Raw genomic sequence first — 83,410 nt, forward strand, 5'->3', positions numbered from 1 at the left:
GTCAAATATTCAGGCTATTAAATGGTTTTGGGGAGTTAACATGTTAGAAAGGCAGCGTACCGATATGAACGCTGCCGTTTTAGTATGAGATTTTATTACTTTCCCACAACATTACCGATTAAGTGACCTAAATTACTCGACTGTCACAGCCTTAGCTAAGTTACGCGGTTGATCGACATCGGTGCCTTTAATCAAAGCAACGTGATACGACAACAACTGCATTGGAATGGTGTAGTAAATCGGGGCCGTGATTTCGCTTACGTGCGGCAAGTTGATGATCTTCATGCTGTCATCGGCTTCAAAACCGGCTGCAGCATCGGCAAATACATACAATAAACCGCCACGAGCGCGCACTTCTTCTACATTTGATTTTAGTTTTTCGAGTAACTCATTATTCGGTGCTACGACTACCACTGGCATGTCTGCATCAATCAAAGCGAGTGGGCCATGTTTTAGTTCACCAGCTGCATACGCTTCTGCGTGAATATACGAGATCTCTTTTAGCTTTAATGAGGCTTCCATTGCGATTGGGTAGAACTCTCCGCGACCTAAGAATAGGGTGTGATGCTTATCCGCAAAGTCTTCCGCCAGTGCTTCAATTTCTTTATCGTAAGCTAACGCGGCTTGAATTTGAGCTGGCAGTGCATGCAGAGCTTCTACAATTTCCGCTTCTTTTGCACCATCAATACGTTGCTGCTGCTTACCCATTGCGGTGACTAGCATTAGCAATGCCGCGAGTTGAGTGGTGAAGGCTTTGGTTGATGCCACACCGATTTCCGTTCCCGCGCGAGTCATGAAAGCAAAATCAGATTCACGAACCAATGACGAACCGGCAACATTACATACCGTCATTGCGGCCATGTAGCCTTTTTCTTTGGCTAAGCGCAATGCTGCTAACGTATCGGCCGTTTCACCTGATTGAGATAAGGTGATGAGCAAGCTATTTGGGCGAGTAACAAATTTACGGTAACGAAATTCAGATGCAATTTCCACATCGCAACTTACGCCCGCCAATGATTCAAACCAGTAACGCGCTGTCATTCCGGCATTGTAAGAAGTACCACAAGCAATGATTTGTACGTGCTCAACTTTAGCCAGTATCTCAGCGGCATTAACGCCAATGCTTTCCGTGATCACGGTATCTTTGGTTAAACGCGCTTCCATGGTGTTAATTAACGCGGTTGGCTGCTCAAAAATTTCTTTTTGCATAAAGTGGCGATATTGACCTTTATCACCGGCATCATGCTCTGCGTTGGATTCAGCAATATCACGCTCAACTAATTGTCCTTGCGCATCAAATACGGTCACATCACGACGGGTGACTTCGGCAACATCCCCTTCTTCAAGGTACATAAAGCGGCGAGTGACACTCAGTAATGCCAGTTGATCAGATGCGATAAAGTTTTCACCCACACCAAAACCAATCACAATTGGGCTACCAGAACGTGCCACGACAACACGGCTTGGATCGTTACGATCAACCACCACAGTACCGTAAGCTCCATCTAATTGTTTCACCGCTTTTTGCAGCGCTTCAACTAAGGTTTCTGAGGTGCGACGTTCCCATTCAACTAGGTGAGCAATCACTTCAGTATCGGTTTGAGATTCAAAGACGTAACCACGCTCGCGCAGCACTTCACGTAACGTTTCATGGTTTTCAATAATGCCGTTATGCACGACCGAAATATCACCGGATACATGTGGGTGAGCATTAATTTCAGAAGGTTCACCATGAGTTGCCCAGCGCGTGTGTGCAATCCCAGTACCGCCCGATACTTGAGTCGCATCTACCGCATCTGATAATTCTTTTACTTTACCCAAACGACGAACACGCGTCATATTCGAATCCGCATCCACGACGGCGATACCCGCCGAGTCATAACCACGGTATTCTAAACGGCGTAAACCTTCGACTAAGATTTCAGCGACATCACGTTGTGCTACCGCACCGACGATTCCACACATAAGTATTTCCTTTATTATTCCCTTACCAGCAGCAAGCAAAAGGTGGTAAAGATAAGATGATTAAATGAGTTAAGCGATCAGCACTTGCACATTATGTTGTTCTATTTGTGCTTGTTGTTCAGCGCTGATGCCATTATCAGTAACTAGCACGTCGATTTTTTCCCATGCCAGTTCTAAATTTGGAATTTTTCGACCAATTTTGTCGGATTCAACCATGACGACAACGCGTCTTGCTGATTCAGACATCACTTGGCTGAGCCCTAATAATTCATTGAAGGTCGTGGTACCACGTTGCAAGTCGATACCATCTGCGCCAATAAACAATTGATCAAAGTCGTATGAACGCAACACTTGTTCTGCAACTTGTCCTTGAAAGGATTCTGAATGCGTATCCCAAGTACCACCGGTCATTAATAGAGTGGGTTCGCTTTCTAATGCATTCAGTGCATTGGCGACATTAAGAGAGTTGGTCATCACCACGAGCCCTCTTTTGTCGTTAAGCTGCTCTATTAATGCGCCAGTGGTGCTGCCACTATCAATAATGATGCGATGATGATCTTTAATAAGAGAGGCTGCGGCTTTTGCAAGGCTTACCTTTCGTTTCGAAACTTCTTCTGAAAACACTTCATTGATGATCTCTTTCGGCAGCGCGATCGCACCACCATAGCGACGCAGTAATAAACCACTCGCCTCTAATGCTGAAAGGTCTTTCCTAATCGTCACTTCGGAGATGTTGAATTGTTTTGTTAGCTCATCAACACTGACTTCACCATGTTCATTGACTTGTTGAACAATCAAATGCCGACGCTGCTGAGTGTTTCGTTTAGACATAAATAAAACCAAGTTAGTTTTGAAACGAAAGATATTAAAGCAAAACGAAACTTATTAGTCTATTTATTTCATAACAAAAAATAAATATTAATTAAAGAAAGATTGCTCTAAGACAAGTAAGGTTCGTGATCTTCCCCACAAAGACTGGTAAAATTCTTTCTTCTTTAAAGAAACAAAATTACGAATAAGCCGACTCGCCGGTGGTAAAAATAAGAAGTTATGCTGCAAAGAGAATGACATGTGGCAATGCGAGAGTGTAAATAGCAATAACGCTCGCAATAATTGAAGTGGTAATGACAATACTGCCGCTTTAACTAATGTGGGTATAAACTGTATGACAGAATTTCTGTTTTAATGCTGACTGCAAATCATTGCCTACCATTAAAACCTGTAAAAATTGAAATTATAATATTACTTACCGGAGAGTATCTACTCATGAAAAAGACCAAAATCGTATGTACGATTGGCCCGAAAACTGAATCTGTTGAGAAACTGACTGAACTTGCAAACGCTGGCATGAACGTCATGCGTTTGAACTTCTCACACGGTGATTTCGAAGAGCACGGCAACCGCATCAACAATCTTCGCCAAGTAATGAAGAACACAGGCAAACAACTGGCTATCCTTTTAGATACTAAAGGCCCAGAGATCCGCACGATTAAACTAGAAAATGGCGACGATGTTGCTCTAGTGGCAGGTCAAGACTTCACTTTCACAACCGACACTTCTGTTGTTGGTAACAAAAACACAGTCGCGGTAACTTACCCAGGTTTCGCGCAAGACTTAACGGCTGGCGATACTATCCTAGTTGATGATGGTCTTATCGAAATGAAAGTGGTTGCAACCACTGACACTGAAGTGAAATGTACTGTATTGAACAACGGTGACCTAGGCGAAAACAAAGGTGTTAACCTTCCTGGTGTTTCTGTAAAACTTCCTGCACTTGCAGAAAAAGACAAAGCAGACCTTAAATTTGGTTGTGAGCAAGGTGTTGACTTCGTTGCGGCTTCTTTCATCCGTAAAGCGGACGATGTAAAAGAAATCCGTGAACTGCTTTGTGCAAACGGTGGTGAGAACATCCAAATCATCTCTAAAATCGAAAACCAAGAAGGCGTAGACAACTTCGACGAAATCCTTGAAGCGTCTGACGGCATCATGGTTGCTCGTGGTGATCTAGGTGTTGAGATCCCTGTTGAAGAAGTAATCTTCGCGCAAAAAATGATGATCGAGAAATGTAACCGTGCACGTAAAGTGGTTATCACAGCAACTCAAATGCTAGATTCTATGATCAAAAACCCACGTCCAACTCGCGCAGAAGCGGGCGACGTTGCTAACGCAATCATGGATGGCACGGATGCAGTTATGCTTTCTGGTGAGTCTGCAAAAGGTAAATACCCTGTTGAAGCGGTAACTATCATGGCGCAAATCTGTGCTCGTACTGACCGCGCTTTAAAAGCAGAGCTTAGCTCTCGCTTAGACAGCCCACGTCTACGCATCACAGAAGCAGTATGTAAATCAGCCGTTGAAACTGCTGAGAAACTAGCCGCTCCAGTGATCGTTGTGGCAACCGAAGCAGGTAAATCTGCTCGTTCAGTTCGTAAATACTTCCCAACAGCAAAAATCATTGCCGTTACAACGAACACTAAGACAGCCGCTCAGCTTTGCTTATCTAAAGGTGTTACGCCAATCGTTGTTGATTCAATTAACGATACTGAAGACTTCTACCGTCAAGGTATGGCTCTAGCACTAGAAATGGGCTTTGGTGAAAAAGGCGATATCGCGGTAATGGTTTCTGGTGCGCTTGTACCATCAGGCACAACCAATACTTCTTCTGTTCACGTTCTTTAATTTTTAAAACGCGAATAGAAATCAAAAGGAGGCCTTATAGGTCTCCTTTTTTATTGCTTTAAATTCACACCATCTCATTAAATCACCAACCAAAAAGCTCTCGGTGGTGAGTGTTCAATAACACCACCGCTAATAAGAAATACAAAGCACTGAACTGAAAAGCAAGCACGAATAAACTCGCCACGGTGACTCTCACCAACACTCCACTCGACATCTCATTTACCCTACCTAAAATGATCCACCCAATGATTAAAGTTTAGGACAGAACTATTTAGGCATTAGACTAAAGTCTCATATAGTGTCGATGAATAGCCTTATTTAAGCATAAAGATATTCATGAATTGTCGAGGTGTAAAATACGAAATAGGTGCAAGGCTCCGTATCATTCTCGCTTAGGCTCAGCTCAGGTACGAAATGGTGAGCGTATAAAAAAACGCAGCCAAATTGACTGCGTTCTCTAAGTACCGATTTTTGTGAGTGCTAATTAGGCTTTCAAAGCACGCTCACCACGGGCGATGCCAACCACACCACTTCTTGCCACTTCAATCACATCTGTCATTTCTGATACCGCTTTAATGAAAGCATCAAGTTTGGCGCTGTCACCGGCCAGTTGAATCGTAAACAGCGAAGCCGTTACATCAACGATTTGACCACGGAACACATCGGCTAAGCGATGCACTTCTGCGCGAGAAAAACCACTGGCTTTGACTTTAACCAGCATTAACTCACGCTCAACGTAATCGAATTCTGTGACTTCTTGTACTTTTAGTACATCCACCAGCTTATGCAGGTTTTTTTCGATTTGCTCTAACTGCAACGCATCGGTTGCGGTCGTGATGTTAATTCGAGATAAAGTCTCATCATCGGTTGGTGATACGGTTAATGATTCAATGTTATAGCCACGTTGAGAAAATAAACCGACAACGCGCGACAAAGAGCCCGGTTGGTTTTCTAATAATAATGAAAGGATATGTCTCATATTAAGTTCTCTCCGTCTTGCTTAACCACATCTTATCCATGCTTTCCCCTTTGATTTGCATTGGGTACACATGTTCTGTTTCATCGACATTGATATCGACAAATACCAAACGATCTTTCATATCGAGGGCTTTTTTCAAGCCTGCTTCAAGATCTTCAGGTTTATCAATGCGGATACCCACATGACCATACGCTTCTGCAATCGCGGCAAAATCAGGGACGGAATCCATATAAGAATGTGAATGACGGCCTTGATAGATCATATCTTGCCACTGTTTTACCATACCCAAGAAACGGTTATTCAAGTTAATGATCTTAACCGGGATATCGTATTGCATGCAGGTTGATAGCTCTTGGATATTCATTTGAATACTGCCATCTCCCGTCACACACACCACTTCTTCTTGTGGTAGCGCATATTTCACGCCCATTGCCGCCGGCAGACCAAAGCCCATGGTGCCTAGACCGCCTGAGTTAATCCAGCGACGTGGCTTATCAAATGGGTAGTAAAGCGCGGCAAACATTTGGTGCTGACCAACATCCGACGCCACATACGCATCACCATTGGTGAGCTTGTAAAGTGTTTCAATCACTTGCTGTGGCTTAATGCGATCGGTGGTGCGATCAAACTCAAGGCACTTACGATTTTTCCAGCTTTGCAGCTCTTGCCACCACGTATCAATCGCTTCTTTATCTTGCTTGGTTTCTTTTTCTGGCAGTTGCTTCAACATACTATCAAGCACTTCATCGGCTGAACCGACGATAGGAAGATCCGCTTGAATGATTTTTGAGATCGACGATGGATCGATATCAATGTGCATGATCTTGGCATTCGGACAATATTTCTCAACATTGTTGGTGGTTCGGTCATCAAAGCGTACCCCGACACCGAAGATCAAATCGGCATTATGCATCGCCATATTCGCTTCATAAGTGCCGTGCATGCCCAGCATACCAAGGGAGTTTTTGTGCGTCGCCGGGAATGCGCCTAAGCCCATCAAGGTACTCACAACGGGAAGATTCAATGCTTCTGCCAATTTGAGCAATTGCTCGCTTGCATCCGCCATGATCGCGCCACCACCCACATAAAGCACTGGCTTTTTGGCTTCAATAAGGGTTTTTAAGCCTTTTTTGATCTGACCTTTATGACCTGTTGTGGTTGGGTTGTAAGAACGCATCGACACTTCTTTCGGGTATTGATACGGGAAAGTTTCAAGCGGATTTAATACGTTTTTAGGTAAGTCGACCACAACTGGGCCCGGGCGGCCTGTTGATGCTAGGTAGAAAGCTTTTTTGATGATTCCAGGAATGTCTTCTGCTTTGGTAACAAGAAAGCTGTGTTTTACAATCGGACGTGAGATCCCGACCATGTCACACTCTTGAAAGGCGTCGTTACCAATTAAATTATTCGGAACTTGACCAGACAACACCACCATTGGCACTGAGTCCATATAAGCGGTCGCAATACCGGTAATGGCATTGGTAGCACCTGGGCCTGATGTAACTAACACTACACCGACTTTACCCGTTGCGCGTGAATAACCATCGGCCATGTGAACCGCAGCTTGTTCATGGCGAACCAGTACGTGTTCGATAGCACTTTTTTCATGCAGAGCATCATAAATATCCAAAACTGAACCGCCTGGATAACCGTAGATATGCTCTACACCTTCATCGATTAAGGAACGAACGATCATGTCCGCGCCGGATAACATTTCCATATTGCCTCCTTCTGACTTACTCATTTCCTGCATGGCAGAGTTGAAAAAGTAAGTGCTACATAGTTAGGGCTTATTTTTAGCCTAAAATGACATCTGAATATGTCGAAGATATGACTCCAATCAAGCCACGACTTTCTTATATTCTTATATCTATGTACCTGCTTGATTGTCATAACAACAAAACAGGGTGCAGCTCGAAGATTTTGCTCCGAGCACTTCACTTTACCGCTTAATAACAAGTGATGTCTATGTGCTCATTAAACAGAAACGCTTCCAATTACTGCTTATTCATCCATTTTAAGTGTAAAGCTCTAACATTAACTGATAACACTTACTGATTCATTTGTATGTAAGGAAAATTAAGATAATAATATTTCTCACTTTTAGAGTTGGCTCACATCTATTTCCCCATAAAAAAACGCACACCGTTCGGCATGCGCTTCTTATTTTTTCATTTAGCCACTTTTAGCATTACATCGCGTCGGCTAACGCTTCACCACAAATCAGCATTAACTGATCGCGCATCCAGATGTGACCTTTATCTTTTTCACTTGATTCGTGCCAGCTTAAATAGCCCGCTACTTTGTTATCCGCGAATGGGTAAGGCAGAACTTTGTAGTTCGCACGATTTGGAATGGTCTCTATTAACCAACGAGGTACAACGGTTAACAACTCAGACTGACCAACAACATATAAGATGTTGCTCAGACCCGTACCTTGGTAAGACTCATTACAGTCGATATCACCACCGTATACGCGCTCATAAAAGCTACTAATGCCATTTACTTTCGATAACGTTGCGTGTTTTTCTGTTAAAAACTCTTGCTCAGAAATCTGTGAACCGATACGAGGATGATTAGCTGAAACGACAACGACTAATTCATCGCTGAAAATTTCTGTGCTTGAATAACCAGGCTGATCAAAACGCGCGTAGTCAATCACAAAATCGACTTCTTGATAACGCAGTTTTTCTGGTAATTGGCGATCAAATTCAGCGTCTAAGTGAAGTTGAATACTCGGCGATCTTTCTGCAATGCTACTCATAATACGAGGAGCAAAACGCATGTCCGATGGGCTACATACTGCCAGCTTAAATGCACGATTTGATGTTTCAGGAATAAAGATTGAATTCGGTAATTCGTTGCGTACTAATTGTAGAGCTTGACGGATCGGACCAAACAATTGACGAGCACGTAGGGTGGGTTGAATACCACGACCATGACGCATAAATAACTCATCATTAAACATCACTTTTAAACGAGCAACAGCATTACTTACCGCTGGCTGTGACATCCCTAAGAATTGAGCAGCACGAGTAATATTCTGCTCTTGCATTACTGCATCAAAAACGGTTAATAAGTTTAGATCAACGCCACGTAAAGTAGATTCCGTTCTTGTATTAATTACAGCATTGCTTTGTTCTATTTGGTTAGTCATTTGTGTATGCCTCTAACAATCGACTGCCTCATCTTTATTATATTGATGATTGAAAGCAGCAAAAAGATATTTAATATTCATTGTATTTGCCACGCCAATGAATGGGCGACGAGCACACTATTCATCAATATAATTCTTGAGGCAAACATATTGAGATTAAATCAGATCATTTCACTAAAAATCACTAAAAATAGACAAACTTCAATAACTTAGGAGTAAATATAAAAAATATAAATATTTATAAAACGCTTTTGTGCGCTGAATGAATGGAGAGAATACATACCTATTCATTAATCAATGCATAATGTGGAAAGTCTACTTGCTCCCATAAATCACTCCAAAGTGGAGTAATCGTTTTCCAATCCCCTTGCGTTACCCATTCAGCAATCGCTGCTGCCACATCAGGGTAAATAACCTTTTCAGCTGGCTGTTCATCCAACCAAGTTCGCACGCTACTCGGGTCCATCCAATTCATCGAACTGGCTAAACCTAACGATTCAAGAGTAGCCACATTACTCATTTGTTCAAACTGTCCAGCCAAGGGTTTTAAGAGCAGTTTTTTTCCGAGTGTTAACGCTTCAGATGGCAATTCAAATCCACCATTTGCAATCACGCCTTGGCATGCATGTAAGTGCTGCTGAAACGAATCATAAGATAATGGCATGAAGGTTAAATGCTCTTGCTGATAAGCCTCTTTTATTGAGGGGTGATAACAAATAAATTCATGATTAGAAAAGCGCTGTAAGAGTTGGGATACTTCTTCTAAGTCTTCAAATGGCAGATAGACTAAAATGAAATGTAACTTTTGCGTTTCCAACCCAAATGAAGTGTGAACAATCGGTGGCAGAATTGGTTGCTGGAAGTGATACCAATGCAAACCTAAATGAAATTCAGTTGGCGCAAAATGCTCTATCAACGTTTGATCAAGCCATGTAGCTCCTTTTTTAGGAACTGAATAACGAAACGCATTCTGATGACTAATGCCGACGGTGGGAACTTTTTGTTTTTTCGCAGCCCAAGCAGTAATCGGCTCAAAATCATTGAGCACCACATCATACCCAGACAAGTCGATATCAGACACTTCCTTCCACAAATGGTTAGGGTTGGTATTCATTGCGGTTTTGAGATGATTGACCTTGCCTTTTTCGGTACAAAAAGTCAGACCTCGACGAGTTTGATAATCACCGAAATCTTCCATTGAAAAATATCCCGCTTTATCTCGTCCTGAAAACAAAAAATCAACATCAACATTTTGTGCTTTAAATGCATGAGACATCGCCCTTGCTCGTGCAATATGCCCATTACCTGTGCCTTGAACGCCGTAAAGTATTTTCATTAAGTTTATTATCCCTTCATAAGATCAATTGCTATCACTGCGCTGCCCATACCTAATAACGCCCCAAGCACAATATCGGTTAAAAAATGAACTCCAAGTAAAATTCGGGATAAACCGATTAATCCAGCCCACACAAAAGGAAGAAAACCAAATTCAGGATAGAAATGCTGTAATAACACTGCCATTAAAAAAGCAGCTGCGGTGTGTCCTGAAGGCAAACTGTATTGATCAGATGGGGTAATAAAAGAAGTTAATAAGTGAGACATTTGCGCAGGTCGACGTCGTTTAAAGCTATTTTTAGCCAACCAATAAACAGGAAGTTCAATCAAGTAGGCCAATAACCCCGTCAATAAGAAGACTTGACCGACTCTTGGTTCAAATAGCCAAGCTAATAGGCCAATAATTCCATACAAATGACCATCTCCAGTATGAGAAATCGCTTTACTCATTTGAGCCACTGGCTCATTGAAACGGTGACGTAAGCAAAATAAAGAAAATGCCAAATCGAAGCGAGCAATTGGTTGTATAGTTTTCATCATGCACTCCTTGTTCGCTCATAATGAGCGTTACTGGCACCAAATTAGTGGACATAAATGACAAACAAGTGACGATTATTTGTTCTTATGATGAACCCCTCTTACTCAACATAATTTGCATTCATGGTGTAACTTCTTTTATTTGGATATTTTTTCCACTAAAACCTTGACGTGTGCCCCTTTAGTGCGGTACTAATTGAACCACTCATTAAGTGGATGTTAACCATTGCTAAGGCATACAAAGCATGACTAAACAATTTTCGAACCTACTGAACCTCCTCCTCAACGTGAATCAATCGCGCGGGTAGGCAGTGGACGAAAAACCACATACGATTTCAAACAAGCCCGCATCCCAATGCGGGCTTTTTTATTCGCTAATACTTAAAATAAGTCACAGAATAAACCGCATTGGATAGCGAAGCATTAAACCAAAAGGAAGCTCACATGAACGATCAAGTTATTATATTCGATACGACGTTACGCGATGGCGAACAAGCACTTTCAGCAAGCCTAACCGTAAAAGAAAAACTGCAGATCGCATACGCTCTCGAACGTTTAGGTGTGGATGTTATCGAAGCGGGCTTCCCTATTTCATCGCCTGGTGATTTTGAGTCGGTACAGGCGATTGCTAAAAACATTAAAGGCAGCCGCATTTGTGCCTTGGCTCGCGCCGTCGAAAAAGATATCGATGTTGCAGCCGAAGCTCTAAAAGTTGCTGAAGCCTTCCGAATCCATACTTTCATTTCTACTTCAACCATTCACGTACAAGATAAGCTTCGTCGTAGTTATGATGATGTGGTTGAAATGGCGGTTCGCTCTGTCACTCGAGCTCGTAAATACACTGATGATGTAGAGTTTTCATGTGAAGATGCAGGCCGTACTCCTATCGACAATCTTTGCCGTATTGTAGAAGCTGCCATTGATGCTGGTGCTACCACGGTCAATATTCCAGATACTGTGGGTTACACCATGGCCAATGAATTTGGCGGTATTATTGCCACGCTATTTAATCGCGTACCAAACATAGATAAAGCCGTCATTTCAGTTCACTGCCACGACGATCTAGGTATGTCTGTTGCAAACTCGATGGCAGCGGTTCAAGCCGGTGCTCGTCAAGTAGAAGGCACCATTAATGGTATTGGTGAACGCGCAGGTAACTGTGCTCTTGAAGAAATCGCCATGGTTATCCGAACTCGCGGAGAATTCCTAGGCGTAAACACTGGCCTTAAATACGACGAAATCCACCGCACCAGTAAGCTAGTGAGCCAGCTATGTAATATGCCTATTCAAGCCAATAAAGCGGTTGTCGGTGCCAATGCATTTAGTCACTCTTCTGGTATTCACCAAGATGGCATGCTAAAAAATAAGAACACTTATGAGATCATGACGCCAGAGTCTATCGGTCTTAAAAATCAAGCTTTAAACCTAACTAGCCGTTCTGGTCGCGCAGCAGTGAAAAGCCACATGGATACTATGGGTTACAAAGACACTGACTACGACTTGAATACTTTATATGATGATTTCTTGAAGCTTGCTGATCGTAAAGGCCAAGTATTTGATTACGATTTAGAGTCATTAATGCACTTTGCAAACTTGCGCGATGAAGACGACTACTTTAAGTTGAACTATCTAAGCGTACAATCGGGTAGTGTGATGGCGACCACCAGCATTAAATTACAATGTGGTGATGAAGAGAAATGCGAAGCGGCAGTTGGTAACGGCCCAGTCGATGCTTTGTATCAATGTATCTACAAACTAACCGGCTATGAAATTGCACTCGATAAATTCGACCTTACCGCAAAAGGTGAAGGTGAAGATGGTCTAGGTCAAGCCGATATCATTGCCAACTATAAAGGTCGTAAGTACCACGGCACCGGCCTTGCCACCGATATTGTTGAAGCATCAGGCCAAGCACTATTGCATGTTATTAACAGTATTCACCGCGCTGATCAGATTGCAGAAATCAAGCAATCGAAAAGAATGGAAACGGTATAAGTTGAAAGACAATACAACTAAATGATGAATGCAGTGATTGACTCAAATTGTCATCCCGGATAACTCGTTTCTCAGTTTCCGGAATGACGATTCAAGTCTCGAACTAAGTTAAAATCATACACATTCATCATTAAAGCAAAAAATTCAGTTATACATAATTTTAAGGAAGAGAGAACTCATGTCAGCAACATACAAAATTGCAGTTTTACCAGGTGACGGCATTGGCCCGGAAGTCATGCTACAAGCACAAAAAGTCTTGGATGCAATTGAACAAAAACACGCTATCTCATTTGAACGCGAAGTGTTTGATGTAGGCGGAATCGCCATTGATAACCACGGCTGTCCATTACCTGAAAGCACAGTAAAGGGATGTGAAGAAGCCGATGCGGTCTTGTTTGGTTCGGTTGGCGGCCCGAAATGGGAAAACTTACCACCAAATGATCAACCTGAACGTGGTGCCCTGCTTCCTCTTCGTAAACACTTCCAACTATTTTGTAATCTTCGCCCTGCTCAAATTCACTCTGGTCTAGAAAGCTTCTCACCATTACGTGCCGATATTTCTGGCCGTGGCTTTGACATTGTTGTGGTTCGTGAATTAACCGGTGGCATCTACTTCGGTCAACCGAAAGGCCGTGAAGGTTCAGGCCCGGATGAAAAAGCGTTTGATACTGAAATCTATCATCGTTACGAAATTGAACGCATTGCTAAAATCGCCTTTGAGTCAGCGCGTTTACGTGGCAAGAAAGTCTGCTCAGTTGATAAAGCAAACGTTCTACAAAGCTCTATTTTATGGCGTGAAGTGGTCGAAGACATTGCCAAAGGCTACCCAGATGTTGAGTTATCACACATCTACATTGATAACGCGACCATGCAGCTGATAAAAGATCCTTCACAATTCGATGTGATGCTATGTTCAAACATCTTCGGTGACATCATTTCAGATGAATGCGCCATGATCACAGGCTCTATGGGTATGTTGCCTTCTGCTAGCCTAAACGAAAGCAAATTTGGTTTGTATGAACCCGCTGGCGGTTCTGCCCCAGATATTGCAGGAAAGAACATTGCCAACCCAGTCGCGCAAATTCTATCTGCAGCACTGATGTTACGTTATAGCTTAAACGAAGAAGCCGCAGCACAAGATATCGAAAAAGCAGTATCTAAAGCATTAGAAGCCGGAGAGCTGACTGCAGATTTAGCGGGTGACAAGCCAGCATTATCAACCTCTGAAATGGGCGATAAGATTGCACAATACATTCTAAACTCTAATAAATAAAAACGAGCAGGTAGCAAGCAATGTCAAAAACTCTATATGAAAAAGTCTACGATGCTCATGTAGCGGTAGCAGCGGAAGGTGAAAACCCGATCCTTTATATTGATCGTCACTTAGTCCATGAAGTGACGTCACCACAAGCCTTTGATGGTTTGCGTGAAAAAGGCCGTAAAGTGCGCCAAGTGAGCAAAACTTTTGCCACTATGGATCACAACGTATCGACCACCACCAAAGACATCAATGCATCAGGTGAAATGGCGCGCATTCAAATGCAAACCTTGATGAAAAACTGCTTGGATTTCGGTGTCACGCTTTACGATCTAAACCACAAATACCAAGGCATTGTGCACGTAATGGGCCCTGAGCTCGGCATTACTTTACCGGGCATGACCATTGTTTGTGGTGATTCTCACACCGCCACTCACGGTGCATTTGGCTCATTAGCATTTGGTATTGGCACATCTGAAGTGGAGCATGTTTTAGCAACTCAAACACTAAAACAAGCCAAAGCCAAAACCATGAAAATCGAAGTCAAAGGTAAAGTCGCCGAAGGCATTACCGCTAAAGATATCGTGCTTGCGATCATAGGCAAAACCACGGCAGCCGGTGGTACGGGTTATGTGGTTGAGTTTTGTGGTGAAGCCATTACCGACCTTTCAATGGAAGGCCGTATGACGGTGTGCAACATGGCGATTGAATTGGGTGCAAAAGCTGGCCTAATCGCTCCAGACCAAACCACATTTGATTATGTGAAAGACAAGAAATTCGCACCAAAAGGCGCCGATTTTGACTCAGCAGTAGAATATTGGAAGAGCCTAAAATCGGACGATGATGCGAAGTTTGATGCTGTGGTTACTTTAGACGCCAGAGAAATCACGCCACAAGTCACTTGGGGAACCAACCCAGGGCAGGTCATGTCAGTTGATGGCATCATCCCTAACCCACAAGACTTTAGCGATCCAGTTGAAAAAGCATCCGCCGAAAAAGCATTAGCTTACATGGGTTTGGAAGCCGGTAAAAAACTGTCTGACTACAATGTCGATAAAGTGTTTGTCGGTTCTTGTACGAACTCACGCATTGAAGATATGCGCGCTGCTGCCGCTGTCGCCAAAGGTCGTAAAGTCGCCGCTAATGTTCAAGCCTTGATCGTACCGGGTTCTGAACAAGTCAAAGCACAAGCAGAACTAGAAGGATTGGATAAGATCTTTATCGAGGCTGGTTTTGAATGGCGTCTACCGGGCTGCTCTATGTGCTTAGCCATGAACAATGACCGCCTAGGACCACAAGAGCGCTGCGCTTCAACCAGTAACCGTAACTTTGAAGGTCGTCAAGGCCGTGATGGACGTACTCACTTGGTGAGCCCTGCGATGGCTGCTGCTGCTGCTATTGCTGGTCACTTTGTGGATATTCGCCAACTAGAACAATTACCTGCTTAAGGAGCACACTATGTCTGAAGGTTTTAAGCAACATACCGGCCTAGTTGTGCCACTTGATATTGCCAATATTGATACCGATGCGATCATCCCTAAGCAATTTCTACAAAAAGTAACACGCTTGGGTTTTGGTCAGCACCTATTTAATGATTGGCGCTTTTTAGATGATGCGGGTCAGCAACCTAATCCTGAATTTGTAATGAACAAACCTCGCTATCAAGGTGCCAGTATTTTACTTGCCCGTGAAAACTTTGGTTGTGGCTCCTCTCGTGAGCATGCCCCTTGGGCGTTAGCCGATTACGGTATTCAAGTCATGATCGCGCCAAGCTTTGCAGATATTTTTTACGGCAACTCCATCAACAACCAAATGGTTCCTGTAAGATTAACCGAAAGCGAAGTAGACGAACTCTTCCAATTTGTTGAAGCCAATGAAGGTGCGCAAATTACTGTGGATTTAGAAGCCATGACAGTGTCTGCCAATGGTAAGCAATACAGTTTTGAAATCGATGAATTCCGCCGTCATTGCTTACTCAATGGTTTAGACAACATTGGTCTGACGCTACAACACGCAGATAAAATCACTGAGTTTGAAAATAATATTCCAAGCTTTTTGAAGTAAATATACTTTTTTGACGTAAATAAGCTTTTAAAAAGTCAATAACGTCACCGGCGCTTCATTGCTCGTGACTCTATACTCAAACGCTTCGCTCTTCGGTACATTAGATACAGAAGGCGGAGCGTTTTTTATTTCGACAATCATTACGCTGTTCATCACTCGAAAAGTGTCAATATTCCCTTCCCTCTAGTCTGAAATTAAACCTCAGCCTACTCGGTCTCTTTAAATAATCATTCAAAAAACGAGATCCATCATGAAATATCTAATTATCTTTTTTTGCAGCTTACTCTCTTTTAGCACTGTCGCCGCCCCTAAAGCCGATTTATGGGCTTACTGGAATAGTAGTAACGAGAAAAGCACTCAAGTAATTGACCATTCTGCATGGCAAGGAGTGCTCAATCATAACCTAACGGTGAAAGGTCAAAATCATCTCTTTGGTTACGCCAATATTACAGCTCAAGATAAACAAGCACTCAAAGGCTACATCACAACCTTAACAAAACAGGATCCTCTTCAATTCAATAAAAAAGAACAATTCGCCTATTGGGTCAATTTATACAACGCTTTAACCGTTGAATTGATCCTTGATAACTACCCAACCAAATCCATCACGAAACTGGGTGGCGTATTTTCATTTGGCCCGTGGGACAAAGACATCACCACCATCAATGGTAAAAAATTAACCTTAAATGATATTGAGCATCGAATTCTTCGCCCTATCTGGAAGGACAAACGTATTCATTATGCCGTCAATTGTGCCAGTTTAGGTTGCCCAAACTTAGCCTCTCAAGCCTTTACCTCAAGCAACACTGAAGCTTTGTTAAAGCAAGCTGAAAGCGAATTTGTGAATAGCACTAAAGGCGTGAATATTCAAAATGGCATGGTACAGTTGTCGTCTATTTTCGAATGGTATGCGGTCGATTTTGATGGAGAATCTGGCGTCATAAAGTATTTGACTCAATTTCATCCAGAATTAAAGCAGATAAAGAAAAAGCCGAGTTATGATTATAACTGGGCTTTGAATGAGGGATAAAGGCTCCTACTTAAGGGTTCTAAATATCTAAACCTTATCGACAACGAAATTACAGCGTTGCTATAAACAATTTACTGCCAATAAATAGCAGTTTCTAGAGGCTAGGAACTGCTTTTTGGTCTCTGGCCTATTTAAACCCTTTCTCTTTCTTAATCAAATCGTAAGCCGATTGAATCTCTTGCGCTTTTTGTTTTGCCACTTCCATCATCTCTGGTGGTAAACCTTTCGCGACTAGTTTATCGGGGTGGTGCTCATTCATCAGTTTACGGTGAGCTCGCTTGATGGTTTTAGAGTCTGCGTCTTTATCCACACCTAACAAATCATAAGCATCATTAAGTTGTGATGCGGTTGAGCGTTGTTGCCATTGACCGCCACCAGATTGCTGACCTTGCTGTTGATAACCACCAAAACCGCCACCCTGCTGAAAACGAAATGCCGCTTCTTGCATGCGCAAACGTTGTTGCAAGTATTGAGCAGTAAAACCAAGTTCTTGAGCGACCGTCTGCAGTACTTGGATTTCACTTGGGTGCAAATCACCATCTGCAAAAGCAGCGGAAATTTGTAGCTCAAGGAAAAACTGTAACAAATCACGTCGGCGCCCGGCCGAGAAACGCACTTTGCGCAAGGTTTCTAATAATGGAAAATCCGCATCTTTACCTTGGCGAAAAGCTTCTTGAGCTATTTTCTTTTGCTCATCACTTAAGTTCATTCGATCCATCATGACCGAGGCCAATTGGATCTCTTCTTTTGTAACTTGCCCTTTCGCTTTCGCCACATGCCCCATGACAGCATAAGCCGCCTGAAAAAATTCTGTTTGGCGTTCAGCTTGTGAAGCTCCGGAACCAAATGCCGATTGAAAGCCTTGTTGGCGTCGACGTGCTTTATCAAATTGATGGCCAATAAAGCAGCCTATGATCGCGCCTGGAATAGCGCCAATCATTGAGCCAAACAAGATACCTAGTAATTTACCTAACATATGCCTATTCCAAATCCCAAACTATGAATTTTTATTGTTAACTATTGTCTGTATAGTGTCGATTCTCGCAAGATTCTTATATGATATAGAAATCTGTATTTAATTCGTCTTATTTCTGTAAATAACGCATTCATTCATGTTTCACAGGGCCCATTTATCCAATGCTTTCAATTTCTCGCACTTTTCTTGCCACACTAATTAGTGCTGTTTTCTTGCCTACAGCTTTCGCCGATGAAAGTGATAGCGACAGTGTGCCGGAAATAGTCCACACAGATCAATGTATTGCTCCAGAAAAAAAAGTCGCTGGTGCTCCTGAAGAAACCGTTAATATCGAAGCCGACAGCATTAATGCTAAAGGAAGAAATGAAGCGGTTTATCAAGGTGATGTTATCGTCACTCAAGGACATAAAAAGATTACCGCCGACACCGTCACAGTAAAACAGAGTGAAAACTCCGTTTTCGCAGATGGTAATGTGACAATGAATGATGGACAAATCAAATCGACATCCAATAAAGTTAAATCTGATCTTAAAGGCGATCGAATAGAACTTCACGATACTCAATATAAATTTCTCTGCCAAACCGCTCGAGGAGAAGCTGCGTATATCCTAAAAGATGGTCAATCGATATACAACATGGAAGATGGCTCTCTTACCACCTGCCCTGAAGGTAATAAATCTTGGCGAGTCAAAGCATCAGACATTGATATCGACAATAATGAAGAAGAAGCTACCTTTTATAACACTCGTTTTGAAATTCTAGATGTCCCTGTATTTTATTGGCCATATATTACCGTACCAATTGGCGACAAACGTAAAACCGGTTTCTTATACCCTAGTGGTGGCTATGATACCAAAAATGGCTTAGAGCTTAACGTTCCCATCTATTTTAACCTTGCTCCTAATTACGATTTAACCACCACCATTAATTACATGGAAAAACGAGGTGTTCAATTTGATAACGAGTTCCGCTACCTCACTGATGGCTTCGGTTCTGGCACCTTAAATTTTGAATACCTCAATAGCGATGACTTAAATCCTGATGAAGGGGCTCGCTGGGGGGTTAATTTAATCCATAACGGTATTTATGAACGTAATTGGAAGTTTTCTATCGATTATTCACGCGTCAGTGATAATAACTATTTTGATGATTTAGATTCCAACATTGGTAATCGTGAAGATGGCCAGTTACTTCAATCAGGTGAAGTGGCTTATCGTACTGACTTTTCAGAGACCACATTAAAAGTCCGTGACTTCCAAGTGTTATCAAGTACTAAGCCTTATCGCTTAATGCCTCAATTGCAGTATCAATATCATCAACCAAGCCTATTGCCACACCTAGATTTTGAATGGGACAGCCATATCAGCCGCTTTGAAACCGATGATGATAATCTACCAGATGCAACTCGTGTTCATTTAGAACCAAGTTTATTAGTACCCTTTTATGCACCATGGGGACAGCTTACCTCGGAAGCGAAGCTTATGTACACTTACTATGATCAAGATTTAAAAGATGATAAGGATCCTGATTTAAAAGAAAATGTGCAGCGTGTCGTACCAGAATACCGAATCAGTGGCACCATCTTTATGGATAATAGCCAACAGTGGCTAGGTGGCTACACGCAAACTCTTGAACCTCGTATACAGTACCTGTACATTCCAGAAGTGGATCAATCTGATATTTATCAAGGTTACGACACCACTTTATTACAGTCCGACTATTATGGGTTATTCCGAGATACTAAATACAGTAGTGTTGATTACATCGCCCCCGCTAATCAGCTAAGCTATGGTGCAACGTCTCGATTTTATGATGATAACTATAAAGAGCGCTTTAATTTATCTCTGGGTCAAATTTACTACATCAACCCAACCAGCGATGAAGCGAACCTGTCCGCTTGGGCGTTAGAAAATGAATGGAACATCAGTGACTCATGGCTGTATAAAGGTGGATTACAATACGACAGTAATGTCTCTACTTTGCAACTTGCTAACAGCACTGTTGAATATAAGATCCCAACAGGTGGTTACGCCCAGCTAAATTACCGTTATATTTCAAAATCCTACATCCAAGACAATGCTCCTGGCATCTCTGACAGTCAGCTAGACAAATACACTCGTGATGGTATTTCTCAAGCCGGTGTTTTAACCAGTTTTAATGTTGCCCAGCGTTGGAGTGTACAAGCAAACTATTATCATGATCTGACTGAAAATGACATGTTAGAAAGTCTGCTAGGTGTGACTTATAACGACGATTGTTGGTTCTTAGGATTGACCTTCTCGCGCCATATTCTGTCCTCAACTGATGTGTCAACAATATACCCAGAACCAGGCCCTGAATATGAATCTAAAGTAAGCCTAAACATTGGTATTAAAGGCCTAGGGCAAAGCTCCGGTGTACAAGCTGGAGATGGCGGAAACTCATTAGGCTATGGCCGTCCATTTAGCCTAGACGATTAATGAACCGGATAGCCAGACATGGTAATATGTTTGGCTATCTCTTTTGTTGTAACTATTTTGTTGTATTAATTGGAATTCTGAAATGAAGACATGGATCCCCGCATTATTCAGTATATTGACCTTGTTCGGTGCATCGACTGCTTCTGCCGCGCCGCAAGAGCTCGATCACGTTGTTGCGATCGTCAATAATGGTGTGGTCTTACAAACCGATATCGACACCGCAATGAAAACCGTGCAAGCCAACGCCGGTGATAAAGGTCAACCATTACCGACTGCTGATGTATTAAAAGAACAAGTATTGGAAAAACTCATCTTAGACGAAATACAATTACAAGAAGCCAAGCGTATGGGGATTCAGATTGATGACCAACGCTTAGATCAGGCTATTCAAGGAATTGCAAAAGAACATGACCAATCTTTAGATCAGCTCATCGTCTCTTTAAAAAATGAAGGTTTAACTTACCCAGTCTTCCGTGAACAAATTCGTAAAGAAATGGCGATCAGTGAAGCACGTAATGCTCAAGTTCGCCGTCGAGTTAATATTTCTCCATCGGAAGTAGAGACGTTATCGACCTTGCTCGCTGAAAAAACAACCGCGACCGTCGAATATAAAGTGGCACAGATTCAATTGCGTTTTGGCGATGATAAAGATGCCACTGAAAAGCAAGCTCAAGAATTGGTCTCTCGCTTGAAACAAGGCGAAGATTTCTCCACCTTAGCTTATACCTACTCCAAAGGCCCTAAAGCGCTACAAGGCGGCGATTGGGGATGGATGCGTAAAGAAGAAATGCCAACTATATTTGCTGACCAAATTACCACTCAAGGTAAAGGGGCTATCATTGGACCTTTCCGCAGTGGTGTTGGTTTCCATATTATGATGATTGAAGATGTCAAAGGATTAGAAACGGTCGCAGTTACCGAAGTGAATGCTCAGCATATCTTGATCAAACCTTCGATTATTTTAAGTGATGAAGGCGCCAAAGAAGAACTCAACGGATTTATTGATGAGATCAAATCTGGCAAACGTACCTTTGGTCAATTAGCTCAACAATATAGCCAAGATGCTGGCTCAGCAGTGGCTAATGGTGTATTAGGTTTCCAAACTGCCGACACCTTTGTTCCAGAATTTAAGCATCAGGTTGAAACACTGCCTGTTGGCCAAATCAGCCAACCATTTAAAACCGTCCATGGCTGGCACATTGTAAAGGTTCTCGATCGTCGTACTGTTGATCGCACTGAATCTGCGATGAAAAATCGTGCATACCAAATTTTATTTAAACGTAAATTCAACGAAGAAGCAGGCGCATGGTTACAAGAAATTCGTGCCAGTGCTTACGTTGAGATAGTAGAAGACCAAAATGGACAAAGTAACAATGATAAGGGTTAAACGTAATGACAAAAGTTAAACGTATTGTTATTACGGCAGGCGAACCTGCTGGCATTGGCCCTGATTTAGTTTTAGCGCTTTCTCAATATGAATGGCCACATCAACTTGTTGTTTGTGCAGACAAAAACATGTTAGAAGCGCGCGCTAAACAACTTGCTATAAATGTTGAATTATTAGATTACGATATCAACACACCAGCCCTGCCCCTAAAAAAAGGGCAACTAACGGTTGATCATATTGCCACCAAAGAACCGGTTACTGCCGGTACTTTGAATGAGGCGAATGGGCACTATGTCCTCAAAACGCTAGAACGTGCTTGCCAAGGTAGCATGAGTGGCGAGTTTGATGCTTTGGTCACAGGCCCTGTTCATAAAGGTGTGATCAATCGAGCAGGGGTTGCATTCAGTGGTCATACGGAATTCTTTGCTGAGCAATCAAACACACCACTTGTGGTGATGATGCTAGCAACAGAAGGCTTAAGGGTTGCTTTAGTTACCACCCATATCCCTTTAGCCTATGTTAGCCAAGCAGTGACGGCGGAGCGTTTAGAAAGTATCATTCGCATCCTACACACCGATTTAGTCAATAAATTTGGCATAGAGAAACCTGCTATTTATGTTTGTGGCCTTAATCCACATGCAGGAGAAGATGGGTGCCTAGGGCGTGAAGAAATTGAAACCATCACGCCAACATTAGAACGAATGAAGCAACAAGATGGAATGAATCTCGTTGGACCGTTACCGGCAGACACCATCTTCAATACAAAATATTTAGAACAAGCCGATACCGTATTAGCGATGTATCACGATCAAGGATTGCCTGTCCTCAAGTACAAAGGGTTTGGGAATTCGGTCAACATCACTTTAGGTCTACCGTTTATCCGCACTTCAGTGGATCACGGAACTGCGCTTGATTTAGCTGGCACAGGGAATGCCGATATTGGCAGTTTTTTAACTGCAATCACCCATGCTTTAAAACTGGCAGAAAGCGCTAAGCCGTCAGATAATAAGCAAAAAGAGAGTAATCAATGAGTAATGATGTCCATCTAGGTCATAAAGCCCGTAAGCGTTTTGGCCAAAACTTTTTAAATGATCCCTATATTATTGATGGTATTGTTTCTGCTATTAACCCATTACCAGGTCAGAATTTAGTTGAAATTGGACCCGGTCTTGGTGCCATTACCGAGCCTGTTGGCCGTGAAGTCGACAAGTTTACCGTGATTGAACTCGATAGAGATTTAGCAGAGCGTCTGCGTAATCACCCGGAACTCTCAAGCAAGCTCACCATTCATGAAGGTGATGCAATGCGTTTTGATTTCAATCAGTTAGTAAAACCGAACAATAAACTACGTATTTTTGGCAACTTGCCATACAACATATCGACACCGTTGATGTTCCACCTATTTGAGTTCCATAAAGACATTCAAGACATGCACTTTATGCTACAAAAAGAAGTGGTCAATCGCCTAGCAGCCGGCCCTGGTACTAAAGCATATGGTCGATTAACTGTCATGGCGCAATATTTCTGTAAAGTTATGCCCGTACTGGAAGTGCCACCAACTGCATTTATTCCACCACCAAAGGTAGATTCAGCCGTAGTACGCTTATCACCTTATGAAGTGCTTCCGCACCCGGCAACTAGCTTAAAATGGTTAGATCGTGTTTGCCGTGAAGGTTTTAACCAACGTCGTAAAACCGTTCGTAACTGCTTCAAAAACCTTGTTTCTGCTGAAGAATTAGAACAGTTAGGTATCAGTCCAAGCTTACGCCCAGAAAACTTAACCTTGGTGCAATTCGTGGCTTTAGCGAATTATATGGATGCCAACAACCCAAAACCTGAACAAGAGTAATGTCCCATTGAATATAGGAGCCCTCTTATCTGGCTCCTAGATCACTTATGAATGAATGACCTTGTTATTCAAATTTCCTACGGATAGGAGAAAAACAGTGACAGAAGCTAGCCATCCACGCGTCACATGCCAAATTCATACTCGTTATATCAAAGAGCAATCCCAGCCAGACCAACATCGTTATGTCTTTGCCTACACTATTACGATTCGCAATTTAAGCCAAGAGAACGTACAGCTTATCGGACGTCGTTGGTTGATCACTGATGCTAATGCTAAACAGCTTACCATTGAAGGTGAAGGTGTTGTGGGAGAGCAACCCGTGATAGAACCTATGGGAGAATACACTTATACCAGTGGCACCGCTCTTGAAACACCTGTCGGTGTAATGCAAGGTCACTATGTGATGCTTGATTCTCATGGCAGTGAATTTTTAACTGACATCCCTCCATTTCGCTTAGCAATTCCAAACATTTTGAACTAGAGAGTATACGTGTCGACTTATATTGTAGGTGATATTCAAGGCTGTTTTGATGAACTTCAATTGCTGCTTAAGAAGGTGTCTTTCGATCCTAAACACGATACCTTATGGTTAGCGGGAGATTTAGTGGCTCGTGGGCCAAAGTCGTTAGAAACTCTGCGTTTCATTCGTAAGTTAGGTTCATCGGCCAAATGTATTTTAGGTAATCACGATCTCCATTTACTGGCGGTGTATTTAGGTTACTTTCCTGCCAAAGCAAAAGATAAAACATCTGACATTTTTAGCGCAGAAGATAAAGATGAAATCATCGACTGGTTACGTCACCAACCATTAATGGCTGAACATAATGAATTTGTAATGTGCCATGCAGGCATCTCTCCCCGTTGGAATTTAGCGACAGCAACACAAGCAGCACAAGAAATCGAAAGCATATTAACAAGCGATAATTGGCAGTGGTTAATAAAAAACATGTACGCCAACACACCAACACAATGGAGTGAATCATTACAAGGCATTGAACGTTATCGCTATATTATTAACGCCTTCACTCGCATGCGTTTTTGTAAACAAGATGGTGAGTTGGACATGGAATGCAAGCTTCCACCGAGTAAAATAGGCAGTGGTAATCTATTCCCTTGGTTTAGCCTCCCTTCTCGTCAACCATTTGAAAAAACCATTATCTTTGGTCATTGGGCGGCACTGATGGGATGTCACGATGAAAAGGCCAATGTAATTGGTTTAGATACTGGGTGTGTCTGGGGAGAATATCTCTCTATGCTGAGATGGGAAGATAAAAAAATGTTTACTCAGTCTGCCATTTAAAAAGACGTTGCTGGTAATTCAAACTCAACTCACTGAGTGTTCGTCTTACCAAGCAACATGAAATTCAAATATCCTCAACGCCTTAACTTCGTTTTAAAACAACAAACTCCATATCGTAAGTATTCTTTTCATCTTGAGTATAAGTTTCACTGTAAACCTTACTCCAATCTTTACCCCAATCAGGAAATTGAGTGTCTCCCTCAATATCAGCATCAATGAATGTCAGGTACAAACAATCAGAAACAGGCAAAAAGGCTTGGTAGATACTTCCACCGCCAATAATCATTAATTCATCAACATCGCCCGCAGATTGTTTAGCTTGTTCAAGGCTAGTGACCGTTGTCACCCCTTCTATTGCTAAAGAAGAATCTCGACTGATCACAATATTTAATCGTCCAGGCAAAGGACGGCCGATTGATTCAAAAGTTTTACGCCCCATCACAATGGGCTTTCCCATAGTGCAGCGTTTAAACCATGCAAAATCAGCTGGTAAGTGCCAAGGCATTTGATTGTCTTTTCCAATAATGCGATTGTTTGCCATTGCGGCAACCATACTAATTTTCAAAATATTGTCCCTTCAATGTTCTCATGGTTGGTTTTAAGCAATACCGATCACCGCTATACCACAGGGCGACGACGATAGAATAACAAGCCTGGCATTGCAAGACCAATAGCTAAACCTGCAATAATAAACATCGCTTGTAAAAAGTTTTCAATTAGCATTGCAAAAAGTTGTGGCTCAAATCCTTTATGGTTTATTTCTACCATCGCAATCATAGCTTTAAATGCATAAACCCCTGGCACCATAGGAATCATTGCCGCAACAGTAAAGATTTTAGGGTGAGCTAAAAATTTATGCGACCAATGCACACCAATCATACTTACCAAAGTAGCCGCAAAAAAAGTCGCCCACTCTACTGGCATAGAATACGACATTAACGAGAATCGAATACCATAAGCAATCGCCCCACCTAAAGCACAATACTTTAATGCACTTTTAGGCACATTGAACACCAAGGCAAAACCGATAGCAGGAACAGAGGCCAGTAACATGACATTGGCCAAATCTAATAGAAAGATGCTCATCGTACCCACTCCCACGTTCCAGTTAATGTCATAGCAGCAACAATCCCTAAACTGGTTGCAAAGGTCAATAAGCTCGCCATGACAAAGCGAGCTATACCCATATTGATATAGCCTTTTAGCATATCAGCCACGGCATTAATCAAAGGAAAACCCGGCACTAGCATCAAAACAGAAGAAGCCATGGCTAAAAAAGGATAGTTACCCACTTGATACAATACGGCTTGAGAAGAAATTAATGTCGTCACAAATGCTGTAATAGCAAAATTTAGAAATGGATTAAAAGATCGATGAGCAATTTCTTGTCGCACAAACATCCCTACGCTAGAAGCGAAGAAGGTTATTGTACAAATTATTTCATCACCATTGGCTAAACGTGCAAATGCTGCACAGGATAAACCGATCATCAACAAAACTAACCAGCGATTATAACGTGTGACTTTTATTTGATTAATTTTATCTTGTGCAAGTCGATAGTCGATCACTTTACGCTCAGCCATAATGCAAATATGCTGTATGTCTGTCACGACCTTCATGTTAATACCGCGATCAGGACTGCGTCTGGCAGTTGTAATACAGTTGCCACCCATCACGGTTGTTACCACCAATGAGCTTGCCGACATCGAGACTTCAACCTCATCAACCCCACACGCTAATCCTAGCCGCCGAGTTAAGTCTCCCACTAATGTGCTTTCAGCGCCATGCGCTAATAACATTTGCCCCGCATGTGCGATTAAGCGAGATATTTCACGTTGCTTTTCATCCATAACTTCAATACCAATCCATTTGATAGTCTTTGAATAACCTCACCGATTCAGGTTGAGCCGTTACCCCTTTTGTATGATGATATTAGTTTGCCTGAACTTATGAATAGAAAAGATGATTTAGAATAAAAAAAAGCTGCGATTCTCATAAAGAACCACAGCTTTTCTCATTCGATTTAAATGAAACTAATTAGTCACGAACGTAAATAACGTGGCCGTCATCTTCTTCGTCGTCCCAATCGTCGTCGTCATCTGAATCTTCAGTAATGACATTTTTGCCACTCATGGCATCTTTATGGTAATCATCCCACTTAAAGTCAACTTTATCATCTTCGATAATGACTTCTTCTTCCTTAGGTAGATTTTCCATAAATTCAGCCAATTCAAAACTCAGTTCTTTAGTACCAAGTTTATTCACAGCAGAAATTTTAGCCGTGTGGCCTTCCCAACCCAGAGCATCAACGATCTCTTGGATCTTCTCATCAGCTTCTTCTTCAGTAAGAAGATCAACCTTATTAAAGATCAACCAACGTGGCTTAGCCGATACTTTTTCACTGTATTGCTCTAACTCATCAATGATGGTTAAGGCATTTTCAATTGGATCGGAGCCATCTATTGGTAGAAGATCGACCATGTGCAACAACACTCGGCAACGTTCTAAGTGTTTCAAGAAGCGAACACCAAGACCTGCACCTTCTGCTGCGCCTTCAATCAATCCAGGAATATCGGCAATTACGAAACTACGCTCAGCACCAGCACGAACCACGCCTAGGCTTGGGATCAATGTGGTAAATGGATAGTCTGCTACTTTAGGCTTCGCTGCTGATACCGCACGAATAAAGGTTGATTTACCCGCATTTGGTAAACCGAGCATACCCACGTCAGCAAGTAATAATAACTCTAAACGCAGCTCGCGAACTTCACCTTTGGTACCCATGGTCTTTTGACGAGGTGCACGGTTAACCGAAGATTTAAAACGTTGGTTACCTAAACCATGCCAACCGCCTTTAGCGATCATGATTTTCTTACCATGTTCAGTCACTTCCGCAACCACTTCATTGGTATGAATATCAACAGCACGCGTTCCTACAGGCACTTTAATGGTTTTATCAGCACCGCGCTTACCAGTACAGTTACCGCCACCGCCATTTTTACCACGCTCCGCTTTATGGAAACGTTCAAATCGGTAATCGACTAGGGTGTTGAGGTTTTCGTCAGCTTGCATATATACATCGCCACCGTCACCGCCATCACCGCCGTCTGGACCACCTTTTTCAACAAATTTTTCACGCCAAAAGCTGACTACGCCGTTACCGCCATCGCCCGCTTCTACTTTTATGGTTGATTCATCAACGAATTTCATTTGCTACTCCACCTGCATGTTGGCAAGTTATTATGAGTGTAGACCACAGACTGTAAATCCTAGTAGATATATGAAGTCTAGGGTCTAGGGTCTAGGGTCTAGGGTCTATTATATAACTTCGCTATAAATAAAAAACCCCGCCATAAAGGCAGGGCTTTGAATTCAATTGTAAACAGGAAACTTATGCAGTTTCGATGCTTACGAACTTACGGTTCTTAGGACCTTTAACTTCAAATTTAACTTTACCTTCAGATAAAGCAAATAGAGTATGGTCTTTACCGATACCAACATTAGTGCCAGCGTGGAATTTAGTACCACGTTGACGAACAATGATGTTACCTGCTAAAACAGATTCGCCACCAAAACGCTTAACACCTAGGCGTTTGCTTTCTGAATCGCGACCGTTATTGGTAGAACCACCAGCTTTTTTATGTGCCATGTTAGCTTCTCCGTTATGTTAATTAAGCGCTGATGCCAGTAATTTTGACTTCAGTGAACCACTGACGGTGGCCCATTTGCTTACGAGAATGCTTACGACGACGGAACTTAACGATTTTAACTTTATCGCCACGACCGTGCTTAACTACTTCCGCAGTTACTTTACCGCCAGCAACCAGAGGTGCACCAACAGTGATTTCCTCACCATTAGCAACCATAAGAACTGAATCAAACTCAACGTTTGCGCCAGTTTCTACGTCCAATTTTTCTAAACGAAGAGTTTGACCTTCGCTTACACGGTGTTGTTTACCACCAGATTGGAAAACAGCGTACATATTTTACTCCGCTTTTTCCGCACAGCATCATGTTAGTTATTTTAAACATATCAGGTGTGCGCTTAAACTTGTCATCAATAGGGCGCAGATTCTACTTGAGAGCGTACCCTTTGACAAGATAAATATTAAAAAAAATGGCGAAAAGATCATCGCCTGATTAAAGTGCGTTAATGATGCCGTTTACACTCGTGTTTATCAATGTTTTTTAGTGTAGAATCCATGATTATTTTTTATCTTTTGGCCACAATAGGCCTAATCTCTGCTGGAAGAACAATGGATTTTAAAGCTATCCAGGCACTAACTGCCGACGACATGGTAAAAGTGAATGAAACCATTCATGCCCAACTTAACTCTGAAGTTAGTCTAATTAACCAGCTTGGTTTTTATATAGTCAGCGGCGGTGGGAAGCGTCTACGCCCGTTGTTAGCACTACTTTCTGCCAAAGCATTAGGTTACCAAGGTAAAGACCATATCACCGCAGCAGCGTTCGTAGAATTCATCCATACCGCTACATTATTACATGATGATGTCGTCGATGAGTCTGACATGCGTCGTGGCAAAGAAACAGCCAATGCCGCCTTTGGTAATGCAGCCAGTGTTTTAGTCGGCGATTACATTTACACACGTTCTTTCCAAATGATGACAAGCCTAGGATCTTTATCGATCCTAAAGTTAATGAGTGATGCGGTTAACGTGATCGCAGAAGGTGAAGTTCAACAATTAATGAATTGTAACGATCCTAATACGACCGAAGAAAGCTACATGCAAGTCATCTACTCTAAAACTGCTCGTTTATTTGAAGCGGCAACTCAGATTGGTGCTTTATTAGCTGATGCGCCACAAGAAGTTGAAACGGCTCTGCAAAATTACGGCAAATATTTAGGCACCGCGTTTCAGTTAATTGATGATGTGATGGATTACACTTCTGACGGAAAAGAAATGGGTAAAAACGTTGGTGATGATCTTGCGGAAGGCAAACCGACTCTACCATTACTTTATGCAATGCGTAATGGTACGCCAGAGCAATCTTCGATGATCCGTGATGCCATTGAGCACTCTAATGGCATGGAAAAACTGGATGCTATTATGAAGGCGATGCATGAGACTGGATCATTGGAATACACCACTCAACGCGCTGAACAAGAAGCAGATAAAGCAATAGCAGAGCTCTCAATCATCCCTGATTCAGAATACAAAGAAGCGTTAGTGACTCTCGCCCATATGGCGGTAAAAAGAACGAAGTAGAGATAATGAAGAGCCGCTGCTAGCTTCTAGAAAAAGCTGTCAATCATCGCGCTCAGAACTCATTAAATACAAAAATCCCGTGTAGCTCATGCAACACGGGATTTTTTAATCAGCTTATAAGCAATTTACTTCGCGAACTCTTCACCAAGTGCGATATCTGATTTCAGCGTATCTAGCATGCTATCAAAAGCTTCTTGTTCAAAGCTGCTTAGTTCACCGTAGCTTAAAATCTCTTCTACGCCTTCAGTGCCCAAACGAATAGGTTGCGCGAAGAAACGTGCATGTTCACCGTCACCTTCAACATAAGCACATTCAATAATGCCTTGTTCGCCTTGCAGTGCTTTCACTAAAGACAAACCAAAACGGTAAGCTGCTTGACCCATTGAAAGAGTTGCAGAACCGCCACCCGCTTTCGCTTCAACAACTTCTGTGCCTGCATTTTGAATACGTTTCGTCAATGCTGCCGTTTCTTCTGCTGTAAATTCAACGCCTTTTACTTGAGAAAGAAGCGGAAGAATTGTCACACCAGAGTGACCACCGATAACCGGAACTTCAAGGCCTTCAAGAGAAACGCCTTTTAATTCAGAGACAAATGTTTCTGAACGAATCACATCAAGAGTCGTAATACCGAATAAACGATGTTTGTTATAAACGCCTGCTTTTTTCAATACTTCTGCAGCGATTGGTACAGTCGTATTTACTGGGTTAGTAATAATACCCACACACGCTGTTGGGCAAGTTACCGCAATTTTTTCAGCAAGTGATTTGATAATACCTGCATTCACATTGAAAAGATCTGAACGATCCATACCTGGCTTACGAGCAACACCTGCTGAGATTAATACAACATCTGCACCTTCAAGTGCAGGTGTTGGATCTTCACCAGCGTAACCCTTAATCGAAACGGGTGTAGGGATGTGACTTAAATCAGCAGCAACACCAGGGGTTACTGGCGCAATATCATATAAAGCAAGATCTGAGCCTGCAGGAAGTCCATTTTTCAACAATAAAGCAAGTGCTTGTCCAATACCACCAGCGGCGCCAATCACAGCTACTTTCATGAGCCTTTCTCCTTTGACAATCAATGTGTTGTTATTCACGTGAATTTAGGTCTGTGACCTAGAATGCCTTCGAAGTTACAATATCTCAATATTAATTACAATTGGATAACTTCAGCTTTGAGATGTTGCACTCATCCAACTGAAAATAAGAAACAACTTAAAGTGTCACCCCACACGATGACTAAGGTTAAGAGGTGAATTATTTAAAGTGAATTACCTAAAAAGTGACGTAACTACTTGGTGCTCATTGCTCATCTATGCGAAAATACTGCAATTATATGTATTAACAGAAAGAAACCATTATGCGAAATAGTGACAAACAAGATAATTTAGTCCGCTCATTTAAAGCGCTATTAAAAGAAGAATGTTTTGGCTCTCAAGGTGAAATTGTTGATGCATTAAAAGAAGATGGATTTGAGAACATTAATCAATCCAAAGTATCACGTATGCTCACTAAATTTGGTGCTGTTCGAACTCGCAACGCAAAAATGGAAATGGTGTACTGCTTACCAGCGGAACTTGGTGTACCAACAGCATCCAGTTCACTCAGAGAATTAGTGCTTGATGTCGGCCATAATGATGCTTTAGTGGTTATCCATACTGGCCCTGGCGCTGCTCAATTGATTGCCCGTTTATTGGATTCATTAGGGAAGTCTGAAGGTATTTTAGGTGTGGTTGCTGGTGATGACACCATTTTTATTACACCTACATTAAACATTACAACTAAACAACTTTTTGATTCGGTGTGTGAATTATTCGAATACGCTGGGTAATTGTTTTAAATTAGATCAAAACCTTACGTCATTAAGAATAGCTCTTCAATGGCGTGAACATCTTCTCACTTTTGCGTCCTACTCTTATATTTGTCTGTCTCAATTTAATACTTACCATTAGTATGGTTCTTCTCAACTCTTCTAACCTAGAACCCGTTGAGCTTGATAACATTCAATTAATGGTTAAGGATTAACCATTAAATAGAAACCAATGAGTGTCACTCTAGACACAAAAAAATGGCAATGATTGCTATCAATCGCCTTCTAATGGCACAAGGACGTTTACATGGCTTTTATTTCACCTTTTTTTCGAACATTAACCGCGCTCGGAGCTGTATTACTCCTCACGGTCTCAAGCACAGCTCACGCTGAAAAACGCATCTATATTACGATAGGCACAGGGGCTGTAACCGGTGTTTATTACCCAGCGGGCAGTTCTATCTGTAAATTAATCAATAAAGGTCGTCAACAACACCACATTCGTTGCTCTATTGAATCGACTGCAGGCTCTGTCGATAATATCGATGCTTTACGTATGGGTAAGATGGATGCAGTGATCAGCCAATCCGATTGGCAATATCAAGCATCAAAAGGCTATCCTGATTTTAAAAATAAAACACCGTATAGCAACATGAGAGCTTTGTTTTCACTCTACAGCGAACCTTTCAATGTCATCGCACGTAATGATTCGGGTATAAAAACGCTCAGTGATTTAGCGGGAAAAAGAGTTAATATCGGAAATATAGGTTCCGGTGATCGAGCCACGATGGACATGGTCATGAAGCAGTTTTCATGGACAAATAAGAGTTTCTCTTTAGTCACCGAACTTACGGGGGCAAGTCGCGCTCAAGCTTTATGTGATAATCAAATTGACGCTTTTATTTCTATTCTTGGGCATCCTAACGCTTCAATCAAAGAGGCGACAACCTCTTGTGGTGCTAAGCTTATACCAACCACCAGCAAAGCCATTGATGATTTAGTCAGCACTCATCCTTATTATGCTTATACATCCGTTCCCGCTAATCTTTACCCAAACAATGATAAAGATATAAAAAGCTTTGGGATGTTATCAGTCGTCAGTGTTGATAGTGAACTCTCTGAAGAAATCGCCTATAACATCACAAAAGCCGTGTTTGATAATTTTGATACTTTTAAACGATTACACCCAGCTTTCGCATTATTAAAAAAAGAAAATATGGTAAAGGATGGTATTTCTGTCCCCTTACATCCCGGCGCTATTCGTTATTACAAAGAAGTAGGATTGCTATAAAGCGTTACTTTTTCTCAAGTAAGAATGCAAAAAAGCTTGAATGATTTCTCTCATATTCAAGCCTTTCTCATTTTGCATACTCTCTTTAACCAACCACTCTATTTTGAGAGACGCCTTGTTGAAACTTTTCAATATTATCCATCAAAATATTGCACAGTGCTTGGATAGAAGATTGGCTGCCCCATGCCACATGAGGCGTCAATAATAAATTGGGCAGATCCATATTGGCGATCAAAGGATTAGATTCATCAGCTGGTTCTTGAGTAAAGACATCACAGCCTGCACCTGCAATTTGTTTGTTTTTAAGCGCTTCCACTAAATCGAATTCATTAACCAAACCACCACGGCCTGCATTAATTAACACTGCGCTGGATTTCATTTTCTCGAATTCTGGTTTGGCGATTAAATTAGTCGTTTCTTCATTAAGTGGACAATGCAAAGTAAGCACATCGGCAGTTTTAATGACTTTATCAAATGCCATATAGCCTAATCGAGCAGGCGTGACGCCTTTACGTTCAGTAAAAACTACGTTCATACCAACTGCTTTTGCCAGTACGGCCACGGCTTGCCCAAGGCTACCACTGCCTATAATGCCAAGTGTAGATCCGGCTACATCGGTAATTGGATGGGTAAAAAAACAAAACTGCTTTTGCTTTTGCCATTCTCCAGCAGCAATATCTTGATGATAACCCACTAAATTTCGCTTAAGTGCAAACATCATGGCAAGCACATGCTCTGGAACCGAGCGCGTGCCATAGCCTTGTACATTGGTCACTACAATATTGTGATCTCGACAATATTCTAAATCGACGTTATTGGTTCCGGTTGCCGCTACCGCAATCATTTTCAAATTTGGCGCTTGAGATAACACCTCAGCAGTCAATTTCACCTTGTTGGTAATAACAATGTCTGCAGAATGAATACGCTCAACCACGAGCTCTGGCGACGTTAAATCAAATTGTTGCCATTGGTGTTCAAAAGTGAGGTTGGGGATATTGATATGCTCGGGGATGGTTGCAACATCGAGAAAAACCACCGTTGGTTTACTTGGAAGATGCGTAGGTGTTAGCGGCATAAGAAATCCTTTTCTGCAATAAATGAAACGTATTAAGATGAGACGAGTGTTTTATAATCTGGCAATTCAGATTCAGGGCTAAAGTGTCGCAAAATTTGCGCGTCAGCGTCGCGATAAAAGTCACAAGGCACAAACGCGGTGGAAAGTTGATTATCTTTTGGATGATAGAAACTGAGTTCAGCTGAATGCAATTGCAAACGTTCTGAAGAATAATCAAAGGCTTCTGGTGTCGCATAGAACTCGTCGCCAACAATAGGGTGCCCTATCGCCATCATGTGGACACGTAACTGATGAGAACGCCCCGTGATAGGCAATAAACGCACTACTGTGGTTTGAGCTTCTCTTGCCACCACCTGGTATTGAGTTAATGAAGCTTTGCCGTGTTCATCACACACTTTTTGGCGTGGACGGTTTGGCCAATCACAAATCAAAGGTAAATTGACTTCCCCCTGCTCTTGCTCAACATTCCCCCATACTCGTGCGTAATAAATTTTATGGGTTAAGCGGTATTGAAATTGCTTCTTGATATGACGTTCGGCTTCTTTGGTTAACGCAAATAGCATTAAACCAGAGGTCGCCATATCCAAACGATGCACCACTTCAATATTCGGGTAGTTCTCACGTAAACGACTCCAAATACTGTCGTAATGCTCTTCCAAACGCCCAGGAACCGATAATAACCCGGCCGGTTTATTGGCCACTAAAATATGCTCATCTTGATAGACAATCTCAGTCCAAGGGTCGGTCGGTGGAAGGTATTCAAGTAAGGCCATAAAAGATCTCGAATGTTTAAATGATACTCGCTCAAACTCTATCTATCGATTTTAAGCACAAGTTATGGAAAGGTCGTACCGATGCAAAACGAACATTTTCGACACGAAAGCAGGTTTCTCGCCGCTCGAAGAGCACTTGCGATCATCATCGAGTAACGAGAAATATCTTTGCCAATTGGCGCTATTACTGATGCGCCACCACAATCAAACGCAATGAATCCAACTGCAACTGAGCCGTTTCAATGTAGCTTGATAGCGTTTCAATTTGCTGTTCAATCACGGTTATTTCCTCATCACGAATGTTTGGATTGACCGCTTTTAATGCCTGCAAACGCTCTAATTCACCATTCAGTTTTTGTTGCATTTCCGTGTTCGCGCTTTGGCGTACCTCATCCAATTTCGGTAATACCGCTTGCTCGGCTTTTTCAATCAAGGCATGGATTTGCTCTTGCACTGAACTGGCGACTTTACTGGCCATGTGACGGTTAATTGGGCTTAACTGACGGTTGAAAGTATCAAATGGTACTTGCGCAGAAAGCTCATTGCCTTTGCCATCCATGAGTAAACGAATGGGCGTTTTTGGTAAGAACTGATTAATGCCACTGCGTTTTGGTGCTTGTGCATCCACTAAGTACACTAATTCTAAGAACATAGTACCGACTGGCAGTGCTTTATTTTTCAATAAAGAAACCGCATTAGTCCCGACATTTTCACTCAGCAGTAAATCTATACCACCTTGGATCATTGGGTGTTCCCAGCTCATAAAGTGCATATCTTCACGAGAAAGCGCCGTTTCACGATCAAAAGTAATGGTTGCGCCTTCATAAGGTAGACCTGGATAACTCGGCACCATCATGTGCTCAGAAGGTGTTACCACTAAAGCATTCTCACCTTTATCATCTTGGTTTAAACCAATAGTGTCGAACAAGCCTAATGCAAAGGTAACCAGGTTAGTGTCATTGTCACCGCTCGCAATCGTTTCAGTGATTTTTTGTGCTTTTTCGCCGCCGTTAGAATGAATTTCCAACAAACGATCGCGTCCTAAATCAAGCTTAGCTTTTAACTTTTTATTTAATATTGCCGACTCTTCAACCAAATGCTCAAGTTCGCTCATCTCAATCGATGCCAACATCGACACTAGCTGATCCGAATATTGATCATAAACCGAACGACCGGTTGGGCAAGTTTCAGCAAAGGCATTCAACCCTTGGTGATACCACTGCGCTAAAATCGATTGTGCCGAATTTTCTAAATATGGGACGAAAATTTCAATATCACGATTTTGACCAATACGATCTAAGCGCCCAATACGTTGCTCAAGCAAATCAGGGTTAAATGGCAAATCGAACATTACTAACTGATTCGCAAATTGGAAGTTACGTCCTTCAGAGCCGATTTCAGAACAAATGAGAACCTGAGCACCACCTTCTTCTTGAGCAAAGTAAGCGGCCGCTTTATCACGTTCAATGATCGACATCCCTTCATGGAACACGGTAGCTCGGATACCTTCACGTTCACGTAAAGCTTGTTCTAATTGCAATGCACTTGCAGCGCGAGAAGCGATCACTAAGATCTTTTCAGAACGTTTTTCCAATACTTTATCGATAAGCCAAGTTACACGCGGATCAAATGTCCACCACGAGGTTTTATCGCCTTCGAGATCTTGTAAGATCTCTTCAGGATATAAATTCTTTAAAGCTTGAGTGGTTTCAGGCAGATCACCATCCATCATTTTGGCAACACGCATGGCACGGGTGTATTGCTCCGGCATTGGCATTTCAAGCAAATGAACATGGCGGGTAGGGAAACCTTTAATGGCAGCACGTGTATTACGGAACAAAATACGTCCTGTTCCATGTCTGTCCATCAAGTTATCAATCAATTCTTGGCGAGCTAACGCTTTTTGTTCTTCATCCGATTCTTGTTGTGAGCTGCAACCATCTAAAATACGGAATAATGGTTCAGCATCTTGTTCGGACAATAATTCGGTAATGCTGTTCTTTTCATCGTTGGTCAGGGCATTACCTGATTCTAAACTGGTGACCGCTTCGGCTACTGGTGCGTATTGTTGCTCTTCTTTCACAAACGTTGGGTAGTCAAAGAAACGATCGGAATCGAGCAAACGCAAGCGAGCAAAATGGCTTTCATGACCTAATTGCTCTGGCGTTGCGGTTAATAGCAATACGCCAGCAATTTTAGCGGCTAAGCCTTCTACCATCTCGTATTCACGGCTTGGGGCATCAACGCTCCACTCTAAGTGATGCGCTTCATCTACCACCAATAAATCCCAATGTGTATCCAAAGCTTGCTCATAACGCTTGGCATTCTTTTTCAAGAAATCGAGAGAGCACAGTACATATTGCTGCGTATCAAATGGGTTAAGTGCATCCGCTTGAGATTCTAGGCAACGCTCTTCATCAAACACCGAAAAATGAAGATTGAAACGACGCATCATCTCCACCAGCCATTGATGTTGTAGCGTTTCAGGCACCACAATCAAAATGCGTTCAGAACGACCACTTAATACCTGCTGATGAATGATCATGCCTGCTTCAATGGTTTTCCCCAAGCCTACTTCATCGGCCAGTAAAACACGCGGTGCATGACGACGCCCGACTTCGTGCGCAATGTAAAGCTGGTGAGGGATCAAACCAGCACGCATGCCACAAAGGCCACGCATTGGGCTTTTGTGTTGCTGGTATTGATTGGACAGCGCGTTGTAGCGTAAAACAAAGTTATCCATACGATCGATTTGACCGGCAAATAATTTATCTTGTGGCTTATTAAAACGAATTTGATGATTCAAGAAGATTTCACGTAACACCACATCAGTGTCTTCTGTATCTTGACGAGTGCCAATATAACTAATGAGATCATTTTGAACATCGACTTGTTCAACTTTTAATGACCACCCTTCTTGGCTTTCAATGACATCACCAACATTAAATACCACACGAGTGATTGGTGCATCGCTACGAGCATACAACCTATTTTCTTCAGAAGCGGCGAACATTAACGTTACTGTACGAGCATCTAACGCGACGACTGTACCTAAACCTAAATCACTTTCTGTATCACTAATCCAACGCTGACCTAACGTAAATGTCATGTATTTGACTACCTCTGAAACTTAACTCAATGAAAATATATTTTAGTGGGTTGTCGTCAGCTTTTCTTGTCAAAAGAACAAAAAAAGCAAAAGAAACGACATGCTTGAGAGCCCACAAAAAAGCTGCACATATTACTGTATGCCAGACGATATATCACGATGATTCGCATTAAATTTGTGAGCTGACATAAAAGTGTCAATATTTAACAGCTATTGTAGAGCTGAAAGACAAAATCTTTCATATACTCAAAGAGAACACTCAAGATGCCTCGCAACGGTCGACAAGTTCAATGACCTAATAATGAGAAATCGGTGTTTAAATATAAAAGGGTTTGATCGTTATGTAGCTGCACGCTACCGACACTCTCGATAGCGCTATAGATTAAGAAACAGGACTCGTTTCTCAAGCTTGCAGAAACCTCTGGCAATCAAACTGCAGTCGTGACTAACAACTGCTAGCCTTCCGCACTGCGGAAAAAGGAGACGCTATGGGCGCAACCCAAAAGACGCTAAACAGCCGTACATCACATACCAACCATCCATCACACGATAAAGCATCGCGTAAAATTTTTGTCCTTGATACCAACATCCTTTTGCATGAACCCCACGCTATTTATTCCTTCCAAGAACACGACGTCGTCATCCCCATGACGGTATTAGAAGAACTTGACCGCATCAAAGACAGTAAGCGTGACGTTGCTCGAGACGCCCGAGTTGCGATTCGAGCACTTGAAGCCATTTTCCATGATGCGACACCGGATGAAATCTCTCAGGGTATTCCTTTTGCCAAAGATAATAAATCCACTGGTACAATTTCAATATTGGCCGATTTTGATGTTCAAGACAGCGATAAAGCCTTTGCCGATAAAGCCGGTGATAATCGCATCTTAAATGGTGTCATCGCCTTACAAAACCGCCGCGCACCGCGAGAAGTCGTCTTAATCACTAAAGACATCAATATGCGGCTTAGAGCGAAAGGCGCTGGCGTTCTATATGTTGAAGATTACCGCACCGATCAGCTCATTGATGATGTGCAATTTCTCACCAAAGGTTTTACCGAATACAAAGGCAGTTTTTGGGATAACTTTGAGCAAGTAGACAGTCACACCACAGGTAGCAAAACCTTTCACATGGTGGATAGAGAGGGCTTAGAGCCCACTTTCATTAACCAATATTTAAATTGATGAAGATACAGACTTTGCTGGTCGCGTCGAAGAACTGCACCCTACGACGGCCAAAATTAAAGATTTAAGCCGTGAGCGTCTCATGCATCGACACGCATGGGATATCTTCCCTAAAAACGTTTATCAAGGCATGGCAATGGATGCCCTACTCGATCCCGGCATTGATTTGGTCATCTTAACTGGGGCTGCAGGAAGTGGTAAAACCATGTTAGCAATGGCTGCCGCTCTTGAAATGACCATCGAGAAAAAGATGTTCGATAAGATCATCGTCACCCGTAACACACCAGACATTGGCGAGGCGATTGGCTTTTTACCTGGTACCGAAGAAGAAAAAATGATGCCATGGCTTGCCGCCATCACCGACACACTAGAAGCCTTACATAAAAACGATCATTGCACCGAAGGATCACTCAAGTACATTTGTGATAAAGCTAATATTCAATTTAAATCAATCAACTTTATGCGAGGACGCTCCATTCAAAATGCTTTCGTATTATTGGATGAGTGCCAAAACTTAACCGCTTCACAAATCAAAACTATCATTACTCGTTGTGGTGAAGGGACTAAAATTGTCTGCTCAGGTAACTTAGCGCAAATTGATTCAACCTATCTAACCCCTGTTACATCAGGATTAACTTATATGGTTGAACGCTTTAAAAACTTTGAAGGTAGCGCCAATATTCACCTAAATGGTGTAGTACGTAGTCGATTAGCTGAATTTGCTGAAGAAAATCTATAACGTCATTCAATAATAAAGGCGTCTGGTGACGCCTTTAATTCTTCTCTATCAATAACCACTTGCTTTGATAAACGCCCCTAAATGGGGATTACAGTGCGATTCATCTAAGCTCGACATAACTCCGCTCTCACTCACCGTTCCTTGCTCCATAAAAGCAAAGTGGCTGGCTATCGCTTTAGCATCAGTTAAGTGGTGCGTCACCATCAAGACCGTGACTTGACGTTCCTTGGCTAGTTTTTCTACCAGTAGCAACATCTCTTCACGCAAAATAGGATCCAAAGCAGAAAACGGCTCATCCAGTAACCAAATAGAATGCGATTGTACGAAGCACCTTGCCAAGGCTACACGTTGCCTTTGCCCTCCTGACAACTGCTCTGGAAGTCGATCTAATAAAGAGTCTAATCCCACTTGTTGCGCAGCTTGTTGAACTTGCTGCTGCTGATCTTGCGTTAATTTAAGACCGGGATGCAGACCAAGGCCAATATTTTGACGCACGGTTAAATGGCTAAATAAATTATGCTCTTGGAACAACATTGCCAATGGTCGTTGATGTGGTTGCAAGCCAATTACCGATGAATCCATAACATGAATATCACCTTTCTTTGATTCAATAAATCCAGCTAACAGACTCAATAAGGTTGATTTCCCTGAACCACTTGGCCCCATTAACGCCATGATCGAACCTTTCTCGACATTTAAATCGAAGTGAAAGGTTTCATCGTGGTAGTCATAAATGACACCTTGTACTGCAATTGAAAACTCAGACATTAGGTAATTTCTTATTAAAAATGAGGCGAATGATTAACAACTAATGGTTCCAACGGATCATTAACGGCTACTGCGTTTAAAGACGCTATCAATGAGGGCAAAACATAATAAGCTAAACAGCAATAAACATAATGATACCACTGCCGCGGCAGGCATTTGATAACTGCCTAATAATTGAAATAGATACAATGGTAAGGTGGTAAAAGATTGATTACCAAATAAAGCCACCGCACTTAAATCGCCCATCGAAAACATAAAACTGATCGAAAAAGCGTGTGCAATCGGTTTATTGAGCGCTCGCCATTCCACCAAACGAAAACGATTCCACCCTTTCATTCCTAAGCTTTGGCATAAGAAGTGATACTGCTGCGCGGTTTGCAGCATAGGTTGAGACAAAGTTTTTATAATGTACGGCAACGCCATTAAGCTGTTAACCATAATGACCACCCAAAAGGCGAGACTAAATACATCGACTTGATCTCGCAGTAATAAAAACAACCCTGTACTGATCACAATGCCAGGAGTGACCAAAATAATCGTCCCCATTAACTCTAAGCGTCCAGCTCTGTGAGTCAATCCTTTTAAATGCCATGCTCGACTAGTAAACAAAATGGCCACGCCCATTAGCAGTGCCAACGTGCTTGCTAGAGTAGCCACTTTAATCGAGGCACTTAATGCCTGCCAAAATCGTTCATCTTGTAACACGGTTAATGATTTGGGATTCAGACCTTGCCACACCACCATAAATAAAGGGGGAAGCACTAATATCATCGCAGACCCAATCCACACCGCATCCCAAATTTTAGCCTTTTTAGTATCCGATAATAATGGCAAACGCTGCCTTGTTGCCATTGATGACGCAGGCAAAGTCTTTGTCAACTTCAATAGCGTTAAGCTCAACACACCACACAGTAACATTTGCCATAAAGCTAAAATTGCGCCCGCTTGTAAATCGAAATCAAACTTGATCGCTTGATAAATCGCTAATTCAATAGTGGTTGATTTTGGACCGCCACCTAAAGCCATCACAGTTGAAAAACTGGTAAAGCACAACATAAATACCAAACCAGCCACCTGCGGTAGTTGCTGCCGCATTCGTGGCCACTCAACTTGCCTAAATTTTTGCCAATGATTCATCCCTAAATGTGCACAAAGTTTATGTTGTTCACTGGGAATAGACTCTAAAGAATGCAGTAATAATCGACAGGCATAAGGCAGGTTAAAAAAGACATGGGCTACTAGAATTCCATTTAAACCATAAATAGAAAAAGGTAAACGTGTACCAAAAGCTTTAAACATATCAGCGACTAAGCCACTGTTTCCTAAAATGGCTAAGATGCCAAACACGCCCACCAGCACAGGCAATACGAGTGTCGATGCAAACAATTTAAGCAATAACGCTTTACCTTTAAACTCTCTGCGAGATAAAGCATGCGCCACCGGTATAGCAAGTCCGACACTCAATAATGTGGAAAAGAAAGCCTGATAGAAACTAAAGAAAGTTATGTGGCGATAATATGGATCAGATAGAATCCAACCCAAGTTTAAAGTCGGTGCATGTTGGATTAACGCTACAACGGTCGAGCTAACAAATAAACCAATCGCAATGGCAACCGCCAGTCCTAATTTAGGAACTGAGACATTCACCATTGGTCATTTCTCTGGTTTATTTGATTCAATATCATGATTTTATTCATTTATTGAGAAAGCGCCATTTGCCACTCGCGAGTCCAGCCTTTCAACTGTTTTGCCACAACTTGAGGATCAAGAGATAGCATTTTATTGGGTACGGTGAGTTGCTCGAAACCTTTTGGCAGTTCAATATCCGTCACAGGGTACATCCAGTTACCGGTTGCCATCACTGATTGGAAATCATCACTCAAGATAAAGTGCATAAACTCATCGGCCAATTTTTGATGCTTAGAACTTTTTAGTTTTGCAGCCAGTTCAATTTGTGCATATTGGCCTTCAGAAAAATCAGCAGCGGCATATTGCTGATCGTTTTCAGCAATAATGTGGTAGGCAGGTGATGTGCTGTAAGAAAGCACCATATCACTCTCACCTTTTAAGAACAGCGGATAGGAATCCGACCATCCTTTACTCACGGTAACGGTTTTCTTGGCAAGCTTCTGCCAAGCTTCAGCAGCTTTATCACCGTACACTGCTTTTACCCACAATAACAAGCCTTGCCCAGTAATTGAGGTGCGTGGATCTTGATAAATGATATTGAAATCATCGCGATCCACCAGCTCTTTTAAGCTTTTCGGCGGGTTCTTCATTTTGGTTTTATTATAGATAAATGCAAAATAGCCGTAATCAAAAGGCACAAAATAGGCGTCATTCCAGCCTCCCGGAATAGTCACATTAGAGGTGTCTACATCATGTTTGGCTAGCAGGCCTGTTTGTTGCGCTTGAGCCATAATGTTGTTGTTTAAGCCCAACACCACATCTGCCTTAGTGTTAGCACCTTCTAATCGAATCCGACTCAATACTGAGCCGCCATCATCCAGCGCCACAAAGTTCAGAGTACAACCACATTGGCTTTCAAACGCTTTTTTAATTTTAGGGCCAGGGCCCCAGTCGGAAGTAAATGAATCGTAGGTATAAACGGTTAACGTTTCTTTTTCAGCGGAGAAAATAGAAGAGCTAAACATAAGTGCACAAGGCAGCGCTAGAGTGGTCAATAATTTAGTTGTGAAGTTCACTAGAAAATCCTTTGTATAGTGAGCAGCACAGGAAAATAAGTAGGGGAATTCCAGACTCAATTCCTACGCCAGCATTATCTGGTTCAGGTTCACGGGTCTCTTAAAAAAGATCTCAGCCAAATCAGTTATTGATTTAGCTCCCCGATGAGTATTCATTTAAGTAATTGTATTGAGTTAACCATTAATAGGCTAGCCATTAACGATAAAAATGATAAGAGTGATTACTTTTAACCGCGTTGATCATAACCCCAACGAGGAACCAAACCTTGTTCTACCCCTAAATGATCCAACATTCTCGCCACCATAAAATCAACAAGATCTTCAATGGTTTTCGGTTGGTGATAAAAGCCGGGAGCCGCAGGCATAATTGGTGACACCCATTTGAGAAAGCTTGTGCATATTTTCTAAATGCAACGTGGAAAATGGCGTTTCGCGAACCACTAACAGCAATTGCCCACGTTCTTTCATCACCACATCGGCAGCACGTTCAATTAAATTATCCGAGATGCCATGCGCAATTGAGGCAACACTGCCTGCCGAACATGGGCAAATCACCATTTGTTTTGGCGCTGCAGAACCTGAAGCCACCGGTGAAAACCAATCTTCCTTGCCGCACACAATCAATTGTTCACTGTTGCAGTCTAAATGTTTAACCAAAGTTTTTTGCGCCGCTTCTGGGCCGCTTGGCAGCTTCAAACCATGTTCTGTTGCCATCACGACGCGCGCAGCAGAAGAAATCAATAAATACACGGTATAGTCGGCAGCAAGTAAACACTCTAATAAGCGCAACCCATAAGGCGCACCAGAGGCCCCCGTAAAGGCTAAAGTAATGCGCTTTTGTGTCGATTGAGACATATTAATTCCCCCAAGAGAAAATGTGTATTTAAAGCAAATAGATCATGATGATCTATTTACCTGCCATGATCTTTTTACTTACTACAATCTTTTTACTTATGATGATCTTTTTGCTTGTAAAGCCGCTAATAGCTTGTTGTGGATCCCTTCAAAGCCGCCATTACTCATTACTAGAATTTGATCACCACTTTGCGCTTGAGCGGCAATATGTGCCACAAAGCTATCGATATTATCATCGACATAACTTGGTTGTGGGCATTGCTCTGCCACGTCTTGCACCGACCATTTAACATTATTCGGTTGGTACAAACACACTTCATCAGCATGTTTAAATGACGCCGCTAATGTGTGTTGATGAACCCCCATTTTCATGGTGCTCGAACGAGGTTCAAACACCGCAATAATTTTACTGTCACCGACTTTATTACGTAAGCCTTCGATTGTGAGATCAATCGCGGTTGGGTGATGGGCAAAATCGTCATACAACTTTATGCCATCAACTTCACCTTTCAGCTCCAATCGACGCTTAGTATTAATAAACTTACCTAACGCTTCACAAGCGAGATCGGCAGTCACCCCAACATGACGCGCTGCTGCGATCGCCATTAAGGCATTATTAACATTATGATCGCCCACTAAGTCCCACTGTACAGTGCCAGATAACGTACCATCTAAGTAAACCTCAAAATGGCTGCCATCTTTAGTGATTTTATTGGCTTTCCAATGACCATCATCGCCAATATGTTCCAATTCACTCCAACAACCACGCTTTAAGACATCATCCAAACCGGCATCATTTATCGGTGATAAAATACGACCATTACCCGGCACGGTACGAACTAAATGATGAAATTGTCGTTTAATCGCTTCAAGATCATCGAAGATGTCTGCATGATCAAACTCAAGGTTATTCATCACTAACGTGCGAGGATGATAATGCACGAACTTTGAACGCTTATCGAAAAAAGCACTGTCATATTCATCGGCTTCCACCACAAAAAACATGCTTTCGCCTAAACGGGCTGAAACGCCAAAGTTGCCCAGCACCCCACCAACTAGAAAACCCGGTGCGTAGCCACAGTCTTCTAAGATCCACGCTAACATGCTGGAAGTGGTGGTTTTACCATGCGTACCCGACACAGCTAACACCCAACGATCGTGCAACAAAAATTCTTGTAGCCATTGTGGGCCAGAAGTGTATTTCAAGTTGTTGTTAAGTACATATTCGACACAAGGATTACCACGGCTCATAGCGTTACCAATCACCACAAGATCGGGTGCAGGGCTTAACTGGCTTGGATCAAAGCCCTCTATAATCTCAATGCCTTGTGACTCGAGCAAGGTGCTCATTGGCGGGTAGACATTGGCATCACACCCCGTCACTTTATGCCCTAGTTGACGCGCCAATACTGCAGCGCCTCCCATGAAAGTGCCACAAATACCAAGAATATGAATATGCATAACCGTCGTTCCTACCCCATAACCGGAGGCTTAAATAAGTGCCAAATAAATTAGGGGGAATAGTAACGCAAAGCAAACAAAAAGTATGGTTAGAATTTAACGAGCTATCATTTAAAAAAGCGTTTTGATGTCTCATTTGTGAAATTTTACAAGTTACTTCATTACCATTAAAAAGTTTCTCAATTTACAATCGGTTAAACCCAAATACTCAATATACCTAATGCAATTGAAGTGTCAGCTTCACATACGCAAGGTAACAGTAGTTTCGCTTAACGACACATAAGGATGAATCATGTCGACCATGCGCACACTTGGCGAATTTGTAGTTGAAAACCAACACCACTTCCCTCATGCCAGCGGTGAGCTTTCTTCACTGTTAGGCTCAATTAAACTGGCTGCGAAAATTGTAAACAGAGAAATCAACAAAGCCGGTTTAGTGGATATTACTGGGGCAGTGGGTGCTGAAAATATTCAAGGTGAAGAACAGCAGAAACTCGATCTTTACGCTAATGACAAGTTTAAAGCCGCGTTAGAAGCACGAGATCAAGTTTGTGGTGTGGCAAGCGAAGAAGAAGATGAAGCCGTTGCCTTCAATAAAGACTTGAATAAAAACGCTAAATACGTGGTATTGATGGATCCATTGGACGGATCATCCAATATCGACGTCAACGTTTCTGTCGGAACCATTTTCTCTATTTATCGTCGAGTTTCTCCGATTGGTAGCGCACCAACCCAAGAAGACTTCCTGCAACCTGGGCACAAGCAAGTCGCTGCTGGTTACATCATTTATGGATCGTCTACTATGTTGGTGTACACCACAGGTAATGGGGTACACGGCTTTACTTACGACCCATCACTGGGTGTATTCTGTCTATCTCATGAAAGTATGATGATCCCTAAATTGGGAACTATTTATTCCATCAATGAAGGCAATTACATCCGTTTTCCAACGGGTATTAAAAAATACATTAAATATTGCCAAGAAAACGTCCCAGAAGAGCATCGTCCATATACTTCTCGTTATATCGGCTCTTTAGTTGCAGATTTTCATCGTAACCTTTTAAAAGGCGGTATTTATTTATATCCAAGCACCGAAAGTCATCCGAACGGTAAGTTACGTTTACTCTACGAATGCAACCCTATTGCTTTCTTAATGGAACAAGCCGGTGGCAAAGCCAGTGATGGTAAAAACCGTATCCTCGATTTAAAACCGACCGAATTACACCAACGCGTTCCGTTTGTGGTGGGTTCACCTGCCATGGTTGATAAAGTTGAAAGCTTTTTAGAACAATACCCAGAATAACGAGAACTTAGTGATGCAATGAGAGGGGCTAGTCTCCTCTTTATTGCTGACAAACGATTCAACTCATCGCTAGAACAAATTTCCTTCGCATATTTTCCTCATTCCCTTTACAAAACCTTCACAAGTCACGTTATAATCATGCCGTAAATTTCATTTCAACCCCGAGAAAGGAAGCCCAATGAGCTTGAACAATGTACCTGCAGGTAAATCACTTCCAGACGACTTATATGTCGTAATCGAAATCCCTGCCAATGCTGATCCAATTAAATACGAAGTCGATAAAGACAGTGGCGCTGTGTTTGTTGACCGTTTTATGTCTGCGCCAATGTTCTACCCATGTAACTACGGTTATGTAAACCACACGCTTTCTTTAGATGGCGACCCTGTCGATGTACTGGTTCCAACACCATTCCCTCTAATGCCGGGTTCGGTTATCCGTTGTCGCCCAGTTGGCGTATTAAAAATGACCGATGAATCTGGTGAAGATGCTAAAGTGATTGCCGTTCCTCACAGTAAATTGTCGAAAGAATACGATCACATTCAAGACATTGACGATGTACCTGCCTTATTGAAATCTCAAATCACTCACTTCTTTGAGCGTTATAAAGATCTTGAAGAAGGTAAATGGGTAAAAGTAGACGGTTGGGAAGATGTTGCTGCGGCACGTAAAGAGATTCTTGAATCTTACGAGCGCGCTCAGAAGTAATACTTTGATATAAAATATTGCTTCAAAAAAGAGCCCATTTGGGCTCTTTTTTATTATTGAATCCCAGTTTGGCTCCACACTGAGGTTATTTCTATCTATTACAGGCTATCAGCATGCGACTGTACACCGGACATATAATCCTGACGGAAGAATGGATCGATATTGTCACAAATCCCTCTATACGCCTGCCCTGTCGAGCCTAACCAAGAAGCATTTTGGCTACAATATTGCTTTTGACCAATCAAATAACCTTGGCGATACGCTTTAATCGCTTCATCATTTAATGTCCCTAGGCCACTTTGCTTAATCAAATCTTGCTTGGTATGCTCAACAAATCCTTTTTCAGCTCGCTCTTGCCCATAAACTTGCCAAGCTTGAGTATTCGCTGAATCTGGAAAGTCATTTTGTGAAGCACAACCAGCAATAATAAAAATAGTTAAAAGGAAAAATATACGCTTCATTATTATCTCCTGTATGAGTAGTGATGCTGAATCTACATCATTGTTCAACAAACGCACTAGTCAAAATATCAATCTAAAACTTCATCTTAAAACCAAACAACAAAGATATACCTACTTAAGCTTTACTGGTAGTCGAATGAAGTTGTGATAAATCAGCTAAATGTTCTATCACATATTCCGTTATAGCTACATCCCTCTAGCATGATCTGAGCTACTGTCTAAATATCTCTTTCTAAAGTATGGATCAATATCATCACAAATGCCTCGATAATACTCACCTGAACGTCCCAATGCTGATGGATTCTGACTGCAATATTGATTTTGGCCAACCATATAACCTTGATGATAAGCTTGAACTGCTTCGTTATTAATATCAGATTTTTGTTCGATCAACTGTTCTTTCGTCAGTTCAATATGACCTTGTGCTGCTTGATCTTTTCCGTATGTTTCCCACACCGATGCATCATTCGTTTTTGGTAAATCGTTTTGTGAAGCACACCCTGCAAGTACAAAAAAGGTTAAGCTCAAAAGTAAGTGTTTCATCAATAATCTCCTTTATTGATATTCGATAAGTACAAACGTCGTTAAGTTTATTTTTAATTATTTAGGTAATTTCTGACACCAATCACCAGACGTTATTCTTCGATTTAGCTTGCTCACATCTTGGTAAATATATACCCAAGCATGGCCAAAAGGAGTAACAATTACCTGCCTATCATATTCAATTGGATAATCCTCCAATTGATCTAAACGTTGAAATGTTGCTTCATCAACCTGATAAACCTCACCCTGTATCGATTGATCCCCTACACCTAAAGCTGGATAAGGCCCAAGATCATACAAATAAAACTTCTCATCTGTTTGGCAACGACCAAGGTAAAGGCTATCTTCAAGTAAAAAATGATTCACTTCGCCTTTACGCAAGGTGCCATAGACAAAAACGTGTTGTGGCATTTTCTTACCTTTATTCATACATTCAGTTAAAACTAAATTGATAGATAAAATCAACGGCACTATCTAATCCGGTCACTGCTTCAATATAAAAATCGGTGACCAATTCATATCGAACTGTAAATTCACCTAAAGCGTTAAAAATCCCAACCCCATATTTAACCTGTAATCCTGGAGCAATATAACCACTGACAGTCACTTGAGAATCATCCCCTGAACCTGCGGTCCCCAGCTGCATGTCATGTACACCAAACGCTTCTCCGACCTGGCCAACCAACTTGCCACTTTTAGCTAGGCTTAAGCCAATCAGTGCGGTCGTCATGACACCACCCCCTCCAGCATCATCAATATCACGACCACGCAATAAATAAGATAATGCACTGGTTTGCGACATTGCAGGCTCAGAAAAAACGTTAACCTCAGGTGCATCAGCAGGTCCCGTAACCTGAATACCTGCGATGACATCATCTTCGGTATTATCAGGATTTCGGATTGCTTTGATCGCAACATAAGGCTGATCGGCTGGGCCGTTCATTAAGATCTTCCCTTCCTTGATCAGTAAGTCTTGCCCGAAGGATTGGTAGTAACCATCTTCGATCCTTACCTCACCCAGAATAAAAGGACCTTTGTTCTTCTCAGAAACTTTCAAACTACCGACTAAATTTCCTTTCAAACCAAAAGCAGATAAGCTGACATCATCGCCAATATTGATGACAACATCCGTTTCTACTGCCATTGGCAGCCCAGTATCATCCTCTATAGGCTTTAGATCTTCATCTAATAAAACTTCATCTTTTGATACGCTAACAGCACTTTGAGGCAATTCTTCAACTAATATTTTTCCCCAAGGAATATCAATTTGGCCAGTGATCTTGGCCAGTGTTGGTGTGAGGGATATATTTAAATCTGGCTTTACTTTAAGTGTCACCATCGGCGGTACGTCCACCTTCAGCTCATCACCGAATGCTCTTAAATTCACGAGCCAATTATTCATTTGCGCCCAGTTAGCATCCCCTTTCAAATTAAGATTGCCATCTGCCGTTTCAAGTTGGCTATTTAATGTTGCAGCATATCCGGAAAACTTCGTATTCACTGAACCTTTATTCACATCAACAGGGAACATCTGACCCTCAAGACGAAGATCATTAATATTAAATTGCCCATTCACTAAAGGGTGAAGTAGAGGCCCTTTAAACGAGAGATCGGACTGAATACTGGCATTCATTCGGTTTTGCTCTCCAAGAAGCGGGCTTAAAAAACCTAAATGAATCGCATCAATTGTATTTTTTCCATCGATTTGCATTTGCTCAGCTTGAACGTTCGGAATCAACATCTTCCCTTCGATCTGACCATTGCTTGTCAAATCAAGTAGCCAATTCATATCCAGTTTGTTTTGCTTTAAGTTGGCCGAAAGGTGCAATTGATTCCACGGGATCGTGACTGGCGGTTCCAATTTTTGCGTCACTTTACCAGCAGGAATATCAACATCTAGTTTCACTTGAGGGGGAGCATTCGGTGACCATTTCGCCCAAGCGGTTGCATTCAGCTCACCATCCACCGCCGTGGTATTAGGAATAAATTGCTGCAATTGATTAAAGGTGAAGTTTTCAATCGATAGATTGGCTTCTCCCGACTGTCCAGCTTGAAGATCTTTATCCAAACAAACCTTAGATGGTAAATTCTGCCAACAGTGTGCTTGCACTTTGGCAACTTGGGAAGTTAAGGCGTATTGAATATCGACAGGGTGATCAATACTCCACGCAGGAGCGACTTGATCTTTTTGCGATGCCAAAATAATGCTGGCACTTTGCAATTGCCCTTTCCAAGTAGCAGTCGGCTTCTGATCTAGCCCGCCTTCCACCTGCAATTGAACAGAAGCAACATCGGTTACGGTATCCAATGTGAGCTTATGCGACTTCTCGTTACCAGAAAAACGAAGGTTCAAGTTATCCAGTTTGTGACCCTGATAAGAACCTTGCTTCGCTTGGAGTACCAAATCCCCACTTGGCGCAGGCAATGGTGAGACTTCTCCTTTTAAAAGTATTGAGGATAGCGTTGCTTCATCATCATTCCAGTTAATATTACTGGCGGCTAAGTTAGAGATAATGGTCGGTTTTTTTTGTTCGCCACGGAGTTGCACGCTGCCTTTAATCTGGCCTTTAATATCTGGTAATGTTTTGGATAATTTAGGCATATCAACATCAACGTCCATATCCCATTGCTGATCCAATTTGCCTTTAAGTTTGATGCCATTCCCGGCATGCGAAAGCTGCAAGCCGCGGGTACGCGCTTTATAATCTCCACGCCCTGTCAGGTCATTTGCAGTCAATTGTCCCTTCACGAGTAAAGGATAGCCTCGTACATTTCCTTTAATATTTAAGGTTGGAACTTGAATACGCCAACCGCCTTGAGAGGTCAATGAGCCAGTATTAATGAGGCTACCACTGATTTTCCCTTCTGCTTGTGGCCACTGTAAGCCGGGTTGAATATCGGTTAAGCCTAATGTTGCTTTCCAGTTTAAGGGGGCCTCCCAATTCACCATGGCTTGCCCTGAAACATTGCCTCCTAATGTATCAACATTCAGTTTTTCCAGTGTAATTTGTTTCAGATTCCCTTGAGCATTAGCAGACAAATCAACCTCAGGGATCTCTGTTCCCGCTAATTTCGCCTTCAGATCCATTTGGTAGCCCTCAAGAGAGCCTTTTCCATCTAAATGAGCTATCGCTATCTTGTAATCTGCTTTTCCTTTAAAAGGCCATTGCGCTTTACCATCTTGCAAACTCAACTCAAAAGGTAAGGTTGCTTTTAAAGGTTGAAGCTTAGCATTCAACGTTGCCACTGCCTCACCAGACAAATGGCTAGATAGTGTTAAATCAGCCACGCTTCCTTTGGCTTCTAAATCGATAGCTTGCCCTTTAAAGTCTGGCATTTTCACCATGCCTTTGGCATTAAGCGTTAGTGGGTAATCACCAGATAATTTCACTTTAGTATTTAAAGATAAATCGGCTTCAGGCATATCAAGCTTCAGATTTTTTATCTCAACATCACTGCCACTCGCCTGACCTTGAAAACCTAAATGATTAACCACCATTGGTGTGCTTTGCTTTAAAGTAAAATCATTAATATCAAATTGTTCAACTTTGACACCAAAAGGCAACGACACTTCAGGCAGGACAATGTCAGCTTGTTGCGATAAGGGTAATGAAGGTTTACTGCTCACTGGCGGTTCATCTGTTGTTGGCGCCAAAGTTAAGTTGATTTTTTTCCATGAGGTTGGACGTACGGTCAAAGTTCGACCTTGTGCATACAATCCAGTTGAAAAGTGCTGCCAGTTTGCTTTATAACCTAAGATATCTAAATTGATGTCATTTAGATTTAAATGGGTGAGAGATACAGGAATCGGCAAGAAAAGGGTTGGCATCCCTCCAGATGAATCCTCTTCTTCTGCTTCGGTCGACTCTGGTAATGAAGGCATTGAGAAATCGAGGCCATTAATGGCAACCGTATCCAAACAAACAGAATGCTCGAATAGGCAATCTAACGACGTCAAAAAGTCCAAGCGTTTAAGGTTGGCTGTAATCCCCAAGTCAGGATTGATATATTCCACATTGTGCAGAGTAAAACCGGGCAACAAACTGCCTTCTGTCGACTCAACTTTCAATTCTGGCACAAATTTATGAGCAACCCACAGGCCACCACTTAAGCCTACATTGGTAAAAATTAATATTGCAGCTAGAATCAACACCACGAGCAAAGTAGTTGGGATCAGCAAAATAAGGCCAATCAACCATTTCAATAATCGTCTCATTACAATTCAGGCCCTAACGTAAAGTGAATTCTGAACTGGTCTCCATCATCCGCATCTAAACCGTACGCAAAATCGAGTCGAACGGGGCCAATCGGTGATCCCCAACGTACTCCCATACCAACGCCTCGTTTCCAATCTGGGGTATCCGTCCATGAATCACCAACATCAATAAAGGTTGCCCACCACCAATTACCAGTCACCCTATATTGATATTCTAAGCTACTGGTTGCCATGTACGCACCACCTTCTAATTCACCATTGCTATCTTCTGGAGAGATGGTTTCATAGCCATAACCACGTAGGGAGTTAATCCCCCCCACAAAGAAACGTAACGATGGCGGTACTTGGGACCAATCATCCGCAAACGCACCACCAGCATCCAGACGAGTTAAGAAACGATGATTTTGACCAATACCACGAATCCATCCAGTGTGCCCAACCACCCTCACAATTCTGGTATCAGAGAGCATAGCAGGATCGCCAAACTCAACATTGATGCTTTGTTTATCGCCCCACATTGGCATAGTGCTGCCACGTGAACGAACCCGAGAAAAGGAAATTCCGGGTAGTACAAAGGTTGATGTTCCTTCTTCTGATGCTTGAATATAATCTTCATACAGAACACGAACATACATACTACGATGCCAACCATTGTCGTACAGCCAATGACGCTCAAAAGATAAGTTTTGCTCTTGGCTGTTGGTGTCATTGTCATCTTCATCTTTAAAACCATACTGAATCAAATAATAGTCACTCAGTACATCCTCTAAAGGGATCTTATAATTGGCAATAAACGTCTTTTCTGGGCTAGAAAGCACCAAACTGGCCCCTACACTATGGCCATATTTATTCAGCCAAGGTTTTTTCCAGGATAATTTCCCTCGCGGACCTACATCCGTCGAATACCCTAAACCGGTTTCTATTTGATTTCGGGTTTGTGGAGCCAATCGCACTTTCATTGGTAACGCTTTATCTTCACCAACCCCTTCAATATCCGGCTCTACCGATACGGTTGAGAACCATTCTGAGCTCGATAAGTTCTGATTTAGTACCCCGACCGTCGTAGAGTGATAGAAATCACCTTCTTTATAAGGCAATAAGGAGAACACTCTTTTCTGCTCAATCTGACTGCCCACGATACTGGTCGCACCGAATACATAACGCTCACCACTTTTGTAATGCAGATGAATTAAAGCTTGATTACGTTTAGCCGAAATTTGCAGACGAGTATCGGTAAATTCACCATCAAAATAGCCCTTCTGCAGCGCCAAATTTCGAATAGAACCTTTAAGGGATTCGTAATGCCCATGATTAACAATTTGCCCTAAATTCAACTTAGATTCATCAATCAAACGCTGAAAATCGACATCCGTTGCCGCTTCACCTTCTATAACAATATCACTTTCATAAATAACCGTTGGTTCGCCAATATCAATGTTAACGATTAATTCATTATCAGACGAAGGATTATCATTATCACTATTTACGGTGAACTCAATTTCAGGGTTGTAATAACCTAACGCCTTTAAAGCATCTCGAATATTATCTTCAATCCGAGATTGAAATCGTAAGGACGTGGAATACTCCTCTTCTTTTATCGAAGAGAGATAAGCTGAAACATTATCTTCAACATCGCCGTCTAATCCTTCCACTTTCAGATCAGTATCAGCAAAAACTGTCATTGATGAAAAACTCAACAAACAGCCAAGTATTGAAGGAAGATAGGATGTTTTCATAAGTGAATATTGTACTCTCGCACTAAACTGCTGTAGCTTGATAAGCCGATAGTATCGACAAATATAAATGGAATGAAATTACCTCTGAGGTTCGTCGGTCTATTATCATTCTCTCAAGTTAAACTACCAGACTTTCCCATATCTCTAAAGCAACATGAGGCGTAATTATGTCAAATAAAACGGAATTAGTGACCAAAGAAACCGCTCTTATTGGTCGTGATGAAAAAATGGTGATCACAGAACGACATTTCGTCAACCAAACCGACTTAACAGCCGAAAAACCACAAGGCTATAAAGAAGTATTATTAGGTTTAGGTTGCTTCTGGGGAGCAGAACGTATTTTTTGGCAATTAGAAGGCGTGTTCAGTACATCGGTTGGTTACAGTGGTGGGTTCACCAAAAACCCAACCTATAAAGAAGTATGCAGTGGAGAAACTGCTCATGCTGAAGTGGTACGAATCATATTTGACCCGTCTCAAATCACCCTAGATCAGCTTCTTGTTGTTTTTTGGGAGCATCATGATCCAACGCAAGGCATGCGTCAAGGTAACGACATCGGTACTCAATATCGCTCGGCGATCTATACCGAAAGCACAGATGACTTAGCCGTTGCACTTACGAGTCACAATACCTATCAAACCGCGATCGGTGAACGTTTAAGTAAGAACATTACCACTGAAATTCGCGAGATGGGTGAATATTATTTAGCTGAAACGTACCATCAGCAATACCTTGCCAAAAACCCACAAGGTTATTGTGGCATAGGTGGAACTGGCGTTTGTTTTCCCCCTAACCTGTAACGAAATCCAAGCAGTACGCCAGATGTATTACTTGTACTAAAATCACAAAAGGTTGCTTTCTTAATAAGAAGCAACCTTTTTTAATTAACCTAACTTGAATTACTCACCACACGCTCAACAATACTTGCCGCGAGTAGATACCATCAATAAAACGGCATCTAGAGTGGTGTAAACCATAGCGACAATCAAACTTGCATTGATAATTCAGCAATAGCCGAGTTGACTTCTTTCATTACTTTTAATTGCTTTTTATTCGAAACATCAGGAAGTAACACCTTCCCACCATCAAAGTGAAACTCCCCAATACCTTTAATACCAAAGTGCCCTTTAAACACCACTTTCACAAAGCGAGCAATTTGTAATGGACGATAACGATTAAAATTTGGCTGCATATTCATTTTGTAAACCCATGATGATTTTTATTTGAGACAACGATTTAACAAGCCTATATCCATTTATAGTTGTAAAAATCTATTTCAGCCACATTGATACTTTAAAAATGCTTCAAAGACGTGACACGATGCAAAATAAACAAAATTGATATACTCAAAACAATGCAAAAATAAAGCCAAGTGACAATTCACACAGTAAATATGGTTTTATCCGCTATTATAGGAAGACTTTCAGCCCCAGATAGGGAATTTACGCCATGCTAAAAAAAATCACTTTTGCTCTACTGTTGTGCACTGCACCTTTATTTGCCAACGCCAATAACATTCAATTAAACCAGAATGTCCCGGCAGTCAGCATTGAAAAAGGTGGTGAAATATTCGTCGAAAACGATAAGGTTTCTTACTCACCGTGGGACACTAAATCACTGCTCGGCAAAGTACGAGTCATTCAAGCTATCGCTGGTAGAAGTGGCGCAAAAGCAATGAATGCTCCCTTAATGGCGGCGATCACCAAGGCCGAATTTCCCGCAGACAGCTACCAAACTACGACTATCGTCAATCAAGATGATTCTATTTGGGGAACCGGCTCTTTCGTAAAATCCTCTGCTGAAGATGGTAAAAAAGAGTTCCCATGGTCTTCAATGGTATTGGATCAAGATGGTATCGCCACTAAGCAATGGCAGCTAACGTCAGAATCTTCAACGATTATCGTGCAAGATAAAATTGGAAAAGTGTTATTTAATCAAACTGGAGCGCTTAATCCAGAAGAAATAAAACAAGTACTGCAATTGATTCAACAAAACATCTAGTCTCACCAGTAATGTAATAATATAACATTCTACTTGCCATAGCCTTAATTGTTATAGTATAACAATTAAGGCTTGGTGAGTTGGAACGTTAACGCGTTCTGCTCACTCCTACTTCTATTATTTGTGAGCGTCCAACATGTTTATTACCCGATCGTATTCTCCACTTTTATTCCTTGGCCTTTCTTCAATTTGCTCTTCTGCTGTAGCCGAAGATGCCCACCAGCATGAACACCGTCAACATGAAGCACATGTCCATGGCGTGGTGACATTCAATATTGTGCAGGAAGATAAAGAATTACTCATGGAAATCACCTCTCCAGGTAATGATGTATTGGGTTATGAACACACACCGCAAACTGACGCGGAAAAACAAGTTTATCAGCAAGCCTCTGCATTATTGAACAAACCTGAACAGGTGTTTACTTTAACGGATAATGCGCAATGTAAGGTCGAACATGCCAGTGTGAAAAGCAATATAGAGAATGAGACTGATGAACATCATGATCATGAAGCAGAAGAAGATCACCACGACCACGACCACGACCACGACCACGACCAGCATGGTACTTTCACAGTGGAATACCACTTCGAATGCGACAATATTCAACAATTATCATCAATTTCAACGCAATGGTTTACTCACTTCCCATCGACTCAAACAATTGAAGTAAATTTATTAACCGATACTAAACAAAAGCATATTGAATTAAAAAACCCTCAAAATACCATTGAGTGGTAAAGGTTAACCAAGGAATGCTTTCTGAAATTTTCTAGCCTGAGCAATATCTAAAGCCATTTAAGTTGCAGCTCATACAGTTCGCTAAGTTGCAACTTAAAGCAAAGTGGTTTATTTAATGCTGGGCTTTATTGCCTGACAAAAAAAGGTAAACTCTTTTCTTTTAATGCACTTTTCTGAGTTGAATATGACGAGCTTAACACCTGAATTTGCCATCCAATTAAGCCAAATTCAATTTGCTTGGCCTAAACAGGATACGCCAACCCTGCTCATTGATGAGCTAACAATCCCAACGCAACAACATGTATTTATTAAAGGCCCTAGCGGCTGTGGCAAATCGACATTACTCAGTTTACTCACTGGCATTATTACGCCCCAATCCGGCAAAATTACAGTATTAGGCCAACCTTTAAATCAACTGAATCAAGCCAGAAGAGATCAATTTCGATCTCATCATATTGGTTATATTTTTCAGCAATTTAATTTATTGCCCTACCTTTCCGTGATCGACAATGTTTTGCTTCCTTGCCGCTTTTCTAAAATAAGAAAGCAACGGGCGCTACAATCTGGCAGCACATTAATCGAGCAAGCAAAGCAATTATTACAACGCTTACATTTACCTGAATCGGTCTTTGAGAGACCGATTTCAGACTTAAGTATCGGACAGCAACAACGTGTAGCAGCAGCAAGAGCCTTAATTGGACAACCAGAAATTATTATTGCTGATGAACCGACTTCAGCTCTCGATCACGATAACCGCCAAGCCTTTATAGAGTTATTAATCGAAGAAGCTAACCGCAGCCAAGCCAGTGTTATTTTTGTTAGCCACGATTCAAGCTTACAAGCCTATTTTGATCGAACAATCGATCTGATGACCATCAATTCCACGTCTAATTTTCATCCACAAGGTGAGCACTCATGAGCGCCATTTTATCTCTAGCTTGGAAGAGTTTACTCAACCGAAAAACCACCGCCTTGCTCACCATCTTAACCGTTTCCATTTCTGTGGTTTTACTGATTGGGGTAGAGAAAATCCGCACCCAAGCAAAAAGCAGTTTTGCCAATACAATATCAAGCACCGACCTCATTGTAGGGGCACGTTCAGGTGACGTGAATTTACTCCTTTATTCCGTCTTTCGTATTGGTAATGCCACCAACAATATCGACTGGAAAAGCTATCAAGAAATTGCTCATCTCCCTCAAGTTAAATGGTCGATCCCTATTTCTTTAGGAGATTCTCATCGAGGTTTCCGTGTTATGGGAACCAATCAGGATTATTTTACTTTTTATCGCCATGGAAGTAAGCAAGCACTTACATTCAACCAAGGCCAACTATTTCATAACTTATTTGAAGCTGTGATTGGTTCTGATGTCGCTAAAAAGCTCAACTATCACATTGGCGATGACATCATTATTGCACATGGCATAAGTGATAAATCCTTCACTAGGCATAAAAACTTACCCTTTAAGATAGTTGGAATTTTAGCACCCACAGGAACGCCGGTAGATAAAACCGTTCATGTTTCTTTGGCCGCGATTGAGGCGATTCATGTTGGGTGGGAATCAGGTGCACACCTTGGCCGCACACCAAGTCAAGATGCACTAAAGAATGAGCAATTTGAACCTAAACAAATTACCGCGTTCATGCTGGGGCTGAATTCGAAAATTCAAACCTTTATGCTACAAAGACAAATCAATACTTATAACAAAGAGCCGCTCAGTGCGATTTTACCCGGTATTGCACTAAGTGAACTGTGGGGCATGATGTCAGTGGCAGAACAAGCCTTAATGATCATTTCAAGCTTTGTGGTGTTCGCCGGTTTACTTGGCATGCTAACCAGCCTATTAACTGGCTTGCAAGAAAGGCGCAGAGAGATGGCCATTCTGCGTGCCATGGGGGCTCAACCTAAACACATATTCTTTTTACTAATGAGTGAAGCCAGTGTATTAACGCTATTAGGTATTACTCTTGGTATCGGTTTGCTTTATATTGCACTGAGTATCGCAGCGCCAATTATTGAGCATCAATATGGCATAAAAATAGCGCTTACGGGTTTATCCCACCATGACCTTATGTTACTAATATTGGTGCAATTATCTGGTGTATTCATTGGGTTTATCCCATCACTTAAAGCATATCGTCATTCTGTCGCTGATGGCATGACAATTAAGGTATAACCATGCAAACGGTTCTTTCTCGTTTTTTTTCACACCCTCGTCCTTTGAGCATTGTCATTTTAGGCTGCTTATTCACGATGATCATATTGGGTTCATCAGCCCGTGCAGCAGAAGCCAAAGAAGCCCTCACTTTGGATTGGATAGATTTAGTCCCAGTAGACGAGCAAAAGAATTTTGACAAACTTGGTATGCCCGCACTTGGTGGTCATGAGGGAGCGGCTGCAAAACAAAACCCGATAGGTAATGTGCGACCAGAACTCGATGGGAGTTATGTCAAAATTCCTGGGTTTGTGATCCCTTTAGAAGGAGATGAAAACACCATCACCGAATTCTTATTGGTTCCTTATTTTGGTGCTTGCATACATGTACCGCCGCCGCCGCCAAACCAAATTATTTATGTGAAATTTCCAAAAGGCGCGCCAGTGCAACAGCTGTGGGATGTGGTGTATGTGATAGGAAAGCTAGAAACTCAAACGCTTGATCATGAATTAGCACAAACAGGCTACACCATGGAAGGGGATAAAATCGAAGAATTTGATGATATGTAATGTCGTTTAATGTTCTTTAAGCTATCTACCCATATAGAAAAAGAGAAGGTAACGTTATGCGTCCTTCTCTTTCTTGTATTTGTACCCTAAATAAACCAATGAATGGCTTCAATCAAGCCATTAGGCAATAATGGACTTTTCTCGTAGCACCGTTAAGCATTGGTCCACTAATTCATCCAAACTTTTGTCACCTGCCGGTAAATCAATTTCTGGGTTTTTAGGCGCTTCATATTCCGAATCAATACCAGTGAAATTAGGGATCTCACCAGCTCTTGCCTTTTTATACAAACCTTTAGGGTCTCGCTTTTCACACACTTCTAGAGGGGCATTAACAAATACCTCAACAAACTCACCTTCCGGCAGCAAATCACGCACCATTTGACGCTCTGCGCGATGTGGAGAGATAAAAGCAGAAAGGACAATCAATCCTGCATCGGCCATCAATTTTGCTAACTCACCGATACGGCGAATATTCTCACGACGATCTTGCGCCGAGAACCCTAAATCACTGCATAACCCATGTCGAACATTATCACCATCGAGTAAGTAAGTATGGTAACCCAGCGAGGCCAATTGGCTTTCTAACGCCCCTGCCACGGTCGATTTACCCGCGCCAGATAACCCAGTAAACCAAAGTACCACTGGCTTTTGTTTTTTCAACTCAGAGCGAGTTTGCTTAGTTACTTGATGTTGATGCCAAATAACATTTTCATCTTTTTTAATCGCATTCATAAATTCAATTCATCCTGTCATGTTTGGCCATTACGCCGTATTCATGAAAAATCACATCATTAAAAAGGGAAGAAGTAAGGGATTAACGTCAGTACAACCACTGAATAGACTATCGAGACCGGTACACCAATCTTGATGAAATCCTTAACATGATAGTTACCAACGCTGTACACCAATAAGTTAGTTTGATAGCCATAAGGCGAGATAAAACTCGCGCTCGCCCCAAACAGTACTGCCATAATAAAGGGCATAGGATCAACGCCATAACCAATCGCCATGCTATAACCAATAGGAAATGCTAAGGCAGCGGCCGCATTATTGGTGATCAACTCGGTTAAAATTAACGTCAGTAAGTAAGTCGCAATAAGTGCGCCAATTGGTCCCCAACCGTTAAATAGGTAAATAAATAATTCACCCATTTGCTTTGATAAGCCAGAAGACATCATCAACTGAGCAAGCGATAACGCTGAACCCACAATCACGACGATATCAATAGGGAAGCGGCGACGCAGCTCACTGATACCAATCGCGCCAATCGCTAGCATTACCACGATATAACCGGCTAAACCTTTAATAATTGGGATCACACCCGCTAGAGATAATCCAATAACCGCCGCAAAACCAAATAAAACAAAAGCAGATTTTCGGCTATCCAACTTGGCGCTCGAGTCCAAATCATTAATTAAAACAAATTCTTTGGCGTTATCTTGCCTTGCTGAGTGAAAACCTTTACCCGGCACCAATACCAAGGTATCACCCGCGGCAAGTTTTACATTCCCCAATCCACCTTCTAAACGCTCATGGCCACGACGAATCGCGACGACCACGGCATCAAAACGATCTCGAAACTGGCTAGACTTTAATGTTTTATTACAGATTGATGCTGATTGACTCACCACCACTTCCATAAAGCTTTGCCCATTTAGATGATGCTGACCAAATAACGTAATGCCCGGGATTTCTTGTAGTGTGGCGACACTTTCAACATCCCCACAAAACAATAAACGGTCTTTTTCCAGCAGCACTAAATCTGGAGTAACTGAAGGCATGGTGACACCATCGCGTATCACTTCGGCGAGAAACAATTTACGCAGTGCTCGCAAGTTATTTTCAGCAATGCTTTTGCCAATCAGAGGTGAGCCAACTTCCACTCTCGCTTCTAAAAAGTAAGGCAAATCATCTTGTTCGTGACTATCGCTATGCGGCAGAATATAACTCAATGGAATTAGAACCAAAACTCCCACCACAATAATCGCCAAACCAATGCAAGTTGGCGCAAAAAATCCTAAGCTCGGCAAACCTGCATCCACCACAAAACTATTAATAATCAGGTTGGTTGAGGTGCCTATCAGCGTTAAGGTTCCACCTAAAATGGCAGCATAAGAAAGTGGGATCAGCAGGCGTGATGGAGCATGAGATTGATTACGCTTGATCGCACCAATCAAAGACACCACCACTGCGGTATTATTGGTAAAAGAAGATAACAGCGCAGTAGAAAAGCCAAGTTTGGCAACGACTGAGCCTAAACGCCCGGTAGAAATATGACGGCTAATCCAACTGATCAGCCGTGTTTTTTCTAAAGCGCATGACGCCAATATCAACAATACCAAGGTAAGGAGCGATGAATTAGTAAAGTTCATCGCTATGCCATCGAGATCAACTGCTCCACTCATAAAAGAAACCAGAGCGGCAGCCGCAAAAATAAAGCTAGGTTTAATCTTGGTGAAGATTAAGCTACCAATAATGGCTACTAGCAATATTAAGACAAACCATTTCTCCCACATGGCGTATTCCACTATTTGATATCCCTACTTTTTCACATCAGATGACGCGGACGCCGAAAAAAGTTGGCTGATATCTTTTGCTTCCCAATGAGGGAAATGCTTGCGGATAAGCGCGTTTAACTCAACTTCAAAACTTGGATTTTCTGTCGTCGCTTGTTGTTCAACTAAACGCTCACGGATCATGCCCGCACCAACGGTTACATTGGTCAATCGATCAATAAAGATAAAACCACCGGTATCTTCACAATCCACGTAATTATCCAACGCTACCGTTTCTGTTAACGAGATTTCACATAAACCGATACCGTTAAGCGGCAGTTCTGTCGCATCGAATTTTTCCAGCTTATTAATGTCATATTGGTGCTTGATTGACTCCAATTGACCCACCGTTTGTTTACCGGCCACTTTAATGTCGTATTGACGACCCGCAACTAAAGGTTGCTCTGTCATCCAAACCACATCGGCTAGGAATTGATTGGTCGCTTTAATCGAAGCACCTTTTGGCACTAATAAATCACCACGGCTGATATCAATTTCATCTTCTAAAGTCACCGTGACCGCTTGCCCTGCACGCGCTGAATCAAGATCACCATCAAACGTTACGATACTAGCAACTTTTGAGCTTTTTCCTGATGGCAGTGCTGTAACACTATCACCAACAGCGATCGTGCCATTCGCAATGGTTCCGCAGAAACCACGGAAATCAAGATTAGGGCGGTTGACATATTGAATCGGCAAACGGAACTCACCTTGAGTATGCGCTTGGCTTAAGTCAATATTTTCTAATATTTGTAATAATGGAAGCCCTTGATACCAAGACAGATTTTCTGTTTGATCTACAACGTTATCGCCTTCCAATGCTGAGATTGGAATCAATTGAATATCAATGTCTTGATTTAGATTTTTAGCAAATTCAAAGTATTCTTGGCGAATTTCTTCAAAACGCGCTTGAGAATATTCGACTAAATCCATTTTATTCACGGCAACCACAAAGTGACGGATCCCCAATAAGCTCGAAATGAATGAATGGCGACGAGTTTGATCCAAAACACCTTTACGCGCATCAATCAAGATAACAGCCACATCACAAGTCGATGCCCCTGTTGCCATGTTACGTGTGTATTGCTCATGCCCCGGTGTATCGGCAATAATGAACTTACGCTTTTGCGTTGAGAAGTAACGATACGCTACATCAATGGTAATGCCTTGCTCACGCTCAGCTTGTAAGCCATCAACTAATAATGCTAAGTCTGGACGTTCACCAGTCGTACCCACACGTTGGCTATCGTTATTTACTGCGGCTAATTGATCTTCATAAATCTGCTTTGAGTCATGAAGCAAGCGACCGATGAGCGTACTTTTACCGTCATCGACTGAACCACACGTTAAAAAGCGCATTAATGACTTATATTGATGTTGAGTCAGATATCCTTCGATACCTAGTTCGGCCAACTCGGCCTCTACTGCTGCGTTCATATTAAAATCCTTGTTAATAACCACTCTCTAAACGCGAACGTTAGAGCGTTACAATCTAAAAAGTTACTCGCGGCTAAGTCTTAGAAATAACCTTGGCGCTTCTTCAATTCCATTGATCCCGATTGGTCATGGTCAATGGCTCGCCCTTGCCTTTCACTGGAAGTTGCCACTAACATTTCTTGAATAATTTCTGGCAACGTAGCCGCTTTTGATTCAACCGCGCCGGTTAGTGGGTAGCAGCCTAATGTTCTAAAACGGACACTCTTATGCTCCACCTTTTCGCCTTCTTCAAACACGAAACGATCATCATCCACCATGATCAACATGCCATCACGATCGACCACTGGGCGTACGGCCGCTAAATATAAAGGCACAATTTCGATATTCTCTAAGTAGATGTATTGCCAGATATCAAGCTCCGTCCAATTTGATAATGGGAAAACTCGGATACTTTCCCCTTTATTCACTTGGCCGTTATAGGTTTTCCATAACTCAGGACGTTGGTTTTTAGGATCCCAACCATGGTGTTTATCACGGAAAGAATAAACTCGTTCTTTGGCACGAGATTTCTCTTCATCACGACGCGCACCACCAAAAGCGGCATCAAAACCATATTGGTTTAATGCTTGCTTTAAGCCTTGGGTTTTCATGATGTCCGTATGTTTTGATGAACCATGTACAAATGGGTTACAGCCCATCGCAATGCCTTCAGGGTTTTTGTGTACTAACAATTCAAAGCCATATTTCTTCGCTGTACGATCACGAAATTCGATCATCTCTTTGAATTTCCAATCCGTATCCACATGCAATAATGGGAATGGGATTTTACCTGGGTAAAAAGCTTTGCGAGCTAAGTGCAGCATCACGGCTGAATCTTTACCAATCGAATACATCATGACTGGGTTATCAAATTCAGCGGCAACTTCACGGATGATATGAATGCTTTCCGCTTCTAATTGCTGCAAGTGGGTCAAACGTTCTTGGTCCATTTCACTATTTCCTTATCGCTCTATGAGCATGTCTGTTCAACAAGTGCGTTGTCAGCTTGTCGCTACACCGCTACTTTTTGGGTTTGTTGTGTGACTTGGTTTTCGCTTTGAAACCAATTCAATTTCGTTGCAAGCTGCACTACTTCCCCGACAACAATCAAAGAAGGGGACTGGGCATGCTCGGCTAAAGTAGATAAATCGGATAATTGCCCTAGCAATACTTTTTGTTGCTTTTGCGTGCCACGTTCAATAATGGCTAGCGGCGTTGTACTGCTACGACCATGTTTGATCAGCTGTTCTTGAATATGGCTTGATTTCATTAGGCCCATATAAATCACTAAGGTTTGTTGACCGCGCGCGAGTGTCGCCCAATCCATTTGATCATCGTCTGATTTTAAATGGCCAGTCACAAACATTGCTGATTGTGCATAATCTCTATGGGTTAAAGGAATACCAGCATAAGCCGTCGCCCCTGCAGCAGATGTGATACCAGGGATAACTTCAAACTGAATGCCAGCTTCCGCTAATACTTCGAGCTCCTCTCCACCACGACCAAAAATAAAGGGATCCCCCCCCTTGATTCGCGCTACTTTGTGACCTTGGTTGGCAAAATCGACCAGAAGTTGGTTGGTTTTATGTTGCGGTACGCTGTGATGCCCGGCTTTTTTACCAACGCACACTAAGATGGTGCTGCTTGGGATCAATGCCATGATGTCCTCGGACACTAGGTAGTCATATAAAACGACATCCGCTTGTTGCAGATAAGAGAGTGCTTTAATGGTGAGAAGCTCAGCATCTCCTGGGCCTGCACCGATTAAAGCAACTGAACCTGCTTTTAACTGACTTTTAGCGGCATGAGAAAAAGCTACCAATGAAGAGTCCTGTTCATTGGCACTACTTTCCTGTTTTCTATTGGGAAATAGTTTGATTGTATCCATACAAATAATGCTCTTTCTTCAAATAATGACTTAACGATGGCTCATTATGACCATCTAGTGTTATTACCTGAAATGCTAAAATTTCATTTTTTATTCGATTAACTGCTAAGGGATTATTTACAGCATCAATAACAAACAACAATTTAGTGACCAAACCCAAATTGAAGTTGCTTGACTCAACAGGGAACTTCATTAAGTTAATAGGCTTTTATGACCAAATTAGAGGTAAATATGCAGTGGGAGTGCGTTACATTCGAACAGTTAAGTGTTCAACAACTTTATGAAATGCTGAAATTAAGAGTTGATGTATTTGTTGTAGAGCAAAATTGCCCCTATCCAGAACTGGATAATAAAGATCTAATTGACGGCGTGTATCATTTAATTGGCTTTCAAAAGGATGAGATTATTGCTTGCGCACGACTTTTGCCTGACGGTGTCAGCTATGAAACCATCAGCATTGGCAGGATAGCGACCAAACAAACCCATAGAGGAAATGGTTTAGGCCATCAATTAATGCAGAGCGCAATTGAGCATAGCCAAACTATTTGGGGAGAAAGTAATATCACGATAGGCGCTCAAGCGCATTTGGAAGCTTTCTATAATCAACATGGATTCATAAAGTCTTCAGAGGTATATCTTGAAGATGATATACCTCATATTGATATGATTCGCCATGTTGATGAAGCAAATATATCGGCTATATAGATAACTTAATCAGTGATTGTATATTGATGGCTGTACTTCAAAGCTTCAATATTAGATAGACTCTTTGTTACTGGCTTCGAGAAAACCCACCACTGGATAAGCGAAAGAACATCACAGGACCATCATCTTTCTCAATTTGTAAAATATCCAAATCACCTCGATTGGTCAGTTTATATCGAATAAGCTGACCATGCTGGATCTGGCTCAACGGTTTATCTTTCCCTTCAATAGCTACTAAATCGTTCAGATCCGACAACGATAAGTCATTATTTCTGAACACTTGAGATAAGGTGTCGCCTTTTTTCACTGTATAATTATTCCAAGGTTCAGGACCGGCGTTGTTAGTAACAACTCTTTTATCCGGTTCTGATTCTTGATTAGATTGAGGGCCACTAATAGAAACTCGTTTCTGATCCACTTTTTCCACTTTTGGTGGTGGTTTAGTGGCATTGGTCTCTTGACCATCAATAATCAGCGGAACGGTCACCCTTGAGGGAACAACTTTTTCCACTTTATTTGAAGATGTACCTTCTTTTGGCTCACTTCCTGAAGGAAGTAATAGCAGCACAATGACAACGGGGACCAGAACCGTCAAAGCTCGTTGATGAAATTTCGGCAGGCGATTCCAAGCGCTAATAACCCTAATCACCACATCTAAATCAGTGAAGGATTCCCAAGCTTGATTAAATTTGCTTGGTGTATTTTTATTTCGTTGGTTCACTTATGTTCATCCTATTTCTATGTTCAACAAGGATATTCAATAAACTAATCATTTTGTCAGTATATTACAAAAATTAACATCACCCTTTACTGTTAAACCATTTTATCTCCTCAAAGTTTCATCTATCAATGAGAACTGATATCCTTACAGCTTCATTTAAGCAAACAAGAGATTCGCATGTCTGAAGTTAAATTAGAAACTGTTGAACAAAAAGCAAGCTACGGTATTGGTCTACAAATGGGTCAACAACTAGCAGGTAGTGGCCTTGAAGGTCTTAATGTTGCTGCTATCGCTAAAGGTATTGCAACCTCATTAACTGGTGACATGCCAGAAATCGAAGTTGATGAAATAAACAATGCATTACGTGATCTACACACTCGCGCTGAAGCTCAACGTGCAGAAGCATCAAAAGCAGCTGCGGCTGATGGAGAGGCATTCTTAACTGATAATGCTCTACGCCCTGAAGTGACTGTTCTTGAATCTGGCCTTCAATATGAAGTACTGACCGAAGGTACTGGTGAAATCCCTACATCAGATAAGCAAGTACGTGTACATTACCACGGTCAATTAACTGACGGCACTGTTTTCGACAGTTCAGTACAACGTGGCCAACCAGCAGAGTTCCCAGTTACTGGTGTTATCGCAGGTTGGGTTGAAGCTCTACAATTAATGCCTGTTGGTTCTAAGTGGAAATTATACATCCCACAAGATCTTGCTTATGGCGATCGTGGTGCAGGCGCTGCAATTCCACCATTCGCAGCACTTGTATTTGAAGTTGAGCTTCTCGATATCCTATAAGCCTTGCTTATATAATGTAAAATTAAATAAAAAGCAGCCATCGCTGCTTTTTTTATTTAACAAAAACGTTTATAACTAGTTACTGTATTTCATAATATGTGGACCTTTTCATGAAGAAACTTCTTACTACCCTTATCGCAACTTCTCTTGTAGTTTCAGCGCCTAGTTATGCCTTATTTGGTCTTGGTGACAAAGATAGCGACTCTGTAAACAAGCTAGCCACACAACTTAACGACTCGGTAAAAAGCAGCTCAGGCCTAATCAGCAGCTTAACTGATCAACTTGGTGTTTCTCCAACGCAAGCTGCTGGCGGTGCGGGTGCTTTAATCGCTATGGCATCGAATGAATTAACAGGTAGCACTGGTGATGAATTAAACGCTCTATCCCCAAAAATTAGTTCACTATTAAGCTCAGCCAAATCAGCGAGCAGCTCGATTGATAGCATGAGCGCAGTAACCGCTGCATTTGAAAAACTTGGGTTGGATAGCTCAATGGTAGAACAATTTGTTCCTATTGTTCTTGATTACTTAGGTAATGAAGGTGCAAGCAGTGATTTACTAGGCTCATTAACTAGCCTTTGGAAGTAATCACCAACATCTTATTTTAAATGACACAATGCCACTTTCATGAAAGTGGCATTTTTAATTACAGTCAAACACACTGTACATCATAAATTTAAGACAAAAAAAACGCCGAGTATAAATACTCGGCGTTTTTCATTATTTAACTCTCGCTTATTCAGCAGCTTCTACAGCTACTGCTTCTGGACGATCAACAAGCTCAATGTATGCCATTGGAGCTTTATCACCAGTACGGAAGCCAGCTTTTAGGATACGAGTATAACCACCTTGACGGGCAGCGAAACGTGGACCTAATTCATTAAATAATTTTGCTACAACTTCGTTATCACGAGTGCGGGCAAATGCTAGACGACGGTTAGCAACGCTATCCGTCTTAGCTAGTGTAATCAAAGGCTCAACTACGCGGCGAAGCTCTTTTGCCTTAGGCAAAGTTGTCTTGATAACTTCATGACGAACTAGAGAGCTAGCCATGTTGCTAAACATCGCTTTACGATGGCTGCTGTTGCGGTTGAGTTGACGACCACTCTTACGATGGCGCATGACCTAATCCTTCTAACTAATATCAATTAATCTTCAGCAATCGACGCTGGTGGCCAGTTTTCTAGGCGCATACCTAGAGACAGACCGCGCGACGCTAGAACATCTTTAATCTCTGTTAAAGACTTCTTACCAAGGTTTGGCGTTTTAAGAAGCTCAACCTCAGTACGCTGTACAAGATCACCGATGTAGTGAATCGCTTCTGCTTTCAAGCAGTTAGCAGAGCGAACTGTTAGTTCAAGATCGTCTACAGGACGCAGTAGAATAGGATCGAACTCCGGCTTCTCTTCTTTCTCTTCTGGTACACGTACATCACGAAGATCTACGAACGCATCCAATTGCTCAGCTAAAATTGTAGCTGCACGACGGATTGCTTCCTCAGGTTCCAAAGTACCATTCGTTTCCATATCGATGACAAGTTTGTCTAAATCGGTACGTTGTTCTACACGTGCTGCTTCTACAGCATAGGCGATTTTATCAACCGGACTATAAGTAGCATCAACAAGTAGACGACCAATTGGACGCTCATCTTCTTCAGTATGGATTCGAGCTGAAGACGGAACATAACCACGACCACGTTGAACTTTAATACGCATAGCGATTTCAGCTTTGTCATCCGTTAGGTGACAAATAACGTGTTCTGGGTTAGCGATCTCTACATCACCATCATGGATGATGTCACCTGCAACAACAGGGCCCGAGCCTGATTTTTTTAGTGTAATAAACACTTCATCTTTGCCTTCGGCAACACTTACAGCAAGCCCTTTCAGGTTAAGAAGAATCTCAAGGATATCTTCTTGAACGCCTTCTTTGGTGCTGTACTCGTGTAGAACGCCTTCAATCTCAACTTCTGTTACAGCACAACCTGGCATAGAAGATAAAAGAATACGGCGAAGTGCATTACCTAAAGTGTGGCCAAAACCACGCTCTAAAGGCTCAAGAGTTACTTTTGCATGTGTCGTGCTGATCTGTTCGATGTCAACAAGACGTGGCTTAAGAAATTCTGTTACAGAACCCTGCATTGTGTCCTCTCTTTTGTTTAAACCTTACTTAGAGTAAAGTTCGACGATCAAGTGTTCGTTGATGTCAGCAGATAGATCAGAACGCTCTGGGATGCGTTTAAACACACCTTCCATCTTGCTAGCATCTACTTCAATCCAAGTTGGTTTTTCGCGTTGTTCAGCAACTTCTAGAGCAGCCTTAATACGTGATTGCTGTTTAGCTTTTTCACGGATAGAAACAACATCGTTAGCCGTAACTTTGAATGAAGGAACGTTAACTACTTTGCCGTTTACTAAGATAGCTTTATGGCTAACTAGTTGACGTGATTCAGCGCGAGTAGCACCGAAACCCATACGGTAAACAACATTATCTAAACGACCTTCAAGAAGTTGAAGCAGGTTTTCACCTGTATTGCCCTTAAGGCGTGCAGCTTCTTTGTAGTAGTTGCGGAATTGTTTTTCTAGTACGCCGAACATACGACGAACTTTTTGCTTCTCACGAAGCTGAACGCCAAACTCAGATAGACGACCGCGACGAGCGCCGTGTACACCTGGTGCGTTATCAATTTTACACTTGGTATCGATCGCGCGGACACCTGACTTAAGGAATAAGTCAGTACCTTCACGACGACTAAGCTTAAGCTTAGGGCCCAAATATCTTGCCATGATCTTTCTCCAATATTCCTAGAAACGAATTAAACGCGACGTTTCTTAGGTGGACGACAACCGTTATGAGGGATCGGAGTTGCATCAACAATGTTAGTGATGCGGTAACCCAATGCGTTTAAAGCACGGATAGTAGACTCACGACCAGGACCTGGGCCCTTAACCATAACTTCCAAGTTCTTTAGGCCATATTCTTTGGCCAGTTCACCTGCGCGCTCAGCAGCAACCTGTGCAGCGAACGGCGTAGACTTACGAGAACCACGGAAACCTGATCCACCTGCAGTAGCCCAAGAAAGAGCGTTACCTTGACGGTCAGTAATGGTCACGATTGTGTTGTTAAAAGAAGCATGGATGTGCGCTACGCCATCTGCTACTTGCTTGCGAACGCGTTTACGCGTGCGTGTTGGTTGTTTTGCCATTGTACTCTCTACCTTATCCGATTATTTTTTGATCGGCTTGCGCGGACCCTTGCGAGTGCGTGCGTTGGTTTTAGTACGCTGTCCACGTAGTGGTAGACTGCGACGATGACGAAGACCGCGGTAACAGCCAAGGTCCATAAGACGCTTGATGTTCATCGATACTTCACGACGTAGATCACCTTCTACAGTGTATTTAGCTACACCATCACGCAGTTGATCAATCTGCTCTTCAGTTAGTTCACTGATCTTAACATCTTCAGCAATACCCACTTCAGCTAAAATAGCTTGAGAACGAGTTTTACCGATGCCGTAGATCGCTGTTAAAGCGATTACTGCATGTTTTTGATCAGGAATGTTAATGCCTGCTATACGGGCCACTATTCACTCCTAGTACTTATATAAAAGAATTATCCGCAGCAAAGCCCGTCGAGGATACGCTGCGGCATACTACTTCTTTTGCACGCAAAAGGTAGGCCGAGGAATATACTCGGCCTGCCCTCATATTTCAAGTAAAAATTTCTGCTAATTAGCCTTGGCGTTGCTTATGCTTTGGCTCACTGCAAATTACACGCACAACACCGTTGCGCTTGATAACTTTACAGTTACGGCAGATTTTTTTAACGGAAGCACGAACTTTCATTGCTAAACTCCGTAAATGAAATCTGAACTATACCCGCTGTTATTAGCGGCCATAGCCTTTCAGATTCGCTTTTTTCAACACAGAATCATACTGTTGAGACATCAGATGAGTCTGTACCTGTGCCATAAAGTCCATGATAACTACCACTACGATTAATAGTGAAGTACCACCGAAATAGAACTTAACGTTCCATGCGGTCATCATAAACTGTGGGACGAGACAAATAAAGGTTATATATAAAGCACCGACTAACGTTAAACGCGTCATTACTTTATCTATGTATCTAGCTGTCTGCTCACCTGGGCGGATGCCGGGTACGAATGCACCGGACTTCTTCAAATTATCTGCTGTTTCACGAGGGTTAAACACCATCGCTGTATAAAAGAAACAGAAGAAAATAATTGCCGTCGCATAAAGTATTATATACAAAGGTTGACCTGGACTTAGTGCCAAAGACACATCCGTTAACCAACCAAATGTCTTACTCTCACCGTTCTGGCCAAGCCATTGTGCAAGAGTTCCTGGAAACAGGATAATACTTGAAGCAAAGATAGCTGGAATTACACCGGCCATATTTATCTTCAATGGTAAATGCGTACTTTGTGCTGCAAATACTTTACGACCTTGCTGACGTTTCGCATAGTTAACGACGATACGACGTTGACCACGTTCCATGAAAACAACGAAATAAATCACAGCGAACGCAACCACAGCGATTAACAATAGAAGAAGCACGTTCAATTCACCTTGACGCGCTTGCTCAATTGTATGTCCGATTGCAGCTGGCAACCCAGCAACGATACCGGTGAAAATAATCAACGATATACCGTTACCAATTCCGCGCTCAGTAATTTGTTCACCTAACCACATTAAGAACATGGTACCAGTTACTAAACTGATGGTAGCAATGATTGTGAACATGGTTTGATCGATAACGACCAGATTTTGGACCATATTCGGCAGACCAGTTGCAATACCAATTGCTTGGAATGTTGCTAGTACAAGCGTGCCATAGCGTGTGTATCGGCTTATCTTACGACGGCCTGCTTCACCCTCTTTCTTGAGTTCCGCTAACGCTGGATGAACTACAGTTAGCAATTGGACAACAATCGAAGCCGAAATATACGGCATGATGCCCAATGCTAATATAGATGCACGCGAAAGAGCACCACCAGAGAACATGTTAAACATTTCAATGATGGTACCTTTTTGCTGTTCGAACAAATCGGCAAGTACAGCCGCATCAATACCAGGAATCGGCACAAAAGAGCCAGCTCGGAATACCAAAAGCGCGAGAATTACAAATAATAAACGCGATTTTAATTCGCCAGTACCTTGTTTAGCAGTACTGAAATCTTGTCCTGGTTTTTTAGCCATCTGTACCTATCCTTCGAAGATTAAGCTTCGATTTTACCGCCAGCAGCTTCGATAGCAGCTTGAGCACCTTTAGTCACACGTAGACCTTTAACAGTTACTGACTTGCTAATTTCACCAGAAAGAACAACTTTAACAAACTCGATGTTCTTAGTGATTACGTTAGCAGCTTTCAAGCTGTCAAGATCGATAACGTCAGCCGTTACTTTCGCTAGCTCAGCTAGACGAACTTCAGCAGTCACTAGGCTCTTACGAGAAGTGAAACCGAATTTTGGAAGACGTTGTTTCAAAGGCATTTGACCACCTTCAAAACCTGGACGAACAGAGCCGCCAGAACGTGATTTTTGACCTTTGTGACCACGGCCACCAGTTTTACCTAGTCCAGAACCGATACCACGACCTAAACGCTTCTTAGAAGGTTTAGAACCCGCAGCCGGTGATAGAGTATTCAAACGCATTCTGATTACTCCTCAACTTTAACCATATAGTGAACTTTATTGATCATGCCGCGTACGCAAGCAGTATCTTCAAGTTCAACCGTATGGTTGATTCGACGAAGGCCTAAACCGCGCAAAGAAGCTTTGTGCTTAGGTAAACGGCCGATTGAGCTTTTAGTTTGAGTTACTTTAATAGTTGCCATGTGTCTTACTCCGAAATAGATTCAACAGTTAGACCACGCTTAGCAGCAACCATTTCTGGTGACTTCATGCCGCTCAAACCATCGATCGTAGCACGAACGATGTTGATAGGGTTCGTAGAGCCGTACGCTTTCGCAAGTACGTTATGAACACCTACAACTTCAAGTACTGCACGCATTGCACCACCGGCAATGATACCTGTACCTTCAGAAGCTGGTTGCATGTAAACTTTAGAGCCTGTGTGGCGACCCTTCACTGAGTGGTGAAGTGTGCCTTCGTTAAGAGCGATAGTAACCATGTTACGACGCGCTTTTTCCATTGCTTTTTGAATCGCAGCTGGTACTTCACGGGCTTTGCCGTAACCGAAACCAACGCGACCATTACCATCACCAACAACTGTTAGTGCAGTAAAGCTAAAGATTCGACCACCTTTAACCGTTTTAGAAACACGGTTAACAGCGATAAGCTTTTCATTCAAATCTGAAGCTTGTTGTTCTTGTTTAGCCATCTTCCAACCCTACCTTAGAATTTCAGACCAGCTTCACGTGCAGAATCTGCAAGTGCCGCCACTCGACCGTGGTATTGGAAACCAGAACGATCGAAAGCAACATTTGAAATGCCTTTTTCGATAGCGCGCTCAGCAATAGCTTTACCTACAGCTTTAGCAGCGTCAACGTTACTAGTATTCTTAACTTGCTCACGGATCGCCTTTTCTACAGTAGAAGCAGAAGCGATAACCACAGAGCCGTTTGGTGCGATAACCTGAGCGTACACGTGACGTGGAGTACGGTGTACTACTAGGCGATTTGCACCTAGCTCGGCAATCTTACGACGTGCGCGTGTAGCACGACGGATGCGAGATGCTTTCTTATCCATAGTGTTACCTTACTTCTTCTTAGCTTCTTTAGTACGCACATTTTCATCTGCGTAACGAACACCTTTACCTTTATAAGGCTCAGGCTCACGGTAAGAACGAATGTCAGCTGCAACTTGACCAACTAATTGCTTATCACAACCAGTTAAAATGATCTCAGTTTGGCTTGGACATTCAGCTTTAACACCTTCAGGAAGAGCGTGCTCAACCGGGTGTGAGAAGCCTAAAGTTAGGCCTACTGCATTGCCTTTAATGGCAGCACGGTAACCTACACCTTTAAGAACTAGCTTCTTAGTAAAGCCTTCAGTAACACCAACAACCATGTTGTTAACAAGTGCACGAGCTGTACCAGCTTGAGCATTTGCTTTGAATACACCTTCTTTAGGTGCAAACATTAGGTTGTTATCTTCCTGTGAAAGAACTACAGCGTCGTTTAGTACGCGAGTCAATTCACCTTTACCACCTTTTACAGTGATTTCTTGGCCGTTCAGTTTCACCTCTACGCCGGCAGGGATGGCAACTGGTGCTTTAGCAACACGAGACATATCCTACTCCTTACGCAACGTAACAGATGATTTCACCACCAAGACCTGCCTTACGGGCAGCACGGTCAGACATCAGACCCTTGGAAGTGGACACAACAGCAACACCCAAACCGCCCATCACAGTCGGTAACGTGTCTTTATTTTTATAGACGCGTAGACCAGGACGTGAAACACGTTGGATTTGCTCGATTACTGGTTTAGCTTGGAAGTACTTAAGTGTAACTTCTAGCACTGGTTTTACTTCGCCTTCAACAGCGAAGTCAGCGATGTAACCTTCAGCTTTAAGTAAAGTAGCAATTGCAACTTTAAGCTTTGAAGAAGGCATTTTCACAGCAACTTTGTTTGCTGCCTGACCGTTACGAATGCGGGTCAGCATATCCGAAATCGGATCTTGCATGCTCATATGATTTACTCCAAATGATTAAGTGGCAATTACCAGCTAGCCTTACGAAGTCCAGGAATCTCGCCTTTCATGCAAGCTTCTCGAACTTTGATACGGCTTAGACCGAATTTACGTAGGTAACCGTGTGGACGACCAGTTTGGTTGCAACGGTTGCGCTGACGCGATGCACTTGAATCACGTGGAAGAGCTTGCAGTTTTAGAACTGCATTCCAGCGATCTTCTTCAGATGCGTTAACATCACTGATGATTGCTTTTAGCGCAGAACGCTTTTCAGCGTATTGTGCTACAAGCTTTGCACGTTTAGTTTCACGTGCTTTCATTGATTGTTTAGCCATAACAGTAACCCTTCACCTTATTTGCGGAATGGGAAGTTAAAGGCAGCCAGCAGAGCTCGGCCTTCCTCATCAGAGTTTGCAGACGTCGTGATAGTAATATCAAGACCGCGAACACGATCGACTTTATCGTAGTCGATTTCCGGGAAGATGATTTGCTCGCGAACGCCCATGCTGTAGTTACCGCGTCCGTCAAAAGACTTAGCGCTAACACCACGGAAATCACGTACTCGTGGAAGAGCGATAGAAATCAAACGCTCCAAGAAATCCCACATACGCTCGCCACGCAAGGTTACTTTACAACCAATTGGGTAGCCTTCACGAATTTTGAAACCAGCAACAGATTTACGAGCTTTAGTAATAAGAGGCTTTTGACCAGAAATGGTCGCCATATCACTTGCTGCGTTTTCTAGCAGTTTCTTATCGTTGATTGCTTCACCAACGCCCATGTTTAGGGTGATTTTCTCAATCCTAGGGACTTGCATGACGCTTGTGTAGCTGAACTCTTTGGTCAGTTCAGCGACTACAGACGACTTGTAGTAATCATGCAGTTTCGCCATAGTAGAACTCCAAATTACTTAATTAATTCACCGTTTGATTTGAAGAAACGCACTTTAGTGCCTTCTTCCAAACGGAAACCGATACGATCCGCTTTACCAGTAGATGCGTTAAAGATTGCAACGTTAGAAGCGTCAATAGCTGCTTCTTGTTCAACGATGCCACCTTGTTGACCTAGAGCCGGTTGAGGCTTTTGGTGTTTTTTAACAAGGTTGATACCTTCAACGAAAACTTTACCAGTTTCGAGAACCTTAGTTACTTTACCGCGCTTGCCTTTATCTTTCCCAGCAAGAACGATTACTTCGTCATTACGACGGATTTTAGCTGCCATATTAATGCCGCTCCTTACAGAACTTCAGGTGCAAGTGACACAATCTTCATAAATTTCGCATTGCGAAGTTCACGAGTCACAGGACCAAAGATACGTGTACCGACTGGTTGCTCAGTATTGTCATTCAACAATACGCAAGCATTACGGTCGAAGCGAATGACAGAACCGTCTGGACGACGAACGCCTTTACGGGTGCGCACCACTACCGCTTTCAGGACATCACCTTTTTTAACTTTACCGCGAGGAATTGCTTCCTTAACAGTAACTTTAATGATGTCTCCGATATGTGCATAACGGCGGTGAGAGCCACCCAGGACCTTAATACACATTACTCTGCGAGCGCCGGAGTTATCCGCTGCGTCGAGTGTACTTTGCATTTGGATCATGTTAGTGCTCCGCTAAATATTAAAACTAGACCCATAGTGGGTCGGGCTGCCTCTTTATAAGGGCTGCGAATTGTACCACCGTTTCTTTTGAAAAGGTAGTCAAAAAATAAACGGCTCCAAAAAAACCTTTGGAGCCGCTTTAAAAGCTTAAAAAGTAACGAAAATTAGATTTTCGCCTTTTCTAAAACTTTTACCAAAGTCCAAGATTTTGTCTTAGACAGTGGGCGACACTCACAGATTTCAACTTTGTCGCCTTGGCCACATTCGTTGTTTTCATCATGTGCATGTACTTTTGTCGTACGTTTGATGAACTTCCCATAAATTGGGTGTTTAACAAAACGTTCGATAGCAACAACAATAGACTTGTCCATCTTGTTGCTAATTACACGACCTTGAGTCGTACGAGTAGTTTCGCTCATTATGCGCCTGCCTTACTAGTCAAAACAGTCTTAACACGTGCGATATCACGGCGTACAGCTTTCAGAGTATGAGTTTGCTGTAGTTGACCAGTTGCAGCTTGCATGCGCAAGTTGAACTGTTCGCGTAGCAAATTCAATAACTCAGCGTTAAGCTCTTCAACGCTTTTTTCGCGTAGGTCTTGTGCTTTCATCACATCACCTGCTTAGTTACAAAAGTTGTTTTTATAGGCAGTTTACGTGCCGCTAGGCGGAACGCTTCACGTGCCAACTCTTCAGGTACACCACCCATCTCGTACATCACTTTACCTGGCTGGATTTGGGCAACCCAATATTCTACGTTACCCTTACCTTTACCTTGACGAACTTCAAGAGGTTTTTCTGTGATAGGTTTGTCTGGAAAAATACGAATCCAGATTTGACCTTGACGCTTAACGTGACGCGTCATTGCACGACGAGCCGCTTCGATCTGACGAGCAGTGATACGACCACGGCCAACAGCTTTTAAGCCGTATTCGCCGAAGCTCACATCAGTACCTTTCGCTAGACCGCGGTTACGACCAGTCATAACCTTACGGAATTTAGTACGTTTAGGTTGTAGCATCAGTCGACTCCTTACTTACGGCTTTGACGTGGCTTCTTCTTAGGCTTGTCAGCCTTTGGCTCAACAGCGTTTGCGTCAGGCATTCCACCAAGGATTTCTCCTTTGAAGATCCAAACTTTAACGCCGATCACACCGTATTGGGTGTGAGCCGAAGAAGTTGCGTAGTCAATGTCAGCACGTAGAGTATGTAGTGGCACACGGCCTTCACGGTACCATTCAGTACGCGCGATTTCAGCACCGCCAAGACGGCCGCTTACTTCTACTTTAATACCCTTCGCACCTAGACGCATTGCATTTTGTACCGCACGCTTCATAGCGCGACGGAACATAACACGACGTTCTAGTTGAGACGAAATGCTATCAGCCACTAATTGGCCGTCTAGCTCAGGCTTGCGTACTTCTGCAATGTTAATTTGCGCTGGTACACCTGCGATTTTAGCTACAGCTGCGCGTAGCTTCTCAACGTCTTCGCCTTTTTTACCGATAACAACACCTGGACGAGCAGTGTGAATAGTCACACGGATGCTCTTCGCAGGACGTTCGATAACGATGCGAGATAAAGACGCTTTAGACAGTTCTTTCGTTAAGAACTGACGTACCTTGAAGTCGCCGTCTAGGTTGTCAGCGAATTCGTTGGTATTAGCAAACCATGTAGCATTCCAAGGCTTAACGATGCCAAGACGAATACCATTTGGATGTACTTTCTGACCCATTTGCTTACTCTCCTAGTCTTTTAGCGATCTGCTACAACAACAGTGATGTGGCTTGAACGCTTCAAGATACGATCGGCACGGCCTTTAGCACGAGGCATAATACGCTTCATGATAGGACCCTCATCTACGAAGATTTTAGCGACTGATAGATCGTCGATATCTGCACCTTCGTTGTGTTCCGCATTTGCAATCGCAGAATCAAGAACTTTCTTAATAAGTTCAGCAGCTTTTTTGTTGCTGAACGTTAGAACTTCAAGAGCTTGTTCTACTGATTTACCACGGATTTGGTCTGCAACTAAGCGAGCTTTCTGAGGAGAAATGCGAGCAAAGTTATGTTTAGCAATAGCTTCCATTATTTACTCCTTACTTCTTCTTAGCTTTCTTATCTGCAGCATGGCCGCGATAGGTACGAGTTGGCGCAAATTCGCCCAATTTGTGACCGATCATTTCATCAGTAACGAAAACTGGAACGTGTTGACGACCATTATGGACAGCGATGGTCAAACCGATCATTGTTGGGATGATCATTGAACGACGGGACCAAGTCTTAATAGGCTTTTTGTCTCCGCTTTCCACCGCTTTCTCTACCTTCTTCAGCAAGTGTAGGTCAATAAAAGGACCTTTCTTGAGAGAACGTGGCATGGCGATTCCTCTTTATAGATTATTTATTACGACGACGTACAATGTACTTGTCAGTGCGTTTGTTCTTACGGGTTTTGAAGCCTTTAGTAGGCATACCCCAAGGAGAAACTGGATGACGGCCACCAGATGTACGACCTTCACCACCACCGTGTGGGTGATCTACCGGGTTCATTACCACACCGCGAACGGTAGGACGAACACCGCGCCAGCGGTTAGCACCAGCTTTACCTAGTTCACGTAGCATGTGCTCAGAATTACCTACTTCACCGATTGTTGCACGGCCTTCAGATAATACTTTACGCATCTCACCAGAACGTAAGCGTAGAGTTACATATGAACCATCGCGAGCGACAAGTTGTGCATATGCACCAGCTGAACGAGCCAGCTGAGCACCTTTACCAGGCTTAAGTTCAATACAGTGAATAGTCGAACCTACTGGGATGTTACGCATCGGCAGGGTGTTACCTGCTTTGATAGGCGCATCAACACCAGATTGGATCGCATCACCAGCTTGAATGCCTTTAGGTGCAATGATGTAACGACGCTCACCGTCTGCATACAATACTAAAGCAATGTTTGCACTACGGTTTGGATCGTATTCAAGACGTTCAACTTTCGCTGGGATACCGTCTTTGGTACGTTTAAAGTCAATTACACGGTAATGATGTTTGTGACCACCACCAATGTGACGAACTGTAATACGACCGTTATTATTACGACCACCATTTTTAGAGTTTTTCTCTAAAAGCGGCGCGTAAGGCTTCCCTTTATGAAGGTCAGCATTAACTACTTTAACAACGTGGCGACGACCAGGGGAAGTCGGCTTACACTTAACAATAGCCATTTTTAACTACTCCTGTTACTCAGCACCGCCAACGAAGTCAAGGTCTTGACCTTCTTTCAAGGTAACGTAAGCTTTTTTCACGTCTGAACGACGGCCTTCACGCATACCTTGACGCTTGGTCTTACCCTTAAGAACTAGGGTATTTACAGACTTAACTTCAACTTCAAATAGCTTTTCTACAGCTGCTTTGATCTCTTTTTTCGTTGCGTTGATAGCAACTTTAAAAACGATAGTGTTTGCTTTTTCAGCAGCCATTGTCGCTTTTTCAGAGATGTGCGGAGCACGTAGAACTTTTAGTAGACGCTCTTCACTGATCATGCCAGCATCTCCTCAACTTGCTTCACTGCTTCTGCAGTAATTAGAACCTTGTCGAATGCAATAAGACTTACTGGATCAATACCAGCAACATCACGTGCATCAACTTTGTAAAGGTTACGAGCAGCTAAGAATAGATTCTCGTCTACTTCGCTAGTTACGATTAATACATCGTTTAGCTCAAGATCTTTAAGCTTAGCAACTAGGTCTTTAGTTTTTGGCGCTTCAACTGAGAAGTTATCAACAACGATTAAACGCTCTTGACGAACTAATTCAGAAAGAATGCTTTTCATAGCACCACGGTACATTTTTTTGTTTACTTTTTGGCTGTGATCCTGTGGTTTCGCAGCAAAAGTAACACCACCTGTACGCCAGATTGGGCTACGGATTGTACCAGCACGCGCGCGGCCAGTACCTTTTTGACGCCATGGTTTAGCGCCGCCACCAGATACTTCAGAACGAGTCTTTTGAGCACGTGTACCTTGACGAGCACCTGCTGCGTACGCAACAACTACTTGATGTACAAGAGCTTCGTTAAACTCACGTCCGAAAGTAGTCTCGGAAACAGTTAGTGCATCAGCACCTTTAACCATCAATTCCATTACTTACTCCTAGACGTTATGCTTTAACAGCTGGTTTTACGATTACGTTGCCGCCGATAGCACCAGGTACTGCACCTTTAATAAGAAGCAGATTGCGCTCAGCGTCAACACGTACGATCTCTAGGTTTTGAGTCGTTACACGCTCAGCACCCATGTGACCAGCCATTTTTTTGCCTTTAAACACGCGACCTGGAGTTTGACATTGGCCAATTGAACCCGGTGCACGGTGAGACAAAGAGTTACCGTGAGTCATATCTTGAGTACGGAAGTTCCAACGCTTAATTGCGCCTTGGAAACCCTTACCTTTAGATGTACCAGTAACGTCTACTTTTTTAATTTCATTGAAAAGTTCTACGTTTAGCTCAGCGCCAACTTCAAACTCTTCACCGTTTTCTAAACGGAATTCCCAAAGACCGCGGCCTGCTTCTACACCTGCTTTCGCAAAGTGACCAGCTTCAGGCTTAGATACACGGTTAGCTTTCTTAGCACCTGCAGTTACTTGAATAGCTGAGTAACCATCATTCTCAAGAGTACGTACTTGAGAAACACGGTTCGCTTCAACCTCAACAACTGTTACAGGGATAGAAACGCCTTCTTCGGTAAATACGCGGGTCATACCCACTTTACGACCGACTAGACCAATCATTATCTCTTCTCCCTTAACCTAGGCTGATTTGAACATCAACGCCAGCAGCAAGATCTAAACGCATCAATGCATCAACAGTTTTATCTGTTGGTTCAACGATGTCGATCAAACGCTTGTGTGTACGAATTTCGTACTGGTCACGTGCGTCTTTGTTGACGTGAGGAGAGACAAGAACAGTGAAACGCTCTTTACGAGTAGGTAGTGGAATAGGACCACGAACCTGTGCGCCGGTGCGCTTTGCTGTTTCAACGATTTCCGCAGTAGACTGGTCGATTAGACGATAATCGAAAGCCTTTAGGCGGATACGAATACGTTGGTTCTGCATGAGACAGAGCTCCAATTAATTAATTACACAAACAATATCGCCACTCAACTGCGTATATTCGCAGGAATGTCGATTGATTTATGTGAAACCGTAGTGCCCTTATTGGGTACATTGTCAGTTAAATGTGATCAGAAACTATAATATAGATAACTAATTTTATTAACTGCGAACATAAGCTGAGTATACATTATGGTTAATCACCGAATAATCTCTAAAAGATTAAGAGTGTTAACACGAATCCTCGCTGCTCATTGGTTCACAACTGGCTTAACCAGTGCGGTGCATTATACAGATCACAAAATGGGATGCAAGTACTGTTTGAAAATTAATCGAGGGGGAGTAGGTGTAGAGTAAAACTTAAATTTATAAAAGCAAAAAGGGAAGCCTAAGCTCCCCTTCTTTATTAGTACTAACGGTTGTTAGCTATCAGCAATTAAGCGATAACTTTAGCAACAACACCAGCACCAACTGTACGG

89 protein-coding genes, 2 pseudogenes and 1 riboswitch are annotated in these 83,410 nt (G+C 42.4%); of the genes and pseudogenes, 27 read left to right on the forward strand and 64 right to left on the reverse strand.

All coding sequences use genetic code 11. The annotated features are described in order from the left end of the window. Positions 1-132: 132 nt before the first annotated feature. Both glmS and A1QC_RS13850 read right to left on the reverse strand, forming a co-directional pair. A complete protein-coding gene (gene glmS / locus A1QC_RS13845) occupies positions 133-1,965 on the reverse strand; it encodes a glutamine--fructose-6-phosphate transaminase (isomerizing) (RefSeq protein WP_017026310.1) in 1,833 nt (610 codons plus the stop codon). Between the two features lie 69 nt (positions 1,966-2,034). After that, positions 2,035-2,796, reverse strand: coding sequence for a DeoR/GlpR family DNA-binding transcription regulator (locus tag A1QC_RS13850; RefSeq protein WP_017026311.1), 762 nt, complete (start codon positions 2,794-2,796; stop codon positions 2,035-2,037). 435 nt (positions 2,797-3,231) lie between these two features. Here A1QC_RS13850 and pykF point away from each other — a divergent pair, with 435 nt between their 5' ends. After that, complete coding sequence (gene pykF, locus A1QC_RS13855) at positions 3,232-4,644, forward strand: pyruvate kinase PykF (protein WP_017026312.1); 1,413 nt, start codon at positions 3,232-3,234, stop codon at positions 4,642-4,644. 82 nt (positions 4,645-4,726) lie between these two features. Here pykF and A1QC_RS15770 read toward each other — a convergent pair whose 3' ends face one another. The 6 genes from A1QC_RS15770 to A1QC_RS13880 form a co-directional block, all read right to left on the reverse strand. After that, the gene (locus A1QC_RS15770; protein ID WP_017026313.1) at positions 4,727-4,858 is read right to left on the reverse strand and encodes a hypothetical protein; all 132 of its coding nucleotides are present in this window, start codon (positions 4,856-4,858) and stop codon (positions 4,727-4,729) included. Between the two features lie 270 nt (positions 4,859-5,128). Further along, entirely contained in the window at positions 5,129-5,623 is a 495-nt protein-coding gene (ilvN, locus tag A1QC_RS13860) for an acetolactate synthase small subunit (RefSeq protein WP_017026314.1), read from the reverse strand. Position 5,624: 1 nt separating this feature from the next. Then, the gene (locus A1QC_RS13865; RefSeq protein ID WP_017026315.1) at positions 5,625-7,343 is read right to left on the reverse strand and encodes an acetolactate synthase 3 large subunit; all 1,719 of its coding nucleotides are present in this window, start codon (positions 7,341-7,343) and stop codon (positions 5,625-5,627) included. Positions 7,344-7,814: 471 nt separating this feature from the next. Further along, positions 7,815-8,780: a transcriptional regulator LeuO gene (gene leuO, locus A1QC_RS13870; protein WP_017026316.1), complete on the reverse strand. Its 966-nt coding sequence runs from the start codon at positions 8,778-8,780 to the stop codon at positions 7,815-7,817. Between the two features lie 283 nt (positions 8,781-9,063). Continuing rightward, positions 9,064-10,116, reverse strand: a complete 1,053-nt coding sequence (locus A1QC_RS13875) for an MJ1255/VC2487 family glycosyltransferase (RefSeq protein ID WP_017026317.1) — start codon at positions 10,114-10,116, stop codon at positions 9,064-9,066. 8 nt (positions 10,117-10,124) lie between these two features. Then, positions 10,125-10,652 (reverse strand): phosphatase PAP2 family protein, encoded by a 528-nt coding sequence (locus A1QC_RS13880; protein WP_017026318.1) that lies wholly within the window; start codon positions 10,650-10,652, stop codon positions 10,125-10,127. Positions 10,653-11,096: 444 nt separating this feature from the next. On the opposite strand from A1QC_RS13880, the gene leuA reads away from it, so the two are divergent. The 5 genes from leuA (at position 11,097) to A1QC_RS13905 (ending at position 16,999) form a co-directional block, all read left to right on the forward strand. After that, entirely contained in the window at positions 11,097-12,647 is a 1,551-nt protein-coding gene (leuA, locus tag A1QC_RS13885; RefSeq protein ID WP_017026319.1) for a 2-isopropylmalate synthase, read from the forward strand. A gap of 178 nt (positions 12,648-12,825) precedes the next feature. Further along, positions 12,826-13,920: a 3-isopropylmalate dehydrogenase gene (leuB, locus tag A1QC_RS13890; protein ID WP_017026320.1), complete on the forward strand. Its 1,095-nt coding sequence runs from the start codon at positions 12,826-12,828 to the stop codon at positions 13,918-13,920. A gap of 20 nt (positions 13,921-13,940) precedes the next feature. Continuing rightward, positions 13,941-15,353, forward strand: coding sequence for a 3-isopropylmalate dehydratase large subunit (gene leuC, locus A1QC_RS13895; protein WP_017026321.1), 1,413 nt, complete (start codon positions 13,941-13,943; stop codon positions 15,351-15,353). 10 nt (positions 15,354-15,363) lie between these two features. Beyond that, positions 15,364-15,969, forward strand: a complete 606-nt coding sequence (gene leuD, locus A1QC_RS13900; protein ID WP_017026322.1) for a 3-isopropylmalate dehydratase small subunit — start codon at positions 15,364-15,366, stop codon at positions 15,967-15,969. A gap of 250 nt (positions 15,970-16,219) precedes the next feature. Further along, a complete protein-coding gene (locus A1QC_RS13905) occupies positions 16,220-16,999 on the forward strand; it encodes a DUF547 domain-containing protein (protein WP_017026323.1) in 780 nt (259 codons plus the stop codon). A gap of 127 nt (positions 17,000-17,126) precedes the next feature. Here the strand turns inward: A1QC_RS13905 and djlA are convergent, their stop codons facing one another. Continuing rightward, positions 17,127-17,975, reverse strand: a complete 849-nt coding sequence (gene djlA / locus A1QC_RS13910) for a co-chaperone DjlA (RefSeq protein WP_017026324.1) — start codon at positions 17,973-17,975, stop codon at positions 17,127-17,129. Between the two features lie 161 nt (positions 17,976-18,136). Between djlA and lptD the strand changes: the two genes are divergently transcribed. From lptD to A1QC_RS13940, 6 genes are all read left to right on the forward strand, one after another. Then, entirely contained in the window at positions 18,137-20,434 is a 2,298-nt protein-coding gene (lptD, locus tag A1QC_RS13915; protein WP_017026325.1) for an LPS assembly protein LptD, read from the forward strand. An 82-nt stretch (positions 20,435-20,516) separates the two neighbouring features. Next, positions 20,517-21,821 carry a peptidylprolyl isomerase SurA gene (surA, locus tag A1QC_RS13920; protein WP_017026326.1) on the forward strand — a complete coding sequence of 435 codons (1,305 nt, stop codon included), beginning with the start codon at positions 20,517-20,519 and terminating at the stop codon, positions 21,819-21,821. A gap of 5 nt (positions 21,822-21,826) precedes the next feature. Next, on the forward strand, positions 21,827-22,852 hold the full coding sequence (gene pdxA, locus A1QC_RS13925) for a 4-hydroxythreonine-4-phosphate dehydrogenase PdxA (protein ID WP_017026327.1): 1,026 nt from the start codon (positions 21,827-21,829) through the stop codon (positions 22,850-22,852). Next, positions 22,849-23,670: a 16S rRNA (adenine(1518)-N(6)/adenine(1519)-N(6))-dimethyltransferase RsmA gene (gene rsmA, locus A1QC_RS13930; protein ID WP_017026328.1), complete on the forward strand. Its 822-nt coding sequence runs from the start codon at positions 22,849-22,851 to the stop codon at positions 23,668-23,670. The genes pdxA and rsmA overlap by 4 nt, the downstream gene beginning before the upstream one ends. Before the next feature lie 55 nt (positions 23,671-23,725). Then, positions 23,726-24,151, forward strand: a complete 426-nt coding sequence (gene apaG / locus A1QC_RS13935; RefSeq protein ID WP_050990338.1) for a Co2+/Mg2+ efflux protein ApaG — start codon at positions 23,726-23,728, stop codon at positions 24,149-24,151. A gap of 9 nt (positions 24,152-24,160) precedes the next feature. Then, positions 24,161-24,970 carry a symmetrical bis(5'-nucleosyl)-tetraphosphatase gene (locus tag A1QC_RS13940; protein WP_017026330.1) on the forward strand — a complete coding sequence of 270 codons (810 nt, stop codon included), beginning with the start codon at positions 24,161-24,163 and terminating at the stop codon, positions 24,968-24,970. 82 nt (positions 24,971-25,052) lie between these two features. Here the strand turns inward: A1QC_RS13940 and folA are convergent, their stop codons facing one another. The 6 genes from folA to rplU form a co-directional block, all read right to left on the reverse strand. Beyond that, positions 25,053-25,535, reverse strand: a complete 483-nt coding sequence (folA, locus tag A1QC_RS13945; protein ID WP_026025981.1) for a type 3 dihydrofolate reductase — start codon at positions 25,533-25,535, stop codon at positions 25,053-25,055. Positions 25,536-25,588: 53 nt separating this feature from the next. Next, the gene (locus A1QC_RS13950) at positions 25,589-26,056 is read right to left on the reverse strand and encodes a threonine/serine exporter family protein (protein ID WP_017026332.1); all 468 of its coding nucleotides are present in this window, start codon (positions 26,054-26,056) and stop codon (positions 25,589-25,591) included. Further along, positions 26,053-26,820, reverse strand: a complete 768-nt coding sequence (locus A1QC_RS13955; RefSeq protein WP_017026333.1) for a threonine/serine ThrE exporter family protein — start codon at positions 26,818-26,820, stop codon at positions 26,053-26,055. Before A1QC_RS13955 ends, A1QC_RS13950 begins: the two co-directional genes overlap by 4 nt. Positions 26,821-27,007: 187 nt before the next feature. Then, a complete protein-coding gene (cgtA, locus tag A1QC_RS13960) occupies positions 27,008-28,180 on the reverse strand; it encodes an Obg family GTPase CgtA (RefSeq protein ID WP_017026334.1) in 1,173 nt (390 codons plus the stop codon). 181 nt (positions 28,181-28,361) lie between these two features. Then, positions 28,362-28,619, reverse strand: a complete 258-nt coding sequence (gene rpmA / locus A1QC_RS13965; RefSeq protein WP_017026335.1) for a 50S ribosomal protein L27 — start codon at positions 28,617-28,619, stop codon at positions 28,362-28,364. A 22-nt stretch (positions 28,620-28,641) separates the two neighbouring features. Continuing rightward, on the reverse strand, positions 28,642-28,953 hold the full coding sequence (rplU, locus tag A1QC_RS13970; RefSeq protein WP_017026336.1) for a 50S ribosomal protein L21: 312 nt from the start codon (positions 28,951-28,953) through the stop codon (positions 28,642-28,644). Between the two features lie 273 nt (positions 28,954-29,226). Between rplU and ispB the strand changes: the two genes are divergently transcribed. Further along, positions 29,227-30,198, forward strand: a complete 972-nt coding sequence (ispB, locus tag A1QC_RS13975; protein WP_017026337.1) for an octaprenyl diphosphate synthase — start codon at positions 29,227-29,229, stop codon at positions 30,196-30,198. A gap of 125 nt (positions 30,199-30,323) precedes the next feature. Here ispB and mdh read toward each other — a convergent pair whose 3' ends face one another. Beyond that, the gene (mdh, locus tag A1QC_RS13980; RefSeq protein WP_017026338.1) at positions 30,324-31,259 is read right to left on the reverse strand and encodes a malate dehydrogenase; all 936 of its coding nucleotides are present in this window, start codon (positions 31,257-31,259) and stop codon (positions 30,324-30,326) included. 302 nt (positions 31,260-31,561) lie between these two features. Between mdh and argR the strand changes: the two genes are divergently transcribed. Both argR and A1QC_RS13990 read left to right on the forward strand, forming a co-directional pair. Beyond that, positions 31,562-32,032, forward strand: coding sequence for a transcriptional regulator ArgR (gene argR, locus A1QC_RS13985; protein ID WP_017026339.1), 471 nt, complete (start codon positions 31,562-31,564; stop codon positions 32,030-32,032). 286 nt (positions 32,033-32,318) lie between these two features. Continuing rightward, positions 32,319-33,302, forward strand: a complete 984-nt coding sequence (locus A1QC_RS13990; RefSeq protein WP_017026340.1) for a TAXI family TRAP transporter solute-binding subunit — start codon at positions 32,319-32,321, stop codon at positions 33,300-33,302. A gap of 85 nt (positions 33,303-33,387) precedes the next feature. Here the strand turns inward: A1QC_RS13990 and A1QC_RS13995 are convergent, their stop codons facing one another. From A1QC_RS13995 to rapA, 3 genes are all read right to left on the reverse strand, one after another. Continuing rightward, entirely contained in the window at positions 33,388-34,377 is a 990-nt protein-coding gene (locus A1QC_RS13995) for a D-2-hydroxyacid dehydrogenase (RefSeq protein WP_017026341.1), read from the reverse strand. A 32-nt stretch (positions 34,378-34,409) separates the two neighbouring features. After that, the gene (gene rluA, locus A1QC_RS14000; RefSeq protein ID WP_017026342.1) at positions 34,410-35,150 is read right to left on the reverse strand and encodes a bifunctional tRNA pseudouridine(32) synthase/23S rRNA pseudouridine(746) synthase RluA; all 741 of its coding nucleotides are present in this window, start codon (positions 35,148-35,150) and stop codon (positions 34,410-34,412) included. A 184-nt stretch (positions 35,151-35,334) separates the two neighbouring features. After that, positions 35,335-38,259 carry an RNA polymerase-associated protein RapA gene (rapA, locus tag A1QC_RS14005; protein ID WP_017026343.1) on the reverse strand — a complete coding sequence of 975 codons (2,925 nt, stop codon included), beginning with the start codon at positions 38,257-38,259 and terminating at the stop codon, positions 35,335-35,337. 488 nt (positions 38,260-38,747) lie between these two features. On the opposite strand from rapA, the pseudogene A1QC_RS14010 reads away from it, so the two are divergent. Beyond that, positions 38,748-40,182, forward strand: a pseudogene (locus A1QC_RS14010) (PhoH family protein). A 48-nt stretch (positions 40,183-40,230) separates the two neighbouring features. Here A1QC_RS14010 and thiQ read toward each other — a convergent pair. The 5 genes and pseudogenes from thiQ to mpl all read right to left on the reverse strand — a co-directional run bounded on the left by thiQ (position 40,231) and on the right by mpl (position 45,971). After that, positions 40,231-40,950, reverse strand: coding sequence for a thiamine ABC transporter ATP-binding protein (gene thiQ / locus A1QC_RS14015; protein ID WP_017026344.1), 720 nt, complete (start codon positions 40,948-40,950; stop codon positions 40,231-40,233). A 60-nt stretch (positions 40,951-41,010) separates the two neighbouring features. Further along, a complete protein-coding gene (gene thiP, locus A1QC_RS14020; protein WP_017026345.1) occupies positions 41,011-42,600 on the reverse strand; it encodes a thiamine/thiamine pyrophosphate ABC transporter permease ThiP in 1,590 nt (529 codons plus the stop codon). Positions 42,601-42,647: 47 nt separating this feature from the next. Then, positions 42,648-43,604 carry a thiamine ABC transporter substrate binding subunit gene (thiB, locus tag A1QC_RS14025; RefSeq protein ID WP_050990339.1) on the reverse strand — a complete coding sequence of 319 codons (957 nt, stop codon included), beginning with the start codon at positions 43,602-43,604 and terminating at the stop codon, positions 42,648-42,650. A 94-nt stretch (positions 43,605-43,698) separates the two neighbouring features. Further along, positions 43,699-43,809, reverse strand: a riboswitch (TPP riboswitch). A 73-nt stretch (positions 43,810-43,882) separates the two neighbouring features. Next, positions 43,883-44,510, reverse strand: a pseudogene (locus A1QC_RS14030) (flavin prenyltransferase UbiX). A gap of 96 nt (positions 44,511-44,606) precedes the next feature. Next, entirely contained in the window at positions 44,607-45,971 is a 1,365-nt protein-coding gene (gene mpl / locus A1QC_RS14035; protein ID WP_017026347.1) for a UDP-N-acetylmuramate:L-alanyl-gamma-D-glutamyl-meso-diaminopimelate ligase, read from the reverse strand. Positions 45,972-46,263: 292 nt separating this feature from the next. Between mpl and fbp the strand changes: the two genes are divergently transcribed. Both fbp and ppa read left to right on the forward strand, forming a co-directional pair. Then, the gene (gene fbp, locus A1QC_RS14040; protein ID WP_017026348.1) at positions 46,264-47,274 is read left to right on the forward strand and encodes a class 1 fructose-bisphosphatase; all 1,011 of its coding nucleotides are present in this window, start codon (positions 46,264-46,266) and stop codon (positions 47,272-47,274) included. A 178-nt stretch (positions 47,275-47,452) separates the two neighbouring features. Next, a complete protein-coding gene (gene ppa / locus A1QC_RS14045; RefSeq protein WP_017026349.1) occupies positions 47,453-47,980 on the forward strand; it encodes an inorganic diphosphatase in 528 nt (175 codons plus the stop codon). Positions 47,981-48,078: 98 nt separating this feature from the next. On the opposite strand, the gene A1QC_RS14050 is transcribed toward ppa, so the two are convergent. The 5 genes from A1QC_RS14050 to tamA form a co-directional block, all read right to left on the reverse strand. Continuing rightward, positions 48,079-48,441 (reverse strand): DUF2799 domain-containing protein, encoded by a 363-nt coding sequence (locus A1QC_RS14050; RefSeq protein WP_017026350.1) that lies wholly within the window; start codon positions 48,439-48,441, stop codon positions 48,079-48,081. Between the two features lie 186 nt (positions 48,442-48,627). Next, positions 48,628-48,984, reverse strand: a complete 357-nt coding sequence (locus tag A1QC_RS14055) for a DUF2799 domain-containing protein (protein WP_017026351.1) — start codon at positions 48,982-48,984, stop codon at positions 48,628-48,630. A 57-nt stretch (positions 48,985-49,041) separates the two neighbouring features. Next, complete coding sequence (locus tag A1QC_RS14060) at positions 49,042-49,395, reverse strand: gamma-glutamylcyclotransferase family protein (protein ID WP_017026352.1); 354 nt, start codon at positions 49,393-49,395, stop codon at positions 49,042-49,044. 22 nt (positions 49,396-49,417) lie between these two features. Beyond that, the gene (gene tamB, locus A1QC_RS14065; protein WP_017026353.1) at positions 49,418-53,200 is read right to left on the reverse strand and encodes an autotransporter assembly complex protein TamB; all 3,783 of its coding nucleotides are present in this window, start codon (positions 53,198-53,200) and stop codon (positions 49,418-49,420) included. Next, entirely contained in the window at positions 53,200-54,936 is a 1,737-nt protein-coding gene (tamA, locus tag A1QC_RS14070; RefSeq protein ID WP_039836759.1) for an autotransporter assembly complex protein TamA, read from the reverse strand. Before tamA ends, tamB begins: the two co-directional genes overlap by 1 nt. A gap of 167 nt (positions 54,937-55,103) precedes the next feature. Here tamA and msrA point away from each other — a divergent pair, with 167 nt between their 5' ends. Continuing rightward, complete coding sequence (msrA, locus tag A1QC_RS14075; protein ID WP_017026355.1) at positions 55,104-55,736, forward strand: peptide-methionine (S)-S-oxide reductase MsrA; 633 nt, start codon at positions 55,104-55,106, stop codon at positions 55,734-55,736. 185 nt (positions 55,737-55,921) lie between these two features. On the opposite strand, the gene A1QC_RS14080 is transcribed toward msrA, so the two are convergent. Next, positions 55,922-56,134 (reverse strand): DUF1107 family protein, encoded by a 213-nt coding sequence (locus A1QC_RS14080; RefSeq protein ID WP_017026356.1) that lies wholly within the window; start codon positions 56,132-56,134, stop codon positions 55,922-55,924. A gap of 251 nt (positions 56,135-56,385) precedes the next feature. On the opposite strand from A1QC_RS14080, the gene A1QC_RS14085 reads away from it, so the two are divergent. From A1QC_RS14085 to A1QC_RS14105, 5 genes are all read left to right on the forward strand, one after another. Next, on the forward strand, positions 56,386-56,937 hold the full coding sequence (locus A1QC_RS14085) for a YtfJ family protein (RefSeq protein ID WP_017026357.1): 552 nt from the start codon (positions 56,386-56,388) through the stop codon (positions 56,935-56,937). Between the two features lie 136 nt (positions 56,938-57,073). Continuing rightward, entirely contained in the window at positions 57,074-57,676 is a 603-nt protein-coding gene (gene zrgA / locus A1QC_RS14090; RefSeq protein ID WP_017026358.1) for a zinc uptake protein ZrgA, read from the forward strand. A 184-nt stretch (positions 57,677-57,860) separates the two neighbouring features. Further along, on the forward strand, positions 57,861-58,595 hold the full coding sequence (locus A1QC_RS14095) for an ABC transporter ATP-binding protein (protein WP_026025986.1): 735 nt from the start codon (positions 57,861-57,863) through the stop codon (positions 58,593-58,595). Beyond that, positions 58,592-59,851, forward strand: coding sequence for an ABC transporter permease (locus A1QC_RS14100; RefSeq protein ID WP_017026360.1), 1,260 nt, complete (start codon positions 58,592-58,594; stop codon positions 59,849-59,851). The genes A1QC_RS14095 and A1QC_RS14100 overlap by 4 nt, the downstream gene beginning before the upstream one ends. 77 nt (positions 59,852-59,928) lie before the next feature. After that, positions 59,929-60,399, forward strand: a complete 471-nt coding sequence (locus A1QC_RS14105; protein ID WP_039836781.1) for a DUF3299 domain-containing protein — start codon at positions 59,929-59,931, stop codon at positions 60,397-60,399. Positions 60,400-60,519: 120 nt separating this feature from the next. Here A1QC_RS14105 and cysC read toward each other — a convergent pair whose 3' ends face one another. From cysC to cobA, 5 genes are all read right to left on the reverse strand, one after another. Further along, on the reverse strand, positions 60,520-61,131 hold the full coding sequence (gene cysC, locus A1QC_RS14110; protein ID WP_017026362.1) for an adenylyl-sulfate kinase: 612 nt from the start codon (positions 61,129-61,131) through the stop codon (positions 60,520-60,522). Between the two features lie 59 nt (positions 61,132-61,190). Further along, the gene (locus A1QC_RS14115) at positions 61,191-62,915 is read right to left on the reverse strand and encodes an SLC13 family permease (protein ID WP_017026363.1); all 1,725 of its coding nucleotides are present in this window, start codon (positions 62,913-62,915) and stop codon (positions 61,191-61,193) included. Between the two features lie 24 nt (positions 62,916-62,939). After that, positions 62,940-64,391 carry a sulfate adenylyltransferase subunit CysN gene (cysN, locus tag A1QC_RS14120; protein WP_017026364.1) on the reverse strand — a complete coding sequence of 484 codons (1,452 nt, stop codon included), beginning with the start codon at positions 64,389-64,391 and terminating at the stop codon, positions 62,940-62,942. An 80-nt stretch (positions 64,392-64,471) separates the two neighbouring features. Next, positions 64,472-65,380 (reverse strand): sulfate adenylyltransferase subunit CysD, encoded by a 909-nt coding sequence (gene cysD / locus A1QC_RS14125; protein ID WP_017026365.1) that lies wholly within the window; start codon positions 65,378-65,380, stop codon positions 64,472-64,474. A 62-nt stretch (positions 65,381-65,442) separates the two neighbouring features. Beyond that, positions 65,443-66,318: a uroporphyrinogen-III C-methyltransferase gene (gene cobA, locus A1QC_RS14130; RefSeq protein ID WP_017026366.1), complete on the reverse strand. Its 876-nt coding sequence runs from the start codon at positions 66,316-66,318 to the stop codon at positions 65,443-65,445. A 210-nt stretch (positions 66,319-66,528) separates the two neighbouring features. On the opposite strand from cobA, the gene A1QC_RS14135 reads away from it, so the two are divergent. Beyond that, complete coding sequence (locus A1QC_RS14135) at positions 66,529-67,023, forward strand: GNAT family N-acetyltransferase (RefSeq protein WP_017026367.1); 495 nt, start codon at positions 66,529-66,531, stop codon at positions 67,021-67,023. A gap of 67 nt (positions 67,024-67,090) precedes the next feature. Here A1QC_RS14135 and A1QC_RS14140 read toward each other — a convergent pair whose 3' ends face one another. After that, on the reverse strand, positions 67,091-67,744 hold the full coding sequence (locus tag A1QC_RS14140; protein WP_017026368.1) for a LysM-like peptidoglycan-binding domain-containing protein: 654 nt from the start codon (positions 67,742-67,744) through the stop codon (positions 67,091-67,093). Between the two features lie 177 nt (positions 67,745-67,921). Here A1QC_RS14140 and A1QC_RS14145 point away from each other — a divergent pair, with 177 nt between their 5' ends. Both A1QC_RS14145 and A1QC_RS14150 read left to right on the forward strand, forming a co-directional pair. Continuing rightward, positions 67,922-68,542, forward strand: a complete 621-nt coding sequence (locus A1QC_RS14145; protein ID WP_017026369.1) for an FKBP-type peptidyl-prolyl cis-trans isomerase — start codon at positions 67,922-67,924, stop codon at positions 68,540-68,542. A gap of 110 nt (positions 68,543-68,652) precedes the next feature. Beyond that, a complete protein-coding gene (locus A1QC_RS14150; RefSeq protein ID WP_017026370.1) occupies positions 68,653-69,129 on the forward strand; it encodes a DUF2780 domain-containing protein in 477 nt (158 codons plus the stop codon). Between the two features lie 147 nt (positions 69,130-69,276). On the opposite strand, the gene rplQ is transcribed toward A1QC_RS14150, so the two are convergent. From rplQ to rpsJ, 28 genes are all read right to left on the reverse strand, one after another. Continuing rightward, positions 69,277-69,663: a 50S ribosomal protein L17 gene (gene rplQ / locus A1QC_RS14155; RefSeq protein WP_017026371.1), complete on the reverse strand. Its 387-nt coding sequence runs from the start codon at positions 69,661-69,663 to the stop codon at positions 69,277-69,279. 26 nt (positions 69,664-69,689) lie between these two features. Next, a complete protein-coding gene (locus A1QC_RS14160; RefSeq protein WP_017026372.1) occupies positions 69,690-70,682 on the reverse strand; it encodes a DNA-directed RNA polymerase subunit alpha in 993 nt (330 codons plus the stop codon). Positions 70,683-70,706: 24 nt separating this feature from the next. Further along, complete coding sequence (gene rpsD / locus A1QC_RS14165; RefSeq protein WP_017026373.1) at positions 70,707-71,327, reverse strand: 30S ribosomal protein S4; 621 nt, start codon at positions 71,325-71,327, stop codon at positions 70,707-70,709. 29 nt (positions 71,328-71,356) lie between these two features. After that, complete coding sequence (gene rpsK / locus A1QC_RS14170) at positions 71,357-71,746, reverse strand: 30S ribosomal protein S11 (RefSeq protein ID WP_017026374.1); 390 nt, start codon at positions 71,744-71,746, stop codon at positions 71,357-71,359. Positions 71,747-71,767: 21 nt separating this feature from the next. Next, a complete protein-coding gene (gene rpsM, locus A1QC_RS14175) occupies positions 71,768-72,124 on the reverse strand; it encodes a 30S ribosomal protein S13 (protein ID WP_005450559.1) in 357 nt (118 codons plus the stop codon). A 148-nt stretch (positions 72,125-72,272) separates the two neighbouring features. Continuing rightward, positions 72,273-72,386, reverse strand: coding sequence for a 50S ribosomal protein L36 (rpmJ, locus tag A1QC_RS14180; RefSeq protein WP_000868186.1), 114 nt, complete (start codon positions 72,384-72,386; stop codon positions 72,273-72,275). Positions 72,387-72,428: 42 nt separating this feature from the next. After that, a complete protein-coding gene (gene secY, locus A1QC_RS14185) occupies positions 72,429-73,763 on the reverse strand; it encodes a preprotein translocase subunit SecY (protein WP_017026375.1) in 1,335 nt (444 codons plus the stop codon). A 20-nt stretch (positions 73,764-73,783) separates the two neighbouring features. After that, positions 73,784-74,218 (reverse strand): 50S ribosomal protein L15, encoded by a 435-nt coding sequence (gene rplO / locus A1QC_RS14190; protein ID WP_017026376.1) that lies wholly within the window; start codon positions 74,216-74,218, stop codon positions 73,784-73,786. 5 nt (positions 74,219-74,223) lie between these two features. Continuing rightward, entirely contained in the window at positions 74,224-74,400 is a 177-nt protein-coding gene (gene rpmD, locus A1QC_RS14195; RefSeq protein WP_017026377.1) for a 50S ribosomal protein L30, read from the reverse strand. 5 nt (positions 74,401-74,405) lie between these two features. Further along, on the reverse strand, positions 74,406-74,906 hold the full coding sequence (gene rpsE / locus A1QC_RS14200; protein WP_017026378.1) for a 30S ribosomal protein S5: 501 nt from the start codon (positions 74,904-74,906) through the stop codon (positions 74,406-74,408). 14 nt (positions 74,907-74,920) lie between these two features. Continuing rightward, positions 74,921-75,274 (reverse strand): 50S ribosomal protein L18, encoded by a 354-nt coding sequence (gene rplR, locus A1QC_RS14205; protein ID WP_017026379.1) that lies wholly within the window; start codon positions 75,272-75,274, stop codon positions 74,921-74,923. Between the two features lie 9 nt (positions 75,275-75,283). Beyond that, positions 75,284-75,817, reverse strand: a complete 534-nt coding sequence (rplF, locus tag A1QC_RS14210) for a 50S ribosomal protein L6 (RefSeq protein ID WP_017026380.1) — start codon at positions 75,815-75,817, stop codon at positions 75,284-75,286. 10 nt (positions 75,818-75,827) lie between these two features. After that, positions 75,828-76,220, reverse strand: coding sequence for a 30S ribosomal protein S8 (gene rpsH / locus A1QC_RS14215; RefSeq protein WP_017026381.1), 393 nt, complete (start codon positions 76,218-76,220; stop codon positions 75,828-75,830). Positions 76,221-76,249: 29 nt separating this feature from the next. Next, on the reverse strand, positions 76,250-76,555 hold the full coding sequence (gene rpsN / locus A1QC_RS14220) for a 30S ribosomal protein S14 (RefSeq protein WP_017026382.1): 306 nt from the start codon (positions 76,553-76,555) through the stop codon (positions 76,250-76,252). Between the two features lie 17 nt (positions 76,556-76,572). Continuing rightward, positions 76,573-77,112, reverse strand: coding sequence for a 50S ribosomal protein L5 (gene rplE / locus A1QC_RS14225; protein ID WP_017026383.1), 540 nt, complete (start codon positions 77,110-77,112; stop codon positions 76,573-76,575). Between the two features lie 14 nt (positions 77,113-77,126). Continuing rightward, positions 77,127-77,441 (reverse strand): 50S ribosomal protein L24, encoded by a 315-nt coding sequence (rplX, locus tag A1QC_RS14230; protein WP_017026384.1) that lies wholly within the window; start codon positions 77,439-77,441, stop codon positions 77,127-77,129. Between the two features lie 14 nt (positions 77,442-77,455). Further along, positions 77,456-77,827, reverse strand: coding sequence for a 50S ribosomal protein L14 (gene rplN / locus A1QC_RS14235; protein ID WP_017026385.1), 372 nt, complete (start codon positions 77,825-77,827; stop codon positions 77,456-77,458). Between the two features lie 164 nt (positions 77,828-77,991). Continuing rightward, positions 77,992-78,246 carry a 30S ribosomal protein S17 gene (gene rpsQ / locus A1QC_RS14240; protein WP_017026386.1) on the reverse strand — a complete coding sequence of 85 codons (255 nt, stop codon included), beginning with the start codon at positions 78,244-78,246 and terminating at the stop codon, positions 77,992-77,994. Continuing rightward, positions 78,246-78,437: a 50S ribosomal protein L29 gene (gene rpmC, locus A1QC_RS14245; protein ID WP_017026387.1), complete on the reverse strand. Its 192-nt coding sequence runs from the start codon at positions 78,435-78,437 to the stop codon at positions 78,246-78,248. The genes rpsQ and rpmC overlap by 1 nt, the downstream gene beginning before the upstream one ends. Next, a complete protein-coding gene (gene rplP, locus A1QC_RS14250) occupies positions 78,437-78,847 on the reverse strand; it encodes a 50S ribosomal protein L16 (protein WP_017026388.1) in 411 nt (136 codons plus the stop codon). Before rplP ends, rpmC begins: the two co-directional genes overlap by 1 nt. Positions 78,848-78,858: 11 nt before the next feature. Further along, complete coding sequence (gene rpsC / locus A1QC_RS14255; RefSeq protein ID WP_017026389.1) at positions 78,859-79,560, reverse strand: 30S ribosomal protein S3; 702 nt, start codon at positions 79,558-79,560, stop codon at positions 78,859-78,861. 20 nt (positions 79,561-79,580) lie between these two features. After that, on the reverse strand, positions 79,581-79,913 hold the full coding sequence (gene rplV, locus A1QC_RS14260; protein WP_017026390.1) for a 50S ribosomal protein L22: 333 nt from the start codon (positions 79,911-79,913) through the stop codon (positions 79,581-79,583). A 10-nt stretch (positions 79,914-79,923) separates the two neighbouring features. Further along, positions 79,924-80,202: a 30S ribosomal protein S19 gene (gene rpsS / locus A1QC_RS14265; RefSeq protein ID WP_001138114.1), complete on the reverse strand. Its 279-nt coding sequence runs from the start codon at positions 80,200-80,202 to the stop codon at positions 79,924-79,926. Positions 80,203-80,221: 19 nt separating this feature from the next. Beyond that, positions 80,222-81,046, reverse strand: coding sequence for a 50S ribosomal protein L2 (gene rplB, locus A1QC_RS14270; RefSeq protein WP_017026391.1), 825 nt, complete (start codon positions 81,044-81,046; stop codon positions 80,222-80,224). 15 nt (positions 81,047-81,061) lie between these two features. Further along, a complete protein-coding gene (rplW, locus tag A1QC_RS14275; protein ID WP_017026392.1) occupies positions 81,062-81,364 on the reverse strand; it encodes a 50S ribosomal protein L23 in 303 nt (100 codons plus the stop codon). Beyond that, positions 81,361-81,963, reverse strand: a complete 603-nt coding sequence (gene rplD / locus A1QC_RS14280) for a 50S ribosomal protein L4 (RefSeq protein ID WP_017026393.1) — start codon at positions 81,961-81,963, stop codon at positions 81,361-81,363. The genes rplW and rplD overlap by 4 nt, the downstream gene beginning before the upstream one ends. A 16-nt stretch (positions 81,964-81,979) precedes the next feature. After that, complete coding sequence (gene rplC, locus A1QC_RS14285; protein WP_017026394.1) at positions 81,980-82,609, reverse strand: 50S ribosomal protein L3; 630 nt, start codon at positions 82,607-82,609, stop codon at positions 81,980-81,982. Positions 82,610-82,622: 13 nt separating this feature from the next. After that, positions 82,623-82,934: a 30S ribosomal protein S10 gene (gene rpsJ, locus A1QC_RS14290; protein WP_017026395.1), complete on the reverse strand. Its 312-nt coding sequence runs from the start codon at positions 82,932-82,934 to the stop codon at positions 82,623-82,625. Positions 82,935-83,410 lie beyond the last annotated feature (476 nt).

Source organism: Vibrio rumoiensis 1S-45, from assembly GCF_000286955.2.
GTDB classification, from domain to species: domain Bacteria; phylum Pseudomonadota; class Gammaproteobacteria; order Enterobacterales; family Vibrionaceae; genus Vibrio; species Vibrio rumoiensis_A.

Bases quoted from the DNA above. Each gene is read 5' to 3' on its own strand.
- glmS (WP_017026310.1), bottom strand. From the start codon at position 1,965: ATGTGTGGAATCGTCGGTGCGGTAGCACAACGTGATGTCGCTGAAATC.
- A1QC_RS13850 (WP_017026311.1), bottom strand. From the start codon at position 2,796: ATGTCTAAACGAAACACTCAGCAGCGTCGGCATTTGATTGTTCAACAA.
- pykF (WP_017026312.1), top strand. From the start codon at position 3,232: ATGAAAAAGACCAAAATCGTATGTACGATTGGCCCGAAAACTGAATCT.
- A1QC_RS15770 (WP_017026313.1), bottom strand. From the start codon at position 4,858: ATGTCGAGTGGAGTGTTGGTGAGAGTCACCGTGGCGAGTTTATTCGTG.
- ilvN (WP_017026314.1), bottom strand. From the start codon at position 5,623: ATGAGACATATCCTTTCATTATTATTAGAAAACCAACCGGGCTCTTTG.
- A1QC_RS13865 (WP_017026315.1), bottom strand. From the start codon at position 7,343: ATGGAAATGTTATCCGGCGCGGACATGATCGTTCGTTCCTTAATCGAT.
- leuO (WP_017026316.1), bottom strand. From the start codon at position 8,780: ATGACTAACCAAATAGAACAAAGCAATGCTGTAATTAATACAAGAACG.
- A1QC_RS13875 (WP_017026317.1), bottom strand. From the start codon at position 10,116: ATGAAAATACTTTACGGCGTTCAAGGCACAGGTAATGGGCATATTGCA.
- A1QC_RS13880 (WP_017026318.1), bottom strand. From the start codon at position 10,652: ATGAAAACTATACAACCAATTGCTCGCTTCGATTTGGCATTTTCTTTA.
- leuA (WP_017026319.1), top strand. From the start codon at position 11,097: ATGAACGATCAAGTTATTATATTCGATACGACGTTACGCGATGGCGAA.
- leuB (WP_017026320.1), top strand. From the start codon at position 12,826: ATGTCAGCAACATACAAAATTGCAGTTTTACCAGGTGACGGCATTGGC.
- leuC (WP_017026321.1), top strand. From the start codon at position 13,941: ATGTCAAAAACTCTATATGAAAAAGTCTACGATGCTCATGTAGCGGTA.
- leuD (WP_017026322.1), top strand. From the start codon at position 15,364: ATGTCTGAAGGTTTTAAGCAACATACCGGCCTAGTTGTGCCACTTGAT.
- A1QC_RS13905 (WP_017026323.1), top strand. From the start codon at position 16,220: ATGAAATATCTAATTATCTTTTTTTGCAGCTTACTCTCTTTTAGCACT.
- djlA (WP_017026324.1), bottom strand. From the start codon at position 17,975: ATGTTAGGTAAATTACTAGGTATCTTGTTTGGCTCAATGATTGGCGCT.
- lptD (WP_017026325.1), top strand. From the start codon at position 18,137: ATGCTTTCAATTTCTCGCACTTTTCTTGCCACACTAATTAGTGCTGTT.
- surA (WP_017026326.1), top strand. From the start codon at position 20,517: ATGAAGACATGGATCCCCGCATTATTCAGTATATTGACCTTGTTCGGT.
- pdxA (WP_017026327.1), top strand. From the start codon at position 21,827: ATGACAAAAGTTAAACGTATTGTTATTACGGCAGGCGAACCTGCTGGC.
- rsmA (WP_017026328.1), top strand. From the start codon at position 22,849: ATGAGTAATGATGTCCATCTAGGTCATAAAGCCCGTAAGCGTTTTGGC.
- apaG (WP_050990338.1), top strand. From the start codon at position 23,726: ATGACCTTGTTATTCAAATTTCCTACGGATAGGAGAAAAACAGTGACA.
- A1QC_RS13950 (WP_017026332.1), bottom strand. From the start codon at position 26,056: ATGAGCATCTTTCTATTAGATTTGGCCAATGTCATGTTACTGGCCTCT.
- A1QC_RS13955 (WP_017026333.1), bottom strand. From the start codon at position 26,820: ATGGATGAAAAGCAACGTGAAATATCTCGCTTAATCGCACATGCGGGG.
- cgtA (WP_017026334.1), bottom strand. From the start codon at position 28,180: ATGAAATTCGTTGATGAATCAACCATAAAAGTAGAAGCGGGCGATGGC.
- rpmA (WP_017026335.1), bottom strand. From the start codon at position 28,619: ATGGCACATAAAAAAGCTGGTGGTTCTACCAATAACGGTCGCGATTCA.
- rplU (WP_017026336.1), bottom strand. From the start codon at position 28,953: ATGTACGCTGTTTTCCAATCTGGTGGTAAACAACACCGTGTAAGCGAA.
- ispB (WP_017026337.1), top strand. From the start codon at position 29,227: ATGGATTTTAAAGCTATCCAGGCACTAACTGCCGACGACATGGTAAAA.
- mdh (WP_017026338.1), bottom strand. From the start codon at position 31,259: ATGAAAGTAGCTGTGATTGGCGCCGCTGGTGGTATTGGACAAGCACTT.
- argR (WP_017026339.1), top strand. From the start codon at position 31,562: ATGCGAAATAGTGACAAACAAGATAATTTAGTCCGCTCATTTAAAGCG.
- A1QC_RS13990 (WP_017026340.1), top strand. From the start codon at position 32,319: ATGGCTTTTATTTCACCTTTTTTTCGAACATTAACCGCGCTCGGAGCT.
- A1QC_RS13995 (WP_017026341.1), bottom strand. From the start codon at position 34,377: ATGCCGCTAACACCTACGCATCTTCCAAGTAAACCAACGGTGGTTTTT.
- rluA (WP_017026342.1), bottom strand. From the start codon at position 35,150: ATGGCCTTACTTGAATACCTTCCACCGACCGACCCTTGGACTGAGATT.
- rapA (WP_017026343.1), bottom strand. From the start codon at position 38,259: ATGACATTTACGTTAGGTCAGCGTTGGATTAGTGATACAGAAAGTGAT.
- thiQ (WP_017026344.1), bottom strand. From the start codon at position 40,950: ATGTCTGAGTTTTCAATTGCAGTACAAGGTGTCATTTATGACTACCAC.
- thiP (WP_017026345.1), bottom strand. From the start codon at position 42,600: ATGGTGAATGTCTCAGTTCCTAAATTAGGACTGGCGGTTGCCATTGCG.
- thiB (WP_050990339.1), bottom strand. From the start codon at position 43,604: ATGTTTAGCTCTTCTATTTTCTCCGCTGAAAAAGAAACGTTAACCGTT.
- mpl (WP_017026347.1), bottom strand. From the start codon at position 45,971: ATGCATATTCATATTCTTGGTATTTGTGGCACTTTCATGGGAGGCGCT.
- fbp (WP_017026348.1), top strand. From the start codon at position 46,264: ATGTCGACCATGCGCACACTTGGCGAATTTGTAGTTGAAAACCAACAC.
- ppa (WP_017026349.1), top strand. From the start codon at position 47,453: ATGAGCTTGAACAATGTACCTGCAGGTAAATCACTTCCAGACGACTTA.
- A1QC_RS14050 (WP_017026350.1), bottom strand. From the start codon at position 48,441: ATGAAGCGTATATTTTTCCTTTTAACTATTTTTATTATTGCTGGTTGT.
- A1QC_RS14055 (WP_017026351.1), bottom strand. From the start codon at position 48,984: ATGAAACACTTACTTTTGAGCTTAACCTTTTTTGTACTTGCAGGGTGT.
- A1QC_RS14060 (WP_017026352.1), bottom strand. From the start codon at position 49,395: ATGCCACAACACGTTTTTGTCTATGGCACCTTGCGTAAAGGCGAAGTG.
- tamB (WP_017026353.1), bottom strand. From the start codon at position 53,200: ATGAGACGATTATTGAAATGGTTGATTGGCCTTATTTTGCTGATCCCA.
- tamA (WP_039836759.1), bottom strand. From the start codon at position 54,936: ATGAAAACATCCTATCTTCCTTCAATACTTGGCTGTTTGTTGAGTTTT.
- msrA (WP_017026355.1), top strand. From the start codon at position 55,104: ATGTCAAATAAAACGGAATTAGTGACCAAAGAAACCGCTCTTATTGGT.
- A1QC_RS14080 (WP_017026356.1), bottom strand. From the start codon at position 56,134: ATGAATATGCAGCCAAATTTTAATCGTTATCGTCCATTACAAATTGCT.
- A1QC_RS14085 (WP_017026357.1), top strand. From the start codon at position 56,386: ATGCTAAAAAAAATCACTTTTGCTCTACTGTTGTGCACTGCACCTTTA.
- zrgA (WP_017026358.1), top strand. From the start codon at position 57,074: ATGTTTATTACCCGATCGTATTCTCCACTTTTATTCCTTGGCCTTTCT.
- A1QC_RS14095 (WP_026025986.1), top strand. From the start codon at position 57,861: ATGACGAGCTTAACACCTGAATTTGCCATCCAATTAAGCCAAATTCAA.
- A1QC_RS14100 (WP_017026360.1), top strand. From the start codon at position 58,592: ATGAGCGCCATTTTATCTCTAGCTTGGAAGAGTTTACTCAACCGAAAA.
- A1QC_RS14105 (WP_039836781.1), top strand. From the start codon at position 59,929: ATGATCATATTGGGTTCATCAGCCCGTGCAGCAGAAGCCAAAGAAGCC.
- cysC (WP_017026362.1), bottom strand. From the start codon at position 61,131: ATGAATGCGATTAAAAAAGATGAAAATGTTATTTGGCATCAACATCAA.
- A1QC_RS14115 (WP_017026363.1), bottom strand. From the start codon at position 62,915: ATGTGGGAGAAATGGTTTGTCTTAATATTGCTAGTAGCCATTATTGGT.
- cysN (WP_017026364.1), bottom strand. From the start codon at position 64,391: ATGAACGCAGCAGTAGAGGCCGAGTTGGCCGAACTAGGTATCGAAGGA.
- cysD (WP_017026365.1), bottom strand. From the start codon at position 65,380: ATGGACCAAGAACGTTTGACCCACTTGCAGCAATTAGAAGCGGAAAGC.
- cobA (WP_017026366.1), bottom strand. From the start codon at position 66,318: ATGGATACAATCAAACTATTTCCCAATAGAAAACAGGAAAGTAGTGCC.
- A1QC_RS14135 (WP_017026367.1), top strand. From the start codon at position 66,529: ATGACCAAATTAGAGGTAAATATGCAGTGGGAGTGCGTTACATTCGAA.
- A1QC_RS14145 (WP_017026369.1), top strand. From the start codon at position 67,922: ATGTCTGAAGTTAAATTAGAAACTGTTGAACAAAAAGCAAGCTACGGT.
- A1QC_RS14150 (WP_017026370.1), top strand. From the start codon at position 68,653: ATGAAGAAACTTCTTACTACCCTTATCGCAACTTCTCTTGTAGTTTCA.
- rplQ (WP_017026371.1), bottom strand. From the start codon at position 69,663: ATGCGCCATCGTAAGAGTGGTCGTCAACTCAACCGCAACAGCAGCCAT.
- A1QC_RS14160 (WP_017026372.1), bottom strand. From the start codon at position 70,682: ATGCAGGGTTCTGTAACAGAATTTCTTAAGCCACGTCTTGTTGACATC.
- rpsD (WP_017026373.1), bottom strand. From the start codon at position 71,327: ATGGCAAGATATTTGGGCCCTAAGCTTAAGCTTAGTCGTCGTGAAGGT.
- rpsK (WP_017026374.1), bottom strand. From the start codon at position 71,746: ATGGCAAAACAACCAACACGCACGCGTAAACGCGTTCGCAAGCAAGTA.
- rpmJ (WP_000868186.1), bottom strand. From the start codon at position 72,386: ATGAAAGTTCGTGCTTCCGTTAAAAAAATCTGCCGTAACTGTAAAGTT.
- secY (WP_017026375.1), bottom strand. From the start codon at position 73,763: ATGGCTAAAAAACCAGGACAAGATTTCAGTACTGCTAAACAAGGTACT.
- rplO (WP_017026376.1), bottom strand. From the start codon at position 74,218: ATGCGTTTGAATACTCTATCACCGGCTGCGGGTTCTAAACCTTCTAAG.
- rpmD (WP_017026377.1), bottom strand. From the start codon at position 74,400: ATGGCAACTATTAAAGTAACTCAAACTAAAAGCTCAATCGGCCGTTTA.
- rpsE (WP_017026378.1), bottom strand. From the start codon at position 74,906: ATGGCTAAACAAGAACAACAAGCTTCAGATTTGAATGAAAAGCTTATC.
- rplR (WP_017026379.1), bottom strand. From the start codon at position 75,274: ATGGATAAGAAAGCATCTCGCATCCGTCGTGCTACACGCGCACGTCGT.
- rplF (WP_017026380.1), bottom strand. From the start codon at position 75,817: ATGTCTCGTGTTGCTAAAGCACCAGTTGCCATCCCTGCCGGCGTAGAG.
- rpsH (WP_017026381.1), bottom strand. From the start codon at position 76,220: ATGAGCATGCAAGATCCGATTTCGGATATGCTGACCCGCATTCGTAAC.
- rpsN (WP_017026382.1), bottom strand. From the start codon at position 76,555: ATGGCTAAACAATCAATGAAAGCACGTGAAACTAAACGTGCAAAGCTT.
- rplE (WP_017026383.1), bottom strand. From the start codon at position 77,112: ATGGCGAAACTGCATGATTACTACAAGTCGTCTGTAGTCGCTGAACTG.
- rplX (WP_017026384.1), bottom strand. From the start codon at position 77,441: ATGGCAGCTAAAATCCGTCGTAATGACGAAGTAATCGTTCTTGCTGGG.
- rplN (WP_017026385.1), bottom strand. From the start codon at position 77,827: ATGATCCAAATGCAAAGTACACTCGACGCAGCGGATAACTCCGGCGCT.
- rpsQ (WP_017026386.1), bottom strand. From the start codon at position 78,246: ATGAGCGAAACTACTCGTACGACTCAAGGTCGTGTAATTAGCAACAAG.
- rpmC (WP_017026387.1), bottom strand. From the start codon at position 78,437: ATGAAAGCACAAGACCTACGCGAAAAAAGCGTTGAAGAGCTTAACGCT.
- rplP (WP_017026388.1), bottom strand. From the start codon at position 78,847: ATGCTACAACCTAAACGTACTAAATTCCGTAAGGTTATGACTGGTCGT.
- rpsC (WP_017026389.1), bottom strand. From the start codon at position 79,560: ATGGGTCAGAAAGTACATCCAAATGGTATTCGTCTTGGCATCGTTAAG.
- rplV (WP_017026390.1), bottom strand. From the start codon at position 79,913: ATGGAAGCTATTGCTAAACATAACTTTGCTCGCATTTCTCCTCAGAAA.
- rpsS (WP_001138114.1), bottom strand. From the start codon at position 80,202: ATGCCACGTTCTCTCAAGAAAGGTCCTTTTATTGACCTACACTTGCTG.
- rplB (WP_017026391.1), bottom strand. From the start codon at position 81,046: ATGGCTATTGTTAAGTGTAAGCCGACTTCCCCTGGTCGTCGCCACGTT.
- rplW (WP_017026392.1), bottom strand. From the start codon at position 81,364: ATGATCAGTGAAGAGCGTCTACTAAAAGTTCTACGTGCTCCGCACATC.
- rplD (WP_017026393.1), bottom strand. From the start codon at position 81,963: ATGGAATTGATGGTTAAAGGTGCTGATGCACTAACTGTTTCCGAGACT.
- rplC (WP_017026394.1), bottom strand. From the start codon at position 82,609: ATGATTGGTCTAGTCGGTCGTAAAGTGGGTATGACCCGCGTATTTACC.
- rpsJ (WP_017026395.1), bottom strand. From the start codon at position 82,934: ATGCAGAACCAACGTATTCGTATCCGCCTAAAGGCTTTCGATTATCGT.